General features: G+C 65.6%; 97 protein-coding genes, 3 tRNA genes, 3 rRNA genes and 2 pseudogenes (2 of these 105 only partly in view). 36 read left to right on the top strand and 69 right to left on the bottom strand.

Translation table 11 applies throughout. The features are described from left to right. The 6 genes from PCA10_RS01020 to PCA10_RS00995 all read right to left on the bottom strand — a co-directional run. A protein-coding gene (locus PCA10_RS01020) for an ABC transporter substrate-binding protein (RefSeq protein WP_041770083.1) crosses the window boundary here: on the bottom strand, window positions 1–1,334 show its 5' portion. The gene continues 76 nt to the left of window position 1, outside the view; only the first 1,334 of its 1,410 coding nucleotides appear in the window; it begins with the start codon at window positions 1,332–1,334; its stop codon lies beyond the left edge, outside the window. A gap of 161 nt (window positions 1,335–1,495) precedes the next feature. After that, entirely contained in the window at window positions 1,496–1,741 is a 246-nt protein-coding gene (locus tag PCA10_RS01015) for a 4Fe-4S dicluster domain-containing protein (protein ID WP_016490148.1), read from the bottom strand. Between the two features lie 146 nt (window positions 1,742–1,887). Then, a complete protein-coding gene (locus PCA10_RS01010; RefSeq protein WP_016490147.1) occupies window positions 1,888–3,612 on the bottom strand; it encodes a fumarate reductase/succinate dehydrogenase flavoprotein subunit in 1,725 nt (574 codons plus the stop codon). Continuing rightward, the gene (locus PCA10_RS01005) at window positions 3,609–4,358 is read right to left on the bottom strand and encodes a GntR family transcriptional regulator (protein WP_016490146.1); all 750 of its coding nucleotides are present in this window, start codon (window positions 4,356–4,358) and stop codon (window positions 3,609–3,611) included. The genes PCA10_RS01010 and PCA10_RS01005 overlap by 4 nt, the downstream gene beginning before the upstream one ends. Window positions 4,359–4,577: 219 nt before the next feature. Continuing rightward, window positions 4,578–5,768 (bottom strand): trans-sulfuration enzyme family protein, encoded by a 1,191-nt coding sequence (locus PCA10_RS01000; protein WP_016490145.1) that lies wholly within the window; start codon window positions 5,766–5,768, stop codon window positions 4,578–4,580. A 368-nt stretch (window positions 5,769–6,136) separates the two neighbouring features. Beyond that, a complete protein-coding gene (locus PCA10_RS00995) occupies window positions 6,137–6,919 on the bottom strand; it encodes a MetQ/NlpA family ABC transporter substrate-binding protein (protein WP_016490144.1) in 783 nt (260 codons plus the stop codon). Between the two features lie 273 nt (window positions 6,920–7,192). Here PCA10_RS00995 and PCA10_RS00990 point away from each other — a divergent pair, with 273 nt between their 5' ends. The 6 genes from PCA10_RS00990 (at window position 7,193) to PCA10_RS00965 (ending at window position 12,443) form a co-directional block, all read left to right on the top strand. After that, window positions 7,193–8,194 carry a D-cysteine desulfhydrase gene (locus PCA10_RS00990; RefSeq protein ID WP_016490143.1) on the top strand — a complete coding sequence of 334 codons (1,002 nt, stop codon included), beginning with the start codon at window positions 7,193–7,195 and terminating at the stop codon, window positions 8,192–8,194. A 108-nt stretch (window positions 8,195–8,302) separates the two neighbouring features. After that, window positions 8,303–9,100, top strand: a complete 798-nt coding sequence (gene tcyJ, locus PCA10_RS00985) for a cystine ABC transporter substrate-binding protein (RefSeq protein WP_016490142.1) — start codon at window positions 8,303–8,305, stop codon at window positions 9,098–9,100. Further along, window positions 9,097–9,765 (top strand): cystine ABC transporter permease, encoded by a 669-nt coding sequence (gene tcyL, locus PCA10_RS00980; protein ID WP_016490141.1) that lies wholly within the window; start codon window positions 9,097–9,099, stop codon window positions 9,763–9,765. The genes tcyJ and tcyL overlap by 4 nt, the downstream gene beginning before the upstream one ends. After that, window positions 9,765–10,511 carry an L-cystine ABC transporter ATP-binding protein TcyN gene (tcyN, locus tag PCA10_RS00975; protein ID WP_016490140.1) on the top strand — a complete coding sequence of 249 codons (747 nt, stop codon included), beginning with the start codon at window positions 9,765–9,767 and terminating at the stop codon, window positions 10,509–10,511. The genes tcyL and tcyN overlap by 1 nt, the downstream gene beginning before the upstream one ends. 213 nt (window positions 10,512–10,724) lie before the next feature. Further along, on the top strand, window positions 10,725–11,918 hold the full coding sequence (locus PCA10_RS00970) for an MFS transporter (RefSeq protein ID WP_016490139.1): 1,194 nt from the start codon (window positions 10,725–10,727) through the stop codon (window positions 11,916–11,918). A gap of 150 nt (window positions 11,919–12,068) precedes the next feature. Continuing rightward, window positions 12,069–12,443 (top strand): nuclear transport factor 2 family protein, encoded by a 375-nt coding sequence (locus PCA10_RS00965; protein ID WP_016490138.1) that lies wholly within the window; start codon window positions 12,069–12,071, stop codon window positions 12,441–12,443. Here PCA10_RS00965 and PCA10_RS00960 read toward each other — a convergent pair. Further along, window positions 12,440–13,354 (bottom strand): sigma 54-interacting transcriptional regulator, encoded by a 915-nt coding sequence (locus tag PCA10_RS00960; RefSeq protein WP_016490137.1) that lies wholly within the window; start codon window positions 13,352–13,354, stop codon window positions 12,440–12,442. The two genes, PCA10_RS00965 and PCA10_RS00960, sit on opposite strands and share 4 nt — an antisense overlap. A 70-nt stretch (window positions 13,355–13,424) precedes the next feature. After that, the gene (locus PCA10_RS00955) at window positions 13,425–14,006 is read right to left on the bottom strand and encodes an RBBP9/YdeN family alpha/beta hydrolase (RefSeq protein WP_016490136.1); all 582 of its coding nucleotides are present in this window, start codon (window positions 14,004–14,006) and stop codon (window positions 13,425–13,427) included. A 233-nt stretch (window positions 14,007–14,239) separates the two neighbouring features. Here PCA10_RS00955 and PCA10_RS00950 point away from each other — a divergent pair, with 233 nt between their 5' ends. Further along, window positions 14,240–15,157 carry a LysR family transcriptional regulator gene (locus PCA10_RS00950; RefSeq protein WP_016490135.1) on the top strand — a complete coding sequence of 306 codons (918 nt, stop codon included), beginning with the start codon at window positions 14,240–14,242 and terminating at the stop codon, window positions 15,155–15,157. 7 nt (window positions 15,158–15,164) lie between these two features. Here PCA10_RS00950 and PCA10_RS00945 read toward each other — a convergent pair whose 3' ends face one another. The 40 genes and pseudogenes from PCA10_RS00945 to PCA10_RS00770 all read right to left on the bottom strand — a co-directional run bounded on the left by PCA10_RS00945 (window position 15,165) and on the right by PCA10_RS00770 (window position 59,772). Then, entirely contained in the window at window positions 15,165–16,577 is a 1,413-nt protein-coding gene (locus PCA10_RS00945; RefSeq protein WP_016490134.1) for a sodium:proton antiporter, read from the bottom strand. A gap of 128 nt (window positions 16,578–16,705) precedes the next feature. Further along, window positions 16,706–17,470 carry a malonate transporter subunit MadM gene (gene madM, locus PCA10_RS00940; protein WP_041770081.1) on the bottom strand — a complete coding sequence of 255 codons (765 nt, stop codon included), beginning with the start codon at window positions 17,468–17,470 and terminating at the stop codon, window positions 16,706–16,708. 5 nt (window positions 17,471–17,475) lie between these two features. Beyond that, a complete protein-coding gene (gene madL, locus PCA10_RS00935; RefSeq protein ID WP_016490132.1) occupies window positions 17,476–17,877 on the bottom strand; it encodes a malonate transporter subunit MadL in 402 nt (133 codons plus the stop codon). A gap of 60 nt (window positions 17,878–17,937) precedes the next feature. Next, window positions 17,938–18,858, bottom strand: a complete 921-nt coding sequence (mdcH, locus tag PCA10_RS00930; RefSeq protein WP_016490131.1) for a malonate decarboxylase subunit epsilon — start codon at window positions 18,856–18,858, stop codon at window positions 17,938–17,940. Then, on the bottom strand, window positions 18,855–19,472 hold the full coding sequence (locus PCA10_RS00925; protein ID WP_016490130.1) for a malonate decarboxylase holo-ACP synthase: 618 nt from the start codon (window positions 19,470–19,472) through the stop codon (window positions 18,855–18,857). Before PCA10_RS00925 ends, mdcH begins: the two co-directional genes overlap by 4 nt. Window positions 19,473–19,577: 105 nt before the next feature. After that, a complete protein-coding gene (mdcE, locus tag PCA10_RS00920; protein ID WP_041770079.1) occupies window positions 19,578–20,360 on the bottom strand; it encodes a biotin-independent malonate decarboxylase subunit gamma in 783 nt (260 codons plus the stop codon). After that, complete coding sequence (locus tag PCA10_RS00915) at window positions 20,357–21,211, bottom strand: biotin-independent malonate decarboxylase subunit beta (protein ID WP_016490128.1); 855 nt, start codon at window positions 21,209–21,211, stop codon at window positions 20,357–20,359. Before PCA10_RS00915 ends, mdcE begins: the two co-directional genes overlap by 4 nt. Further along, on the bottom strand, window positions 21,204–21,503 hold the full coding sequence (locus PCA10_RS00910) for a malonate decarboxylase subunit delta (protein ID WP_016490127.1): 300 nt from the start codon (window positions 21,501–21,503) through the stop codon (window positions 21,204–21,206). The genes PCA10_RS00915 and PCA10_RS00910 overlap by 8 nt, the downstream gene beginning before the upstream one ends. A 2-nt stretch (window positions 21,504–21,505) precedes the next feature. Further along, the gene (locus PCA10_RS00905; protein ID WP_016490126.1) at window positions 21,506–22,357 is read right to left on the bottom strand and encodes a triphosphoribosyl-dephospho-CoA synthase; all 852 of its coding nucleotides are present in this window, start codon (window positions 22,355–22,357) and stop codon (window positions 21,506–21,508) included. Beyond that, window positions 22,357–24,033: a malonate decarboxylase subunit alpha gene (mdcA, locus tag PCA10_RS00900; protein WP_016490125.1), complete on the bottom strand. Its 1,677-nt coding sequence runs from the start codon at window positions 24,031–24,033 to the stop codon at window positions 22,357–22,359. The genes PCA10_RS00905 and mdcA overlap by 1 nt, the downstream gene beginning before the upstream one ends. Before the next feature lie 103 nt (window positions 24,034–24,136). Next, on the bottom strand, window positions 24,137–24,856 hold the full coding sequence (locus PCA10_RS00895) for an ABC transporter ATP-binding protein (RefSeq protein WP_016490124.1): 720 nt from the start codon (window positions 24,854–24,856) through the stop codon (window positions 24,137–24,139). 2 nt (window positions 24,857–24,858) lie between these two features. Next, entirely contained in the window at window positions 24,859–25,698 is an 840-nt protein-coding gene (locus PCA10_RS00890; protein ID WP_016490123.1) for an ABC transporter permease, read from the bottom strand. Between the two features lie 72 nt (window positions 25,699–25,770). Next, the gene (locus PCA10_RS00885; protein WP_016490122.1) at window positions 25,771–26,748 is read right to left on the bottom strand and encodes an aliphatic sulfonate ABC transporter substrate-binding protein; all 978 of its coding nucleotides are present in this window, start codon (window positions 26,746–26,748) and stop codon (window positions 25,771–25,773) included. A 246-nt stretch (window positions 26,749–26,994) separates the two neighbouring features. Continuing rightward, window positions 26,995–28,134: an OmpA family protein gene (locus tag PCA10_RS00880; protein ID WP_016490121.1), complete on the bottom strand. Its 1,140-nt coding sequence runs from the start codon at window positions 28,132–28,134 to the stop codon at window positions 26,995–26,997. Between the two features lie 29 nt (window positions 28,135–28,163). Continuing rightward, the gene (gene tssE, locus PCA10_RS00875) at window positions 28,164–28,601 is read right to left on the bottom strand and encodes a type VI secretion system baseplate subunit TssE (RefSeq protein WP_016490120.1); all 438 of its coding nucleotides are present in this window, start codon (window positions 28,599–28,601) and stop codon (window positions 28,164–28,166) included. 3 nt (window positions 28,602–28,604) lie between these two features. Next, window positions 28,605–29,141, bottom strand: a complete 537-nt coding sequence (gene tssJ, locus PCA10_RS00870) for a type VI secretion system lipoprotein TssJ (RefSeq protein WP_016490119.1) — start codon at window positions 29,139–29,141, stop codon at window positions 28,605–28,607. Beyond that, window positions 29,122–30,216: a type VI secretion system baseplate subunit TssG gene (gene tssG / locus PCA10_RS00865; RefSeq protein WP_041770077.1), complete on the bottom strand. Its 1,095-nt coding sequence runs from the start codon at window positions 30,214–30,216 to the stop codon at window positions 29,122–29,124. Before tssG ends, tssJ begins: the two co-directional genes overlap by 20 nt. Next, on the bottom strand, window positions 30,180–31,949 hold the full coding sequence (gene tssF / locus PCA10_RS00860; protein ID WP_016490117.1) for a type VI secretion system baseplate subunit TssF: 1,770 nt from the start codon (window positions 31,947–31,949) through the stop codon (window positions 30,180–30,182). The genes tssG and tssF overlap by 37 nt, the downstream gene beginning before the upstream one ends. A 27-nt stretch (window positions 31,950–31,976) precedes the next feature. Further along, window positions 31,977–33,560 carry a type VI secretion system protein TssA gene (tssA, locus tag PCA10_RS00855; protein WP_016490116.1) on the bottom strand — a complete coding sequence of 528 codons (1,584 nt, stop codon included), beginning with the start codon at window positions 33,558–33,560 and terminating at the stop codon, window positions 31,977–31,979. Further along, window positions 33,557–36,910 carry an ImcF-related family protein gene (locus PCA10_RS00850; protein ID WP_051148055.1) on the bottom strand — a complete coding sequence of 1,118 codons (3,354 nt, stop codon included), beginning with the start codon at window positions 36,908–36,910 and terminating at the stop codon, window positions 33,557–33,559. Before PCA10_RS00850 ends, tssA begins: the two co-directional genes overlap by 4 nt. After that, window positions 36,903–38,042 (bottom strand): hypothetical protein, encoded by a 1,140-nt coding sequence (locus tag PCA10_RS00845; protein WP_016490114.1) that lies wholly within the window; start codon window positions 38,040–38,042, stop codon window positions 36,903–36,905. Before PCA10_RS00845 ends, PCA10_RS00850 begins: the two co-directional genes overlap by 8 nt. Beyond that, on the bottom strand, window positions 38,039–38,302 hold the full coding sequence (locus PCA10_RS00840) for a PAAR domain-containing protein (RefSeq protein WP_016490113.1): 264 nt from the start codon (window positions 38,300–38,302) through the stop codon (window positions 38,039–38,041). Before PCA10_RS00840 ends, PCA10_RS00845 begins: the two co-directional genes overlap by 4 nt. After that, entirely contained in the window at window positions 38,299–40,668 is a 2,370-nt protein-coding gene (locus PCA10_RS00835; RefSeq protein ID WP_016490112.1) for a T6SS phospholipase effector Tle1-like catalytic domain-containing protein, read from the bottom strand. Before PCA10_RS00835 ends, PCA10_RS00840 begins: the two co-directional genes overlap by 4 nt. Then, complete coding sequence (locus PCA10_RS29420; RefSeq protein WP_016490111.1) at window positions 40,656–41,177, bottom strand: DUF3304 domain-containing protein; 522 nt, start codon at window positions 41,175–41,177, stop codon at window positions 40,656–40,658. Before PCA10_RS29420 ends, PCA10_RS00835 begins: the two co-directional genes overlap by 13 nt. Before the next feature lie 32 nt (window positions 41,178–41,209). Further along, on the bottom strand, window positions 41,210–41,506 hold the full coding sequence (locus PCA10_RS00830) for a hypothetical protein (protein ID WP_016490110.1): 297 nt from the start codon (window positions 41,504–41,506) through the stop codon (window positions 41,210–41,212). Then, window positions 41,494–42,013 (bottom strand): annotated as a pseudogene (locus tag PCA10_RS29415) (DUF3304 domain-containing protein). The gene PCA10_RS00830 and the pseudogene PCA10_RS29415 overlap by 13 nt, the downstream one beginning before the upstream one ends. A 337-nt stretch (window positions 42,014–42,350) precedes the next feature. Then, window positions 42,351–42,848 (bottom strand): DUF3304 domain-containing protein, encoded by a 498-nt coding sequence (locus PCA10_RS29410; protein ID WP_016490107.1) that lies wholly within the window; start codon window positions 42,846–42,848, stop codon window positions 42,351–42,353. 186 nt (window positions 42,849–43,034) lie between these two features. Further along, window positions 43,035–43,724 carry a hypothetical protein gene (locus tag PCA10_RS30085; protein WP_016490106.1) on the bottom strand — a complete coding sequence of 230 codons (690 nt, stop codon included), beginning with the start codon at window positions 43,722–43,724 and terminating at the stop codon, window positions 43,035–43,037. A 34-nt stretch (window positions 43,725–43,758) separates the two neighbouring features. Continuing rightward, entirely contained in the window at window positions 43,759–44,571 is an 813-nt protein-coding gene (locus PCA10_RS00825; protein WP_016490105.1) for a DUF4123 domain-containing protein, read from the bottom strand. Next, complete coding sequence (locus PCA10_RS00820) at window positions 44,561–46,954, bottom strand: type VI secretion system Vgr family protein (protein ID WP_016490104.1); 2,394 nt, start codon at window positions 46,952–46,954, stop codon at window positions 44,561–44,563. Before PCA10_RS00820 ends, PCA10_RS00825 begins: the two co-directional genes overlap by 11 nt. A gap of 2 nt (window positions 46,955–46,956) precedes the next feature. Next, complete coding sequence (gene tssH / locus PCA10_RS00815) at window positions 46,957–49,605, bottom strand: type VI secretion system ATPase TssH (RefSeq protein WP_016490103.1); 2,649 nt, start codon at window positions 49,603–49,605, stop codon at window positions 46,957–46,959. A 95-nt stretch (window positions 49,606–49,700) separates the two neighbouring features. Continuing rightward, window positions 49,701–50,192 carry an Hcp family type VI secretion system effector gene (locus PCA10_RS00810; RefSeq protein ID WP_016490102.1) on the bottom strand — a complete coding sequence of 164 codons (492 nt, stop codon included), beginning with the start codon at window positions 50,190–50,192 and terminating at the stop codon, window positions 49,701–49,703. A gap of 13 nt (window positions 50,193–50,205) precedes the next feature. Further along, window positions 50,206–51,927, bottom strand: coding sequence for an OmpA family protein (locus PCA10_RS00805; RefSeq protein ID WP_016490101.1), 1,722 nt, complete (start codon window positions 51,925–51,927; stop codon window positions 50,206–50,208). A gap of 10 nt (window positions 51,928–51,937) precedes the next feature. Next, window positions 51,938–52,618, bottom strand: a complete 681-nt coding sequence (gene tssL / locus PCA10_RS00800) for a type VI secretion system protein TssL, short form (protein ID WP_016490100.1) — start codon at window positions 52,616–52,618, stop codon at window positions 51,938–51,940. Then, complete coding sequence (gene tssK, locus PCA10_RS00795; protein WP_016490099.1) at window positions 52,615–53,970, bottom strand: type VI secretion system baseplate subunit TssK; 1,356 nt, start codon at window positions 53,968–53,970, stop codon at window positions 52,615–52,617. Before tssK ends, tssL begins: the two co-directional genes overlap by 4 nt. Before the next feature lie 24 nt (window positions 53,971–53,994). Beyond that, the gene (tssC, locus tag PCA10_RS00790) at window positions 53,995–55,533 is read right to left on the bottom strand and encodes a type VI secretion system contractile sheath large subunit (protein ID WP_016490098.1); all 1,539 of its coding nucleotides are present in this window, start codon (window positions 55,531–55,533) and stop codon (window positions 53,995–53,997) included. Between the two features lie 30 nt (window positions 55,534–55,563). Beyond that, window positions 55,564–56,067 (bottom strand): type VI secretion system contractile sheath small subunit, encoded by a 504-nt coding sequence (tssB, locus tag PCA10_RS00785; protein WP_016490097.1) that lies wholly within the window; start codon window positions 56,065–56,067, stop codon window positions 55,564–55,566. Window positions 56,068–56,618: 551 nt separating this feature from the next. After that, window positions 56,619–57,590 (bottom strand): GGDEF domain-containing protein, encoded by a 972-nt coding sequence (locus PCA10_RS00780; protein WP_016490096.1) that lies wholly within the window; start codon window positions 57,588–57,590, stop codon window positions 56,619–56,621. Window positions 57,591–57,666: 76 nt separating this feature from the next. After that, window positions 57,667–58,695: a DUF2955 domain-containing protein gene (locus tag PCA10_RS00775; RefSeq protein ID WP_016490095.1), complete on the bottom strand. Its 1,029-nt coding sequence runs from the start codon at window positions 58,693–58,695 to the stop codon at window positions 57,667–57,669. A 15-nt stretch (window positions 58,696–58,710) separates the two neighbouring features. After that, a complete protein-coding gene (locus tag PCA10_RS00770) occupies window positions 58,711–59,772 on the bottom strand; it encodes an HlyD family secretion protein (protein ID WP_016490094.1) in 1,062 nt (353 codons plus the stop codon). Window positions 59,773–59,924: 152 nt separating this feature from the next. Here PCA10_RS00770 and PCA10_RS00765 point away from each other — a divergent pair, with 152 nt between their 5' ends. Both PCA10_RS00765 and PCA10_RS00760 read left to right on the top strand, forming a co-directional pair. Further along, window positions 59,925–60,890, top strand: coding sequence for a LysR family transcriptional regulator (locus tag PCA10_RS00765; RefSeq protein WP_016490093.1), 966 nt, complete (start codon window positions 59,925–59,927; stop codon window positions 60,888–60,890). A gap of 89 nt (window positions 60,891–60,979) precedes the next feature. After that, window positions 60,980–61,183, top strand: coding sequence for a hypothetical protein (locus PCA10_RS00760; RefSeq protein WP_016490092.1), 204 nt, complete (start codon window positions 60,980–60,982; stop codon window positions 61,181–61,183). A gap of 287 nt (window positions 61,184–61,470) precedes the next feature. Here the strand turns inward: PCA10_RS00760 and desA are convergent, their stop codons facing one another. Further along, window positions 61,471–62,655, bottom strand: a complete 1,185-nt coding sequence (desA, locus tag PCA10_RS00755; RefSeq protein ID WP_016490091.1) for a delta-9 fatty acid desaturase DesA — start codon at window positions 62,653–62,655, stop codon at window positions 61,471–61,473. A gap of 172 nt (window positions 62,656–62,827) precedes the next feature. On the opposite strand from desA, the gene dibA reads away from it, so the two are divergent. From dibA to PCA10_RS00725, 6 genes and pseudogenes are all read left to right on the top strand, one after another. After that, on the top strand, window positions 62,828–64,732 hold the full coding sequence (gene dibA / locus PCA10_RS00750; RefSeq protein WP_016490090.1) for a phosphodiesterase DibA: 1,905 nt from the start codon (window positions 62,828–62,830) through the stop codon (window positions 64,730–64,732). Window positions 64,733–64,879: 147 nt separating this feature from the next. Continuing rightward, window positions 64,880–65,062, top strand: coding sequence for a sulfur starvation response protein OscA (gene oscA, locus PCA10_RS00745; RefSeq protein ID WP_016490089.1), 183 nt, complete (start codon window positions 64,880–64,882; stop codon window positions 65,060–65,062). Between the two features lie 119 nt (window positions 65,063–65,181). Continuing rightward, window positions 65,182–66,179 (top strand): annotated as a pseudogene (locus PCA10_RS00740) (sulfate ABC transporter substrate-binding protein). 228 nt (window positions 66,180–66,407) lie between these two features. Further along, window positions 66,408–67,226: a sulfate ABC transporter permease subunit CysT gene (gene cysT, locus PCA10_RS00735; RefSeq protein WP_016490086.1), complete on the top strand. Its 819-nt coding sequence runs from the start codon at window positions 66,408–66,410 to the stop codon at window positions 67,224–67,226. 10 nt (window positions 67,227–67,236) lie between these two features. Beyond that, entirely contained in the window at window positions 67,237–68,109 is an 873-nt protein-coding gene (cysW, locus tag PCA10_RS00730; RefSeq protein ID WP_016490085.1) for a sulfate ABC transporter permease subunit CysW, read from the top strand. Window positions 68,110–68,114: 5 nt separating this feature from the next. After that, window positions 68,115–69,104 carry a sulfate/molybdate ABC transporter ATP-binding protein gene (locus PCA10_RS00725; protein ID WP_016490084.1) on the top strand — a complete coding sequence of 330 codons (990 nt, stop codon included), beginning with the start codon at window positions 68,115–68,117 and terminating at the stop codon, window positions 69,102–69,104. 47 nt (window positions 69,105–69,151) lie between these two features. On the opposite strand, the gene PCA10_RS00720 is transcribed toward PCA10_RS00725, so the two are convergent. After that, a complete protein-coding gene (locus tag PCA10_RS00720; RefSeq protein ID WP_016490083.1) occupies window positions 69,152–69,553 on the bottom strand; it encodes a hypothetical protein in 402 nt (133 codons plus the stop codon). Between the two features lie 131 nt (window positions 69,554–69,684). On the opposite strand from PCA10_RS00720, the gene PCA10_RS00715 reads away from it, so the two are divergent. Continuing rightward, the gene (locus tag PCA10_RS00715; RefSeq protein WP_041770076.1) at window positions 69,685–70,464 is read left to right on the top strand and encodes an MmyB family transcriptional regulator; all 780 of its coding nucleotides are present in this window, start codon (window positions 69,685–69,687) and stop codon (window positions 70,462–70,464) included. 126 nt (window positions 70,465–70,590) lie between these two features. After that, window positions 70,591–71,349, top strand: a complete 759-nt coding sequence (locus PCA10_RS00710; protein WP_016490081.1) for a hypothetical protein — start codon at window positions 70,591–70,593, stop codon at window positions 71,347–71,349. 84 nt (window positions 71,350–71,433) lie between these two features. On the opposite strand, the gene PCA10_RS00705 is transcribed toward PCA10_RS00710, so the two are convergent. Next, complete coding sequence (locus tag PCA10_RS00705; RefSeq protein ID WP_016490080.1) at window positions 71,434–71,958, bottom strand: Mpo1 family 2-hydroxy fatty acid dioxygenase; 525 nt, start codon at window positions 71,956–71,958, stop codon at window positions 71,434–71,436. An 84-nt stretch (window positions 71,959–72,042) separates the two neighbouring features. On the opposite strand from PCA10_RS00705, the gene PCA10_RS00700 reads away from it, so the two are divergent. After that, on the top strand, window positions 72,043–72,738 hold the full coding sequence (locus tag PCA10_RS00700) for a Crp/Fnr family transcriptional regulator (protein WP_016490079.1): 696 nt from the start codon (window positions 72,043–72,045) through the stop codon (window positions 72,736–72,738). Window positions 72,739–72,868: 130 nt separating this feature from the next. Here PCA10_RS00700 and PCA10_RS00695 read toward each other — a convergent pair whose 3' ends face one another. Next, complete coding sequence (locus PCA10_RS00695) at window positions 72,869–73,882, bottom strand: AraC family transcriptional regulator (protein WP_016490078.1); 1,014 nt, start codon at window positions 73,880–73,882, stop codon at window positions 72,869–72,871. Between the two features lie 100 nt (window positions 73,883–73,982). On the opposite strand from PCA10_RS00695, the gene PCA10_RS00690 reads away from it, so the two are divergent. Both PCA10_RS00690 and PCA10_RS00685 read left to right on the top strand, forming a co-directional pair. Beyond that, window positions 73,983–75,056 (top strand): fatty acid desaturase, encoded by a 1,074-nt coding sequence (locus tag PCA10_RS00690; protein WP_016490077.1) that lies wholly within the window; start codon window positions 73,983–73,985, stop codon window positions 75,054–75,056. Further along, window positions 75,053–75,217, top strand: a complete 165-nt coding sequence (locus PCA10_RS00685; RefSeq protein ID WP_016490076.1) for a rubredoxin — start codon at window positions 75,053–75,055, stop codon at window positions 75,215–75,217. The genes PCA10_RS00690 and PCA10_RS00685 overlap by 4 nt, the downstream gene beginning before the upstream one ends. A gap of 177 nt (window positions 75,218–75,394) precedes the next feature. Here the strand turns inward: PCA10_RS00685 and PCA10_RS00680 are convergent, their stop codons facing one another. Then, window positions 75,395–76,312: an autotransporter outer membrane beta-barrel domain-containing protein gene (locus PCA10_RS00680; protein ID WP_016490075.1), complete on the bottom strand. Its 918-nt coding sequence runs from the start codon at window positions 76,310–76,312 to the stop codon at window positions 75,395–75,397. Between the two features lie 48 nt (window positions 76,313–76,360). Beyond that, window positions 76,361–76,933, bottom strand: coding sequence for a TetR/AcrR family transcriptional regulator (locus PCA10_RS00675; RefSeq protein WP_016490074.1), 573 nt, complete (start codon window positions 76,931–76,933; stop codon window positions 76,361–76,363). An 86-nt stretch (window positions 76,934–77,019) separates the two neighbouring features. On the opposite strand from PCA10_RS00675, the gene PCA10_RS00670 reads away from it, so the two are divergent. Both PCA10_RS00670 and PCA10_RS00665 read left to right on the top strand, forming a co-directional pair. Further along, the gene (locus tag PCA10_RS00670; RefSeq protein ID WP_016490073.1) at window positions 77,020–77,760 is read left to right on the top strand and encodes an SDR family oxidoreductase; all 741 of its coding nucleotides are present in this window, start codon (window positions 77,020–77,022) and stop codon (window positions 77,758–77,760) included. A 157-nt stretch (window positions 77,761–77,917) separates the two neighbouring features. Then, complete coding sequence (locus PCA10_RS00665) at window positions 77,918–78,508, top strand: 2-hydroxychromene-2-carboxylate isomerase (protein WP_016490072.1); 591 nt, start codon at window positions 77,918–77,920, stop codon at window positions 78,506–78,508. Here the strand turns inward: PCA10_RS00665 and PCA10_RS00660 are convergent. The 4 genes from PCA10_RS00660 to gabD form a co-directional block, all read right to left on the bottom strand. Next, on the bottom strand, window positions 78,505–79,725 hold the full coding sequence (locus PCA10_RS00660; protein ID WP_041770075.1) for an HDOD domain-containing protein: 1,221 nt from the start codon (window positions 79,723–79,725) through the stop codon (window positions 78,505–78,507). The genes PCA10_RS00665 and PCA10_RS00660 overlap by 4 nt on opposite strands. Before the next feature lie 116 nt (window positions 79,726–79,841). Beyond that, complete coding sequence (locus tag PCA10_RS00655) at window positions 79,842–81,050, bottom strand: HDOD domain-containing protein (RefSeq protein ID WP_016490070.1); 1,209 nt, start codon at window positions 81,048–81,050, stop codon at window positions 79,842–79,844. A 218-nt stretch (window positions 81,051–81,268) separates the two neighbouring features. Beyond that, window positions 81,269–82,546, bottom strand: coding sequence for a 4-aminobutyrate--2-oxoglutarate transaminase (gene gabT, locus PCA10_RS00650; RefSeq protein ID WP_016490069.1), 1,278 nt, complete (start codon window positions 82,544–82,546; stop codon window positions 81,269–81,271). Between the two features lie 169 nt (window positions 82,547–82,715). Continuing rightward, window positions 82,716–84,167: an NADP-dependent succinate-semialdehyde dehydrogenase gene (gabD, locus tag PCA10_RS00645; RefSeq protein WP_016490068.1), complete on the bottom strand. Its 1,452-nt coding sequence runs from the start codon at window positions 84,165–84,167 to the stop codon at window positions 82,716–82,718. A gap of 321 nt (window positions 84,168–84,488) precedes the next feature. On the opposite strand from gabD, the gene PCA10_RS00640 reads away from it, so the two are divergent. The 3 genes from PCA10_RS00640 to PCA10_RS00630 all read left to right on the top strand — a co-directional run bounded on the left by PCA10_RS00640 (window position 84,489) and on the right by PCA10_RS00630 (window position 86,920). Next, window positions 84,489–84,565 (top strand) — tRNA-Arg (locus PCA10_RS00640). A 155-nt stretch (window positions 84,566–84,720) separates the two neighbouring features. After that, window positions 84,721–85,722: an alpha/beta fold hydrolase gene (locus PCA10_RS00635; protein WP_016490067.1), complete on the top strand. Its 1,002-nt coding sequence runs from the start codon at window positions 84,721–84,723 to the stop codon at window positions 85,720–85,722. A 133-nt stretch (window positions 85,723–85,855) separates the two neighbouring features. Further along, window positions 85,856–86,920: an AraC family transcriptional regulator gene (locus PCA10_RS00630; RefSeq protein ID WP_016490066.1), complete on the top strand. Its 1,065-nt coding sequence runs from the start codon at window positions 85,856–85,858 to the stop codon at window positions 86,918–86,920. Between the two features lie 37 nt (window positions 86,921–86,957). Here the strand turns inward: PCA10_RS00630 and PCA10_RS00625 are convergent, their stop codons facing one another. Further along, on the bottom strand, window positions 86,958–88,628 hold the full coding sequence (locus tag PCA10_RS00625) for an arylsulfatase (RefSeq protein WP_016490065.1): 1,671 nt from the start codon (window positions 88,626–88,628) through the stop codon (window positions 86,958–86,960). Between the two features lie 41 nt (window positions 88,629–88,669). Further along, on the bottom strand, window positions 88,670–90,082 hold the full coding sequence (locus PCA10_RS00620; RefSeq protein ID WP_016490064.1) for an alginate export family protein: 1,413 nt from the start codon (window positions 90,080–90,082) through the stop codon (window positions 88,670–88,672). Window positions 90,083–90,259: 177 nt separating this feature from the next. On the opposite strand from PCA10_RS00620, the gene PCA10_RS00615 reads away from it, so the two are divergent. Further along, window positions 90,260–92,548, top strand: a complete 2,289-nt coding sequence (locus PCA10_RS00615; protein WP_231866609.1) for a multiheme c-type cytochrome — start codon at window positions 90,260–90,262, stop codon at window positions 92,546–92,548. Between the two features lie 16 nt (window positions 92,549–92,564). On the opposite strand, the gene PCA10_RS00610 is transcribed toward PCA10_RS00615, so the two are convergent. From PCA10_RS00610 to PCA10_RS00575, 8 genes are all read right to left on the bottom strand, one after another. Further along, a complete protein-coding gene (locus PCA10_RS00610) occupies window positions 92,565–93,557 on the bottom strand; it encodes an asparaginase (RefSeq protein ID WP_041770074.1) in 993 nt (330 codons plus the stop codon). Between the two features lie 154 nt (window positions 93,558–93,711). Beyond that, window positions 93,712–93,827 (bottom strand): 5S ribosomal RNA (gene rrf, locus PCA10_RS00605). A 141-nt stretch (window positions 93,828–93,968) separates the two neighbouring features. Continuing rightward, window positions 93,969–96,859, bottom strand: a 23S ribosomal RNA gene (locus PCA10_RS00600). A 227-nt stretch (window positions 96,860–97,086) separates the two neighbouring features. Continuing rightward, window positions 97,087–97,162 (bottom strand) — tRNA-Ala (locus tag PCA10_RS00595). 32 nt (window positions 97,163–97,194) lie between these two features. Continuing rightward, a tRNA-Ile gene (locus tag PCA10_RS00590) sits at window positions 97,195–97,271 on the bottom strand. 65 nt (window positions 97,272–97,336) lie between these two features. Continuing rightward, window positions 97,337–98,873: ribosomal RNA gene (locus PCA10_RS00585) — 16S ribosomal RNA — on the bottom strand. The 16S, 23S and 5S rRNA genes sit together here with 2 tRNA genes alongside, the layout of an rRNA operon. A gap of 561 nt (window positions 98,874–99,434) precedes the next feature. Further along, window positions 99,435–100,658, bottom strand: a complete 1,224-nt coding sequence (locus PCA10_RS00580; RefSeq protein WP_016490061.1) for a CaiB/BaiF CoA transferase family protein — start codon at window positions 100,656–100,658, stop codon at window positions 99,435–99,437. 69 nt (window positions 100,659–100,727) lie between these two features. Continuing rightward, complete coding sequence (locus tag PCA10_RS00575) at window positions 100,728–101,909, bottom strand: acyl-CoA dehydrogenase (RefSeq protein ID WP_016490060.1); 1,182 nt, start codon at window positions 101,907–101,909, stop codon at window positions 100,728–100,730. Between the two features lie 192 nt (window positions 101,910–102,101). Between PCA10_RS00575 and PCA10_RS00570 the strand changes: the two genes are divergently transcribed. The 10 genes from PCA10_RS00570 to PCA10_RS00525 all read left to right on the top strand — a co-directional run bounded on the left by PCA10_RS00570 (window position 102,102) and on the right by PCA10_RS00525 (window position 112,108). After that, entirely contained in the window at window positions 102,102–103,010 is a 909-nt protein-coding gene (locus PCA10_RS00570) for a LysR family transcriptional regulator (protein WP_016490059.1), read from the top strand. Between the two features lie 632 nt (window positions 103,011–103,642). Continuing rightward, window positions 103,643–104,764, top strand: a complete 1,122-nt coding sequence (locus tag PCA10_RS00565; RefSeq protein WP_016490058.1) for a Re/Si-specific NAD(P)(+) transhydrogenase subunit alpha — start codon at window positions 103,643–103,645, stop codon at window positions 104,762–104,764. A 12-nt stretch (window positions 104,765–104,776) separates the two neighbouring features. Further along, entirely contained in the window at window positions 104,777–105,091 is a 315-nt protein-coding gene (locus PCA10_RS00560; protein WP_016490057.1) for an NAD(P) transhydrogenase subunit alpha part 2, read from the top strand. A gap of 2 nt (window positions 105,092–105,093) precedes the next feature. Continuing rightward, window positions 105,094–106,530 carry an NAD(P)(+) transhydrogenase (Re/Si-specific) subunit beta gene (locus tag PCA10_RS00555; RefSeq protein WP_016490056.1) on the top strand — a complete coding sequence of 479 codons (1,437 nt, stop codon included), beginning with the start codon at window positions 105,094–105,096 and terminating at the stop codon, window positions 106,528–106,530. A gap of 175 nt (window positions 106,531–106,705) precedes the next feature. Then, on the top strand, window positions 106,706–108,199 hold the full coding sequence (locus PCA10_RS00550) for an acetyl-CoA hydrolase/transferase family protein (protein ID WP_016490055.1): 1,494 nt from the start codon (window positions 106,706–106,708) through the stop codon (window positions 108,197–108,199). A 330-nt stretch (window positions 108,200–108,529) separates the two neighbouring features. After that, a complete protein-coding gene (locus PCA10_RS00545; RefSeq protein ID WP_016490054.1) occupies window positions 108,530–108,745 on the top strand; it encodes a DUF1127 domain-containing protein in 216 nt (71 codons plus the stop codon). A 271-nt stretch (window positions 108,746–109,016) separates the two neighbouring features. Next, entirely contained in the window at window positions 109,017–109,229 is a 213-nt protein-coding gene (locus PCA10_RS00540) for a DUF1127 domain-containing protein (protein WP_016490053.1), read from the top strand. 97 nt (window positions 109,230–109,326) lie between these two features. Further along, on the top strand, window positions 109,327–109,644 hold the full coding sequence (locus tag PCA10_RS00535) for a DUF2388 domain-containing protein (protein WP_016490052.1): 318 nt from the start codon (window positions 109,327–109,329) through the stop codon (window positions 109,642–109,644). A 167-nt stretch (window positions 109,645–109,811) separates the two neighbouring features. Further along, entirely contained in the window at window positions 109,812–110,132 is a 321-nt protein-coding gene (locus PCA10_RS00530; RefSeq protein WP_016490050.1) for a DUF2388 domain-containing protein, read from the top strand. A gap of 17 nt (window positions 110,133–110,149) precedes the next feature. Continuing rightward, complete coding sequence (locus PCA10_RS00525; protein WP_051148017.1) at window positions 110,150–112,108, top strand: Lnb N-terminal periplasmic domain-containing protein; 1,959 nt, start codon at window positions 110,150–110,152, stop codon at window positions 112,106–112,108. A 117-nt stretch (window positions 112,109–112,225) separates the two neighbouring features. On the opposite strand, the gene PCA10_RS00520 is transcribed toward PCA10_RS00525, so the two are convergent. Then, window positions 112,226–112,471, bottom strand: the 3' portion of a protein-coding gene (locus PCA10_RS00520) for a GFA family protein (RefSeq protein WP_016490048.1). Its footprint extends 156 nt past the window's final position; the window shows 246 of its 402 coding nt (coding positions 157–402); its start codon lies beyond the right edge, outside the window — the gene reads right to left on this strand; it ends in the stop codon at window positions 112,226–112,228.

Genomic DNA, 112,471 nt, shown 5'->3' with positions numbered 1-112,471 from the left:
TCCTCGGCCTGCTGCTTGAGCAGGAAGGCATTCAGCTCGCCCTTGTCGTTACGCACGAACCAGGCCTGGCTGGCCAGCAGCTTGATGCCGCTGTCGGTGGCCTGGGCGTAGATGGCGCGGATGTCCTTGCCCTCCTGTTCCAGCTGGGCCAGGGCCGCCAGGGCCGCTTCGGGCGATGCGTAGTGGCGCACCTTGTCCTCGCCGCGCACCCAGATCTGCGCCAGGCGCTTGAAGTCGGTGATGGGCTTGCCGGTGGCGGCGTCGTTGGCCTTGAGCGGCAGTTGGGCGTAGTTCTTCAGCGCCTGGTCGTAGTCCTGCCCGGCGGCCTTGAAGGCCGCGCGGATGTACTGGTCGTCGATGAACTTGGCGGTGTCCAGCCCGCGATCGGTCTTCTTCAGGAGCTTCAGGGTATCGATGGAAGTGGCCACCGCCTGGCGGTACTCGGGCTTCCAGGTCAGGTCGCGGGTCTGCAGGCCGAGTGGGCCGTGGAACAGGTAGTTCACCTCGGCCTCGATACCGGTGACTTTCTCGATCAGCTCGCTGTACTTCTCGGGTTCGGCGGCGAACAGGCGGTCGGCCTCCAGGCTGGCGCGCAGGTAGGCGGTGACGATCTCCGGGTACTTCTTGGCGTAGTCGGCGTCCACCAGGGCGCCGTGGAAGGTCGGCGCCTCGGCCTGGGAGCCGTCGTAGATCTTGCGGGCGAAGCCACGGTTGGGGAACAGCTCTGCGAAGGGCACGAAGTCGGCGTGGGCTTCGATGCGGTTGCTGCGCAGGGCGGAGCCGGCGATCTCCGGCGGCTGGGCGATGATCCGCACGTCCTTCTCCGGGTCCCAGCCCTGGGCGGCGACGGCGCGCAGCAGCATGCCGTGTGCGGTGGAGGCGAAGGGCACGGAAATGGTCTTGCCCTTGAGCTCGGCGAGGGACTGCACGCTGGACGCCGCCGGCACCACGATGCCGTTGCCGCTGCCCTGGGTGCTGCCGGACAGCACGCTGATGAACAGGCTGCGCTTGCCGGCATCGAGGTGGGCGACACCGTTGAAGGAGCCGGGGAAGTCGGCCATGGCGCCGAAGTCCAGCTTGCCGGCGACCATCTCGTTGGTCAGCGGCGCGCCGCTGGTGAAGTTCTTCCACTCCACCTGGTAGTCGGCGTCCTGGTACTTGCCATCGTGGGGCAGGTACTTCTCCAGCAGGCCCAGCTCGCGGATGAGCAGGCCGCCGGTGGCGCAGTTGATGGTGGTGTCCTGGGTGCCGATGGCGATGCGGATGGTCTCGGCGGAAGCCGAAGCGGTGGAGATGGCCAGCGCGAGGCCGGCGATGGTTGCACGAAGACGCATGGGTGTTTCCCCTCGAATCATGAGTGTTGGAATCGTCTCCGCCACGCGGTCGGGTGGTGGGAAACGAGGGGCTTTCAGGTGAGGCGTCCGGGGGTGGGCCGGATGGCGTTTGTTGCTTTTCTGGTGCCTTGGACTGGCGCAGCGATACCCACGCGGAAGGCTCAGCGCAGCAGGTAGGGGATCTCCACCTTCACCGCGCCGGTGGGGCAGTCCTTCTCGCAGGGCATGCAGTACCAGCACTCGTCGAAGGCCATGTAGGCCTTCTGGGTGGCCGGGTTGATGGCCAGGAGGTCCATGGGGCAGACCTCGACGCAGACGGTGCAGCCCTTGTGGGCGATGCATTTGTCTTCGTCGATGGTCACCGGCGCGCTGCTGCGAAAGAAGATTTCCTGGGGCTGATAGGCCATGTCACGGGTCCTTGGAGCCTGGGGCTCTCGTTATGGGTCTGGCGAGGAGCGCGTTGCGCTCCATGTTGGGCTTCGCTTCACTCTTCACCAACCTACGACGCGAATGCCGGGTAGGTTGGCGCTGAGCCTGCGAAGCCCAACAAGGGTCAGGCGGCTTCGGTCTTCACCCGCAGGTGCTCGTAGGCCTGCTGCTCTTCGGCATCCAGCGCGATCAGGTAGGGCTCCACCGGTTTCTTGAAGCTGGTCATGGCGCCGTCCTCACCCTTCTTCAGGTGGCAGTGGCAGAACCACGCGGCGTCGTTGCGCTCGGGATGGTCGACACGGTGGTGGTACAGGCCCCAGCGGCTTTCCTCACGGAACAGCGAGGCGCGCGCGGCCATCTCGGCGCAGTCGCGGATCACCGAGACCTCCATGGCGCGCATCAGCTCGTGGGGGTTGTTGGCCTTCATCTGCACCAGGTCCCGCTCGATCTCGGCGAAGCGCGCGAGGCCGATCTCCATCTTCTTCGTCACCTTGGGCGGCTGCAGGTAGTCGTTGACCATGCGCCGCAGCTTGTATTCCACCTGGGCCGGCGGCAGGCCGTGCTCGCGGTTCAGCGGCGCGAACACCCGCGCCCGCTCGCGTTCCACCTGCTCGGTGTCGATCTCGGCGAAGTCGCGCCCGACCACATAGGCCGCCGCGTTGCGGCCTGCGAACCAGCCGTAGGTGAAGGCGCCGAGCATGTAGTTGTGGGGGACGGCCGCCATGTCGCCGGCGGCGTAGAGGCCCTTCACGCTGGTCTCGGCCTTCTCGTTGACCCACACCCCGGAGGCCGAATGGCCCGAGCAGAAACCGATCTCGGAGATGTGCATCTCGACCATCTGCTGGCGGTAGTCGGTGCCGCGATTGGCGTGGAACTGGCCACGGCTCGGGCGCTCGTTGCTGTGGAGGATTTCCTCGATGGTCTGGATGGTCTCCTCGGCCAGGTGGTCGAGCTTGAGGAACACCGGGCCATTACCGCCTTCGAGCTCCTGGTGGAACTCCCACATCATCTGCCCGCTCCAGTAGTCGCACTCGATGAAGCGCTCACCCTTGGAGTTGGCGGTGTAGCCGCCCAGGGGGCCGGTGACGTAGGCGCAGGCCGGACCGTTGTAGTCCTTGATCAGCGGGTTGATCTGGAAGCATTCCAGGTTCGCCAGTTCCGCCCCGGCGTGGTAGGCCATGGCGTAGCCGTCGCCGGCATTGGTGGGGTTCTCGTAGGTGCCCATCAGGTAGCCGGAGGACGGCAGGCCGAGGCGGCCGGCGGCGCCGCAGGCAAGGATCACCGCCTTGGCGCGGATCACCCGGAACTCGCCGCTGCGGCAGTCGAAGCCCATGACCCCGCACGCCGCGCCTTCCCCATCCAGCAGCAGGCGGGTGCAGACCACGCGGTTGCTGATTTCCACCCGCGCGCGTTTCAGCTGGCGGTAGAGCACCTTCTTGATGTCGTGGCCCTCGGGCATGGGCAGCACGTAGGCGCCCATGTGGTGGACCTTCTTCACCGCGTAGTCGCCGGTCTCGTCCTTCTCGAACTTCACCCCCCAGCGGTCCAGCTGCTGGATGGTCTCGAAGCTGTGGGTGGCGTAGGCGTAGACGGCGGCCTGGTTGACGATGCCGTCGTTGGCGATGGTGATTTCCTTGGTGTACTGCTCGGGCGTCGCGTGGCCGGGGATGATGGCGTTGTTCAGGCCATCCATGCCCATGCTGATGGCGCCGCTGCGCTTGACGTTGGCCTTGTCCAGCAGCAGCACACGCAGCTCGCGGTTCTGCTCCTTGGCCTTGATCGCCGCCATGGGGCCTGCGGTGCCGCCGCCGATGACGATGATGTCGTAGTCCTGGTGATGGGTGCTCATGCCTGGGGTCCCTTCTGGCGATCGATGCGCAGGCGGTACTGGAAGGCATCGCCGCGGTAGTAGAGGTGTTCGAAGTCCAATGGCGTGCCGTCGGCGGCGTGGGTCAGGCGCTCGATACGCATGATCGGCGAGCCCTCCTCCACACCCAGCGCCTGGGTCAGGTCGCCGTCGGCGAGCACCGCATCGATGGCGAGGTCGGCGTGGCCCAGGGGGATGCCGCAATCGTTCTCCAGGATCAGGAAAATGTCGCGGGTGGCGAGGTCGGCCTTCTCCAGCTTCTCGCCCACCGCGTGGGGCAGCCAGGTGAGTTCCAGGGACACCGGTTCGCGATTGATCAGGCGCACCCGACGGATCTCGGTGACCAGGCTGCCTTCTTCCACCTGGAGGCGCTCGGCCACCAGCGCGCTGGCGGGCACATGCTTGAAGCTGCGCAGGCGGTTGAGCACTTCGTAGCCCATCTGGGTCATGGATTCGGCCAGGCCCTGCAGGGTGGACACGTTCTGGAAGGCCTTGGGCTTGGCGACGAAGGTGCCCTTGCCGTGAATCTTGAAGATCAGCCCTTCCTTCTGCAGGTCGCCCAGCGCCTGGCGCACGGTGATGCGGCTGACATCGAAGGCCTTGCCCAGCTCGCTTTCCGAGGGCATGCGGCTGTGGGGCGGGTAGGTGCCGTCGAGGATGCGCCCGCGCAGCAGCTCCTTGAGCTGGCTGTAGAGCGGAATCGGGGAGAGGGGGAGCAGTTCGGCCATGGTCGTCGTCGCTTTGGGTCCTGACTTGTTATAACAAGTTATGGCGCGAGGATAGCTGGCATAAGAACAAGGATGGAAATACCGTTATCGAATATGGATATGGCGGATTTCCTGTAGGGGCGAATACATTCGCCAAGGACCGCGTAGCGGTCCCATCCGGCGTTGAATGGCAGGTCTGCGACCTGCATGGCGAATGAATTCGCCCCTACAAGGAGGCTTTCAGAGGCTATCCAGCGCCTGCACGAAGTCGTCGATGATGTCCTCGGCATCCTCGATGCCCACCGACACGCGGATGGTGCCGTCGTGGATGTCCAGCTCGGCCAGGGCCTCCGGCGACAGGGCGCGGTGGCTGGTCTTGCCGGGGTGGGTGATGCTGCTGGCCACCCCCGCCAGGGAAGGCGCGAAGGCGGTGTTCTTCAGGGCGCGGATCAGTCGGTCCACCTCGGCCAGGCCGCCGTGCAAGGTGAAACTCAGCATGCCCGAGGCGCCCTTGGGGAACAGCCGCGCGGCCAGGGCGTGGTCCGGGTGCGAGGGCAGGCCGGGATAGAACACCTGGGCGACCTTGGGGTGGGCTTCCAGGGCCGTGGCCAATGCCTGCGCGTTGGCCGAGTGGGCCTTCATGCGCAGGGTCAGGGTCTTGGCGCCGCGGAAGGTCAGCCAGGCCTCGAAGGGGCTGGCGCTGCCGCCGGCGTTGATCTGGAAGCGCCGCGCCTGGGCGATCCACTCGGCATCGCCGACGAGAATGCCGCCGGTGGCATCGCTGTGGCCGTTGAGGTACTTGGTGGTGCTGTGCAGCACCAGGTCGGCGCCATCGGCCAGGGGGTGGTAGAGCGCCGGCGAGAGGAAGGTGTTGTCCACCAGCAGCTTGAGGCCATGGGCCTTGGCCAGCCGCGCCAGGGCCGGCACGTCGCTGACCCGCACCAGCGGGTTGGAGGCGGTCTCGGTGTAGATGATCCTGGTCGCCGGAGTGATGGCCGCCTCCACTGCCGCCAGGTCGTTGATCTCCACCAGGGTAGCGCTGATGCCGAAGCGCGCCAGCTCCTTCTCGATCAGGCTCTGGGTGGTGCCGTACAGCTCGCGGCTGGCGATCAGGTGGTCGCCGGCATTCAGCCGCCCCAGCAGCGCCGCGCTCACCGAGGCCATGCCGGAGGCGGAGAACAGCGCCGCCGCGCCGCCTTCCAGCTCGCGCACCAACTCCTCCACCGCCGCCTGGTTGGGGTTGGCGATGCGGGTGTACATGTAGTTGTCGGGGTTGCCGGCGAGGAAGTCGTCCACCTGCTCCAGGGAGTCGTAGACGAACACCGAGGACTCGTAGATCGGCAGGCTCTTGGGCCGGGTGACCATGCGGCGGTCGACCTCGTTGCCGCTGTGCACGGAACGGGTGGACAGGCCGGGTTTGGATTCGGGCATGGTGAACCTCCGGATTGCTGCTGTAGGGGCGAATTCATTCGCCAAGGACCGCGCAGCGGTCCCCGGCCTCGCAGGGCAGTCCTGCGGACTGCTTGGCGAATGAATTCGCCCCTACAAGGTTGGTCGCCCCATGGGACCAGAAAAAAGAACGCCGACGATAGTCGAGACTCGTCGGCGTGAGGAAGGGGCGGGTCATGCTCCCGCCACCGTGGCTAGCAGGTGCGGGCCGTTGAAAAGCTACTGCGCTCGGCCAGGCGGTGTTGAAATCAGCCTCAAGGTGCTCATTTACAACTCGTAAACTCCGCCCTTTCGGCTGATTTCGCCTTGCCTGGCCGTCGCTCGCTACGCTTTTTCAACCGCCCACCAAGTCAGAACGCCGGCACCACCGCGCCGGAATACTTCTGCTCGATGAAGGCTTTGACTTCCGGGCTGGTCAGCGCGGCGGAGAGTTTCTTGATGGCGTCGCTGTCCTTGTTGTCCGGACGGGCCACCAGGTAGTTCACGTAGGGCGAGGTGCGGTCTTCCAGCACCAGGGCGTCCTTGGACGGGTTGAGCTTGGCTTCCAGCGCGTAGTTGGTGTTGATCAGGGCCAGGTCGACCTGGTCCAGCACGCGCGGCAGCAGGGCCGCTTCCAGTTCCTTGAACTTGAAGTTGTGCGGGTTCTCGGCGATGTCCTTGGGGGTGGCCAGGGCGTTGCTCGGGTCCTTCAGTTTCAGCAGTCCGGCCTTCTGCAGCAGGATCAGGGCACGGCCGCTGTTGCTGCCTTCGTTGGGGATGGCGATGGTGGCGCCTTCCGGCAGGTCCTTCAGGGACTTGTACTTGCTGGAGTAGCCGCCGAAGGGCTCGACATGCACGCCCTTGACGATCACCAGGTGGGTGCCCTTGCCGCTGTTGAAGTTGTCCAGGTAAGGCTTGGTCTGGAAGTAGTTGGCGTCCAGGTGCTTCTGGTCCACCTGCAGGTTGGGCTGCACGTAGTCGGTGAAGACCTTCACTTCCAGGTCGACGCCTTCCTTGGCCAGCTGGGGTTTGATCAGCTCGAGGATTTCGGCGTGGGGCACCGGCGTGGCGGCTACGATGAGCTTTTCGCCGGCGTGGGCCAGGGAGGCGGACAGGGCAGCGGCCAGGGCGGTCAGCAGCAGGGACTTCTTCATGGTGATCCTTTCGTATTCAGAGCCCCGGCTGGATCTTCAGCCGCGAGCGGGTGTTGGGATGCCCGGTCTGGGTGTGCCGGGTTGAGGGCGACACTACGGGGATTTTTTATAACCACCAAATACCGTTTTCTTATTCTCATATTCCATTTCTTATATTAACAACCGCCACCTCCTACGCGCTGATCCGCAGGTTAATGTCGCCTCTGCGAATTGCCTGGATCCCCCCGGCTCACTAAAGTTGCAGGTTTCCCCGCAGTCCACCGGAACGCCGCCATGCTCGATGCCGCCCTCGCCCGCTTCTCCCGCCTGGACCTGGTACCCGCCCCCACCCCGCTGGAAAAGCTCGAGCACCTGTCGAGCAAGGTGGGCCGCGACCTGTACGTGAAACGCGACGATGTCACGCCCTTCGCCCTCGGCGGCAACAAGGTGCGCAAGCTCGAATTCCTCGCCGCCGAGGCCCTGGCCCAGGGTGCCGATACCCTGGTCACGGCCGGCGCCATCCAGTCCAACCACGTGCGCCAGACCGCAGCCCTCGCCGCGCGCCTGGGCCTTGGCTGCGTGGCCCTGCTGGAAAACCCCATCGGCACCGCCGACCGCAATTACCTGGAGAACGGCAACCGCCTGCTGCTGGACCTGTTCGGCACGGACGTGGAGCTGGCCCCCAACCTGGACACCGCCGACGAACTCCTCGCGGCCACCGGCGAGCGCCTGCGCGCCGCCGGCAAGCGTCCGTACCTGGTGCCCATCGGCGGCTCCAATGCCCTGGGCGCACTGGGCTACGTGCGTGCCGGCCTGGAGCTGGCCGAGCAGATCAAGGCCAGCGGCCAGGACTTCGCCGCCGTGGTGCTGGCCTCCGGCAGCGCCGGCACCCACGCGGGCCTCGCCCTGGCGCTGGAATACGCCCTGCCGGGCACCCGCGTGGTCGGCGTCACCGTCTCGCGCCCGGACGCCACCCAGCGGCCCAAGGTGGAAGGGCTGCTGCAGCGCACCGCCGAGCTTCTCGGCGTGCCGGTTCCCGCCGGCCTCAAGGTGGAGCTGTGGGACCAGTACTTCTTCCCCCGCTACGGCGAACCCAACGCCGGCACCCTCGAGGCCGTGAAGCTCGCCGCCAGCCACGAAGGCCTGCTGCTGGACCCGGTGTACACCGGCAAGGCCTTCGCCGGCCTGCTCGATGGAGTGGCCAACAGCGCCTTCGCAGGCAACGGCCCTGTGCTGTTCCTGCACACCGGTGGCTCCCCGGCGCTCTTCGCCTATCATCCAGCGGGTAATGCGTGAATTCTCTTATTCCCATTTTAATGCAATAAATAATTTTTAATTATTTTATTGCATATAACCAAATCCCTAGAGTTGCCGCACCCAAACACCCTGCCCCGTGAGGCCCCTATGACATTTGCCACCCTGCGTCGCCAGTTCATCCTCGGCAGCCTGAGCCTGGTGCTCGGCGCCGGATTCGTCGGCACCAGCTCCGCCGCCGACCTGCTCCAGGACATCCAGCAGAAAGGCGCCATCAAGGTGGGCCTGGAAGGCACCTACCCGCCCTTCAACTACCAGGACGAGAGCGGCAAGCTGACCGGCTTCGAAGTGGAGCTGGCCGAGGCCCTGGCCAAGGAGCTGGGCGTGAAGGCCGAGTTCCAGCCGACCAAGTGGGATGGCATCCTCGCTGCCCTGGAGTCCAAGCGCCTGGACGTGGTGATCAACCAGGTGACCATCTCCGACGAGCGCAAGAAGAAGTACGACTTCTCCACCCCCTACACCGTGTCCGGCATCCAGGCCCTGGTACGCAAGGGCACCGAGGACAGCATCAAGACCGCCTCCGACCTCGCCGGCAAGAAGGTCGGCGTGGGCCTGGGCACCAACTACGAGCAGTGGCTGAAGGAAAACGTCCCGCAGGCCGACATTCGCACCTACGACGACGACCCCACCAAGTTCCAGGACCTCAACGTCGGCCGCATCGACGCCATACTGGTGGACCGCCTGGCCGCCTTCGAGATGGTCGAGAAAACCGGTGGCAAGCTGGCCGTGGCCGGCGAGCCGTTCTCCCGCCAGGAAGCCGGCATCGCCCTGCGCAAGGGCAACCCGGAGCTGCTGGCCTCCATCGACAAGGCCCTGGCCAAGCTCAAGGCCGACGGCACCCTCAAGGCGCTCTCCGAGAAATGGTTCAAGGCTGACGTGACCCAATGATCGAAGCCAGCCTGCAACTGGCGCTGGATTCCGCGCCCTTCCTGTTGAAGGGCGCGGTGTTTACGGTGGTACTGAGCCTCGGCGGCATGTTCTTCGGACTGCTGCTGGGCTTCGTCCTGGCCCTGATGCGCCTCTATGGTTTCACCGCCCTGCGGTGGCTCTCGCGGATCTACGTTTCGTTCTTCCGTGGCACGCCTCTGCTGGTGCAGCTGTTCATGATCTATTACGGCTTGCCGCAGCTGGGCATCCAGCTGGAGCCGCTGCCAGCGGCGCTGATCGGCTTCTCGCTGAACATGGCCGCCTACACCTCGGAAATCCTCCGCGCCGCCATCGCCTCCATCGACAAGGGGCAATGGGAGGCCGCCGCCAGCATCGGCATGAGCCGCACCCAGACCCTGGTCCGCGCCATCCTGCCGCAGGCCGCGCGCACCGCGCTGCCGCCGCTGGGCAACAGCTTCATTTCGCTGGTCAAGGACACCGCCCTGGCCGCCACCATCCAGGTGCCGGAACTGTTCCGCCAGGCGCAGCTGATCACCGCACGCACCTTCGAGATCTTCACCATGTACCTGGCCGCCGCGCTGATCTACTGGGTACTGGCCACCGTCCTGTCGCACTTCCAGGCTCGCCTGGAGGCACGGGTCAACCAGCATGAGCGCGACGCCTGATGATTACCGTCCGTAACCTGACCAAATCCTTCAAGGGCCAGGAGGTGCTCAAGGGCATCGACCTGACCGTCGAACCCGGCGAAGTGGTGGCCATCATCGGCCCCAGCGGTTCGGGCAAGACCACCTTGCTGCGCTGCCTCAACCTGCTGGAGGAACCCAGCGGCGGCCTGATCAAGGTGGGCGAGATCGAGATCGACGCGAGCCGGCCGCTGAAACAGCAGCAGGGGCTGATCCGCAAGCTGCGCCAACACGTCGGTTTCGTCTTCCAGAACTTCAACCTGTTCCCCCATCGCACCGCGCTGGAAAACGTCATCGAAGGCCCGATCGTGGTGAAGAAGGAACCCCGCGAACGCGCCGTCGAACGCGCCCGGCGGTTGCTGGCCAAGGTCGGCCTGGCGGGCAAGGAAGACGCCTATCCGAAGCGCCTCTCCGGCGGCCAGCAACAGCGTGTGGCCATCGCCCGCGCCCTGGCCATGGAGCCCGACGTGATCCTCTTCGACGAGCCCACCTCGGCGCTGGACCCGGAGCTGGTGGGCGAGGTGCTGGCCACCATCCGCGGCCTGGCCGAGGAGAACCGCACCATGGTGATCGTCACCCACGAGATGAGCTTCGCCCGCGATGTGGCCAACCGCGCGATCTTCATCGACAAGGGGGTGATCGTCGAACAGGGCGACGCCAAGAGCCTGTTCAGCGCACCCAGGGAAGAACGCACGCGGCAGTTCCTCAGCAAGTTCCTCAACGGCTGATACCGGCTGCACGCTCTTGTAGGGGCGAATTCATTCGCCAAGCAGGCCGCAGGCCTGCCTGGGTGCTCCAGGGGGGCAGCTGCGCTGCCCTTGGCGAATGAATTCGCCCCTACAGCCGTCATCTCGTCCGAGGCAGGATCGGGCAAGCCCCCCGCAAGGAAATCGGCGTAGAATCCGCGCCCCTCGCAAAACCGCCCCGCCACTGGAACCCGCATGAACCCGAGCACCCTCCTCTCCCTGCCCTTGCTGGCGCTGGCCCTGGGCGGCTTCGTCGTCGGCAGCAGCGAATTCATCATCATGGGCCTGCTGCCCGAGGTGGCCAACGACCTCGGGGTCAGCCTCTCCAGCGCCGGCCTGCTGGTCAGCGCCTATGCCATGGGAGTGGTGATCGGCGCGCCGCTGCTGGGCCCGCTGCTCGGTCGCCTGCCGCGCCGCCAGGCCCTGCTCTGGCTGATGGGCGCCTACGCCCTGGGCAACCTCGGCTGCGCCCTGGCGCCGAACTACGAGTGGCTGCTGGCCATGCGCATGTTCACCGCCTTCAGCCATGCCGGCTTCTTCGGCTGCGCCACCCTGCTGGCCGCGGAGCTGGCGCCGCCCCACCGCCGCGCCTCGGCCATGGCCCTGGTGCTCAGCGGCCTGACCATCGCCAACGTGCTCGGCGTGCCGGCCGGCGCCTGGCTCGGCCAGGCCACCAGTTGGCGGGTGACCTTCATGGTGGTGGCCGCCATCGGCCTGCTCACCCTGCTGGCCCAGGCCTTCTGGCTACCCGCCACGCCCAAGCCCAAGCCCAGCGCGGCCGGCGCCTGGGACGGCATCCTGCGCCGTCCGGTGCTGCATGCGCTGTTCGTCTGCAGCCTGTCCTCGGTGGCGCTGTTCGGTGTGTTCACCTACATCAGCCCGCTGCTGCGCGACGTGTCCGGCTTCAAACCGGAGAACGCCAACTTCGCCCTGCTGCTGTTCGGCATCGGCCTGACCCTGGGCAACCTGCTGGGCGGTCGCCTGGCCGACAAGGGTTTCCGCTACTCGCTGCCCCTGGCCTTCGGCGTCAGCGCACTGTGCCTGCTGGGGCTGTTCGTCTTCGCCCAGGTGCCTGCGCTCGCCCTGGGCTGCCTCTTCCTCTGGGGCGTGGCCAGCTTCGCGATTTCCTCGCCGCTGCAGCTGCTGCTGGTGGAGCAGGCCGGCGAGTCTGCGAGTCTGGCCGCCACCCTGAGCCATGCCGCCTTCAACCTGGGCAACGCCAGCGGCGCCTTCATCGGCGGCCTGTGGCTGACCGCGGGCATGGGGCTGAACAACCTGCCGCTGATGGGCATGGCGGTGTTGCTGCTGACCATCCTGGTGTGCCTGCCGCTGCCGCGCCTGCGCTCGGTGAAGGATCACCTCAAGGCCACCGGGCAGCTCAATCCCTGATAGCCGGTGCGCGGATGCGACCCGGACACCCGGCGGATAGCGAATCGGACGATAGCGCCGCGCGCTTATGCAGAAGGGATCGCTCACCCCGCACCGAGCGGGACTAGGATTCGGCTTGGCTGATTTGCCGCATCCAGAGGAGCGAGCGAAATGACTGCCCAAGCCACCGATCGGGACGCCATCCTGCGGGTCGCGCAGGACTATGTCGAAGGGATGCTCTTCGCCGACGAGAGCCGACTGCGCAGCGCCTTCCACCCACAGTGCCGCATCATCGGCCACTTCCGGGGCGAGCTCGAATGGCTCTCGCTGGATGACTTCGTCGGTGCCCTTCTCGATGCCGGTCCGGCCCTGGCGGAAGGCGGGACGCCCGTGTGGGATGTCCAGGCGCTGGACATCACCGGCGACGCCGCCTCGCTCAAGGTGGTCGACGACTACGCCGAGATGCGCTTCACCGATTACCTGTCACTGCTGAAGATCGGCGGGCGCTGGAGCATCATCAACAAGCTCTACTACCTGCACGATTAACCGGCCAGCACCTCGGCGAACAGCTGGCGCAGCTGCGCCTCGTCGTTGGCCGCCAGCCGGCGCAATTGCCCGGCGAGCTGGGCGTAGCCCGGCAAGGGCGGCAGGTTCAGGTGCTGCGGGAGGATTTCGTCGCCCTCGCTGACCAGCAGGGCGAAGTGCACGCTGTTCTCCAGTTCGCGGGTATTGCCGGGCCAGGGGTAGGCCTCCAGCACCGCCTGGGCCGCCGCGCTGATCAGCGGCAAGGGCAGGTCCAGGCGCTGGGCGTAGATGCCGAGGAAGTATTCGGCCAGGGGCAGGATGTCGTCCGGGCGCTCGCGCAAGGGCGGTAGTTCCACCCGCCCCTCGTTCAGGTACTGATAGAGCCGCGCGTTGAACTTGCCGACCCGCACCGCTTCGGCCAGGTCGATGCTGGTGGCGGCCACCAGGCGCACATCCACCGGGGTCGGCTGCTGGGCGCCGACGCGGGTCACCTCGCGACTCTCCAGCGCCGCCAGCAGCTTGGCCTGCAGCGGCAACGGCAGGTCGCCGATCTCGTCCAGGTAGAGCGTGCCGCCGTTGGCCGAACCGAACCAGCCGGCACGGCTGCTCGCCGCGCCGTTGTAGGCGCCGGGGGTATGGCCGAACAGCTCGGCCTCCGCGTAGCTCTTGCTGATGGCGCTGCAGCTCACCGCCACGAACAGCCCGGGACGGTCGCTGGAGCGGTGGATCTGTCGCGCCAGCAGCTCCTTGCCGGTACCGGTCTCACCCTGGATCAGCACCGGCAAGTCGCCGGGCGCGAGCTGGTCGACCTCCTCGCGCAAGCGACGCGAGCGCTCATCGACGAACACCAGTGCGCGGGCGCGGATGCTCAGGGGGCTGCGATCGGCGTCGGCGAAGGTCAGCAGCGGCTGACCGGAATTTTCCTTGCTCATGGCGAAATCTCCCGCCGGGCCCAGGCTGCGAAGCAGCGGGCCGCGACGTATTGCTGAATACGGGGATGGATCAGGCGCGCTGACGTGAGAGTTGTTCGACGCGGCTCTGCAGACGGTAGAGGTGAGCGAAACCCTGCTCCCAGGTGTGGTGGCCGGACTTCACGTTGATATGCCCGGCACCGGTGAGGATCGCCGCTTCGGCGCCCCAGTCGCGGGCCATTTCCAGCGCCCGTTGGGGGCTGGCGGCATGGTCGTTGTCCGAGCCCACCAGCAGGCTGGGGAAAGGCAGCGGCGCATGCGGGATGGGTGCAAAGCCCTTGAGCGCGTCCGGGCAGCCGGGGCGCTGCACGTCCGCCGGCGCCACCAGCAACGCGCCACGCACGCGACGCAACACATCGGGATCGGATTGCGCCGCCCAGTGGGCGATCGTCACGCAGCCGAGGCTATGGCCGATGAGGATCACCGGGGTGCGCTCGGCATCGATGGCGCGCTCCAGCGCCGCTACCCAGGATTCGCGATCCGGGTTGTTCCAGTCGGCCTGCTCCACCCGGCTGGCATTGGGCAACGTGCGTTCCCAATGGCTCTGCCAATGCTCCTCGGGCGAGCCCTGCCATCCCGGCAGGATCAGGTAACGAATGGCCTGGCTACGCATGACGAGCCCTCCTTGCTGAATTTCGATGCTGGGCAGTCTAGGCGCTCGCCATATATCTGTTAAGGAATAAGAATTCATTTGCTTATGCATTATTAGCTTATTCACTAAAGGTCGGCTCGGCTGCGCAGCGGCGCCCTTGTAGGATGGGTTGAGCAACGCGATACCCATCGACGGTCTGATGGGTTTCGCTCCGCTCTACCCATCCTACAAAAGCGAGTGGCCAAGGGATCGCCATGCAGATCGACGAAGAACTGACCCTGAAGAAGCTGGAGACCTTCCTCGCCTTCATGCGCAGCGGCAACCTGTCGCGCGCGGCGGCGGAGCTGAACACCAGCAATGTCAGCGTGCACCGCGCCATCCACTCCCTGGAAAGCGCCCTGCGCTGCCCGCTGTTCAAGCACGAGGGGCGCAACCTCACGCCGCTGGAAAGCGCCTATGTGCTGGAGGAGAAGGCCCAGAAGCTGATCCAGGACGCCCTCGAAATGGTACGGGCCACCCGCGAGGCGGCGGGCTTCTCCGCCGAGCGCTTCAAGCTCGGCGCGCTCTATTCGCTGACGGTGAAGACGGTGCCGCAGTTGGTGATGGGCCTGAAGCTGCGCCGCAGCGAACTGAACATCGACCTCACCCTCGGCTCCAACGTCGACCTGTTCTACCGCCTGAAGAACCTCGAGCTGGATGCCATCCTGGTCTCCCTCGACAACAGCGTCAGCGACCCGGACTGCGAGCAACTGCCGCTGTTCTCCGACGACATCTTCCTCGCCGTGCCCACCGACTCGCCCTTCGCCGAGCAGGCCGAGGTAGACCTGGCCGACCTCGCCGGCTCCACCTTCATCACCCTGACCCAGGGTTTCGCGACCCACCGCGACGGCGCCCAGGTGTTCCACCAGGCCGGCTTCGAACCCAAGGTGGCGATGCAGGTGAACGACATCTTCACCCTGCTCAGCATGGTCAGCTCCGGGGTCGGCTACGCCCTGCTGCCGGGGCGCATCGCCGCGGTCTACGAGAACCGCATCAAGCTCATCCCGCTGCAGGCGCGCTACCGCTTGCAGCAGCACATCGGCGTAGTCTTCCTCAAGGCCAGGGAACGCGACCCGAACCTGCTGGCGCTGGTCGCCGAGTGCCGCATGTACAGCCTCGGCCGCAACCCCTGAGGCGCGCTTAGAGCAGCACCAGCTGCAGCACCACCAGCAGCGGCAGCAGCACCGCGCAGGACCAGAGCATGTAGCCGAAAAAGCTCGGCATCCTGACCCCGCGTTGTTCGGCGATGGCCTTGACCATGAAGTTCGGCGCGTTGCCGATGTAGGTCATGGCGCCCATGAACACCGAGCCCATGGAGATCGCCAGCAGCGTCTGCGGCATGTGTTCCATCAGCACCCCAGCGTCGCCCGACGCGAGGTTGAAGAACACCAGGTAGGTCGGCGCGTTGTCGAGGAAGCTCGACAGGATTCCGCTCATCCAGAAGTACATGGCGTTGATGGGCTGGCCATCCGCGCTGGTGACCGCCGTCGCCACCGCCGCCAGCTGGCCGTCGGCGCCGGCGCCGGCGCGGAGGATGGCGATCACCGGGGCGATGGTGAGGAAGATGCCGGCGAACAGCTTGGCCACCTCGAGGATCGGCCCCCAGTTGAACTCATTGCCCTCGCGCAGCGCGCGCGGGGTCAGCCACAGGGACAGGCCCGCCAGGCCTAGCAGCAGGACGTCGCGCAGCAGGCTCTGCAGCTCCACGCGGGTGCCCAGCAGGTCGAAGCCGATGCCCGGCTTCCACAGGCCTGACATCAGCACCGCGCCCACCACGCCGGCCAGCAGCAGCAGGTTGAAGGCGCCACGCACGCGCAGCGGGGTATCCGGCGTCGGGTCTATGGGTTTCAGCTCGTTCTCGCGGGCGAAGAAGTGCCGGTCGATCAGGTAGAAGATCGCCAGCAGCGGCACGGACAGCGCCAGCACCGGCAGCGCCATGTGCTCGAGGGTCCAGAAGAAGTCCACGCCCTTGAGGAAGCCGAGGAACAGCGGCGGATCGCCCAGGGGGGTCAGGCCGCCACCGACGTTGGCCACCAGGAAGATGAAGAACACCACCACATGGGCGTTGTGCCGGCGGTTGTCGTTGGCCCGCAGCAGCGGGCGGATCAGCAGCATCGCCGCGCCGGTGGTGCCCATTGCCGAGGCCAGCAGGGTGCCGAGGGCCAGCAGCCCGGTGTTGAGCCTGGCCGAGCCGTGCAGGTTGCCCTCCACCAGGATGCCGCCGGAGATGGTGAACAGCGCCAGCAGCAGGATGATGAAGGGCAGGTACTCGCCGAACAGCACGTGTACCCCCAGCGCCAGCCCGGCATACCCGCCGAACAGCAGGACGAAGGGCACCAGGAACAGCAGGGTCCAGCCGGCGGTGATCTTGCCGAAATGGTGGTGCCAGAGGTTCCCGGCGAGGATCGGCATGAGCGCGATGCTGAGCAGGATGCCGGCGAAGGGCAGCGCCCAGAGCAGGCCCAGGCTGGCGCCGTCGACGTCGGCGGCGTTGGCGATGCCGGGCAGCAACAGGATCGGCAGCAGGCAGAGGCAGGCGGAAAGAAGACGCATGGATGGCAACCGGACTGGATGGGGGTATCGAAACGAGCGCCACGGGGGGCGCTCGTTTCGGCGAAAAAGAGGGGCGATGCTAAACCAAAGTGCCCCCCGACCCGAGTGCCGCGTGTGCGGCGACGGACTCAGCCCACCAGGCCGCGCATCATGAAGAACAGCAGCGACGGGCCGAGCAGGCAGCCCAGGGCGGTATAGAACGCGGCCGTCAGGCAGCCGTAGGGCACAAGCTTCGGATCGGTCGCCGCCAGGCCGCCGGCGACGCCACTGGAGGTGCCCATCAGGCCGCCGAAGATCACCGCCGTGCGCGGGTTGTTCAGGCCGATCATGGGCGCCACGAAGGGCGTCGCCACCATCACCAGGATCGCCTTCACCAGGCCGGCGGCGATGGACAGCGCCATCACCTCGGAGCTGGCGCCGATGGCAGCCCCCGTCACCGGGCCGACGATGTAGGTCACCGCGCCGGCACCGATGGTGGTCAGGCTCACCGCGTCGGTGTAGCCGAAGGCCATGGCCACGCCCACGCCGGCGACGAAGGAGGTGCCGATGCCGAAGAACAGCGAGACCACCCCCGACACGCCGGCACGCTTGAGCTCCTCGATGTTCACCCCGAAGGCCGTGGCGACGATGGCGAAGTCCCGCAGCATGGCGCCCCCCAGCAAGCCGATGCCGGACAGCAGCGGAATATCCACCAGGCCCTTCTGTCCGCCGGTCATCACACCGCCCACGTACGACAGCACCAGGCCGAGGAAGATAGCGATGGCCGAGCCGTGCAGGCGGCCCCGGGTGAGCTTGTCGGAGAGCCAGTAGGACAACCACATGGTCACGCCGATTACCGCGAAGCCGCTGATCAGGCCGTAGCCGCTGATCACTTTCATCATCGATTCGTACATGGCGGTCACCGTTGCGCAGGATTCAGGGATTTATCGGCGGCCGCCGCCGGCTTCTTTTGCCCGAGGCGATCGAGCACCGGAACCATGGCGAAACCGAGTACTACCGCGGCTACGCCGGCGAGTATCGCCATGGGCCCGCCGGACAGCGCGCCGAGCACGTTCTGCTGGGCGGCCATGGCGACCACGATGGGGATGTAGATGGCGCTCCAGAATTCGACGCCCTGCTCGCTCTTGTCGCCCATCAGGCCGCGCTTGTGCAGGTAACCGCCGACGAAGATGAGCAGCAGCATGGCGATGCCGACGCCGCCGACGTTGGCGGGAACCCCCAGGAGCTTGCCCAGGAGTTCGCCGATGAACAGGCCGGCAAGGGTGCAGAGGGCCAGGAAGGCCACACCGTAGATGATCATTGTTGTTGTCCTCGCGTTGGGTCGAAGTTGCTTGTTGTTGTCCTTCGAAGTGCACGGCGGTTATCGGTCCTGGCCCACCTCCTGACGCAACAGGGCGTCCAGCGTGTCCAGACGGGCGCCCTGGAAAGCGATCACCGTACCTTGTTCGAACATCCTCCGCGCCAGGCCGCTGAGCACGGCACCGGGGGGCAGTTCGATGTGCAGGCGCACGCCGCGCTCATAGGCGGTGCGCAGGGTGCCGTGCCAGTCGATGACACGGCACATGTTGAAGGCGAGGTCGTCGCGCAGGCGCTCGGGATCGAAGATCGGCCGCGCGCTGCTGCCGCTGAGGTAGCGGATGACCGGGCGGCGCAGCTCGACCTCGGCGAAGGCGGCGGCCAATTCGCGGGCGGGCGCCTCCAGCAGTGCGCAGTGGGACGGCACGCTCATCGCCAGGCGCTTCGCCGCGCCAGCGCCGAGGGCGCGGGCACGTTCGGCCACAAGGGTCATGGCGGCGTCGCTGCCAGCGATCACCAGCTGGTTGTCGGCATTGATATTGGCCAGGTACACCGGCCCTTCGGCCTCGGCCAGCAAACGTTCTACGGTCCCCTGGTCGAGGCCGAGGATGGCGGTCATGCCGAAGCCCTGTGGATAAGCCCGCTGCATCAGCTCACCACGCAGGGCCACCAGGCGCAGCGCATCGGCGAAGTCCAGGGAGCCCGCGACCACCGCCGCCGCGTAGGCGCCGATGGACAGCCCGGCGACGTAGTCCGGCGCCGGACCGCGCGCCATCAGCAGGCGGGCGCAACCGACCCCGGCGATCAGCAGGCACAGCTGCACGGCGCGGGTGGATTGCAGCGCGGCGGCACTGTCCAGCGCCAGCACATCCTCGCCCAGCACCTCGCTGGCCTCCGCAAGCAACGGGGCGCAGTCGGCCGGCAACCGGTGGAGCATGCCCACCTGCTGCGCGCCCTGCCCGGGGAAGGCGAACAGGCTGCTCACGCCACGCGCTCCAGGGGCCGCCAGGGGTTATCCACAAGCCGGGCACCCTCGCTGCACTTCAGCAGCACGTGGCGGGCGCCGCCGGCCCACTCGCGCAGGGCCACGGCGCCATTGGGGGTTTCCAGTTGCAGGTCGATGCGCCACGGCGCGTCTTCCAGGGCCGCCAGCAACGCGCGGGCCTGGTGGCGCTCGACGGGGTCCGGGGTACGCAGCAGCAGATCGAGGTCGCTGGCCGGGTGCAGCACGGGAATACCGGTGGCCAACTGGAAGCCGACACCGCCGGTGGGGCCCCAGGGCAGGCCGGTGGCGTCCAGCAGGGGCTTGATCAGGGCCAGGGCGCGCAGGGCCGGCAGGTCGCCCGGCACGTGCTGGATGAGCTGCTCGGGACCGAGCAGGCGTTGGATCGAAGCGCTTGGCATCAGGGCGGCGAGGCGTTGCTCGCGGGCCGCGCCACGGACGCCCACGGGCACCAGGCCGGGCGCGCACATGGCACGGCGCACCACCACCGGCTGGCCGGCGGCCAGGGCCTGACGCGCCCAGTCGGGGGCCTCGCCGGGCAGTTGGTCCGGGGTCATGCCCCAGAGCAGGTCGTGGGGTCGTGGAGTCTTGTTCATGGCGCGCTCCTTGGTGTGCTTGTACCGCTGGGGGTGTTGGGCTTCGCTGCGCTCTGCCCAACCTACCCGTAGGTTGCGGCTGAGCTACGCGAAGCCCAACGGGGGCTACCACTGTGCGCGAAGCATTTCCCGGACGCGGGACGACGCCGCGCGGTTCTCCGCGCCGAGGCGACCGGAAAGGTCGGTGCTGTCACCGATGTCCTCCACCGCCCGCACCAGGCACTCGCGCACCCGGCTGATATCGGCTTTGCCCGGCACCTCGGCATCCCCCACCGCCACCCGCTCCCGGAGCAGGCCGAGGGAGGCGTAGTTCTCCAGGTCGTAGGCCATGGGCGGGACCTTGGCGGCGAGCACTTCCAGCTCTTCCACGCTGCGCAGGGTGATGCGCGCGGCGGCGGCCTTGCCCATGGCGTGGACCATCACCCCGGAGTCATCCAGGGCGATCAGGCGCTGGGCCTGGTAGCCGTGGGCGAGGAAGGCGCCGGACATCGCCTTGCCCACCAGCAGGCCGATTACCGGGTGTCCGGCGAGGCGGGCGCGGGCATAGGCGTCCACCGCGCCGGCCAGGGCCTGGTGAATGCCCAGGGCTTCCTCGCGGCGGCCATAGGCCTGGCTGGGCACGTCCACCAGGGCCACCAGCACGCGCTTGGCGCCGTCGCGGTCGGCCTCGATGGCTTCATCCACCGCCTTGGCCAGGCCCCAGCCTTCGAGCAGGCCGACTTCGCCATTGCGGGCACGGGGGAAGGGGTTGCCCGCATCCGCCATCACGGCGATGAAGCGCGCGGCGCGGTTGCCCAACTCGCCATCCACCACCTTCACCGAGGCGGGAAAGCCCGCCAGTGGTTCGCCGCCGGCCAGGGCCTGCAGCCAGTTCAGTCCACGGCTCATTGCTGTTCTCCCTGGTAGAGGGCGCGCACGGCGGTGGCGTCCAGTTGCGGGCAATCGTCGCCCAGGCGTGCCAGGCGTTCGAGGAACCAGGCGTGCCGGCGGCTGCGCGGCAGGCCTTGCTCCGGTTGGTTGAGCAGGCCTTGCAGGGTTTCGCGGATGGCCTGGATATCGTCGGCCACGTAGGCGTCCACCAGGCCGCTGGCCATGCGCTGCTCGCCACCGGTGAGGCTCCAGATGAAGGGACGGTCGCGGGAGTCGTACTCCTCGATCCCGGCTTCCTGCTCGATCACCTGCGGGCCGTTGAGGCCCAGGCGTGCTTCGCGGGTAACGATGAGGTGGCTGCACAGGCCGGCGGCGATGGACATGCCACCGAAGCAGCCCACGGGCCCTGCCACCAGGCCGATCACCGGCTGGTACTGGCGCAGTTCGACAATGGCCGCCTGGATCTCGGCGATGGCGGCCAGGCCCAGGTTGGCTTCCTGCAGGCGCACGCCGCCGGTTTCCAACAGCAGCACGGCGCAGGTGGGGATGCCCTGGCGATTGTCCTCGGCCGCCAGCTCCAGGGCTCCGGCGATCTTGGCGCCGCCGACTTCGCCCATGCTGCCGCCCTGGAAGGCGCCTTCGATGGCGGCCACCACGGCCGGCTGGCCGTTGATGCTGCCCTTGGCCACCACCACGCCGTCGTCGGCCTGGGGCACGATGCCCTGCTGCACCAGCCAGGGCGAGATGACCCGGTCGAAGGGGCCGATGAGTTCGCGGAAGCTGCCCGCATCGAGCAGCTCGCGGGCGCGCTGGCGGGCGCCCAGCTCGACGAAGCTGCGGGCTTCGAGCAGGCGTGCGGTATCAGTCATGGGCAAGCTCCTCAAGGCCTTGTTCCAGGCGCAGCCGCACTACGCCGGGGGTGGCGCCGAAGTCGTGGATGTCGATGTTCAGGGCCGGCGGCAGCTGGCCGTCGAACAGGCGCTGGAACAGCTGCTGCCAGCGCGGGCCGCTGCCGTTCACCGAGGTCACCACCTGGATCGACAGGGTGCCGGCGCTGCCCGGCTCCAGCAGCACTTCGAGGTCGCCGGAGCCGACGCAGCCCACCAGGGCGCGGCCACGGGCCGGGGCGCCGGCGGGGAATTGGAAGGACAGGGTTTCCATGGTCACAGGCTCCCGGTTTTATCGAGGAACAGGCAGGCGGCCAGCAGGTCGGCGGCGCCCCCTGGCGAGGCGTTGAGTTGCAGCAGGCGGGCGTCCAGCGCACGCAGCTGGCGGCGGCCGGCGAGGCTGGCGCTGCCACCGGCATCGAGCACCGCGCGGGCGCCCTGCTGCATGGCGGTCAGGCCTTCCAGGCCGGCGCGCCAGAGCACGCAGGTGTCGGCCAGGGTGGTCATGATCGCCAGCAGCGCATCGAGACGGGCGTTCTGTTCGCCGGCTCCCGCCGCACGGCTGCGCGAGAGTTGCGGCAGGCCATGGCCGAGCACGGCGGGGAAGCCGAGCTGGGCTTCTTCCCGCGCGCCACGGGCGCCGTAGCGACGACTCACCTGGGCACCGTGGCTGTCGCCGATTGCTGCTGCGCGGTCGTCGATCAGGGCGATGCGCGCGGCGCGCAGGGCGATGGTCTGGCTATCGAGGTTGTCCGGCTCCAGCGCCACGGCGGCCACCAGCAGGCCCAGGGCCCAGATAGCGCCACGGTGGGTATTCACCCCCCCTGTGGTGACCAGCATGGCCGCTTCGCCCTCGCGGCCGATCCGGCCCAGGGCTTCGCGCAGGGGCTGGCCGATTTCGCCATGCTCCAACGCAGCCTCGGCCATCTGCTTGAAGCAGGGCCAGAGGGAAAGTGCCGAGGCGTGCATCAGGCCCAGGTGCAGGTCGCTGTGGGCACCACTGCCACGACGGTCCACCAGGGCCGGCTTGGGCGAGAGATCGGCTTCGTCGATCAGGGCGTCCACCGCCAGGTCCGCCAGCCAGTCGGCCAGGGGCAGGTCGGCATTGCGTGCAATCAGTGCGCTCATCACCAGCTCCTGAACTTGGCCGGGGGGTTGTAAAGGCCGCCGGACCACTCCACCAGTTCGGCGATGCTTTTCGCCGCCAGCAGTTCCCGCGTGGCTTGGGTACGACGGATGCCGAGATCTTCCGGCAATGCGATCAGCCCTTCGCGACGCATGCGCAGGGTGTCTTTCGGGTCGTGGCGCAGGCCGATGGCGGTAACCCCGGCCACCGCGGCGATCATCGCGCGGCGCTCTTCGAGGCTGCGGGCCTTGTAGAGGTAGGCGATGCCTTCCTCGGTGAGCAGGTGGGTGACGTCGTCGCCGTAGATCATCACCGGCGCCAGGGGCATGCCGGCCTTCTTCGCCACATCGACGGCATCCAGCGTCTCGACGAAGGTGGGTTTGCCGCCTTCCTGGAAGGTCTCGACCATCTGCACCACCAGCTTCTTGCCGCGTTCGAGCAGGGTCACCGGCTCGGTCCCCCCTCCCTGAGACATAGCAAGCCAGGCGGGGGTGGCATGGCGACGGCCGCGCGGGTCGTGGCCCATGTTCGGCGCACCACCGAAACCGGCCAGGCGGCCCCGGGTGACGGTGGATGAGTGGCCGTCGCCGTCCACCTGCAGGGTGGCGCCGATGAACAGGTCCACCGCGTACTGCCCGGCCAGTTGGCACATCATGCGGTTGGAGCGCATGGAACCGTCGCGGCCGGTGAAGAACACATCCGGGCGCTGGGCGATGTAGTCCTCCATGCCCAGCTCGGTGCCGAAGCAGTGCACGCTTTCCACCCAGCCGGTCTCGATGGCGGGGATCAGGGTGGGGTGCGGGTTGAGGGTCCAGTTGCGGCAGATCTTGCCTTTCAGACCCAGGGACTCGCCGTAGGTGGGCAGGATCAACTCGATGGCGGCGGTGTTGAAGCCGATGCCGTGGTTGAGGGACTGGACCTTGTGTTTCTCGTAGATGCCACGGATCGCCATCATCGCCATCAACACGTGCACCGGCTTGATGTGGCGCGGGTCGCGGGTGAACAGCGGCTCGATGTAGAAGGGCTTGTCGGCCACCACCACGAAGTCGACCCAGGACGCCGGGATGTCCACCCGGGGCAGGTCGCGCACGTCGTCCACCAGCTCGTTGACCTGGACGATGACGATGCCGTCGCTGAAGGCGGTGGGTTCCACCAGGGCCGGGGTGTCCTCGGTGCTGGGCCCGGTGTAGATGTTGCCTTCGCGGTCGGCCATGAAGCCGGCCACCAGGGCGACGTTGGGGATCAGGTCCACCAGCAGCCGCGAGTACAGCTCGATGTAGGTGTGGATGGCGCCCACTTCCAGCAGGCCGTCTTCCAGCAACTGGCCGATGCGCAGGCTCTGCGGCCCGGCGAAGGAGAAGTCGAGCTTGCGGGCGATGCCCCGCTCGAACAGGTCCAGGTGCTCGGCGCGGCTGACGCTGGGCATGATCATGTGCAGGTCGTGCAGGCGGCCCGGATCGGCCTTGGCCAGGGAGCGGGAGAGGAAGTCGGCCTGCTTCTGGTTGTTGCCTTCGAGCACCACGCGATCGCCAGGGGCGATCAGCGCTTCCAGGGCCTGGACTATCCGCTCGCTGGGCAGCACCACGCCGTCGGCGAGGCTTCGCACCTGGTCGAGTCGGCGCTGCTTTTCGGCGCGCCGACGCGACCACTGCGGCGGGGGAGAGGGTCTTGTTGTCATGGTGGCTCCACGAGGTCCGCTGTCGTGGAGCCACCTTAGGAGCCCGACCACCCGGTCATCAATCAAGCCCCGGGAGCGATCATTACGCTCAGGTTAACGATTCTCAGATGGCATGGGCCAGGTGCAGTTCGGTGAGCGCCTCGGCCTTCAGGCGGGCGAGGCCGGGATCGCGGCGATCGCGCGGGCGCGCCAGCTCCACCCGCAGCTCCTGGCGGATACCGCTCGGGCGCGCGCCCATGACCAGCACGCGGTCGCTCAAGTAGAGCGCCTCGTCCACATCGTGGGTCACCAGCAGCAGGGCGATGGCGTGGCGCTCGGCCAGTTGCAGCAGCAGGTCCTGCAGTCTCATCCGGGTGAAGGCGTCCACCGCGCTGAACGGCTCGTCCAGCAGCAGCACCCGTGGCCGCGAATAGAGCCCACGGGCCAGGGCGACGCGCTGCGCCATGCCGCCGGAGAGTTCCTTGGGCAGGGCCCTGGCGAAGCCCTCCAGCCCCACCTCGGCGATCAGCCGGGCCACCCGCTCGCGGTCGAAAGCGCGGTCGTCGGCGAAGCCGATGTTTTCTTCCACGGTGAGCCAGGGCATCAGGCGCGGCTCCTGGAACACGAAGGCCACGTCGCCCTCCTCTGCGCCCCGCTCCACACGGCCGCTGAACTCCCGTTCGAGTCCGGCGACGATCCGCAGCAAGGTGCTCTTGCCGCAGCCGCTGGGGCCCAGCAGGCTCACCACCTCCCGCTCGCCCAGGCGCAGGCCGATGTTCTGCAGCACGGTAGCGCCGGCGAAGCTCTTGCGCTCGACGCGAATGTCCAGCAAGGGTGTGCCCATGTTCAAGTCTCCTTGCCGTTACCGGTGAAGGCGTCGCGCCAGCCCAGCAAATGCGCTTCCAGGCGCGCCAGCAGGCCATCGCTGAGTTTGCCCAGCAGCGCCAGGACGATGATCGAGGCGAGCACGATGTCCGGCCGCGAGGTTTCCCGGCCATCGGTGAGCAGGTAGCCCAGGCCCTTGGTGGCGGCGATCAGCTCGGCGGCGACGAGGAACATCCAGGCCAGGCTCAGGCCGCTGCGCAGGCCGGTCATCAGCCCCGGCAGCGCCGCCGGCAGGAGGATGCGCCGGGCCAATCGGCTCGGGCCGAAGCCGTACATGTGGCCCACTTCCACCAGCTTGCGGTCGATGTTGCGGATAGCCGCCACGCCGTTGAGGTACACCGGGAAGAAGGCGCCGATGGCGATCAGCACCAACTTGGAGGTTTCGTCGATGCCCAGCCAGAGCAGCAGCAAGGGCACCCAGGCCAGGCTCGGGATCGCCCGCAGGCCGGCGAAGGTGGGCTCCAGGTAAGCCTCGGCCTCGCGGCTCAGGCCCACCCAGGCGGCCACCGCCAGGGCCAGGCCGGCGCCGATGGCGAAGCCGCCGAGCACCCGCGCCAGGCTGGCGCCGATATGGGTCCACAGGGGGCCGTCGGCCAGCTCCCGCAGGGTCAGCAGCACCTCGCTGGGCGCGGGCATCTGGTAGGAGGGAATCCAGCCGATGCGCACGACGATTTCCAGCAGCACGATCAGCAGCAGCGGAATCACCAGCCCCTTGCCGCGCCGACGCCAGGCGGCGGCGTCGAAGCCGGGTTTCCAGGGGGAGCCGGCCAGGGCCGGCAGCGGCTTGCTCTTGGTGGTCATGGATGACTCCTGTGGCGAAAACGACCTGTCCGGGCCAGGGCCCGGACAGGGGACAGCGGGTGTGGAGGCGACTTACTTGCTGGCGATGGCCTGCTTGCCGAACGCCGGATCGATGAGTTGCTCCACCACCGCGCCGACGTCGGTGCCGCGACGCACAAGCTGCTCGTCGACGAGGATCGGCGCGGCGGCCTTGAGGGCGGCGATGTGCTCGGCGCCGGGCTGGGCGTTGCTGAAGTCGGTGCGTTGCAGCTGCAGCTTGGCCACCTCCAGTGGCAGGCCGGATTCCTCGGAAAGGATCTTCGCCAGCTCCTCCGGGTTCTCGCGGGCCCACTTGCGCGCCTTCTCGTAGGCGGCCAGGACCTTGTCGATGGCCTGCGGATACTCCTTGGCGAACTTCTCGGTGACGTTCAGCACGCCGTAGCTGTTGAAGTCGAGGTTGCGGTAGAGGATGCGCGAGCCGGCTTGCAGCTGGCTGGCCGCCAGCAGCGGGTCGAGGCCGGCCCAGGCGTCCACGTCACCCTTCTCCAGGGCCACGCGGCCATCGGCGTGCTGCAGGTGCACCAGCTCCACGTCGTTCTTGTCCAGGCCCACGGTGGCCAGGCTGCGCAGGGTGAACAGGAAGGGGTCGGTGCCCTTGGTGGCGGCGATCTTCTTGCCCTTGAGGTCGTCCAGGGTCTTGATCGGCGAATCCTTGGCCACCACCAGCGCGGTCCACTCCGGGCGACTGGCGATGTAGACGGTCTTGATCGGGCTGCCGTTGGCGCGGCTCAGCACGGCGGCGAGACCGGCGGTGGAGCCGAAGTCGACGCCGCCGCTGTTGAGGTATTCCAGCGCGCGGTTGCTGCCCTGGCTGAGGGTCCAGGTGACCTTGCTGTCGGCGCCGACACTCTCCTCCAGCCAGCCGAAGCGCTTGAGCACCAGGCTGGTGGGCGAGTAATAGGCGTAGTCGAGGCGCAGCTCCTTGGGCAGCTCGGCCGCCTGGGCCGGGCTGATCAGGGCGAAAGCCGTGGCGGCGAGGGCCAGCAGCCGGGTGAAGGGGAACGTGGACATGAGGGCTCCTTGCAAGACATGGACAGGGCTATTTGCTTATTCCAGAAAGCTCTTTTCTTCCGGAATTACGCGATCGCAAGGAATATGCAGCACTCATGCCAGCGCCCCAGGCCCCGGATTACCTGGGCCCGGGCCGGGAACGGCTGTCGAAAAGCCGGGCAGTTTGCTGATCAGGTGTTGCCGGAGCAACAGTGGTCGGGGTGTTGCGGGGCGGGCAGTTCCAACGGCGCCACGGCGGCCGGCTCGTCAGGCCGGCCCCACCTGGCAGGTGCCCAACGCCTGCACCAGGCTGATGTCGACACGTCGGTTGGCCGCACGGCCCGCCTCGGTGGCGTTGTCCGCAATGGGCTGACTCGATCCGTGGCCCTGGACGGCGAAGCAGTCATCGGGCACATCGCCCATGCTTTTCATCCAGTCGCGAACCGCCTCGGCCCGCTGCCTCGACAGACTCAGGTTGCGCTGTTCGTCGCCCGTGGCGTCGGTGTGCCCGGCAATGACGATCAGCCAGCCGGGCTGCGCCTTGACGTTCGCCAGGGCATTGATCAGCACCTTGGTCGAGTCCGGCTTCATCACCGTACTGGCGGGGTCGAACAATTGCACGCTGGCCAGCCGCACCGGCTCGGCCGCCGCCGCGCGGACCTCTTCCCGCGAGAGCAACCAGTAGTTCCAGGCCAGCACGCCCAGTAGCAGTGCGGCGAGAACTCCCGCCAACGACCAGAGCGCGGCGTGGCTCCGGCGACGGACCGGCATCGGAGCGGGAACGGCCTCCACATACAGCACCGGTGCAACCGGGGCGTGTCCTGGAAGCGAGACCACCAGCTGCAACGGGTTCTCGGGTGGCACGCTCCCGTGCGAACGGGCGCCCACAAGCATCGGAATCCCCTGCCCGCCCAAGCGACCGACAAGCCTTGTGACCTGCTGGTTCAAGGCCTGTATCGCCGCCAAAGCCGGTAGCCGGTGCTGGTTCAGGACTTCCTGTACGCAAGCCAGCTCCGCCTCCAGGCTCCGCAATAATGGTGCGTCCCGTTCGCCGATCTCCAGGCCGCGCAGCAGAAACTGGAGTTGCGCGGCCAGCCAGGCGAGGAGGTCCGAGCGTTCGTGCGTCTTGCGGGGCCATACGCCATCAAGGGGCCCGGTCAGCAATCGCCGCAGCACGGTCATGCCTTCGACCAGGCCCGGCAACCCGTAACGGTGGGTCAGCGCCAACGCCAGAAAGACGGCTACCTGCAGGTCGCCGCCATTGCTGCGCAGCAATTCCCGGCACCACTGCTCGACCATGGGCCAGTCCACATCCGGGCGGGCCGGATGGTTCAGCTTGGCCATTTCGGCGTACAGCGCGGCCTGCTCGCCGCGATCCGGCGATTCGTTCCCGGCTCGTCCATTCATGACACTCATTTCCTTATGTCCATCCAGGTTCACGGCGACAGGTATTGCTGCCGCTTGAGGTGACGAACCAGCACTTTGCCCGCCGGCGCCAGGGTGGTGCCGAAGGTCGCTTGCTCGCCGCTCTTCAGGCGCAGATCGAGGCTGTATTCCAGTTGCCCCGGCTGCGACTGGGGCAGCAGCAGGACCTTCAGTTCCGCCAGTCGCGGCTCATACTTGAGCAGCGTGTGGGTCATGACGGCGATCAGGCCATGGGCGGCCGCCGGCAGGCCCTGAAGCACCTGGCCCATGTCCGGCAAGCCGTAGTCGGGCAGGTGACTGAGGGAGCCGGCGCGGCTATTGAGAATGCGCTGGAGGTTGTCGAGTACCGAGAGAACGGGCTGATCCTCCTCCCGCACCCGGTGCAGCTCCAGCTCCCCGCTGAAGTTCTGCAGCAGCGTTTCGTAGAGCGATGGGACGTGGTCGTTCATCCGTCACTCCTTGGCCGGCGGGCGCAGGACGAGGTTGTTGTCGGCCAGTTCGATCACCCGGGCGCGGTCGGGGTCCAGATCGGCGCGGGTCAGTGTCAGGCGCCAGCTATTGCCCGTGGTGTCCGGCTGGCGGAACAGCGCCACCACCGCGACGACCTGCGCGGCCTCGTCCAGCGGCACGCTGAGCACCGCGCCCTCATCGGGCCGGATCACCACGGTCCGTTCGTCCAGCAGGGCCTCCCCCAGGGCGGCACGGCTATCGTCCAGCAGGCTGTCATAGGACGCCCCCTCGAAGGCCTTGCCGTCGCGCAGCGCATAGATCCGCACCAGGGTCGGCACGGACAACCCGGACATGTCGTGGCGGTCGGTGTTCATCGCGGCGCGCCCGCTGAAGTCCAGGTGCAGGGTCCTGACCTCCTTGTAGAAGATCGAGCGGGCGACGGACGCCGAACTTTCCGTGGCGCTCTGGTACAGGCCACAGCCACCGACCAGTGCAACCAGCATGGCCAGTGACAGGAACTTAAAAACGGTACGCGACATGCTGTGTCTCTCTTTCCTCAGGATTGTTCTCCAGGCCCCGGTAACGACCCAGGCTGATGGTGACGGTGCCCGAATCGGCCGGGGGCCGGCCGCCACCCAACCCCAGCAGCCCGGTCATGCCGAGCAGCACCGGCGCACGGCCAAGCACGGGGTGTGGCAGGCAGTGTTCGGGCAGGCACAACGCCAGACGCGCGGTACAGCGCCAACCGAGGTAGACCCGCAACAGCACCAGCAGGTCGCTGTGCAGGCGGGCACCCGGAAGCCAGCCCTGCGCCTCCTGGCGGTCCTCGGTGAACAGGGTCAGCTGGATCTGGCTGTTGGCGTCGAGGCCGACGCTGCCCAGCGGCGTCCCCTGGGACAGGCTCACCGGGCGGGCCGCCGACAGGCCAGCCGGCTGCGCCAGCACCACCCGTCGCGGCCAGTGCGGCGTGACGCTCACCCGGGTGTTGGGCGCCAGCAGCTTCACCAGCGCCGTCACACCCTCGGCGTTGCGGGTGGGCAGGCGCATGACACTGAGCAGTGCCAGGAAGCGCGAGATCGGTGTCGCGACATGATCGGCGGTGCCGGGGATACCCAGGCCGATCAGCCCCAGCAGGCACTGCGACGTCGCATCCGTGCCGCCGGCTTCGAAGGTCGCCGGGTAGGAGTACTTGCGCCAGATACGGTACAGCTGGGTGAAGAGCCGGTGGTTGAAGATATCGAGGAAGGCCTGCAGGGCCTCGTGCCCCTCGCGGCGTTGCGCGATGTCGTCCAGGTAGCTGGTGGGCAGCGGCGAATCCACGCCGTAGAGCCCCAGCAGGCGGGTGCGCACCGTGGCCGGCGCGAAGGGCCGGCTGTCATCGGTTTCGATGGCCTTCAGCTCGCCGGCGGGAAACCCCATGCCGGGGTCCGGGCGAAAGCGCACCGGGTCATCGGACGGGCGGGCGCTGCTGCCCAGGGGAGGCTGCCCGGGCAGGGCCTGCTCCAGTAATTGGCAGAAGCGAAACAGGTTCGCCTCTGCCGAACGCCCGTCCAGGGCTTGCAGCAATCCGCTGGCGTTCAGCCGGGAATACGCTGACTGTGGTTCTCGTTCCATCGCAGGCACTTACCAGAGGGTTGCAGGATCAGCGTGAGCTGGTTGAACAGGTGGATATCGGCATAGAGGGCGAAGAAGCGGTTGAGCATTTCGCCGAACAGGCTGATGTCGCCCTCGCCGGAGAAGCCGTTGGCGTCCAGCGTGACCTCGATATCGACGCCGCGCAGCAGGAAGCCCTTCTCGAAACGCTGGATCAGGTGGTGGCGGACATCGACCAGGGCCTCCAGGCGGCGGCGGTTCAGTTCGCTGCCGGTCCAGTCGTAGAGCGCCAGGGTTCCGCGCAAGACCTCGGCGTTGTCCAGCATGGGCAGGAAGTTCGAGCCCAGGTGGCTGAGTACCCGCCAGTGGAAGCGATCACGGCTCGGCGGATAGCAGGGCATGGTCGGCGCGCACAGGTTGAGCACCCGCAGCCCGGTCTGCGTGGACTGCACCGGGGTGTCGAGCAGCGTGCTCTGCAAGGCCTTGCGCGGCAGCTGGCCGTTGGTGCCGGTCAGGCGCAGGGACAGGCTCTCGCCGGCCACCAGGCGGTCGACATCGAAGCCCTCGCCGCCGAGGATCAGCCAGGTGTCGTGCAAGCCGTTCGCGCCGCGCTTGAGGCGGGTGTGGAAGTAGCGTTCCGGGGCGTCGTCCCGCAGCATCCCGCCCTTGTGGCGGAAACTGCTGAACGGCACATAGTCCACGCGCTCGGCATTCTTCGAGGCGCTCACCTGGTCCACCGAATAGATTTCCGTGTGCCCGTCCTGCAGGCGCATGGGACGCAGCAGGTAGTCGCCTTGGAGGGGGTCCAGGCGCAGCGGGTCGGCCTCCAGCTCGAACAGGTTGATCACCGGTACCGCGTGCAGGCGGACATGCTCGGCGCGGGGTTCGAAGTCATGTGGCCAACCCTCGCCCAGCACCACTTCGATCTCGAACCAGGGCGCGCCCTCCGGCACCACCAGTCGCTCGAGCCCGTGCAGGGTGACGAACATGAATTTCTCGCGGAAGCTGAAGTACTCCAGCAGCAGCTGGTAGCCGCTGAAGGCACTGTCGCCCTTGGGCCACAGACGATCATCCTCGGCGAAGCCCTTGGTCGCGAAGTAGCCATCCAGCGGCCTACGTTCCGGGTCGCCGGGCAGGCGTACGTAGAGCGCCTGCGTCTGACGGGTCAGCGCCAGGTGCAGCGCGCTGGCCACCGGCGCGTCGGCATTGAGGTATAGGGGCAGCCGGCTGAGGTCCACCTGCGCCCATTCGGTCAACGGGCCGCAGGCCAGGCGCAGGCGCAGCAGCGAACGCCCGTCGGGCTCATGGGCCAGGCGCAGCGACTCCACCGCCAGGGGCTGCAGGGTCAGGTTCTGGGTGGTGGTATAGCGGCAGCGAGTGCGCTTCGGCCCCACCGGCCGCGACAGCACCTCCATCCCTTTCTCGATCCGCTCGCTGCGCTTCATCTGCTGCAGGTCGGGCGCCAGCTCGACGATCGACAGCGACGGGATGGTGCGCAGGTAGTGTGGCCAGAGCAGGCTGACCAGCCCCTCGGTCAGCTCCGGCAAGTCGTCGTCGAGTTTTTCCCGCAGGCGCCCCATGAGAAACGCGAAGCCTTCGAACAGGCGCTCGACATAAGGGTCGCGCGCCCCCGGGCGATCCAGGTTGAGTTGCGCCGCGCGGTCGGGAAAGGCCTCGGCGAATTCCTGGCCGGCTTCGCGCAGGTAGCGCATTTCCGCATCGAAATAGCGCAGCGTCAGGTTGTCCATGTCCATCGATAAATGTCCTCTCTTGAATCTGGCCTAGCCGCAGAGCACGGCGGCGCGCACCGGGTCGATGCCGACCAGCGAGGCCAGCAGGGCTTCCTGGCGGCGCCCGAGGGCCGCCTTGTCCGCATCGTTGCGCTGGGCCTTCAGGCGCAGCAGCTTGAGCAGGCGCGCCTGCACCTCGAAGGTCAGATCCGACTCCCACTCCACCAGGGCCAGGCGCTGCGCCGTGGACTCCAGTTCCGTCAGCAGGTGGATGGCCAGATCGGTCTTGCCGCACTGCTCGGCGACGCGCGCCATCAAGAGGCGCAGCAGCCAGCGCTGGCGGCCGCTGTGCAGGCCTGGCCGGTCGCCCAGCCAGGCGATAGCCGCTTCCACGCCATCGCTGTCGGCCTGGGCCAGCGCTTCCCCCTCGAGGGCGAGGATGTCGTCATCCCCCCGCACCGGCATGGCCGGCGCCGGCAGCCATTGCGGCGAGCGATTGCCGCTCACCTGCTGGGCGATCCAGTCGCGGGTGGTCTCGTCGGCGAATGGCGAGCCATCGCTCCAGCGCAGGGATTCCAGGCCCGGCAAACGGTCGAGCAGCATGCCCAGGTCGCGCTTGGCGATATCGGCCCAGCCATCCTGCGGCGCCGGCTGTTTGGCCAGCGCCTGGCACAGGTACCACTGCAGGTCGAGCCAGAAGTGGTTGACCCCTTCGGCATAGATGCGCTCGACCTGATCGAGCAGTTCGCTCCAGCTCTGCTGCAGGAACAGGCGCTTGAGCTGGGCCCGGTAGTCGCTACGCGGTGGCGTGAGCCGGGTAATGCCGTCGGCCTCGGCGGGCGGTGTCTGGTGCACGCTGTCCCAGCGCAGGCTCTTCATCAACCGGTGCGCGGCCAGCCAGCCCAGCGGTTGTTCACGCAGGTAGCCGGCCAGGGCCCGGCCGCTGTCCAGCAGGTCACGGCCAGACCTGATGGCGGCGGCCACGGGAGCGGCGCCCTGCCGACTCGTCTCGTGGCTGGCGCTGTTCTGCGGCACCAGCGCGTCGACCCCGCCGGACTGCGCAAGACGGCTCGACAGGGCACCGTAGAGCGCTCCCAATGCCGGCCGCTGGTCCTCCGGCCAGGATCCCAGGCCCTGTTCCAGCCAGGCGAGGGCCGCCACGGTGCGCTCAGCCTCGGCCTTCACCACCTCCGGGTAGAGCGACAGGCCGTCCAGCACCTTGGCGCTGGCCAGCCACTCCAGGGCCATGCGGCGGCTGTTGGGCCGCTTCGGCAGGATGTCGGCGGAGAACCGCTCCACCAGCGCGGCCAGCAGGCTCAAGCCATCGGCCAGGCCGGCCTCGCCGTCCTTCTGCATGCGCGCCCAGAGGTAGTAGGTCGCTACCCGCAGGTCCTTGCAGCGGTGCTTGAGCAGCTTCTCCGCCAGCCGCGCCACCAACTCGGCATCGGCGCCCGAGAGCTTGTTGACCTCCTCGCGCATGTGCTGGAAGTCGTCGTCGTAGCCGGGGTCTTCGCCGACCGCCGACCGGGCGTCGACCGGCTGCAGCCAGGCTTCCCAGTCGGGCGCCTGGCGCCGGGCCAGCGCCTGGGCATCGCGCTGCCCCAGGCAGCTGGCGATGAGCGAGGACAGGCTCATGGCAGTTCTCCGTGTGTCATCAGCGACAGCGGTGTACCGCCGTCTTCGAGGAATATCCGCGCCGGCAGCTTGAAGCCGCGCAGTTGCAGCAGCGCCAGCGGACCGGCCCCCAGTTCGGTGCGCAGGTGCCAGGTCAGGCCCAGGCCGTCGGGGGCCTGGAGCACCAGGCGGTAACGGCTGTGGCCATCGTCCAGCGGGGTGGCCCGGGCCTGTTCCAGCAGGCGGATCAGCCCCCAGGTGCCGGGGTAGTCGCCGAACAGCCGCTCGCCAGCCTTGACGCTGGTCCAGCGCAGGTTCGCGCCAGGATGGTCGCCCGTTCCGGGCCAGGTGAAACGCTGCCAGCGCTCCCGCTGGTTGAAGTAGGTCAGGCGGTTGCCGTCGAGGATGAAGGTGGTCTGCTCGACATCGCGCACCGGCTTGGCCTGCAGCTCGAAGCCGATACCCATGCCGCCGTCGGTGTAGAGCACGTCGGCGAGATCGTTGAGCCGGTTGACCGCCGCGAGGAACTCGGGGTTGAAGCGCAACCCCTGGCTCTGGGCGGCCTCAGGCACCCAGCGGTGGCCTTCCTTGCGCAGGACACCACCCAGCTGCCGGGCGAGGAACTGGTCGATCCGGCCGCTGTCGCCCCGGATCATCAGCCCGAGCATGGGCAGGGAGGCGTCGCTGGCGGTGGCGGCAAAGGGGTAGCGGCCGGCGAAGGCGGCGTCCCAGGGGGCGACGATCGCGCGTTGCCATTGCGCGTTGAGGCCAGCGGCGGAGGGCTGCAGGATGCGCCGCCAGGCCTGGTCCAGCGGCTGGACGAAGAGCGCCTGGCCGAAACCGTTCCACTCGCTGCCGAGGCTGGCGGCCACCAGGCTGCCGTAGGCCTGGGTGTCGGCGAGGTCGACGCTGCGGCCCTGGAACACGGTCTGCGCCAGGTCCTGGATCATCGCCTGGGGGTCGGGAGAGGTGCTTACCTGCTGGAGCTTCAGGCGCACGCGGGTGACCCGGGTGAGGAAGGCCTGCAGGCTCAGGCGGTCCTCGCCGGCCAGCGCATCGCCCTTGCCGAGCAGGGCGAGCAGTGGGCCGAAGCTGTCGTCCAGCGGGCCTTCCGGAGCCAGGGCCTGCACGTCGATGACCGGGGCCTGGTCCTGGCCGATGAGCTTCTGCGCGGACTGCACCAGCGAATCGCCCAGGGCCTGCCGGCGGGTGCCGGCCTGGCCCTGGTAGGCCAGCGTGTTCATCAGGGCGATGAGCGGAGACTGGCGCACGTCGGCCATCAGGGTGAGCTGGTCGATGACCTCGGCGAGGCTGTTGGCCGGCTGCCAGCGCAGGCTATTGAGCACGCCCAGCCAGGCGTTGCCGTAGTCCTGGAAATAGCGCGCGGTGAGCCGTTCGCGCAGGGCCTCTGGGCTCAACTCCGCGGCGACCTGGCTCTGGTCGTCGCTCAGCACCCAGTCGATTTCTTCCCGCCGCGCGGAAGCCGCCTCGTCGATGGCCTTGCGTACCCGGCCCTCCCAGGCCTGGCGGGTGAACACCCCGGGCACCTCGGCGTCGGTCGAGAACAGCCACTGCGCGTCGGTATCGCCGACCAGTTGCTGCAGGCCCAGGGGCGGATACTGGCTGGCCGTGGCCTCGAGCACCGCCTCGTAGAGGCTGGCTTCGCCATTGCGCTGGCCGAGCTGGCCGAGCAGGACCTGGCGGGCCTGGGCGATCAGCGCGGCGTCGGCCTCGATGCGCCATTCGGGGTGCGCCGCCAGTTGCTCGGCGTAGAAGCGCCAGAGGTTGGGCGCAATGCCCTGCCAGACGCCGTCGCCGATGCCGGCGCGCTCAGGCTCCAGGGCGGCGAGGGTCTTGCCGAGGAACGCCGCGTCGGCCCGTTCCGGGCGGGCCATCATCAGGTAGGCCTTGAGCGAGGCATGGGCGCCCTGGACATGGAGGGCGCGCTCGGGGCTGCCGGGCGGCAGGGCGAGCAACTCGCGCAACCCGCTTTCCAGCCTGGCCGCCGCCGGGTCGCGCAGCAGACGGTTGTTGGCCGCCTGGTAGCGCGGCCAGAGGGCGGCAAGCAGGGCGTCGTTCTGGCTCAGGCCGAAGCCCTGGTACCAGGGCACGCCATGCTGGGCGCGATGGTCGAGGCGGTCGAGCTCGTGGACCAGTTCGTTGAGCGCGAGCACGTGTTCGTCGCCTTCGCGCGGCTGGTCGAGGGCGGCCAGCACGGTCTCGAGCTCGGCGACCTGCGCCCGGTTGCCCACGAAGGAAAGCAGCAGGCCCAGGCCCCAGAGTACGGCCAGGCCGAGGGCCAGGGCGGTGCCAATGCGCGGCCAGGTCCAGCCCTGCACCCGGCCGCCGAGGGCCTTGTTATCCAGTACGCCGCGCCAGGCGGGATGGGCCTGCCACGCATGCTTAGCGCCGCCCGGGGCGGCAGGCAGCGCGAGGCTGAACCACAGGCCGCGCGGCAGCAGCCCGGGGCCACGCCGCAATTGCGCCCAGGCCCGCTGCCAGCGGGCGATGCCGTGGTGTTGCAGGTCGTGGGCCAGGCGCAGGAGGAAATCCTCGCGGTTGTCGCCGCGCATCCGCGCCAGGCCTTGCTCGCGCAGTGGCTGCAGCAGACGGTCGAGCTGATCCTCCAACTGCGCCTGGCCGGCATGGGCGGCCAGCAGGCAGCCCACCTCGGCATCGGCGGCCGGCTGCATCCAGTCACTGCGGCGCACCTCCCAGAAGTGCAGCGGCGCTCGCCAGCGCAGCCGCCGCGTCAGCGCCTGCAAGTGGCCAAGGTAGCGCCCCAGGTAGTCGGAATCCGCGCTCTGCTCCGGGTTCAGCGCCCAGACAATGGCGTCCAGGGGGCGGCGTGGGCGCAACCGGCGCCACTGCTCCAGCAGCGCTTCGTTCGAACCGTCCCCGCCCCACAGCAGCACCGCGCCGTCGCCTTCCAGCCATTGCTGCTCAGCCAGGGCCGGCGCGATGGCGCGCACCTCGTCCGGCTCGCCGAGCACCAGCAGCAGACGCACCTTGTGGCGCCAGAACAGGCCGATGTTTTCTTGCAGGTGGGTGCGCAGTGCGGGCAGCGCATTCCCCGAGCCAGACTTGAGCTTTGTCGGCGCTTCGTCCGCCGCCGGCATGTCACCGGTTACCCGTCGTGCCAGTCCAATCGTCAGACGTTCCCAGGCCCACAGGTACAGTGGGCAGAAGGCGCCAAGGATTAGCCAACCCAGCGCCGCCCAGAGCAACAGGCGCGACAGAGGCAAGCTGGGCAAATCCAGTGATTCCCCCAGCAGCAGGTACAGCACGCAACCGGCCAGTACCAGCAGCGTAATCACCGCCAGATAGCCCAGCACCCGATACAACCACCCTGAGGGTCCCTTCTCAGTCATCGCCATAAGGCACCGCCATTCCCATCGTCAGACGATCTTCTCCATCACCACTCAGCCAGCCACAGGGCTCGCCAGTTCCCGCGCTATGCAACAACGCCATCGACATGCCGATGAAGGGCGCCAGGTCACCCAGCGCCCCCCAATACGGAGCCAGCAGATGCTCATTGGCCGACCAGCCTTCGGCGACAAATGCCTCCATGCTCTGCGTATCCATCGCCAAACAGGCGGCCGGTGCCTTGGCCAAACCGCCATAGCGTTGCATCTGCGCGCAGAGCTCGGCAGGCGACTCGCCCTTGTCCAACACCAGGTATTCGCCCCGCTGCAAGCGGCTGGCGCCCTGGTGGCCTACCCGCCAGGCGAACGCAGCTTCGCCAGCCATCTGCTGCGCCGGTGCCTGCTCGGTGCTGGACGCTCCGGCGCACAGCAGCCAATCGCCCTCTTGCGGGCAACGTCCGGCGAAGTCATCGATCAGTCGATCCAGGGACGCCAGGTCGGCCAGCGGCAAGGGCTCTTCCGGCAGGCTCATGCCGCCGTCGGCCAACGCCTTGGCGAAGGCCCGATAACCGTCCTGGCTGCCGTACCAGGCCACGCCGCGCAGCTGGGGCCAAGCGTCCATCCAGCCTTCCGAGGCCAGCAGCAAGCGCCCTAGATGCCGGGCCAGCAGCGGCTCGCGCAAACCGCCAGGGTTCGCCGAGACCGGGCAACGGAGCACGGGCGGCTGGCCCTCGCCACGCTCGAGCGGAGGAGGATTCATCGCCTTCCCGGTCATTTGCTGCAGGTACTGCGGTTGCGACTCCCCTGGCGGGCCGAACAGCATCACCTTCTGCAGCGGCAAGGCCATGCCACGTCGGCGCCACCAGCGTTGCAGCGCCGCATCTAGGGTCCAACGGTAAGCGGCGCGATTGCCCAAGCCGACCTGCCATGCCAGAAAACGCAGCGCCAAGGCCAACGCCCAGGCCAACGGCAGCAGGCTCCCCCATAGCCACAACTCCAGCCGGGGCCGGCCTTCAGGCCAGAGCGCCAGCAGCAGCGCTGCCTGCAGGCCCAACAGCAGCAATAACGCCATCCCCCAGCGGCGCCAGCGCGGTGTAGCGGGCATCACATAGTCCGGGTAGCGCGGTGGCGGGTTCACGGTTCCACCATCATGTCCGTGGCGGCCAGGGTGCTGACCACGCTGCAGCCGCAATCGCAGCGGTAGCCATCCAGGGCCACAGGCTGGCCGTCCATGGTGATATCGGCCACGCCCTGGGAGATGCGGGTCAGTCCGTGCTTGTTGCACCGCGCCGCGTCGCCCATGCAGGCCACGGGTTTGCCGAATGCCTCGAAATGCCCCTCCAGCACCTCGCCGCCAAAGGGGCGCAACGGGTCCCCCTTACGCACCAGCGGCATCATGCCAATACCCCTCGCGCCTGCTCCACCAGGCTGCCGCTGCGGCGCAGGAACTCGGCGCTACGCTGCATGCGCTGCGCGTAGTCCTCCAGGGCGATCCGGCGTTTCTGCTCGGCCACCACCGTGCCGATATCGTCGGTGGGCTTGAGCAACTCCGCCGCGCCCGGCAGGAAGGGCAGCGCCAATCCCGTGGCCAGGTCGATCACCTCGTAGGCCACACCGGCCGCGGCCAGGCCCGCGATTACGCCAGCGCCCCCGCCCACGACGCCCAGCCCCGCGCCCAGTACCCCACGGTTATTGCCGCGCAGCAGGCGCACGCCGTAGACCGTGGTACCCGCCACGATGGCCACCCCCAGCAACTTGCCGGCCACCATCATCGCCGTTAGGCGGCGACTGCTCTTGTTGCCGAAGTAGACCATCCGGTAGAAGAAGTACCCGGCCCACAGCTCCCGCGACTCCAGGGCGTCGTGCATGAACCAGGCCCGCGAGTCGTGGATCTGGTCATCGAACAGGGCCACTACCAGGGCCATCTTCGGGTCGGCGCTGGGCGTACCGAGCTCGTCCTGAAACAGCTGCTTGTGGCGGGTTTCACCGGCCTCCTTGAGCGTGGCGTGATCCCCGCGCTCATCGTTGTCGTTCAACAGGTAGGCGCCGCCGCGCAGCACGACGTCGACCACGGTGCCTTTCCCACTGGTCTGCTTGCGCTTTTCTCCGCTGTAGTCGTAGCGGAACTCCTCGGCGGCCTGGCTGAGCTGCGTCTTGTCGATCCAGGGTTCGTAGATTGGCGGGCCGGGGTGGTTGACCGCAGTCTCGGGCGTTTCGAGGCGCTTATCCTTGGCCTTCGTCTGCAACTCGGCGTTATCCGCCCGGTCCACCTTGACCTTGTAGTTATCGTCCTCGTTCGCCTTGATGAAGAACGGCTGCGTCTTGTAGCTGCCATTGGCATAGCGGCCGATGCGCCAGCCGGTGATCCAGCCCAGTTGCTCGGCCAATGCCTCTTCCACCGGCTTGTTCAAGCCCACCGGCCTGTACACCCAGGGCGCATCGCCGGACGACTCCGCCGGTAGGCCGCCCAGGGTGTGGCGCCAGGCGTTGAAGCGTTCGATGACCTGGGGGCTGATATCGAACTCCCTCCTCGTGCCCGGCGCCATCCGCCTCCAGGTCGTTTCGTCCTTCAGCTCCTCGGGCAATACCTCCTCCGGCACTTGCAAAGGCGCACCAGCAGCAAAGGCTTCCGCGTACAGATCGTGCAGGGCAATCTGCGAGATCAGCTCCTGAGTGCCGCCACGCGCCTTGCCCTGGTCGTTCTTCTGGTAGCCGCCGCCCACATCCGAATGCACGCCGGGGTAGACAACTTCCAGGGTATTGGCCGGGTACTGGCCATCCTCGTTGCGGATCGAATCCAACGGGAAGCAGGAGCGCTGCTCGAAGGCCGCCACGAAGTGCCGGCAGCACTTGACCAGGTTGGGGTACTTCGCCGCACTGGGCAGCAGCTGGCTGTCATCGGCCCAGTCCATATGCCCGGCGAAAAACGGCGCGGCATGGGCGATGCCTACCGAGGCCACGGTATCCAGCAGGCCGAGGAACTCAACGCTGACATCCAGGCCCGCCAGCTTCTGCTCGGGCCTGTCCGCGCCCTCGGGTGTTTCGAACAGCTCGCTCAGCCAGTTGACGAAGGTCCGCGCCTCCGCCGCCCCGCGGGAAAAACCATAGATATACAGCTTGACCTTGAGGGGCTTGGGAGTGGGCGGCACTTGCTCCATCTTCTGTTGCAGGGGTTGCAGCAGGTTCTGCATCACCCGGCGACGCTTGCCCGCCCCCAGGGCGATCATCAATGGGGCAGGCCAGGTGGCCATGTCTTTGACCTTCTGTGAGCGTACCTCCCGCACCAGATGCTGCTTAGTAACCGCATACGACAAGGCATCCGCCACTGAGAGTAACGCCCAGTTGATGCGGTCCTCCCCGCCCAAGGCGAATTGCAGCCCTTTGCCGCTGTAATCCATCTCGCCGATTTCGGGGAAGGGCGTTCCCACACCGGGCATGTAATAGGAGAAGTAGCCCATCTTTTCCGCTTCGTCGCTTCTGTATGAGGCGTGGAAGAGGCGGGCAATGTTGGTGGGGTGCCCCGTCTCGGTATCATTTTTTTCGTTGTTATTGGTGCCGTCGAAGAACAGACTGATATGCACCGCCTGGCAGCACTTGCCATGCTGGCGCCGACCATTCTCATCCCGCGCCTGCTTGTAGAGATTCGCTTCACGGGTTTGCCTTGCGTAGTTCTCACCCACCGCCCGCGACGTGCCCGGCAAGCGGCCCTCCTGGGGAAACACTGGAGGTGCAAGAACCTTGGCCTTGTTCGTTACTTCGGACATACGGCGGGCTCCTTCATATGGCGGGGTTCCTTGATCGGATACTGCGGATCACCCACGCCCCAACATGAGGTCGTGACCTTGACCTGTTGGCAAGGAAGAAAATGTATAGCCAGATCACATGACTCATTTCCCGGCCACTCCGGAATTTCGACCGTTGTGCTGTAGCGCTTATAGTTAAGTTCGTGCTTATCCATAAACTCACGGAACTCGTCAGTTCCCAAGGGGGGGGGGATGACGTCTGCATCGGGATCAACTTCCCACTCAATATTCGCCATAAGTCCAGGCCGCCACTTGATCGGTAGAACAATGCAACAGGCTCTTCCGCCGCCTCCGACAGTTCGATAGCCATTAACCTCAAGCCAGTTGACTGCCGTTCCATCGACATGGTTAACCGATGTCAGGTTGCCCCCCGCCATTTCATTCTCAGCGGTGGAGCACCCCACCAGCGCAAACCCCAATAGACCACAGATCCATTGGGTAATACGGTAATTCCTTATCCAGACGCTCATCTGCTGTCCCTCTTGCTTTTTCATCAAGACGTTTATGAAAAACGGTCAGTTTTCACAAACGTCCTGGTGATATTGATGTGCTGCCCCTTCTGGGTATCGCTCTTCTCGTTGTTATTGGTGCCATAGAAGAACAGGCTGATATGCACCGCCTGGCAGCACTTGCCATGCTGGCGCCGACCACTCTCATCCCGCGCCTGCTTATAGAGATTCGCTTCACGGATTTGCCTGGCGTAGTTCTCGCCCACCGCCCGCGACGTGCCCGGCAAGCGGCCCTCCTGGGGAAAAGCAGGAGGTGCCTGAACCTTGGCCTTGTTGGTTACTTCGGGCATACGGCGGGCTCCTTCACATGGCGAGGATCTTGAATTGGGTAATTCGGGGAGTACGACGCCCAGCAGGAAGTTGTAACTTTCACCTGTTGGCAGGGCAGGAAATGCACGGTCAAACCACAGCGCTCTGTTCCCGGCCACTCCGGAATTTCGACCGTGGTGCTGTAGCGCTTATAGTTAAGTTCGTGTTTATCCATAAACTCACGAAACTCGTCAGTTCCTAAGGGGGGGAATGACGTCTGCATTGGGATCAACCTCCCACTCAATATTCGCCATCAAGCCAGGCCGCCACTTGGCCGGCATGACAATGCAACAGGCTCTTCCCCCGCCTCCCACTGTTCGATAGCCATTAACCTCAAGCCAGTTGACTGCCGTTCCATCGACGTGGTTAACCGATGTCAGGTTGCCCCCCACCATTTCATTGTCCGCGGTAGAACACCCCACCAGTGCAATTCCCAGTACGCCACAGAGCCATTGGGCAATACGGTATTTCCTTATCCAGACGTTCATCTGCTGTCCCTCTTGTTTTTCATCAAGACGTTTATGAAAACGGTCAGCTTTCATAAAACCCCTGTTCATAAATTGAATGTGTGCGGGCCGATATTGGTGTGTCGCCCCTTCTGGGTATCGTTCTTCTCATTGTTATTGGTGCCGTCGAAGAACAGGCTGATATGCGCCGCCTGGCAGCACTTGCCATGTTGGCGACGACCATTCTCATCCCGCGCCTGCTTAAAGAGATTCGCTTCACGGGTCTACCTTGCGTAGTTCTCACCCACCGCCCGCGACGTGCCCAGCAAGCGGCCCTCTTGGGGAAGCGCTGGCGGCGCCTGAACCTTGGCCTTGTTCATTACTTCGGACATACGGCGGGCTCCTTCACATGGCGAGGATCTTGAATTGGGTAATTAGGGGAATACGAGGCCCAACAGGAGGTCGTGACCTTGACTTGCTGGCAAGGCAGGAAATGCACAGTCAAACCACAGCGCTTTTCCTGGTACTCCGGGATTTCGACCGTGGTGCTGTAGCGCCGGTAGTTGGCGGCATGCTTAGCATATGCAGCCTGGAACTCTTGGGAAGTAACTGAGGGAAGCTTCGCCCATCGATCAGGATCAACTTCCCACTCAATATTCGCCATCAAACCAGGCCGCCACTTGGCCGGCAGAACAATGCAACAGGCTCTGCCCCCGCCTCCCACTGTTCGATAGCCATTAACTTCGAGCCAGTTAATTGCCGTTCCATCGACATGGTTAACCGATGTCAGGTTGCCCCCTACCATTTCATTGTCCGCCGTGGAACACCCCACCAGCGCGATACTTAACCCCCCGGCCAACCACAACAGCATGTGCATCTTTTGTATTCCTATGGCCATCCACACATGATCCTTTGCGCGGAAGAAAAATTATTTAACGGCCCCACTCAGCCAGGGGAATATATCGATAACGCCTATGAAGCTTGGGCCTGGCGAACTGCCTACTTAAGGCATACGCCTTCGCAAGCCGATATTGTTACTGGATGCCCCGCAGCGCTGCCCCGCTCAAGTACCATAAGGAAATTCCAGTCGGTACTTTCCATCGGATATCGCACGGTGGTTCGGCCCCATGAATGAGGGCGACAGCCATAGCTTCCCGTCAAAACTTCTCAACCTGGTACTCTTATATCCACCACCATATCTGCGACTGGTCCTATAGGTCACCAAATCCAGTATCGCCGTTGAGTTGTCTTCGTAATAAATCACTACGCGATAGGGGCTTTCAGGCTTGGTATGTAGAATCAGGCTCACACGAGAATCGCTATGCTCGGTCATGTGGGGTGTGGCAAATGACAAGCCTGTGACCTTTGCCGAATAAGAGTAGACAAAACCTCTTGCAGGCTTATCCGTAATCTTATAATCGTCAAAGCGCTTGTCAGTGCGCAGTCCGATCCGAGCCAAAGACATACCGTGACCATACCCTTGGGTTGATAGCGGGCCATCTGGCTTTATAGTAGTCAGCGATAATTCTGGCGTTTCATCATTGAACTCTCCCGCCAGGGCAGATTTGATAGTACCTTCATCAAGTTCCTCGCCATTGCTCCCTCTAACCTCCTGAACCTCTTCCAAGGCCGTCTTGAACAGCATCTGAGAGGGTTTTGGGTTAGATCGTACATTTTGGCAGCCAACTAGGGAAAACAGCGCGCCAAACACAACCAACAACGAAGCAAGAACTTTCATGTCTTTAACTCTCATGTATTTCTTTCAAAAGATTCCTTGAGTGCTTTCTTCACACCCGGCCGCTGTGACTACCCCCTGATACAGAGGTCAATTGTTGTGCGACGTAGTGCTCCAGCTCACCGAAGTAGCCTTCCTCACCCGCCTTGCGGGCCCAGGCGTAGAGTTGGCTGAACTGCTGCTCCCGGCTAATCCAGAGGCCGTTAATGACCTGTGCGGTCATCAGCCTTTGCGCGTCGCTGATGCAACCGAACATCTCGTACTGTGCGTCGGTCAGTTCGAGGGGTTCTGGTGTATCGAGCGCCTGCGGATCAGCGGAGCAGGTGCCCTGTCGCCACTGCGGCCGAGCGTCGCGGTCGAGCCAGCTCCAGTAGCTGGCCACTTGCAGAAAGGCATCACGCTGTTGCGGATTCAGGATGTCGGCGATAAGCCAAGGGAAGACGCGCGGGTCGTAGTAACGCAACAAGCCGGGCTGTCCACCGACGCTCATGCGCGACAGGGCCTGCAGCGTAAGGCTCAAGTCTTCGAAGGGCTGCGGGGAGACCAGCAACAGCAGCCGCGAGTCGTTACCTGCGTGCTCGATGAGGTCCTCCAGCCAGGCTTTGTGCTGCCACTGCTGCAGGTCCAGCCGCATCAGCAATGGCCCTTGCTCCAGTAGCGGTTCTTCGGGCGTTCCGCTGAACAGGGAGAACCAGGGCACCGAGGGGTAGATGCGTTGCAGGGTGGGTATGACGGAGGCGCTCCACCCCGTCTGGTCCAACAGCAGGTCCACATGGTGCGAGCCGACCTCGGCGCCGGTGTGGGTGATCTGTTCGAGCCAGAGGGCAGGCAGGTTGCCGGCGCTGTTCTGAATTTCAACGTCCACTGAGCACGGCTCCTTCGGCAGCCTTGCGCGCCGCTTTCAGGCACTCCTCGCACACCGACTGCGGCAGTTCGGGCAGCGGGAAGCTTTGGCTGGCGGGCTTTTCCCACACATGCCGGCCCTTGAGGTTGAGCGTACCGGGGCTGTGGATATCGATGGCGCCGCTGGGTGTGATGCGGATGTAACCGCCGCCACAGGCCAGGGTGATGCCGTTCTTCGCGGTGAGCTGGAGGTGGCCCTGCACGGACTGCACGGTGATGTCCTGCTGGGCGATGAGGTTGAGCAGGTCGCCGTGGGATTCGATTTCCAGCGGGCCCTTGCCGGACACCAGGCGCATGCCTTCCTGCTGGGCCAGCAGGGAGATGGCCTGGTTGGCCTGGACGGAAAGGCGCTGGGCGGCGGCCAGATTGATTTCCTCCTGGCTTTGCACATAGAGCGAGTCGCCGCTCCTGAGCAACAGGCTGGCGGGGGTGACTGCACCGATGCCCTGGGGGGCGCTGAGCAGGATGGCCGAGCCGGCCAAGCCCTTGGCGTCGGCGCGCAGTTGCGTGAGGCCGTCCACGGCCGGCGGGCGGCTGTGGTGGCTGTCGGCGATGTCGCGCCAGTTGGCCATTTGCTGCTGGGCGCTTTCCACCAGGGCGTCGGCGGGCTCCATGTCCAGTACCTGGCCGCCCGCCTTGGTTTGTTCATCGGCACTGATGAACAAACCCTTACCTGCCCGCAGGGCGCCCCAGTTATCGGTGCGCAATTCGAAGCCTTCGCCGCGCTTCTGCCGCTGCGCGTCCACCAGGTGGCCGAGGTTGAGCTGGCTCTTGCCGCTGTGTTCGGTGCTGAGCTTGATGTGCTCCTGGCCGCGGGTGTCGTCCAGGCGCAGTTTGTTGTTGGCCGGGGTGCGCAGGACGTTGCGCTTGTAGTTGTTCAGGGTGACGTGGTCGGGGTGCCGGCTGTCGTGCAGGGCGAAGGCGATGAAACCCTTGTCGGGGTCGCCGTGCTCGAAGGCGATGGCCACCTCGGTGCCCTGGATCAGCGGCAGGTGCAGCCCATGGGTGTCCCCGGCGTAGGGGCGGGCCAGGCGCAGCCACATGCTTTCCTGGCCGGCGGGCCAGGTGTCGCGGTCGAAGAGGAAGTTGACCTTGTAGCGGCCTTCCAGGTCGATGTGGCTGTAGAGGTCGTCGGGCTGCGGGCTGGTGACCCGCGCCGGGATGGTGCCGACGATCAGCGGCCTTTGCTTCAACAGCGGGCGGAAGCAGATGTGCTCGACATAGGGAATGGCCTCGAAGCGGGCTTCGAAGCTGCGGTCGCGGGCGGCGCTGGCGGTCAGGCGAGTGATGACGGCGCCGGGGGCGAAGGCCTCGGGGGCGCCGCCGTCGATTCCCAGCACCTGCCCGGGGGCCAGGGTCGCGCTGCTGGCGATGCCGGCGAGGCGGGTACGGGCATTGAGGTAGCGCTCGTGCCGCAGGCGAGCGAAGAAGTAGCCGCTCTCGCTTTGCAGGTCTTCGTCCTGGGCGTAGGCGTCGCCCAGTTCGGTGTAGTGCTCGGCGTAGTGGTAGGCCTCGCCGTAGGTGGTGGGGTCGCCCCGGCTCTGGTCGACATCGCCGTCGAGCCGGGCGGCGGCATCGCGTGGGTCGTAGGCGCGGACGTGGATGTCCTTTTCCACCACGCCATGCTGCGATTGCAGGGCCCAGACCGCGTCCTGCCCGCTGGCGCTGGTGCCGGACGGCGGGCGGTACGGCAGGCGAACATCGAACTGGTAGTTGCGCTGGTCGTCGTGGAACTGGACGACGTCGATGTTCAACCGCTCGTCGGCGGTGAAGCGGTACCAGATGCCGACTTCGGCCAGCAGGCGGGTGATGAAGGCCAGGTCGCTCTCGCCGTACTGCATCACCTGTTCGCGCTTGGGGTACTCGCGCGTGAGGTCGAAGAAGAAGTCCTGCCCCGCCCACTGGTGGCGCTCGCTGCGCAGGATCTGATTGACGATCTCGGGCACCGAGAGGTGCTGGTAGATGCGGTATTGGCGGCCGCGTCCGAGCAAGGCCAGGCGCGGTTGCAGGGTGACTTCGTAGCGGGCTTCGTCGTTGGAGCCGGAGAGGCGGCGAAAGCCCGTGACCACCCCATGCAGGGTGCGCAAGGGCTGGGCCGGCGGCAGGCTCAGGCCGGCGAAGGGCAACGGGCTGGGCGGCGGATGCAGGCTGAAGCTGGCGCGCTGACCCAGCAGCTGCTCGGCGGGGAGGTCACGCTCGCTGGAGGTGAATTCCACCTGGTAGCTGAAGGGCTCGCTGAGGGCTTCCGTGCCCGTGAAGGCGAGCACGTCGAGGGCGGCGTCGAGGCCACGGACCTGGAGCTTGTGGCGGCTGTGGTCGAAGAAGGGACGGCGTTCGGCGAGCATGTTCAGGCTTCCTCGGGCTGTTCCAGCCGGTCGGTGAAGTGCAGGGTGACGCCGTCCTCAAGGCTGTAGCCCAGGCAAACACCCCGGGTAGCCTGCTGGACGGCCTGGCGTTGCAGGAGCTGCTGGCTGAGCACCGGGAGGATCTGCTGGTTGAGCAGGCTGTCGATGTTGCGGGCGCCGCTGTCCGGTAGCAGGCAGGCGGCAACCAGGGCATCGCCGAGGGCGTCGTCGATGTGGCAGCCCAGGCCGTAGTGACGCTGCAGGCGGCTGGCGACCCGGGCGAGCTTGATGTCGACGATGCGCTTGAGTGAGTCGGCCTGCAGTGGGCGGTAGACCAGGGTCTGGAAGCGCGCCAGCAGCGCCGGCTGGAAGTGCTCGCGCAGGACCGGGCGCAGCAGCTCCTGCAAGGTGCCGTCGGTGGCGTCGGGTTGTTCGTGCAGGCAGGCCTCGAGCAGGTCGCTGCCCAGGTTGGAGGTCATCAGGATGACGGTGTTGCGGAAATCGATTTCGCGGCCTTCGCCATCGCGCATGAAGCCACGGTCGAAGACCTGGTAGAACAGGTTGAGCACATCGCGATGGGCCTTCTCCACCTCGTCGAGCAGCACCACGCTGTAGGGCCGCTGGCGTACCGCTTCGGTGAGCACCCCGCCCTGGCCGTAGCCGACATAGCCCGGCGGTGAGCCCTTGAGCTGGCTGACGGTGTGGGCTTCCTGGTACTCGGAGAGGTTCAGGGTGATCAGCGATTTTTCGCCGCCGAACAGGCTGTCGGCCAGCGCCAGGGCGGTTTCGGTCTTGCCGACGCCGCTGGTGCCCACCAGCAGGAACACCCCCTGGGGCGCCTTCTCATCGGTCAGGCCGGTGCGTGCGGCGCGCAGGCGCTGGGCCAGGGCGCCGAGGGCGTGATCCTGGCCGATGACCCGTTGGCCGAGCTGCCGCTCCAGCTCCAGCAGGCTGGCCTGTTCGTCCTTGAGCAGGCTGCCCAGGGGCACCCCGGTCCAGTCGGCGACCACTTCGGCGACGTTGCGCGCGGTGACATCGAGGGACAGCAGCGCCTGATCGCGCTGCGCCGCCTCCAGCCGCCGCTGCAGCTCGGCGCAGCGCTCCGGCTGGCGGGGCTCTTCCTGGCGCGCATCGAGCAGTTGCAGGCTCAGGTCGAGTTCGAGGCGATAGCGACGCTCCAGTTCCACGCGCTGCCGCGCGAGTTCGGCGTGCTCGGCGGCGATTTCGTCCAACCGATCGGCAGGGGCCCTGCCGCCCAGGCGGGCGTCGGCCTCCAGGGCCTGCTGTTCCAGTTCCAGCGCGGCCTGGCTCGCCTTGATGCGAACCAGCGCCTGGGGCTCGCAATCGAGGCTCATGCGTACCCGGGCACTGGCGGTATCCAGCAGGTCGACTGCCTTGTCGGGCAGTTGCCGGCCGGTCAGGTAGCGCCGCGACAGGCTGACCGCCGCCTGCACCGCCCCGTCCTCGATGTGCACGCCGTGGTGGCTGGCGTAGCGGGCCTTGAGGCCGCGCAGCATGAGGCAGGCGTTGGCGTCGTCGGGCTCGTCGACCTTGACCACCTGAAAGCGCCGTTCCAGCGCCGCGTCGCGCTCGAAGTACTGCTTGTACTCGCTCCAGGTGGTGGCGGCGATGGTGCGCAGCTCGCCTCGGGCGAGCGCGGGTTTCAGCAGGTTGGCGGCATCGGCGCCCCCCGCCTGGTTGCCGGCGCCGATCAGGGTGTGGGCCTCGTCGATGAACAGCAGGATGGGGTGTTGCGCTTGCTGCACCGCATCGATGATGTGCTTCAGGCGTTGTTCGAACTCGCCCTTGACGCCTGCGCCGGCTTGCAGCAGGCCGAGGTCGAGGGTGCGCACGCTCATGGGCTTCAGGCTGTCGGGGACGTTGCCTTCGGCGATGCGCAGGGCCAGGCCCTCCACCAGCGCGGTCTTGCCGACGCCGGGATCGCCGACCAGGATGGGGTTGTTCTTGCGCCGCCGGCCCAGGATATCGATGACCTGGCGGATTTCGTCGTCGCGTCCGAACACCGGATCGATACGCCCCTCCCGCGCCTTGGCGGTCACGTCCTGGGTGTACTTGTCGAGCAGCGCTTGCAGGGCACCGTCGGTTCCGGTGGAGGGAGCGGCCAGTGGCGCGACACGGGGCTCGTCCCCTGAGAGGCCAGCCTCGCGTTGGACCTCGGGGCGCTCCTCGGAGTGCTGGTCCAGCAGCGGCACCAAGCGCTGCAACTGGGCGTCGGTGAGGCTGAGCAACGGCCAGGCAGCCTCGCACTCGAGCAGGCTGGGCGACTCCAGCAAGGCACCGAGCAGGTGCAGCGAGCGCAGCCTGTCGTTGTCATCGTCGAGCGAGGCACGCAGCCAGGCGTTCTTGATCAGTTGCTGGAGCTTGCCGCCAAGCTGGGGCTTGTCATGCACGCTGCGGGGCAGGCCGTCCAGGTGGTCGAGCAGCGCACGCCAGAGCGCATCGAGATCCCACTCGTAGCGACGCGCGATGAGCGTGAGGTCTCCCTCCCCTTGCTCCAGCAGCTTGAGCAGCCAGTGTTCGAGGGTGATCTGCCTATGGCCGCGGCTCTGGCACAACGAGGCCGCGGCACCGAGCGCCCGGGCGCAGTAGGGGTTGAGGCGGCGAAGCAGGCTGGCGGAGTTCTGGGCCATGGGAGTGCGTCCTTGTACGAAGTTCGTGGCGCCTGCGCGTCCGGCAGGGCTCATTGGGCCGACGGAGCGCTAGGCTCCGCCGGCGCGCTCGGGCGTCAGGCGCTCTGGCGCTCGTTCCAGGAATCGGAGTGGATGATGTTGCCGTCCTTGTAGGTCCAGGTGATCTTCTCGTAGCGCAACTCGACCTGTTCCAGGTGGTTGTGCTTCTCCTTGGACGGGTCCTTGACGTCGTGCATCTTGGGCGCGACTTTCACCACCTTGACGTTCTCCAGCTTGGTGATGAAGTACTCGACTTCCTGGCCGGCGTCGTCGATGCGATACCACTTGAACTCGGCGCTCTTGAGGGTTTGGCCGGTGGTCACCGCCTTGTACAGGTAGGGGCTGGAGGCATCGATTTCCTTGGTGAAGAGGAAGGGGGTGTGGACCCGGGTGCCGGTCAGCTTGCCGGTGTTGTTGTCGGTGGGGATGTACAGGCTGTGATCCTGCGCGACTACCTCGATGCTTCCCTCGCGTTTCTGCACGTCCACCGAACCCTTGATGTCCGCGCCGCCGTCGTCCTGCAGCCAGAGGTATACGGGAATAGCCATTTGAAGCTCCTTCTCAGAGGTTGACAGCCGCGGAGTGCGACTGGTTTTGGCCGTCCGGTGCCAGGGTGGGCAGCAGGCAGGCCCCCACCTCCGGCACCAGACGGATATCGACGCGCCGGTTCGCGGCGCGCCCGATTTCGGTGTCATTGCTCGCGAGCGGCTGGCTGGAGCCGAAGCCCTGCACGGCGAAGCAGCTGTCGGGTATGTCGCCCATGCGCTGCATCCAGTCGCGCACGGCGCCGGCACGCTCGCGTGACAGTTGGAGGTTCTGCTCGACGTTGCCGGTGGCATCGGTATGACCGGCGATGACGATCAGCCAGCCGGGCTGGGCCTTGATGTCGACCAGCGCGCTGATCAGCAGCTTGGTCGACTCGGGCTTGAGGCTGGCGCTGCCCACCGCGAACAGCGACAGGCTGTCCAGCCGAACGACTTCGGGCATGCGCTTCGCCACCGCTTGCGGTACGCGGTAGCTCGCAATGGCGTCCAGCAGTTCGCGCCGCAGGCGTTCGCCCTGGTACAGACCGAGGCCGAGCCAGGCCGGCTCGCCAAGGCGGTAGTAGCCATCCAGACGCGCAGCGTCGTCACGCAGTACCGACAGGGCCGCTTCAGCCGCCTGGCCGCCATGTTGCGTCTGGGGAATGGCCAGGTAGCGGCGCAGGTCATCGCCGACCAGACGTGCCAGTTGCCTGTTCTGCCAAGCGGAACTGGCCAGTGCCGCGAGTAGCGTGGCCGCGAACAGCCAGAGCGCGATGACTCCGGCCCGACGCAGTGGCGTGTCCCGTGCCGTTACCGGCAACAGCGGCAGCAGCGGGTCCGGGAAGGGCAGCCGCGTCGAAGCCCCGGCAGCGGGCAAAGCCCCTTCTCCCAGCGCAGTCCTGTCATGCAGCCATTGCTGCCAGAGGTTTCCCGCCACGCCACCAGGCGCTTCCGGCACCAGCGCGATGGCGCAGGCCACCGCCATGGCGGCGGGATCGCGGACTTCACGGGCAACGAGATGCGCCTGCACCTGCTCGCGCACCCAAGCAGTGGCGCTTTCCAGCAGAACGCCAGTGCGCAGGCGAAGCGCCGATGCCTGAAGGTTGTCCGCCTGCTCCTGCCATTCGCAGAGGCTGGCGCGGGCACCTGCGTCGAGGACATCCGGCTGGCGCGCACCCGCTGTCCAGCAGAACCAGGGCCCCTCTGCCAGCCCGCTCGGCACGTAGGTGGCCTGAAGCAGAGGCAGGGCAGCGCCGTGCCGGCGAGCCAGCGCCAGTTGATGGCGGAAGGTGCGCAGCTGTCCGTGCAGTTGGGCGGCATCCCGATGTTCACCCGGATTGACGATGAGGAGGACGCAAAGCTGCCCTTCCCAGTGGGGCCGGTGCGCCAGGACACTCTGGACCAGGTGCGGCAGGCGCTCGATTTCCCCTACTCGCAGATAGCAGCCCTGTGCGGTCGTCCGCAGCACGGGGTTGTCGGCCTCCAGGGCGCCGAACAGTTCTTGCTGACTGTCGCCACAGACCAGCACTACCGGCTGCTGGAATCCCGTCGCCGGCAATGAAACCTCGCCACCGAACGAGAGAGCTCGGCGCAGCCTGGCGGCACGCCGCCCTGCGCGGCGCCAGGCCAGGACGGCGACCAGCGCGATGACCAGCGCGGCACTCCCACGCTGCCATCCGCTCAACGGAAAGGCGAACGTCAGCGCCAGGAGGAGGGAGGCGGCCCACAGCCAGAGTCCGCGCGTCAGCTTCACGCTCATTGGGCCCCCTTCACAGCGCACCCGGCATCAGTGCGGCGACCGAGTTGACGAGCAGGTGATTCAGCCCCCACCAGGCGCCTGCCAGCAGCGCTGCAGCCGCGCACAGCTGGATGATCGGGCTGCGCAGCGCGCGCGACATAGGGGCGCCCCACCCTCGAGCGGAGCCGCAGACCAACTCGTGGTGCGTCGCCAATGGCGCCACCCGGGCATCGAGGGTCTGCAGCAATTGCTCCCGTTCCGGGTGCTGCAGGTCGCGGTAACGCCCCTTGAATCCCAGCATCAGCACGCGTTGGTAGGCCGTCAGCACCTGGGGATCCGGCGCGGGTTCACGAAGGACTTCGTGCATGTCCTCATAGAGGAACTCTCCGGCCTGGTGGCGGTTGAAGAACTTCGCCTGCAGGGGTTCGCCGGCCCACTCGGCGTGGGCTTGGTCCGTGGCGAAGCCGAGCACGGTTTCATCCAGCAAGGCGCACTGGGCGTAGCTGATGTGGTCGATGCTCCGCTGGCTCATGCCGGCTGCTTGCAGTTCCTGGCGGACCGCTTCGATCTGCTCGGAACAGTGGGCCCACAGATCGCGGCCGCTGCGTGTCATCGCGCCCTCGCGCAGGGACACCACCAGGAGGTAGCTGTCCTGCAGCAACGCATCGATGTCGATCGCCGGGAGCCGGCGGCTGTTGCTGTTCGGACTCATGAGCGCAGCACCGCAAACAGTTCGAGCCTCGCATCCAGCAGCGTGGCGGGGACATAGAAGGCACAGACGCCCGCAGCCAACATGGCCCGGCCCTTGGGATGCCCGAGGTCGAGCGCGAAGTACTGGTTTTCCAGGCGCAGCGGGATGGCGGCCGGGACATGGTTGAGCGGTTGCAGCGGTACGCCATCGAGCGCCGCGTTGACCAGATGATCGACGTCATCCGGGCTGCCGACCTTGCATAGGCGCGGTAGCTGGCTCTGCACCTGCGCCGCCGGCAGGCGCGAGCGCACGGACAGGTAGAAGTCGGCGCCGCCCGGCTCGCGCAGGCGCGGATCGTTGAGGGACACCCGCCAGCGATTGGCGCCGCTCTCTTCCAGCTCCAACGCGATGACCCGCGATGGCAGGCTGGCTTCGAGCAGGGTGGAGATCATGCCCATCAGTGGCGGGAAGACCGCTTCCAGTTGCTCGTGCCGGTACGCCGGAATGCTCTCGATGTCATGTTCCAGCGAGAAGGTCAGCAGGCTGCCGGCAAGCTTCGCCAGTTCCAGGTAGACCTGCTCCGGGTGACGCGAGGGATGCGCCCGCAGGTCGGCGAGGACCGGCTGGTAGGTATTGAGCGCATTGAGCAGCCAGAACAGCGAGACGTCGGCCACGGCGAAGTCGGCCATACGTTGGTTGCTCTCGCGGCGCATGCCCATCAGCCGTTGGCGCTTGGCGGACAGCTGAGTGAGCAGGTTTTCCAGTTGCGTCTGGAGCCCGGCGTGGGCGGCGAAGCTCAGCAGCGGCGGTACGTACGCGGGATCGAGCGCCCAGTTGCCCTGGGCGTCACGGGTCAGGCGAGCGACCGGGCACGTCAGGTATTCACCGTTGTCATCGCTGCCCAGGCGCAGACGGAGCTGGTGCTCCATCACGCTGACGGACTGCTCTTCGTCGCCGTAGAGGTCCTGCACCGTGCGCCAGCCCTGGCGGTAGCGCGTGGGCCGGTCCTCCTGGCCGCCGTCGAGGATGCAGTTGTTGCCGTTGCCCTGTTCCAGTGGCAACGCCAGCAACAATGTGGCGCTCCGGGTGTCGTCGGCCAGCACGCGGGACAGTTCCAGTGCAGGCGGCAGGCGATCGGCGCGGTCCGTGTCGATCAGGGTGCCATCCGGCATCCGCAGGTGAAGCCGGGAAGCCTTGAGCTTTCCAAGTTTCAGCGCGTCCATGTCGAATGTGGCCGCGAGCACACCCCAGGGGTGCGCCAGTGCGAGCTGGGCGATGCATTCGTTGGTCCAGGCCTCCCAGCGCGCTTGCTGCTGGAACTGCTGCGGGGACAGGAGCGTCCCCGCAGCCCATAGGGGGCGGTCGATGTTCATGACGTCGTTTCCCTATGGGATGGTTCAGGCCTTGGCCTTGGGCATCTGCGAAACCAGCGACAGGTTGACGTCCATGCCCTCCACCTGGAAGTGCGGCACGGCGTACAACTTGACGCGGAAGAAGCCGGGGTTGTCGTCGATGTCTTCGACCAGCACCTTCGCTTCGCGCAGCGGGTGGGAGGCCTGCAGGTCGTCACTGGGGTCGGTCATCTCGGTGACCAGGCCACCGATCCATTTGTTCAGCTCCAGCTCCAGCACGCGGCGGTCCTTGGTGGTACCGATATTTTCCCGCTGGATCAGCTTCAGGTAGTGGGCGATGCGCGACAGCAGGAAGATGTACGGCAGGCGGGCGTTGATGCGACTGTTGGCGGTGGCATCGGCCGTGTCGTACAGCGCCGGTTTCTGCGCCGAGTTGGCGGAGAAGAAGCAGGCGTAGTCGCGGTTCTTGTAATAGGAGAGCGGGATGAAGCCCAGGTTGGCGAATTCGAACTCGCGGGTTTCCGGAATCATCACTTCCGATGGGATCTTGACCTGGTTGCCGGTACCCAGGTCATAGAGGTGGATCGGCAGGTCGGTCACCGCGCCGCCCGATTGCGGGCCGCGGATCTGCACGCACCAACCGTTGCTGATGAAGCTCTTCACCATGTTGGCGGCGAAGGCGAACGACGCGTTGGTCCACAGGTAGCGGTTGTGGTCCGGGCCCTTCACGCTCTCGACGTAGTTGAAGCTGCGCACGGGAATGGTGTCCGGGCCGTAGGGCAGGCGGCCAAGAACACGTGGCAGGGTCAGTCCGATGTAGCGGGCATCGTCGCTGTCGCGGAAGGACTTCCACTTGATGTACTCGGCGCGATCGAAGTAGTTGCCGATGTCCTTGATGGCGGCGACTTCCTCCATCGATTCCTTGCCGAAGAAGGCCGGGCCGACGGCGCCGATGAAGGGCATGTGCGCCGCCGCGGCGACCTTGGAGATATTGCGCAGCAGGGCGATGTCCTGCGGGCCGCGACCGAACTCGTAGTTGGAGATGGCCGCCGCGATCGGTTCGCCACCGGGCGTGTCGTATTCCTGGGTGTAGGTCTGCACGTAGAGGCCGCTCTGGGCGATCTCCGGGGCATCCTCGAAGTCCTGGATCAAGTGGTCCTTGCTGATGTCAAGCAGCTCGATGCGTACGTTCTGGCGGAAGTCGGTCTGGTCGATCAACGACTTGACGCCACGCCAGGTGGACTCGACACGCTGGAAATCGGCGTGGTGCATGACGGCGTCGAGCTGACGGCTGATCTGTTCGTCGAGGGAGGCGATGTGTTCATCGAGCAGGGTCTTGTCGAGGCGCTCGACCTTCTGCGATGACTTCTTGAGCAGATCGAGGAAAACGCTGACCGCCGCGGTCACCCGCTCGTCGGTCGAGGTTTCGGACAACGCTTCGGTGTCCTGGAATGCGTCCAGCTCCCCCAGCTCGTCGATGGGGCTGAGGTTGATCTTGCTGAACAGCGAAGCGTAGATGCCGAGGTTTTCCCCGCTGGCCATTGTGGTGCCGTGCGAGGCCGTGGACGTGTGTTCTACGGACATGTTTGACCTTCCTTTGGATATCCGGATGCGTTAGCGAGCGTCTTGCGGAGCGAGCGCGGCGAGTTCGGCGCGCAGTTCGTCGCTGAGGGCGTCGTCCTTGAGGATGCGTTCCAGTTCGTGGCGGAACGTGGCGTTGTCCAGCAGGTTGGATTTCAGGTCGCGCAGCAGATTGCGCATGGCGAGCAGGGCGCGGAGCTGGGGAATCTGCCGGGCCACCTGCTCGGGCTCGAAGTCCTTCATGCTGCGGAAGGCCAGTTCGACGGAGGTTTCCGAAGCGTCATCGGCCAGGGTGTTTTCCACCGCCAGCTTCAGGCTTGGGGAGAAGTCGGCGAGGACACTGTCGAAGTTGTTCTTGTCGATGTTGACCTTGCCGCGTTCGGACAGCGGACGCGCCTCTCGTCCATTGCTGTAGTCGCCCATCAGCATGAGCTTGAGGGGAAGTTCGACTTTCTTCTGGGCGCCGCCGGTATGCAGGTCGAGCTTGATGTTGACCCTTGCCTTGGGCACTTCGTTTTGGAAACTGTTAGATGCCATGACTACTCCAGATGTCTCCCGTGCGGGAGGTCAGATGAGAGTTGTCGAGCAGGAATTCATGACCAGGGCCGAGCCAATGCCCGGGCCAGTGGTGCGATCAAAGCGTTTGAATTCCATTTCGTACTCTTTGCTTGCAATGCGTGGGGCCAGCGGCAGAAGCCACCTGCTTCAAGGGGCTCGCTACGTGGACAGCGACTGCCTGACCATCACCCCACCACGACGCTGTCGCGGGCCAAGGAAACGGGCGGAATCGCTTGGCATGTGGGGCGGCGGGTATCTACGCCCAAAGCCTCAGCTCGGCGATATAGGAGTTGTCTTAAAAAAAGACGCGAATGGTCTGATGCATTCGATTTCGAGGGATTTCAGCCGGCATCGACGCTGAAAAGCGGAGTAGCGCAAGCGGCACGTCCGGTAAGGCAGTTGCGGAAACACACCATGCAAAGGCCACCTCCTCCGCATGAAGGAGGGCAACCAACGCTCGTACAGCGAGCGGTGACCGCCTCGGACTTCGACAGGTTGATCGGGAGGGCACTGGCCCGCGCCCTCCCGGCTCAGTCCGCGAGGACGATCTGGTTCTTGCCGCCGCGCTTGGCCTGGTACATGGCCGCGTCGGCGCGGGCGTAGAGGCTGTCGAGGCTGCCGTCGTCGCGCAGGCTGGCCAGGCCCTGGCTGACGGTGACGCCGAAGCTGCGGCCTTCGAGGTTGAAGCCCAGTCGCTGCACTTCCCGCTGCAGGCGTTCGGCGATCTGCCGGGCCAGGTCCGGTGGGCAGCCGGGCAGCAAAGCGGCGAATTCCTCGCCGCCGATACGGCCGAACAGGTCGCCGCGGCGCAGGGCATTGGCGCCGCACTGGGCGATGCGCTGCAACACCTGGTCGCCCGCCTGGTGGCCATGGTTGTCGTTGATCTTCTTGAAGTCATCGACGTCCAGCAGGATGAAGGCCAGCGGGCTGCCGAACTGCACCGAATGGTCGAACTCGCGCTGGGCGCATTCGAAGAAGTGCCGGCGGTTGCTGCTCATGGTCAGCACGTCGGTGGTGGCCAGGCGGTGCAGCTCGCCTTCCAGCTGTTTCTTCTCGGTGATGTCTTCGGCGATGCCGACCACTATGGTCGGCAACCCTTCGCCACCGCGCTGGCTGATGAAGCACTTGTCGCTGATCCAGCGCAGTTGGCCGTCGGCGCGCAGGATGCGGTACTCACGAGCCTCGATGGCGCCCTTCTCCAGCACCTCGGCGAAGCTCTGCGCGGCGTATTCCAGGTCGTCCGGGTAGATGCAGTTGCGCCACTCGTTGTAGTCGGCCATCAGCAGGGCGGCGGAGCGGCCGAACATGCTCTCGTAGGCGGGGCTGACGTAGATGATCCGCTGGGCATCCCAGTCGAAGGCCCAGAGCACGGCGTTCACGCTGCCCAGCAGGCTGCTGTAGATGGCCTCGCGTTCGCGCAGCCGCTCCACCTCGCCACGGCTATGGAGCAAGGCGAGGGTGAGTTTTTCAAGTTCGCTTGGAGATTCGAGGGACGTTTCCATTCGGCCGCTACCTACGATTGACCCGCCTTCGACAGATTAGGCAGGCAAAAGTGCGACGGGGCAATCCAACCGACGGTCAGGCGTGGCTGGCATGACGGAAGGCAGCGAAGCGGTTGAGCAGGTGGTGCAGGACGAACACCGCCACCAGGGTGACGAACACCGCCACGCACACCGAGCTCAGGCGATAGGCGATGGAATAGACCACATCGTGCTGCGGCGTCAGGTACTGGCCGAAGACGATCGCCAGGGTGGTCAGGGCGCCGAAACCGACGCCCTGTGCGCCTTCCAGCACATGCAGGCGGGCGCAGCAGAAGGCCGCGGTCCAGTACATCAGGGTCACCAGCGGAAGCACGTCGTAGTGGCTGTAGAGCACCAGTTGCAGCAGCAGGCCGATGGCGCAGCCGAGCAGGGTGCCGAGGGCGCGGATGCGGCCGGCGAAGCGAATGCCGTTCCAGTGCATGGGGAACAGCACCAGGATCGAGGCGACCTGGGCCGACAGCGAGTCGCGCAGGTCGAAGCTCTGGAACAGGATGAACGACAGGGTCGCGATGCTGGCGCCGAGCACCGCCTCGTGGCGCTGGCTCGGCAAGTCCTTGGCCGGTATCGGCCGGGACGGGCGCGGCTCGGCGTCGGGGAACAGCCAGAACATCAACCAGGCGATCAGCACCGTCACCACGGCGGCGACCAGGTTGCTGGCCACCAGGTCGTAGAGGTGGGTGTCCGGATAGCTGGCGAAATGCAGCTGCATGGAGAGGAACACGCTGCCCAGGGCGCCGAACATCAGCATCGGCCCCTGGGCCATCAGGCGGAACCGCCATAGGAAGGCGAGGAAGACCAGCGGCACGATCAGTTGCGGGCGGTCGCCGAACAGGCCGTAGATCACCAGCACCTCGACGCTGACCACCACCGCCTGGGACAGGAACTGGCGCACCACATGGGCGTTGATGCTGGGCGTGAGGCCGAGCAGGAGCATGGGGTAGACGCAGAAGAAGGCGCCATAGTCCCAGCCCATCAGCTTGCAGAGGAACAGTCCGAGGGTGCCGCCACCCGCCAGGCGCAGGCACTGGCGCAGGTCGTTCTCGGTCAACGCGGTCCGGCGCTTCATCGGTACACCCGACCTTCAATAGACGTAGTGCAGGATGCTGATCACGGCGATCTGCAGGCGGCCGAACAGGTCCGCCAGGCGCGAGTCGCGCGGATACAGCTGGACGGTGGCCTTGGCGCCGCTGGGCAGCACCAGGGGCAGGGCCTCCGTGAGACTGACGTGGAGGCGCTGGCGCTGGGCGTCGCGCACCCAGCGGTCGGACACCGCTGGCGCGGCCAGGTCGCCGTTGGCGTCCAGCTGGCCCTCCTTGACCCCGGCGTCGATGGCCGTCACCCGCGCGTCGAAGATGTGCCCGGGCAAGGCATCGAACACCACCGAGGCGCCGTCCTCCAGGCGCACGTAGCGCAGCGCCTTCTCGCGGAAGTCGGCGCTGATGTCCGCCTCGTCCGCCACCAGGGCGGCAACCGGGTTGCCGGCGTGCAGGAAGGCGCCGCTGGAGAGTTGCAGGTTGCTCAGGGTGCCGCCCCGTTCGGCGCGCACTTCGCTGTAGCCCAGTTGCAGGCGCGCCTGCTCCAGGGCGTTGCGGGCCTGGCGCAGGCGCAGGTTGTCGGCGCCATCGGCGCCGCGCTGGGCGGACAACTCGCGAATCCGTGCGCCCGCCGCGGCCAGCTTGGCCTGGGCAGCCTGGCGCCGGGATTCGGTCTGCTCATAGAGCTGGCGTGACACGTGCTGGCTCTGCACCAAGCGGCCAAGGCGCGCGGCCTCGCGCTGCAGCTCGGTGGCCGAAGCCTGGGCGGCGGCCTGCTCGGCGCGGGCGGCGGCGATGGCGGCGTCGAGCTGGCTGTTGTCCTGCCCGGCCTGCTCCAGCGCCAGCTCGGCCGAATGCACGGCCAGGCGGAAGGGTTCCGGGTCGAGACGGAACAGCAACTGGCCAGCCTCGACGTGCTGGTTGTTGGCCACGGCGACGTCCAGCACCTGGCCATCCACACGCGGGGCGATGCGCAGCACCGGGCGGGTCAGCTGGGCCTGGGGCGTGATGGGCATCCACAGGTCGGCCGCGAGGAAGTAGGCGAACAGCAGGACGAACAGGACGATGGCCGCCTGGACCCGACGGGCGAATCTTTGATCCGGAGTCATGCGTACCTCGAAGGGGCCCGCCCGGGGGCGGGTAGGGGAAAGACGTGAACGGCGGGGATTCGGCCGACGCCGCTCATGGGAGGCAGTATATTTATTGGGGAATCGTGGATAATCCGGCGAATCCGAGAAGCAGCCTTACACCGGGAGTAACAATGGACACGCTCCATAGCATGCGGGTTTTCGTGCGGGTGATAGACACCGGCAGCTTCACCGCCGCGGCCCAGGCCATGGACCTGTCCACCGCCCAGGTGTCGCGCCTGGTATCGGAACTGGAGCAACAGCTGCAGGCGCGCCTGCTGCACCGCACCACCCGCCGCCTGGCGCTGACCGAAGTGGGCGAACGCTACCTGCAGCGCTGCCGGCAGATCCTCAGCGAGGTGGACGAGGCCGCCGCCGAGGCCCGCGGCGCTCACCTCACGCCCCATGGTCGCCTGCGCGTGCACACCATGACCGGCCTCGGCCTGCAGCACCTCACGACGCTGGTGGCGCGCTACACCGAGATCTACCCGGAGGTAGTGGTAGAGCTGACGCTGTCGCAGCGCACGCCCGACCTCCTGGAGGACGGCCACGACGTCATCATCACCTTCGCCCGCGAACTCCCGGACTCGCAGATGGTGGCCCAGGTCCTGGGGCCGATGTTCAGCGTGCTCTGCGCCGCACCCGGCTACCTGAAGAAGCAGGGCGTGCCCCTGGAGCCGGCCGACCTGCAACAGCACCGCTACCTGCGCCTGCTGGACCCGCTCTATGAAGACAGCTGGGTGTTCAATGGCGAACAGGGCGAGTTCGACGTGCTGCCCGCCGAGAATTTCCAGGTCAACGTAGCCGAATCCCTGGCCAAGGCCGCCCAGGCCGGCATGGGGGTCTGCCTGCTGCCCTCCTTCGTCGCCTGCCCGCCCGTGCGCGAGGGCAAGCTGCTGCGGCTGCTGCCGGAATACCGCCTGCGCGAGCGCAACATCTACGCCATCTACCCATCACGGCGTTTCCTCGACGCCAAGATCAAGACCTGGGTGGAGTTCCTCAAGGCCGAGCTGCCGAGCCTGCTGGCCCAGGACGAAGCCCTGCTGGAGGACCCGAAGCATTGGGCGATCAATTCCAAACTGTTGCGTAACGAGAAATAGTCATTCACTGAAATCGCTATTTTTCCCCTGACTGACCCTCCCTAAGATGGCGCCATGTTTCGCAAGAAACCATCTGAGAGGTTCAAGTTATGCAACGCAATACGCTTTTTACTGCCGTTTTCGCCGTATTTTCCCTGTTTTTCGCGCAACTGACTTTTGCTGAAGAATCCAACGCCTTTGTTGCACGCAACGTATCTCTGGCCGAGCAGCGCGCCGACGCCGCCCAGCAGCAGGCTATCGCCAAGCAAGGCACCGAGCAGCAGAAGCAGGCCGACGTCAGCCAAGACAGCTGATCCCCGCTCCACCCTGTTCTCCACCTCCTGACGTTGATGCGTGACAGCTCCTATATCAACGTCCTGTTCAGGCCGCTCATGATGAGCGGCCTTTTTTTGCTCTTGCGATTCCCATCAGCCCAGTCCGCATGGGTTTCGCTCCGCTCGCGGAACGCCGCCCGACCCATCCTACGACCTGCCCCACCACCGCAGCAGACCGGCAAGTTACGAGTGGGCATCAAGCGCGAGTGGACCGCGCACAAAAAAGGCCGGCATCACTGCCGGCCTTCTTCACACACCCTGCCTGGTCAGGCGCCAGCCGGACGCAGGGAGTAGGTCTTCAGTTGCTCGGCGAAATCACGCAGGGACTGGATACCGCTGGCCTCGGCCTCGTGGATCCACTCCTTGATGGCGGCGAGCATGTCATGACCGTTGGAGCTGGTCTTGACCCAGATCTGCTGCAGCGCCAGGCGCTTCTCGTAGATCACCTTGAGGGCCTGGCTCTGTTCGAGCATGGCGGCGATGCGTGCCTGGTGGCCTTCGTCGAGCAGGCTGGTCTCACGGGACAGCAGGCGCTTGGCGCGGCGGAACAGGTGGCGTACCGACTCGTCGGCCTTGGCCAGTTCCTGCTTCACCAGCGGCGCGATCACCAGCTTGCGGTACTGGGCCATGATCTGGAAACGGTTGTTGAGGATGGCCATGGCGGTGTCCATGTCCAGGTTGCCCTTGCCCTCGACGCGGTGGGCGATGGGCGCCACGCGCTGCACCTTGGCCAGGCCGAAGAGGCTGAACAGCTTGATCCAGGCCCAGCCCATGTCGAACTCCCACTTCTTCACCGAGAGCTTGGCGGAGTTGGGATAGGTGTGGTGGTTGTTGTGCAGCTCTTCACCGCCGATGAGGATGCCCCAGGGCACCAGGTTGGTCGCGGCGTCGCGGCACTCGAAGTTGCGGTAGCCGATGGCGTGGCCAAGGCCGTTGATCACGCCCGCGGCCCAGACCGGGATCCACATCATCTGCACCGCCCAGATGGTGATACCGGCGGCGCCGAACAGGGCCAGGTCGATGATCGCCATCAGGGTCACGCCACCGATGGGGAAGCGGCTGTAGACATTGCGCTCCATCCAGTCATCCGGGCAGTTCTTGCCGTAGATGCGCAGGGTCTCTTCGTTCTTCGACTCTTCGTGATAGAGCTCGGCACCGGTGCGCAGGACGGTCCACAGGCCCTTGATGACCGGGCTGTGCGGATCGTCGACGGTTTCGCACTTGGCGTGGTGCTTGCGGTGGATGGCGGTCCACTCGCGGGTGTTCATGGCGGTGGTCAGCCACAGCCAGAAACGGAAGAAATGCTTGAGCGCAGGGTGCAGCTCCAGCGAACGGTGCGCGGAGTAGCGGTGCAGATAGACCGTGACGCTGACGATGGTGATGTGGGTCATCACCAGGGTGACGGCCACAAGTTGCCACAGCGACAGGTCGAGAAAACCGTTGTACCACATGGATGGAGTTGCCTCGGGTGAAGTGATCGGGGCTTGTCGTACAGACCAGGCACGCATTATCACAAAGCACCCGGATAAAACCATCCTGTCTTTTAGATAGAAGCGCCCCGGCCGTCGCTTGGCTCTATAATGCGTGCCCTCAGCAGCGATCAAAGCCAGGAAGGCCGCGCCCATGCGATCCAAGTTCAGCGCCCTCAGACTGGTGCTGCCCTATTTCATCTTCGCCAGTCTCTGGGTGTTGTTCAGCGACCACGCCCTGGTGGCGATGGTGGGCGACCCCAAGCTGCTCGCCGAGTTGCAGACCGTGAAGGGCCTGCTCTTCGTGCTGGTGACCAGCCTGCTGCTGTTCCTCCTGCTGTGCCTGCACCTGCGCCGCCTGCGGGCCTACCTGGAGGCCCGCCGCGCCAACGAGAGCAGCCTGCGCCAGGCCGCCGCGGTGTTCGACAGTACCCAGGAGGGCGTACTGGTCACCGACACCGCCAGCCGCATCGTCCACGTCAACCGCGCCTTCGCCCGCATCACCGGCTACGAGCAAGCCGAGGTACTCGGCAAGAACCCGCGCATCTTCAGTTCCGGCCGCCACCCCGAGGCCTTCTACCAGGCCATGTGGAACGCCCTGGGCAACCGCCGGGAATGGAGCGGCGAGGTGTGGAACCGGCGCAAGAACGGCGAGCTCTACCCGCTCTGGCAGAACATCCGCGCCATCCACGACGACGAAGGCCAGCTGACCCACTACGTGGCGGTGTTCTCCGACATCAGCGCGATCAAGCGTTCCCAGCACGAGCTGGACTTCCTCGCCCACCATGACCCGCTGACCAACCTGCCCAATCGCCTGCTGTTCACCGAGCGCGTCGCCCAGGTGCTGGAACGCGCCCGCCGCGAAAAGCAGCACGGCGCCCTGCTGCTGCTGGACCTCGACCACTTCAAGCACATCAACGAAAGCCTCGGCCACTCCCGGGGCGACCAGTTGCTGAAGCTGGTCGGCCTGCGCCTGCAGGAGCGGCTGGAGGGCGGCATGACCCTGGCCCGGCTCGGCGGCGACGAGTTCGGCCTGCTCTGGGACAACTGCCCCCACGCGGACCAGGCCGCCGACCTGGCGCAACGGATCCTGCGCACGCTGAACGAGCCCTTCGACCTCGACGGTCGCGAGCTGTTCATCAGCACCAGCCTGGGCATCAGCCTGTTCCCGGACGGCGAGGACAATGTCGAGCAGGTGATGCGCAACGCCGACTCGGCACTGTTCAAGGCCAAGAGCAGCGGGCGTGATTCCTATGCCTTCTACAGCCAGGAGATGACCGAGCAGGCGCACCAGCGCGTCGAACTGGTCAGCGCCTTGCGCCGCGCCCTGGAACAGCAGCAGTTGCGGGTGCACTACCAACCCATCACGCGCCTTGCCGACGGCAGGATGATCGGCTGCGAGGCCCTGGTGCGCTGGGAACATCCCGAGCGCGGCCTGGTACCCCCCGGCGAGTTCCTGCCGATCGCCGAGGAAAGCGGACTGATCGGCAACCTCGACGTCTGGGTGCTGGAGCAGGCCTGCCGGCAGATGCGCCACTGGCTGACCCAGGGCCACGACCTCGCCTTCATGGCGGTCAACCTGTCCTGCCGGCTGTTCCGCCGCAGCGAACTGGTGCGCGAGGTGGCGCAGGTGCTGGCCAGCACCGGCCTGAAACCCGAATACCTGGAACTGGAAATCACCGAGAGCGCGGTGATGGAAGACCCGGACACCGCCGAGGCGCTGCTCACCCAGCTGCGCGAGCTGGGTGTGCGCCTGGCCATCGACGACTTCGGCACCGGCTATTCCTCGCTGCAGCGCCTCAAGCGCCTGCCGGTGCACAAGCTGAAGATCGACCGCAGCTTCGTTCGTGGCCTGCCCGCCGACCCGAGCGACATCGCCATCGCCCGCGCCGTCACCGCCCTGGGCCACAGCCTGGGCCTGAGCGTGCTGGCCGAAGGAATCGAAATCGACGCCCAGGTCGAATTCGTCCGCCAACTGGGGTGCGATTACGGCCAGGGCTACCTCTTCGGCAAGCCGTTGCCGGCCGAGGACATCGAGCGGTTGTGGCCGGTGACCTGAGCGGAATGCGGCTTTTAACTTCTGGTTATATAAAAATTCTTAAATAGTATTTTTAAGAATATTACGCGCCTGCTTAAGATTCGCTCCACGCCACGCGGAACCCCTTCCCCGTCCCTTGCCGCGGGCCCCATTTCAAGGAGCACGATCATGAGCGCAACTCTCCGTAGCCTCGAAGGCCAGGACGAAGCCAGCATCCTGCGCGAAATCCAGAGCGCCCTGCATGGCCTTCGTTTCGGCTCGGTGGAGATCACCGTGCACAACGGCCAGATCGTGCAGATCGAGCGCAAGGAAAAATTCCGCCTGCAGCAGCCGAACAACCGCGGCAGCTGAAGCACCCCGGACCCACCGAACTCAACAGGCCCGACCGGACACCCGGAGGGCGTATCGACAAACACACAACAAACAGCCCTAGCCAACAGCTGATAAATCCAGATTCCAGGAGCTTGAAAATGTCGATTCGCCGCTTCGCCCTCGCCGCCCTCGCCAGTGCCCTGATCGCCGGCCCGGCTGCCGCCGCCACCGAACTGCTCAACGTGTCCTACGACCCGACCCGCGAGCTCTACCAGGAATACAACGCCGCCTTCGTCAAGCACTGGAAAGCCCAGGGCGGCGACGACCTGAAGGTCCAGCAATCCCACGGCGGTTCGGGCAAGCAGGCCCGCGCCGTGATCGATGGCCTGAAGGCCGACGTGGTGACCCTGGCCCTGGCTGGCGACATCGACGAGCTGCAGAAGCTCGGCAAGCTGATCCCGGAAAACTGGCAGGCACGCCTGCCCGACAACAGCACCCCTACACCTCGACCATCGTGTTCCTGGTGCGCAAGGGCAACCCCAAGGGCATCAAGGACTGGGGCGACCTGACCAAGGCAGGTGTCGAAGTCATCACCCCGAACCCGAAGACCTCCGGCGGCGCCCGCTGGAACTTCCTGGCCGCCTGGGCCTGGGCCAAGAAAGAATACGGCAGCGACGCCAAGGCCCAGGAATACGTGAAAGCGCTCTACCAGCACGTACCGGTGCTGGATACCGGCGCCCGTGGCTCGACCATCACCTTCGTCAACAACCAGATCGGCGACGTGCTGCTGGCCTGGGAGAACGAGGCCTTCCTGGCCCTGAAGGAACAAGGCGGCGAGAACTTCGAGATCATCGCCCCGAGCCTGTCGATCCTGGCCGAGCCGCCGGTATCGGTGGTGGACAAGAACGTCGACAAGAAGGGCACCCGCAAGGTCGCCGAAGCCTACCTGCAGTACCTGTACAGCGAGGAAGGCCAGCGCATCGCGGCGAAGAACTTCTACCGCCCGCGTAACGAGAAGGTGGCCGCCGAGTTCGCCAAGCAGTTCCCGAAACTCGACCTGGTGACCGTGGACAAGGACTTCAACGGCTGGAAGGAAGCCCAGCCCAAGTTCTTCAACGACGGTGGCATCTTCGACCAGATCTACCAGGCGCAATAAAGCCTTTGCCGGACTTCTGTTGATGGGTTTCGCTTCGCTCTACCCATCCTACGGAAGCCGGCACACCTCGTAGGATGGGTAGAGCGACGTGTCGCGATACCCATCGAGGGAGCTCCAGGGAGGGAGCAAATCCAGGCCTGATCCACGGATCGGGCCTGTTTGCTGGAAGCGGCTCGACGGGGCCGCCTCCGGAAAACCAAGCGTTCCAACGCAGAGTAAGGACAGAACATGTCACGACGCATCTCCCCGGTCATACCCGGCTTCGGGCTGACCCTGGGATACACCCTGGTGTATCTCAGCCTGCTGGTCCTGATTCCCCTGGGTGCCCTGTTCCTCAAGACCACCGAGCTGACCTGGGTCCAGTTCTGGACCATCATCAGCGCCCCCCGCGTGATCGCCGCCCTCAAGCTCAGCTTCGGCACCGCCCTGGCCGCCGCCGTGCTCAACGGCATCATCGGCACCCTGCTGGCCTGGGTCCTGGTGCGCTACGACTTCTTCGGCCGCAAGGTGATCGACGCCATGGTCGACCTGCCCTTCGCGCTGCCCACGGCGGTCGCCGGCATCGCCCTCACCGCGCTCTACGCCCCCGCCGGCCTGGTGGGCCAGTTCGCCACCGACCTCGGCTTCAAGATCGCCTACACCCCGCTGGGCATCACCCTGGCGCTGACCTTCGTGACCCTGCCCTTCGTGGTGCGCACGGTGCAGCCGGTGCTGGCGGATATCCCCCGCGAGGTGGAGGAGGCCGCCGCCTGCCTGGGCGCCAAGCCCCTGCAGATATTCCGCCACGTGCTGCTGCCGGCCCTGTTGCCGGCCTGGCTGACCGGCTTCGCCCTGGCCTTCGCCCGGGGCGTGGGCGAGTACGGCTCGGTGATCTTCATCGCCGGCAACATGCCGATGAAGACCGAGATCCTGCCGCTGCTGATCATGGTCAAGCTGGACCAGTACGACTACACCGGCGCCACCGCCATCGGCGTGCTGATGCTGGTGGTGGCCTTCGTCCTGCTGCTGCTGATCAACCTGCTGCAGCGCCGCATCGAAACCCCATAAGGAGAGCGCCATGAGTTCCGCAAGCCTGACCGCCGCCTCCTCCGCCAACGCCGCCCGCCGGGGCAGCGCCTGGGGTCGCCGCATCCTGATCGTCGCCGCCTGGCTGACCTTCGCCCTGTTCCTCCTGCTGCCGCTGCTGGTGGTGCTGAGCGAGGCCCTGAAGCAGGGCCTGGGCACCTTCTTCAGCGCCATCTTCGAGCCGGACGCCCTCTCCGCACTGAAGCTGACCATGATCGCCGTGGCCATCTCGGTGCCGCTCAACCTGGTGTTCGGCGTGGCCGCCGCCTGGTGCGTGAGCAAGTACGAGTTCCGCGGCAAGAGCCTGCTGGTCACCCTGATCGACCTGCCGTTCTCGGTGTCCCCGGTAATCGCCGGCCTGATCTACGTGCTGCTGTTCGGCGCCCAGGGCTACTTCGGCGAGTGGCTGAGCGACCGCGACATCCAGATCATCTTCGCCGTGCCCGGCATCGTCCTGGCCACCATCTTCGTCACCCTGCCCTTCGTCGCCCGCGAGCTGATCCCGCTGATGCAGGAGCAGGGCACCCAGGAGGAAGAAGCCGCGCGCCTGCTCGGCGCCAACGGCTGGCAGATGTTCTGGCACGTGACCCTGCCGAACATCAAATGGGGCCTGATCTACGGCGTGGTGCTGTGCACCGCGCGGGCCATGGGCGAGTTCGGCGCGGTGTCGGTGGTGTCCGGCCACATTCGCGGCGTCACCAACACCCTGCCGCTGCATGTCGAGATCCTCTACAACGAGTACAACCACGTCGCCGCCTTCAGCGTCGCCAGCCTGTTGCTGCTGCTGGCCCTGTGCATCCTTCTGCTCAAGCAGTGGAGCGAGTCGCGTCTGTCCCGTCTCAAGTCGAATGCTGATGAGGAGTAACCACCGTGAGCATTGAAATCCGCAACGTCAGCAAGAACTTCAACGCCTTCAAGGCCCTCAACGGGATCAACCTGGATATCCACAGCGGCGAACTGGTGGCCCTGCTGGGGCCGTCCGGTTGCGGCAAGACCACCCTGCTGCGGATCATCGCCGGCCTGGAAACCCCGGATGCGGGCAGCATCGTGTTCCACGGCGAGGACGTCTCCCAGCACGATGTGCGTGATCGCAACGTCGGCTTCGTGTTCCAGCACTACGCCCTGTTCCGCCACATGACCGTGTTCGACAACGTCGCCTTCGGCCTGCGCATGAAGCCCAAGCGCGAACGCCCCAGCGAGAAGCAGATCGCCGAGAAGGTCCACGAGCTGCTGAACATGGTGCAGCTGGACTGGCTCTCCGACCGTTACCCGGAACAGCTCTCCGGCGGCCAGCGCCAGCGTATCGCCCTGGCCCGCGCCCTGGCGGTGGAACCGAAGATCCTGCTGCTGGACGAACCCTTCGGCGCCCTCGACGCCAAGGTGCGCAAGGAGCTGCGCCGCTGGCTGGCGCGCCTGCATGAAGAGATCAACCTGACCTCGGTATTCGTGACCCACGACCAGGAAGAGGCCATGGAAGTGGCCGACCGCATCGTGGTGATGAACAAGGGCGTGATCGAGCAGATCGGCGCGCCGGGCGAGGTCTACGAGCAACCGGCGAGCGACTTCGTCTACCACTTCCTCGGCGACTCCAACCGCCTGCACCTGGGCGAGGACCAGCACCTGCTGTTCCGTCCCCATGAAGTCTCGCTGTCGCGCCAGGAAGTGGCCGAGCACCGCGCTGCCGAAGTCCGCGACATCCGCCCGCTGGGCGCCATCACCCGGGTGACCCTCAAGGTGGACGGCCAGGACGAGCTGATCGAGGCCGAAGTGGTGAAGGACCACGACAGCCTGGTGGGCCTGGTCCGCGGCGAAACCCTGTACTTCAAGCCCAAGGCCTGGCAAGCGGCGGCGGGGTTCTGACCCCATCCGGGGCACCGCTGCCTTGCTCGCAGCGGGGCCCCCAGGCGTCAGGCCAGCGCAGCCTGGCTGCGGCGCAGGCCGAAGAACTGCATCTCGGCGAACACCACCACCGCCAGCGCCTGGGCGATCACGTAGGCGACGCCGAGGGGCGTCGGCTGAACCCAGCCACTCACCAGCAACAGCAGGCTGTCCAGCACCCAGGCGACGTTCACCGCGATCACCGCCCATACCGCCGGGCGTGCCAGTGCTTCGCGCCGCGCCAGCCAGAGCAGCGCCGCGCACCAGGGCAGCATGGCCAGGCCCGCGCCCAGCAGCAGCGCCTGGGGCAGGCCCAGCAGGGTCGACAGGGGTTGGTTGGCCAGCAGCATCAGCAGGCCGGCGGCGCCACTGACCAGGGCATCGGCTTGCAGCGCGCGGCGCAGCAGGGGGGAGGCGTGGATCAGGCTCATGGTGGATCTCCTGTTCGGCTGTGGCGTCGGCGGCTGCCGGGCCTGGTCGCCAGCATTCGCCGATTGCCGAAAGGCGTCGATTACCTGCCAGGTAATGGCCGACTTTCCCTCCCTGGACTATCGTCGCTGCCATGAATACAGCCCACCCCGTAGGCGCCCTGTTGCGCCAATGGCGCCAGCGGCGCCGCCTGAGCCAGCTCGACCTCGCCTGCGACGCGGACATCTCCACGCGCCACCTGAGCTTCGTCGAGACCGGCCGCGCCCACCCGAGCCGCGAGATGCTGCTGCACCTGGCCGAGCAGCTGGATATCCCCCTGCGCGAACGCAACCGGTTGCTGACGGCGGCCGGCTACGCGCCGCTGTTTCCCCTGCGCGACCTGGCCGACCCGGCGCTGGACGCCGCGCGGGTCGCCATCGAACAGTTGCTCAAGGCCCACGAGCCCAACCCCGCCCTGGCGGTGGACCGGCAGTGGAACCTGCTGGCGGCCAACGCCGCGGTGGCGCCCTTCCTCCTCGGTGTCGCCCCGGAGCTGCTCGCCCCACCGCTCAACGTGTTGCGCCTTAGCCTGCACCCGCGCGGCCTGGCGCCGCGCATCCTCAACCTCGGCCAATGGCGCGCCCACCTGCTGGCACGGCTGCGCCGCGATGTCGATCTTTCGGCGGACGAGGGATTGGCCGCACTGCTGGAAGAGCTGCGGGGCTATCCGGCGCCGGAGGATCACGGCGAGCTACCCGGAGACGCGGTGCTGGTGCCGCTGCAGCTGCGCACCGATTTCGGCACGCTCAGCCTGATCAGCACGATCACGGTGTTCGGCACGCCGGTGGATGTGACCCTCGCCGAGCTCGCCCTGGAAACCTTCTTCCCCGCCGACGCCGACAGCGCGGAGGTACTCCGCAAATTGCTCGGGTGATGGGGCAAAAGCGCGACTCGCCCACAACAAATCACTCTTTCGGGTAATAGCCTGGAGGCCACGGCGCAGTAGGCTGTGCCGTCCCTCCCACGACTCCTCAGAAAAACAACAACAGGAGCACCCGAGATGATCCGCAAGGTACTGCTGTACCCGCTGTTCGGCCTGTTCATCGGCCTCGCCACCCCCACCCCCGCCGCCGAGCTGGCGCCCCTGGAACTGCTGCAAGTGCACGCCTGCCGCGCCACCGGCAGCCTGCTGCTGTTCCGTGGCGAAGGTTTCCAGGAAGCTCACGCGAACCGCATGCAGGCCGACCTCCAGGCCATGGACCGTGCCTTCCACGACATCGCCGAGCCGAGCGCGGCCTTGCGCAGCAGCCGCGACATCCTTGTTACCCAGCTCCAGCGCGGTGTGTCGTTCGGCCACAAGGAAGAGGACGTGCCCTGGCGCTATCCCCAGGAACTGGCCAAGGCCCTGCGCGACGTGCTGATCGCCGCCCGCGCACAGTCCGGCCCGGTGGGTACCGAGGAGCTGCCGGCGAAGGTGGAATACCTCAACGTGCAGTACCTGAGTCGCGCCTACATCGGCACCTTCGAAATCGCCCGCGAGGACGGCGACAGCTATGTCGGCCAGGACGAACGCCGGCTATTGCCGGACATCGACCAGGAACTTGTGCCCCTGGACGACAAGGCCGATCCGGCACTGGCCAAGCTGAAGACCCGCTGGGGCTTCCTCAGGGCGGCGCTCAGCGACCTGAACAGCCAGAGTAACGCCCTGGTCAGCGCCTCGGGCCGCCCCTACGCGCCCGTGGTGGTGGACCGCCATGCACGGTCCATGAGCGGACAGTTGCTGGCCCAGGGGAAATCGGCCAGCCCCGTTAGCCCGTAGGTTGGGCTGAGTTTGACGAAGCCCAACGCCAGTGTTGGGCTTCGCTCCGCTCTGCACCAACCTACGCAGTTGCCCTGCTGGGACTCAGGCGGTGGCCTTCTTCTCGCGGATGCAGGTGGGGCCGGCGCGTTCTTCCACGGCACGCTCGACTTCCGCGCGCAGCCCCAGCAGGAAGCCCAGCTCGGCCACCACGAACAACGGCCCGACGATGAGCCCCATGAGGTCGTCGACGAAGGCCGGCTTGCGGCCCTCGTAGTAGTGGCCGACGAACTGGATCACCCAGCCCACCACGAACATCCCCAGGCCCGCGCCGAGCCAGAGGGCGGTGCCCTGCACGGCCAGGACGGCGCCCAGCCAGAGGCTGAGGCCGAGCAACGCGGCCATCACCAGGCCGTAGCGCAGGTCGAGGCGGAAGTAGAAGTACACCGACGCCAGGGCCGCCAGCGTCGCCGGCGACAGCCAGAGGCCGAATGCCTCGAGTCCCGGGCGCGACAGCAGTACGGCCACCGCCAGCACGATCAGCGGGATACCGACGAAATGGGTGGCGATGTTGCGGCGGTCGCGGTGGTACTCGGCGTACTGGCCAAGGTGGTCGATGAGGGTTTTCATTGTTGTGTCCTCAGGTTTTCAGGCAATTGCGCCGATAATGGCGGCATACCCCGGAAATCCTCTGTCAGCTAGCCGACAAAGCCCATGACCGTATTGAAGCACCACCGCGATCTCCTGCTCACCGGCCAATGGTTCAGCCAGCTGCCGCCAGCCCTGCGCGAGGAACTCCTGGCCATGGCCCAGCTGCGCCGGCTGGAGCCCGGCCAGCGCCTGTTCCGTCGGGGCGACCCGCCCTGCGGCCTGTATGCGGTGCTGGAAGGCGCGATCCGCGTCGGCAGCATCAGCGAAAGCGGCAAGGAGATGCTGCTGGTGCTGGTGGAGGCGCCCCACTGGTTCGGCGAGATATCGCTGTTCGACGGCCAACCACGCACCCACGACGCCTTCGCCGAAGGCGCGGTAACCCTGCTCAACCTGCCCCAGGCACCCCTGCTGGCCCTGCTCGCGCGGCAGCCCGCGCACTGGCGCGACGTCGCCCTGCTGATGAGCCAGAAGCTGCGCCTGGCCTTCATCGCCCTGGAAGAGATCAGCCTGCTGCCGGCGCCCCAGCGCCTGGCGCGGCGTCTGCTGATGATCGCCGAGGGCTACGGCGGCCTGGCCGAGCGCAGGCGCGTAATCCAGCTGGCCCAGGAACAACTGGCGATGATGCTGGCGGTCTCGCGGCAGACCACCAACCAGATCCTCAAGGACCTCGAAGCCCAGGGCGCCCTGCGCCTGAACTACGGCGAAATCGAGATCCTCGACCTCGCGCTGCTGCAGCGCGCCGCACAAGGCAAAACCTAGGCCTTCAATCTGTGGGGGCGAATTCATTCGCCAAGGGTGGCGCAGCCGCCCCCACACGATCACTCATGGCGAACCTACGGTCCGCTTGGCGATTGAAATCGCCCCCACAAGAAGCCTGCTTTGGCACACCTTATCCTTGGCGCGGCAACCCTTCCCGGTACTGGCTCGGGCTCTGCCCGGTCCAGCGCTTGAAGGCACGGCTGAAGCTGCTGGTGTCGGCGAAGCCGAGCAGGTAGGCGATCTCGCTGATGGAGCAGCGCGGGTCGCGCATATGGGCCAGCGCCAGCACCTGGCGGGTATCGCCGAGAAGCTGCTCGTAGCTGCAACCCTCCTCCGCCAGATGCCGCTGCAGGCTGCGCAGGCTGATGTGCAGGGAGTGGGCGATGCGCTCGGCGGAAGGCTCGCCGTTGGGCAGCTGGGCCTCCAGGTAGGCGCGCACCTTGCGCGACCAGGTGGGCTGCTGCAATTGCTCCAGCGTGCGCTTGAGCACTGTCTCGTTGTGTTCGGCCAGCTCCGGATTGGCATCGTCCAGCGGCCGTTCGAAATCCTCCGCCGCGAACTCCAGGAGGTTCTCCTCGGCGCCGAATACCAGGGGCGCGCGGAACACCGCGTGCCAGGGCGCAGGGTCTGCCGGCGGCGGGCGCCGCAGGTACACGGCCAACGGCGCGTAGTCACGGCCGATGCGATTGCGGCAGGTGCGCACATAGATGGCGACGAAGGCATCCACGGCCTCCGGGGCAGGTTCGACGCCGGTGCTGGGCACCCGCAGGCGGAACTGATAGCGCTCGCCCTGGCGGCTGAGCTCCAGCTCCAGGACGTCGCTGACCACCTGGTGGTAACGCACGATGCGCTCGAAGACTTCCCGCAGGCTGGCGCTGGCCACCAGGGCATAGCCCAGGGCATGGAAGGTGGTGGGGCTGACGTAGGTGGAAATCTTCAGGCCCAGGGCCGGATCGCCGCTGGCCGCCACCGCCAGCTGCCACAAGCGGGTAGTGGCCGACAGCGGGTAGCGCGCATTCGGGTCGTCCATCAGCGCCGGGTCCAGGTGCGCCTGGCGGCACAGCGCGGCGCTGTCCAGGCCGAGCGCATCCAGCTGCTTGCGCAGGGCGCGGGTCCAGCTGGCGAGGGTGGTGGGTTCGCTCATGCGCTTTGGCGTATCCGGTCAACAGGTTGGCGTGCAGGGTCGGGCGCGGCGATGGCCGGCGACGGCAAAGTAGGACCATCGACCACAAGAGGATGGAAGCATGTCCACCAAGCCTGCAAGCCCCCGCACGCTGAATGACTCGCAGCGATCGGCGCATATTCGTGAAGTGGTAATGGCCCACGGCAACGCGCTGCGCCAGCGTTACCCGATTCTCAAGCACCAGGACGCCATCGGCGCCGGCATCCTCGCCCTCGCCCTGGCCGGCATGGTCGGTTCCGCCCTGCTCTACCTCGGCGGGCAGATCGCCTGGTGGGCCTGCCTGCTGCTCAATGCCTTCTTCGCCTCGCTGACCCACGAGCTGGAGCACGACCTGATCCACAGCATGTACTTCCGCAAGCGCAAGGTGCCGCACAACCTGATGATGGCGCTGGTCTGGATGGCGCGGCCGAGCACCATCAACCCCTGGGTCCGCCGTCACCTGCACCTCAACCACCACAAGGTCTCGGGCACCGAGACCGACCTGGAAGAGCGCGCCATCACCAACGGCGAACCCTGGGGCCTGGCGCGCCTGCTGATGGTGGGCGACAACGTGATGTCGTCGCTGATTCGCATGCTGCGCGCCAGCAGTTGGGCGCAGAAGCGCAGCATCCTGGCCCGAACCCTGAAGGTCTACGCGCCGCTGGCGCTGCTGAACTGGGGCACCTGGTACGTCTTCCTCGGTTTCCACGCCATCGACGCGCTGGCCTCGGCCTTCGGCGCGCCCATCGCCTGGTCGGCGGGCACCCTGGAGGCGATGCACATCGTCAACATCGCCGTGGTCGTGCTGGTGGGCCCGAACGTGCTGCGCACCTTCTGCCTGCACTTCGTCAGCTCCAACATGCACTACTACGGCGACGTCGAGCCGGGCAACGTGATCCAGCAGACCCAGGTGCTCAACCCCTGGTGGCTGTGGCCGCTGCAGGCCTTCTGCTTCAACTTCGGCAGCACCCATGCGATCCACCACTTCGTGGTCAAGGAGCCCTTCTACATCCGCCAGATGACCGCGCCGGTGGCCCACAAGGTGATGCGCGAGATGGGCGTGCGCTTCAACGATATCGGCACCTTCGCCCGCGCCAACCGCTGGCACCCGAAGGAACGGCCGGCCGAGCAGGGCGAGCGTGAGGTGGCGGCATGAAGACCTGGATCTGCGTGGTCTGCGGCCTGATCTACGACGAAGCCAGGGGCTGGCCCGAGGAGGGCATAGCCGCCGGCACGCCCTGGGCCGACGTGCCGGACGACTGGATCTGCCCGGATTGCGGCGTCGGCAAGGGCGACTTCGATATGCGGGAGATCTGAACAGGGCTTTTCCGTAGGGGTGAATTCATTCGCCAAGGGCAGCCCCGCGGCCCCATTTCGCAGCCTGGTGGCGAACCTACGGTCCGCTTGGCGATTGAAATCGCCCCTACAAACCCCCGGCGCGCTGGAACCTCAGTCCGTAGCCCGGATGAAATCCGGGAACCGGCCTGCACCGCCTCAGAACCGCAGGCTGAGGCGCGCCGTCATCCCGTTGTCCCGGGCATCCTCGGCATAGGTGCCGTTGTAGTAGAGCCCCGCGTAGGCCTGTTCGGTGAGCTGGTAATCCAGCCCCATGTCCAGCCTGAAGGCGTCGTCGGTCAGGGCCACCGAGGCGCCACTCTCGTCCTCCAGCCGGCTGTCGCTCAAGGCATGGCGCCAACCCGAACTGATGCGCGCGGTCAAGCGCCGGCCGGAGGCCAGGTCGATGCGCGTGGTGCCGCGCAGGCCGAAGGTGCTGTAGCCGATCTCGTCGCGCTGGCTGCCCAGGGCGCCGAGGGAATCGCTCTCCAGCCGCACATAGGCCAGCTCGCTGAAGCCCTCGGCGCTGAAGTCGCGGAAATCCAGGGAATAACTGAGCTCGCCGAACACCTGGCCGCTGCCCCCGTCGGCGGCGCGCCTGTCACCGTCATGGCCACTCCAGGCGGCGCCCAGCTTCACGCCGATCTGGTTGTAGATCTTGGTGCCGGCATAGGCGCCCAGGTGCAGGCTGTGGATATCCGCGTCCGCGCCGCGCACCTCCACCGAGGTCGCCGAATAACCGCCCATCCCGCCCACCAGCCAACTGCCCAGCTTGCCCTCGCTGCCCAGCAGCAGTCCGCCGATATCCCGTTCCCGGCGCGGCGCACGTTGGTCGCTGTCGGCCGATCCACGGCTGCCGAAGGCCCGGACCCACGCCGGGGTCTGTCCCTCTTCCAGGGGCGGCTCGCGGAAGGAGAAACGAACCTGCTGGATGCGCTCGGAAGCGGCGTCGCGCAGGAAGTGGCTGTCTTCCAGCAGCACCGCCCGGCTGGACGCGGCCAGGGAATCGGCCAGGGCTGGGGCGCTCAGCAGAACGCAAAAGCCGCCGAAGATGGCGGACGATCGTGGCAGGCCCATGGCGGGCTCCTTCGGACGGCACATGTGGATAACTCTAGCCCCGCCGTCTCAGCGCTCCAGGCGCTCGTCCACCACCCGGCCGAGAAAGGCCCGGCTGGCCTCCAGCACCTCGGCCTGGGTCTCTTCCCGGGCGAGCATCCGCGCCACCACCAGGGCGCCTACACACTGGGAAATCAGCGCCCAGGCCAGCTCGCCGTCTTCGAGGATTTCCGCCCAGGCCCGTTGCAGCTGCAGCATCCAGTGCTCGGCTTCCTCGCGCACCGCAAGATCGGCGCGGGCGATCTCCGCGCCCAGCGCCGGGATCGCGCAGCCGGTGTCGGCATTCTGCAGATGGGCCATGCTCAGGTAGCGCGACAGGCAGCGTTCCAGCTTGTCGCGGCAGAAGCCGTCGCCACGGGCCATCAGGCCGATGGGGCTGGTGGAGAGTTCACGCTGGACGATGGCGGTGAAGAGGTCGTTCTTCGACGGGAAGTGGCTGTAGAAGGCGCCTCCGGTCAGGCCGATGGCCTTCATCAGGCCATCGACGCCGGTACTGGAGAAACCGCCGCGCTTGGCGAGGGCGCCGCTGCTTTCCAGCAGCTTCTGGCGGGTTTCTTCCTTGTGGGTGGTTGAGTAGCGCACGACGACCTCCGGGGACTGGCTTGACGCGCTGGCGAGCATAGCATAACGTCCGTTCAGCTAACGACCGTTCAGCAAAGGTGAACTCCATGGCTAGCGAGACCGAGAACAAGAAAGTCGTACTGGTGATTGGCGCCGGTGACGCCACGGGCGGCGCCATCGCCCGGCGTTTCTCCCGCGAAGGTTATGTGGCCTGCGTGACCCGCCGCAGCGCCGACAAGCTGCACCCCCTGGTGGACGCCATCCGCGCCGAAGGCGGCGAAGCCCACGGCTTCGCCTCCGACGCGCGCAAGGAAGAGGATGTGGCGCAGCTGGTGGAAACCATCGAGCGCGATATCGGCCCGATCGAAGCCTTCGTCTTCAATATCGGCGCCAACGTGCCCTGCAGCATCCTCGACGAGACGCCGCGCAAGTACTTCAAGATCTGGGAAATGGCCTGCTTCTCGGGCTTCCTCACCAGCCAGGCGGTAGCCAGGCGCATGGTCACCCGCCAGCGCGGCACCATCCTCTTCACCGGCGCCACCGCCGGCCTGCGCGGCGCCGCCGGATTCGCCGCCTTCGCCGGGGCCAAGCACGGCATCCGCGCCCTGGCCCAGAGCATGGCGCGGGAGCTCGGCCCCAGGAACATCCACGTCGCCCATGTGGTGGTGGATGGCGCCATCGATACCGACTTCATCCGCGACAGCTTCCCCGAGCGCTATGCGCTGAAGGACCAGGACGGCATCCTCGACCCCGAGCATATCGCCGAGAACTACTGGTACCTGCACAGCCAGCCGCGCGATGCCTGGACCTTCGAGCTGGACCTCCGCCCCTGGATCGAGAAATGGTGAAGTGCCCCAGCCGGCTGCGCGCCGCCCAGGCGGCGTTGGAGGCCTCGCGTGAAATGCTCATTGGCAGAAGCCAACTCCGCTTTCCCACGAGCCCTCCGCCTTGCCTGAACATCGCTCGCTCGGCCGCAATACCTCAGAAAAAAGGAAGAGCACAAGAATGACCAAGACCGTGGAATTCTTCTTCGACCTCGGCAGCCCGGCCAGCTACCTGGCCTGGACCCAGCTGCCGGGTATCTGCGCCCGCCGTGGCGCCGAGCTGCGCTACCGGCCCATGCTGCTCGGCGGCGTGTTCCAGGCTACCGGCAATGCCTCACCGGCGGCGGTGCCGGCCAAGGCGCGGCACACCATGATCGACATGCAGCGCTTCGCCCACCGCTACGGCGTGCCGATGCACTTCAACCCCTTCTTCCCCATCAACACCCTGACCCTGATGCGCGGCGCCATCGGCGTGCAGCTGCGCCAGCCGGAACGCTTCGAGGCCTATCTGGACGCGATGTTCCGCGCCCTCTGGCGGGACAAGCGCAACCTCGGCGACCCCGCCGTGCTGGGGGCCGTCCTGATTGATGCCGGCTTCGACCCGCAGGCGATGCTGGCCCTGGTGGGTGACCAGGAGGTGAAGGACGCCCTCAAGGCGGCCACCGAGGAAGCGGTCAAGCGCGGCGTGTTCGGCGCGCCTACCTGCTTCGTCGGCACGGAGATGTACTTCGGCCAGGATCGCCTGGACTTCGTCGAGGAGGCGCTGGCCTAAGCGCTGGGCGCCAGCTTCGGCAGCGACGCCAGCACCGCGGCGTCGAGGTCGAGCATCCGCGCGGCCTTGTGCTTGGCCAGTTGAGTGGCGTCTTCGCCTTCGGGCAGTTCGGCGACCAGCTTGGCGACGTGCAGGATGAGGGCGTCCCTGGAATAGACGCCGCCGCCCAGCTGGTAGGCGGCGGCGATCAACTGGCGCAGCTCCAGGGGCAGGCGCCAGCGTGTGCGCAGGGCCGAGCCGAATGGCGCCGCGTGTTCGCGCAGCGCATCGTCTACCTGTTCGGCGGTCAGCCCTTCGCCCCCCAGGTCGCGCCAGCTCTGGATACTGCGCAGTACCGCCAGGTCCCCCAGCAGGTGCAACAGGCCGGCCGTGTAGCAACGCTCGCTGTCACCCTCCAGGCACTGCGCCAGCCAGCGGGCGAGATCGGCGGTGCGCTGGGCCTGCCGCCAGATGCGCTCGCCGTGGGGTACCAGCAGCGGGTCGATCAGGCTGACGCTCCGTTGCAGGGTCAGGCCCAGGGCGAGGTTGAGGCTGTGCTGCGGACCCAGCCTGGCCAGCGCCTGGCCCAGGGTCTGGCAGTTGCTGCCCAGATGCTGGGCGGCGCTATTGGCGGCGGCGATCAGTTGGCCGGTCAGTTGCGGGTCCTGGTGGAGCAACGGTTCCAGCTCGGCCAGGTCACGCTTGTGGGCTTCCAGGGCCTGTTCCAGTGCCTCGCGCACGACCTTCAACAGCGGCGCTCCGGCCGATGATTCGCGGGCTTCGGCCAGGTAGGCATCGAGGCTACCCAGGCTTGCCGTGGCCGGTACCTGGCTGGGGACTTCCTCGCCGGGCTCCAGCAGCAGGTTGCGCAAGCGCTGCAGCAGGTCATCGGCGTTGAACGGCTTTGCCAGGTACGCCGTGGGCGCCAGCGGCAGGGCGGCGCGCACGCTGGCGGCATCCACCCGCGCGGTAATGAGGAAAAACGGCACGGGCGGATGACGGCGCTGGCGACGGACTTCGCGCAGCAGTTCCAGGCCACCGATGCCGGGCAGCCCGTAATCGACTATCAGCAGGTCGGGCCAGCCGTTGCGGCAATGTTCGAGGACACTGGCGCTGTCTTGCAGTACCTCGAGCTGGACGTCGCCACGCGCCTTGCGCACCAGCTCGGTGAGCAGCTCGGCGCTCCAGCGATCAGGGTCGGCGATCAGCACTCTGGGTGCCCGTTGAAGTTCAGCCATGGGCGGCGATCCTGTTCCGCTGTAGCTCCCGGAAATGTCCATTTCACCCGTACGACTCAGGTGAGCGTTCCAGCAGACTAGACAATGCCGGGGGCCCTACGCCAGCCCTCTCGGCCTCAGGACAGCAGGCGCGCCGGCAGACGCTCCAGCAACGCCGGGTCCAGGCGCAGCAAGCGTGCGGCGCGTTCTTCCATCAGCGGTTGCAGGGATTCGCCCCGTGGCAGGCGCAGCAGGGCGGCGCAGAGATTCAGCACCAGGGCCTCGCGGGAGAACACGCCGGTACCCAGGCCATGGAAGGCAGCCACCAGCTCGCGCAGGCCGAAGGGCAGTCGCCAGCGGATACGCAGGGCCGAGCCGAAGCCCGCCGAGCGGCGTTGCATGACGTCCTGCAACTCGTCGTTGCCGAGGCTGCCGCCGGCGTCCTGCCAGTCCTGCAGGCTGCGCAGCAGGGCCAGTTCGCCCATGTTGTGGAGCAAGCCGGCGGTGTAGCAGAGCTCGGCATCCAGCTCCAGTTCGCTGGCCAGCCAATAGCCGAGTTCGGCGCTGCGCTGGGCGGACTGCCAGACCAGTTCGGCGAGCTCAGCCAGGCGGGGATCGTGGAGCCGGGCATTGCGCTCCAGGGCCATGCCGAGCACCAGGTTGAGCACCCGGGTCACGCCCAGGCGCTGCATGGCCTGGGCCAGCGTCTGGCAAGGCATGCCCAGGTGTTGGGCGGCGCTATTGGCGGCGGCGATCAGCCGCGCGGTGATCTGCGGGTCACGGGAGAAGATCTCGTCGAGGTCGCGCAGGTCCACCTGCTCCGCCTGCAGGGACTGGTTGACCGCATCGCGCACGTCGTCCAGCAAGGGGGCGCCCTGGCCTTCCTCGCGCACGCTGTCCAGGTATTCCTTCAGGCTGCTCACCAGCAACGCCGGGGTCAGTTGGCCCACGGCGGTGTCGCCGGCCGGCAGCAGGGCGCCGAGGCGCTTGCGCAGCTTGGCCGCATTGAAGGGTTTGCCGAGGTAGGCGGATGGCGCCAAGGGCCGCACGGCACGCACGCTGGCCGCATCCACCCGGCCGCTGATGAGCACGAAGGGCAACGCCGGGGTCCGTGGGTGGCGGCGCAGTTGACGCAGCAGTTCGACGCCGTCGATACCGCCGAGTTCGCCATCGGCGATCACCAGGTCGGGAAGGCGCCGCTTGCAGCGCGCCAGCGCCTCGCGGCCGTCGGCCACCTGCACCACGCGGGCGTCGCCGCGCACGTCCAGCACCAGCTGGGCGAGCAGCTCCGACGTCCAGGGATCAGCCTCGGCGATCAGGATTTCCGGTACCTGGGCGGCCGGCATGGATACCTCGAGTGGTGAATAAGTCGTCCCTGACGAAGCCAATCGAGGCCAGGAAATAGCCGAAGAGTTGGTAGGATTCGTCGCGATACTAGCAAGCGGCCAGTCTAAACCGCGGCTCGGGGCGGTGGGTAGTGGGGGTAGACCAAAGTCGCCGCGATGGCCGTGCCGCAGGCAAAAAAAGACCCGCCGAAGCGGGTCTCCTTTCACTACCTGGGGAATCAGGCCAGTTCGTCGAAGCACTCGGCGACAATGGCGATGCCCTTGTCCAGTTGCGCGTCGGGAATGGTGACCGGCATCAGGAAGCGGATGACGTTGTAGTAGGTACCGCAAGACAGCAGGATCAGGCCCTTCTCGCGTGCCTTGGCAACGATCTTGCCAACCAGTTCGGCGGCCGGCTTGCTTTCGTCGCCGCCTTCGAACAGCTCGATGGCGATCATCGAACCCAGGCCACGGACGTCACCGATGACCTTGTGCTTGGCCTGGATTTCACGCAGGCCGGCCTTCAGGCGTTCGCCCACGGCTTGGCTGCGCTCCAGCAGTTTCTCTTCGTCGAACACTTTCAGCACGGCCAGGGCCGCGGCGCAGGCGATCGGGCTGCCGGCATAGGTGCCGCCCAGGCCGCCGGGAGCGATGCTGTCCATGATTTCGGCCTTGCCGACGACGCCCGAAATCGGGAAGCCGCCGCCAACGGACTTGGCGAAGGTGGTCAGGTCAGGCACTACGCCCAGCTGCTCGGTGGCGAAGAAGGTGCCGGTACGGCCAGCGCCGGTCTGTACTTCGTCGGCGATCAGCAGGATGCCGTGCTGGTCGCACAGGGCGCGCAGGCGCTGCATGAAGGCCTTGGAGTTGACGTAGAAGCCACCCTCGCCCTGAACCGGCTCGATGATGATGGCCGCGATGTCCTGGGGCTGGGCATCGTTCTTGAAGATGCGCTCGATGCTGGCGATGGACTCGTCTTCGCTCACGCCGTGCAGTTCACACGGAGCCACGGCGCGGTACACGCCTGCGGGCATCAGGCCCATGCCGGCGGAGTACGGAACGACCTTGCCGGTCAGGGACAGGGTCATCATGGTGCGGCCGTGGTAGGCGCCGGTGAAGGCGATCACGCCGGCGCGGCCGGTGGCGGCACGGGCGATCTTCACGGCGTTCTCAACGGCTTCGGAGCCGGAGGTCACCAGCAGGGTCTTCTTGGCGAAGTCACCCGGTACGCGCTTGGCGATCTCTTCGCAGAGCTCGATGTAGGGCTCGTACGCCAGCACCTGGAAGCAGGTGTGGGTCAGCTTGGTCAGCTGCTCTTGTACGGCAGCGACCACTTTCGGGTGCAGGTGGCCGGTGTTCAGTACGGCGATGCCGCCGGCGAAGTCGATGTACTCGCGACCGTCGACGTCCCAGACGGTGGCGTTTTCGGCGCGCTCGGCGACGATCGGGTGGATCTGGCTGACACCGCGGGCGACAGCGGCGGCACGGCGTTTCAGCAGGGTTTCGTTCTTGCTCATAAGTTCCTCACGGCCGCTCATCGGGCGGCGCAGCTTCAAGGATGAATGCCCCCGGTATAGGCCAGCGCAGCATTCGATGATCGACTGCGCGGGCTTGCCGGAGGCCCATTTGCTTTTTGGGTGGAGCTGGGGCGCCGCGCGCTCTTTCGCGCCTTGCCCCGTCTTTGAATCAGATACCGCCGAGGCAGAGATACTTGATCTCCAGGTAGTCCTCGATGCCGTATTTGGAACCTTCGCGACCCAGGCCCGAGGCCTTGATGCCGCCGAAGGGCGCCACTTCGTTGGAGATCAGGCCGGTGTTGATGCCCACCATGCCGTACTCCAGCGCCTCGGCCACGCGGAACACGCGGCCCAGGTCACGGGCGTAGAAGTAGGAAGCCAGGCCGAACTCGGTGTCGTTGGACATGGCGATGACTTCGGCCTCGTCCTTGAAGCGGAACAGCGGGGCCAGGGGACCGAAGGTCTCTTCCTTGGCCACGGCCGCGTCCTTCGGTACGTCGACCAGGATGGTCGGCTCGAAGAAGGTGCCGCCCAGGGCGTGGGGCTTGCCGCCGGAGAGGACCTTGGCGCCTTTGGAAACGGCGTCCTGGATGTGCTCCTGGACCTTGGCCACGGCCTTCTCGTCGATCAGCGGGCCGGTGGTGGTGCCGTCTTCCAGACCGTTGCCGATCTTCAGCTTGGCCACGGCGGCGCTCAGTTTCTCGGCGAAGGCGTCGTAAATGCCGTCCTGTACGTACAGGCGGTTGGCGCAGACGCAGGTCTGGCCGTTGTTGCGGTACTTGGAGATCAGCGCGCCTTCGACGGCGGCGTCCAGGTCAGCGTCATCGAAGACGATGAAGGGCGCGTTGCCACCCAGCTCCAGGGACACTTTCTTGATGTCCTTGGCGCATTCGGCCATCAGTTGGCGGCCGATTTCGGTGGAACCGGTGAAGGACAGCTTGCGCACGATGGGGTTGCTGGTCAGCTCGCCACCCACCTCGCCGGCGCTGCCGGTGACCACGCTCAGCACGCCTTTCGGGATGCCGGCACGCTCGGCCAGTGCGACCAGGGCCAGGGCGGAGTACGGAGTCTGGGACGCGGGCTTGATCACCATGGTGCAGCCGGCGGCCAGGGCCGGGCCGGCCTTGCGGGTGATCATCGCGGCGGGGAAGTTCCAGGGGGTGATGGCGGCGGTCACACCGATGGGCTGCTTGATCACGATCAGGCGCTTGTCGGGCTGGTGGCCGGGGATCACGTCGCCATAGATGCGCTTGGCTTCTTCGGCGAACCACTCGATGAAGGAAGCGGCGTAGGCGATCTCGCCCTTGGCTTCGGCCAGCGGCTTGCCTTGCTCGATGGTCATCAGGCGACCCAGGTCGTCCTGGTTTTCCATCAGCAGTTCGAACCAGCGACGCAGTTTGTTGGCGCGTTCCTTGGCGGTCAGCGCACGCCAGGCCGGCAGAGCACGCTCGGCGGCCTCGATGGCGCGGCGGGTCTCGGCGCTGCCCATCTTCGGCACGGTGCCGATGATTTCGCCAGTGGCCGGGTTGTTGACCTTGATGGTCTGGCCGCTGTCGGCGTCCAGCCAGGTGCCGTCGATATAGGCTTGCTGGCGGAACAGCGTGGCGTCTTTCAATTGCATCTCTGTCTCCTTCACACCGACGCTGCACGGGCACCGGGGCAAGTGGTTGTTCTTCGGCCAATGGCGAATCGGCCAGGACGGAGTCGATTGGAACGGCCCGGCTTATCGAGCGCCGTGGGGGCGTTTGAAATCTCAAACGGAATCCTAGGGCGCTGAAAACCTAAGGGCAATAGCCCGTTCGATAAAATCAACAAAAAGTCGGTGCTGTCTGTCGAAATCCTGATCAAAGATGACCAAATGCAGGACCATCGTTCAACATTGCGAACAAGGCAACTCGCGTGGACGCACGGGCCCGAGATGGGTATCATGGCGCCCCCATACGCATCCGTAGCTCAGCTGGATAGAGTACTGCCCTCCGAAGGCAGGGGTCGTGGGTTCGAATCCCGCCGGATGCGCCAGATAAGACAAGGCCCCAGGAGAAATCCTGGGGCCTTTGTCTTTTGCGGCGGTGAATGCCGCCAGCACACGACACATCCGCAAAAACATTCCCCCGACGACGACGGCGCGCCGTTGCCACACTGGGCGCTTTCATCACCGTACCGGGGGAACGCTCATGATCCGCTTTGCCACCGCCGCCTTGCTCGGGGGCCTGGCCCTCACCGCCCAGGCCGCCACGCCCAGCTACGGCCCGCAGCTGGAGGGCTTCGCCTATCCCTATCCGCAGCAGCGCTTCGCCTTCGAGTCCCAGGGCCAGTCGCTGTCCATGGGCTACATGGATGTCGCGCCCAAGGGCCAGGCCAATGGCCGCACGGCGGTGCTGCTGCACGGCAAGAATTTCTGCGGTGCTACCTGGGAGCGGACCATCCAGGTGCTGAGCGAGGCCGGCTACCGGGTGATCGCGCCGGACCAGATCGGCTTCTGCTCATCCAGCAAACCCAAGGGCTACCAGTTCAGTTTCAACCAGCTGGCGCAGAACACCCACGCACTGTTGCAGGAGAACAAGGCGGGCAAGGTAGTGCTGGTCGGCCACTCCATGGGCGGCATGCTCGCCACTCGCTACGCCCTTGCTTATCCACAGGACGTGGAGCGCCTGGTGCTGGTCAACCCCATCGGCCTTGAGGACTGGCAGGCCAAGGGCGTGCCCTACGCCAGCATCGACCAGCTCTACCAGGGCGAGCTGAAGACCAGCGCCGAGGGGATCAAGAACTACCAGCTGCGCTTCTACTACAACGGCCAGTGGAAGCCGGAGTACGACCGCTGGGTGAACATGCTCGCCGGGCAGTACAACGGCCCGGGCAAGGAGGCGGTCGCCTGGAACCAGGCGCAGACCTCGGACATGGTCTTCACCCAGCCGGTGGTCCATGAGTTCGAGCGTCTCAAGGTGCCGACCCTGCTGCTGATCGGCGGCCTGGATCGCACCGCCCCCGGTGCCAACCGCGCACCGGCGGAACTGGCGAAAACCCTCGGCGACTACCCGACCCTCGGCCGCGACGCCGCCAAGTGCATTCCCCAGGCGCGCCTGGTGGAATTCGCCGACCTCGGCCACTCGCCCCAGGTGGAAGCGCCGGAGCGCTTCCACGAGACTCTGCTGAAGGAGCTGGGCAAGGCCCTGTGACCACCCGCGCGCCCACAGCCCGGGCGCGCCATCCATCCGCTGCTTCGAACAAAGGTGTCCGCTGCCTTACACTCTGCGGACATCCGACGCCCCGATTTGCGGGGCCTACAACTACAAGCAACGGATCCCTGTCATGAGTCAGCCCCCTGCCGCGCCTTCGCCTGGCCTCCCGGCCAGCGCTCGCACCTCCTATGAAGGCGGCAGCCGCTCCCTGAACCTGCCTTTCGCCGATCGCCTGCCCTTCAGTGGCGGCCAGTCGTTCGTTTCCGACGATGTCGACATGGCCCAGGGTCTCTTGTGCAACCAGCTGGAGGAACGCCGGGTAGACCCGGCCGGCGCAGCGGGACGTTTCGATATCCGCTTCCACTGGCAATCGCTGTCGCAACTGAAACTCTACGGCGCCCAATGGGGCGTACAGGGTGTGCGGGTGCGCTCCAGCCCCCTGCGCAGCTGGCATGGAATCCTGCCCCTGCGCGGCGCCCTCAGCCAGGCGGGGCAGCACCGGGTGGCCGGCAGCGGTGAGCTGATGCTGTTCAGCCCCGGCCAGGAAGTGGATGTGGTCTGGCATGCCGGCAGCCGCGCGGTGGTGTTCGCCCTGCAGGCATCGCTGGTGGACGACCACCTGCGGCGCTACCACGACCTGGAGGCGCCCTCGTCCGCGCCACGGGTGCGCGTGGTCGAGCGCCAGCATCCGGGGTTGGCCAGCCTGGTCAACCTGCTGCGCCTGGTGGATGGCGAGTCGGCCAATGGATCGTCGGCGCTGCTATCGCCGTTCGGCCAGGAACATCTGCAGCACCTGTTCTGCGAGGGCCTGCTGGACCTGCTCCCGCTACCCGGGATACAGGAGCGGGCGCTGATGCCGGGCAGCGTGAAACGCGCGGTGGACTACATCCACGCCCACCTGCGGGGGCGCATCGACATGGCGGCACTGGTGACGGTCAGCGGCGCCAGCCGGCGCAGCCTCGAGCAGGCCTTCCGCAACAGCCTGGGCACCAGCCCGGCCCGCTACATCATGAGCCGGCGCCTGCTGGCGATACGCGAACGGCTGCTGCGCGGCGACACGGATGCACAGTCGCTGGCCGAACTGGCCTTCCACTGGGGCTTCAGCCAGCCCAGCCACTTCACCGCCGCCTACCGCCAGGCCTTCGGCGAAAGCCCCTCGCAGACCCTGGCGCGCCGTGTGACGGTAAGCACCTGACGCGGCCGGCCGCCCTAGAAGGCGGCCGGCGCGCGGATCATTTGAAGCAGAACTCGTAGAGGCAGGTCTCGAAGCCGTACTTGATGTGGAATTCACCATCGAGCACGTTGTTGCGCTGGGCGTAGGCCTGCCAGTCACGGCCGAGCTCGGCCAGCTTGGCGGGCTCTGCGGCGGCCAGGTCGCGGCTTTCCGCCGGGTCCTCGGCCAGGTTGTAGAGCTGCCAGGCCGCTGTGCCGTACGGCGGCCCCATCCACACCATCTTCCAGTCGCCCTTGCGCAGCGCCTTGCGGCCGAACAGCTCCCAGCCGACCGCGCGCTCGGGCAGGTCGCCGCCGCGCAGCGCCGGCACCATGGACACGCCCTGCATGGGCTGCACTTCACGGCCACGGAAACGCGCACCCGGTGCGCTGACGCCGGTGACGTCGAGGATGGTCGGCATGAGGTCCATGACATGGGTGAAGGCGTGGCTGACGTGGCCGCCCTCCTTGATCAGGGCAGGGTATTTGACGATCAGCGGCGCGGTGATGCCGCCCTGGCGGGTGAAGCCCTTGAAGTAGGGGAACGGCGTGGCGCTGACCTGCGCCCATTGCGCGCCGTAGTCGGTGTAGGAGCCCTTGCGGCCGATGTTCTCGTAGCTGTTGTCGAAGTCCTTGGCGAACCACTCGCGGTTGCCGGGCAGGTCCACCGGGCTGTTGCCGTCCGCGCCGTTGTCGGAGAGGAAGACGATCATGGTGTTGTCCAGCTCGCCGTTGCGGCGCAGGTAGTCGAGCAGGCGGCCGATGTGGAAGTCCATGTTGTCCACCATGCCGGCGTAAACCTCCATGCCGCGCGCCTCGCGCTTGCGTTGCTCGTCGCTCAGCTGCGACCAGTTCGGCAGGCGGCCGGCCATGGGCGTGGTGGCGGTGGTGCCCTTGGGCACTATGCCCTGCTCGGCCATCTTTTCCAGGCGCGCCTGGCGCACCGGCTCGTAGCCCTGGTCGTAGCGGCCACGGTACTTGTCCAGCCACGGCTGCGGCGCGTGCAGCGGCCAGTGGGGCGCGGTGTAGGACAGCAGGGCGAGGAAGGGCTTGCCGCTCTTGCGGTCGGTCTCGATGTAGTCGATCAGCTTGTCGGTGTAGAAGGCGCTGGAGTAGAAGCCCTTGGGCACCTCGACCTGCTTGCCGTCCTCGCGGTAGATCGCCTTGGGATCGACGCTGATGATCGCCTTCTGGTCATCGAAGTGGCTGGCGCCACCCTGCACCAGGATGAAGGAGCGGTCGAAGCCACGCGCCTTGGGGCTCAGCTCCTCGGTGCGGCCCAGGTGCCACTTGCCGGTGGTGTAGGTGTTGTAGCCGGCGTCGTGCATGACCTCCGCCAGGCTGGCCACGCGCTGGTTGAGGTATCCCTCGTAGCCCGGCTTGCCCTTCTGGAAGTCCTGCATCAGCTCACCCATGTTGCCCAGGCCCGCCTGGTGGTTGTCGGTGCCCGACAGCAGCATTGAACGGGTCGGCGAGCAGGTGGGCGCCGTGTGGAAGTTGGTCAGGCGCAGGCCTCTGGCGGCCAGTTGGTCGATGTTCGGGGTCTCGATTTCGCCACCGAAGCTGCCGATGTCGCTGTAGCCCAGGTCGTCGGCCAGGATGATGAGCACATTGGGCTTGTCCGCCGCCTGGCTACCCAGGCTGAAGGCGCCGCTGGCCAGCAAGGCCAGGCTGAATCTTCTCAGGTTCATGGGGTGATCCCTCGTGATGATGGTGATGGGCAGGCGTCGCTTCAGAAGCGGAACGATGTGCGCACGGAGATGAAGTGGGTGTCCTTGCCACCCAGGTTCTGGAACACCTCACCGGTGTCGTAGAACTGGTAGTCGAGGTCGATGGCGAGGTTCGCGGTGGGGGTCCAGCGGGCGTTGACCCGGTAGGAGGTGCCGAGGTCGTGGCCCGACACCGCGGCGCTACCCGGAACGGCGCGGGTGCCGGGCAGGTACACGGCGTCTTCGTCGCTTTGCCGCCAGAGCCGGAAGATGGCCGGTTCGATGCGAACCTCCCGGTGCGGCGAGAAGCCCAGCACCGGGCCGACCGCGATCAGGTTGGCGGGGGCGATCAGGCCCGCTTCGCCGTAGACGCCGGTCTTGGTGTAGAGCGGGTCGAAGGTGTTGAGCTCGCCGTCGTTGCGATCGCGGTCGCCGCTGGAGGCATCCAGGCGCATGCCCAGGCGCACCTTCCAGGGATTCTGCAGGGTGTAGCCGCCCTCGCCCCAGAGACTCCAGGCGTTGATGTCCTTGCCTTCGAAATCGCCGAACTGGTGCATGAAGTCCCAGCTCCAGTCGAAGCCCGAGCGTTGTCCGTAGAGGCGTGTGCCGAGGGTGTAGCGTTCTTCGGCGCCGGCGCGGCCGTTCCAGGTGATGTGGTCGCGCTCGATGCCCATGGCGTAGAGATCGATACCCACGCCCTGGCTCCAGGGCAGGGTGCCGTAGAGCCCGTAGAAGCTCGTGGCATCGTCGCTGCTGTCGTCGAAGTCGTCGTTGTCATAGGCGACCGGGCGCACGGCGAAGACATCCAGGCGCCGCCCGTCCCGTGCGCTCAGGCTGGTGCGCAGGCCATCGAAGTTCTGCCGGATGTTGGGGGTTTCCGCATAGGTCACCAGGGCATGGGCGCCGTAGGCCATTTCCTGGCGCCCGAGCCGCACGCCCAGGCGCGCATCGTCGAGCACCCAGTTGCTCTCGAGGAACGCCTGGTGGATGTCCGTACGCCCCTGGTCACGTGGCCCCACCACCTCCTGTCCGTGGCTGCGGGTGTCTTCCAGCTGGACGAAGGCGCGCAGGCTGTCGTCCAGCAGGTGCAGGTCGCCATGCAGGTGGACGCGTTGCTGCCAGTAGCTGTCGTCCTCCACGGGCGTAAGGCCGAACAGCGGGTTGGAGACATGGTCGGCACGCAGGCGCACTTCGCCACCCAGCTGCAGCCAGGACGATTCACTGAGCCGATGGAAGCGCAGGGCATCGAAGGGGTCGGTGCGTTTGGCCGGATCGTCGAGGAAACGGTAGTCCTCCAGCCAGCGCGGCTGCCCCGGACGCAGGGGGCGGCTCTGCTCCAGCGGGTCGGTTTGCGCCTGGGGAGTGGCGCCGGCAAAGCAGGGAGCACCGGCGAAGAGGCCAAGGGAAGGAAGCAAGGCAACGGCAAGGTGACGCATGGAAGTCTCCGGAATCTTGTTGTTGTGACCGGGGCTTCCAGTATTTGGAGTGGCAGGCAAGGAGCGTTATCGACTGCGCGCAACGGCTTGCGTCTGCGCGCAGCTATTTGCCGGCCCGCCTGGTCGACGATCTTTCGCGCGGCGAGGATGAGCGCTTCCTTGCAAGCGACCCTGCCCATGCTCAGAACTGTCCTGTTGCTCTTGCTGCTGATAGCCCATCGGGCGGCGGCCGCGCCCAGCGCGGGCGACTACCTCGGCAGCCAGGCCTGCGCCACCTGCCACCAGGCGCAGTACCAGGCCTGGCAGGGCTCCCAGCACGCCCATGCCATGCAACACGCGAGCGCCGAGACCGTACTTGGCGACTTCGCCGATGCGCGCTTCGAGCAGGCCGGGGTCGAGTCGCGCTTCTATCGGCGGGACGAGCGTTTCTACGTCTGGACCGAAGGTGCGGACGGCCGCATGGCCGAGTTCGAAGTGCGCTACACCTTCGGCCTCGACCCCTTGCAGCAATACCTGGTGGAGTTCCCCGATGGTCGGCTGCAGGCCCTGACCATCGCGTGGGACAGCCGTTCTCGGGCCACGGGTGGGCAACGCTGGTTTTCCTTGTATCCGGACGCAAGGATTCGGCCCGGCGACCCGCTGCACTGGACGGCCCCGTCGCAGAACTGGAACTTCATGTGCGCCGACTGCCATTCCACCGCGGTACGCAAGGGTTATGACGCGGAGCGGGATCGCTTCAATACCCGGAGCGCGGAACAGGTGGTGGGCTGCGAGGCCTGCCACGGGCCCGGCGCCGCGCATCTGCGTTGGGCCCGCACGGGTGCGCAGGGCACTGACAAGGGGCTGACCCTGCTGCTGGACGAGCGTCGCGGCAGCAGCTGGCGCGCCAGCCTGGAGCGACTCACGGCCCGGCGCAGCGCGCCGCTGGCCCAGCGCAAGGAACATGAGGTCTGCGCCCAGTGTCATTCACGCCGGGCGCAGATCGCCGAGGGTTATCAACCGGGCCGGCCGTTGCTCGACCACTATCGGCCGGTGACGCTGGAACCAGGGCTTTACCACGCCGACGGCCAGCAAAGGGAGGAGGTGTTCATTTCCGCGTCGTTCGCCCAGAGCCGCATGTTCGCCGCCGGCGTGACGTGCAGCGACTGCCACGAGCCCCATGGCCAGAAGCTTCGCCTACAGGGCAATGCGCTGTGCACGCAATGCCACCAAGCAGCTACGTTCGATACGCCGGCGCATCACTTTCATCCGCCAGGCTCCTCCGGTGGGCAATGCGTCAGCTGCCACATGCCGGAGACGACCTATATGGTCGTGGACCCAAGGCGCGACCACAGCCTGCGCATTCCTCGCCCCGACCTCAGCGAGCGCCTGGGCACGCCTGATGCCTGCACGCAGTGTCATAGCGATCGCAGTGCGGCGTGGGCGGCCAAGGCGATTGGCGAACACTATCCCCAGCGCAAGACGGGGCTGCAGACCTTCGCCGAGGCCTTCTCCGATGCCGAGCAGGGCTTGCCCAGTGCGATCGAGGAGCTGGCACACCTGCTGGGCGAGCAGGGCCAGCCGGCGGTCGTCCGCGCGAGTGCCGCCGCACGCCTGGGTCAGACCAACGCCGATGTGCATTGGGATGCACTGGCCAAGGGCCTCGGTGATCCGGATCCGGAGGTTCGTCTGGCCAGCATTGCCGGCCTGGAACGGGCACCCGCGCAACAACGCGCGCAGATCCTCGGCCCCTTGCTCGGCGACTCGCTGCGTGCGGTGCGCAGTGAGGCGGCGAGGGTGTTGACGGACGTGCAGCTGCCCGAGTCGCTGGCCGGCCAGTACGCCAAGGCCCTGGCCGAGTACGAGGACAGCCTGGCGCTCCACGCCGACCGTGCCGACAGCCGCGTCGCCCTTGCTCTGCTGCGCCAACGCCAAGGGAGCAACGAAGCGGCGCGCGCTGAACTGACGCAAGCCCTGCGCCTGGACCCCGCCCATCTGCAGGCGCGGCTCAACCTGGCTGATCTGCTGCGTGCCCTGGGACAAGACGACCAGGCCTCCGCGCTGTTGGCGGAAGGTATCGCCCGGCAACCCGATACGGCGGTCCTGCACTACGCGCTTGGTCTGACCCAGGTACGCCTGCGCCAGGCCGACAAGGCCCGGGCCAGCCTCGCCGAGGCATTCCGGCTGGCGCCGGACGACAGGCAGATAGCCTATGCCCGGGTACTCAATCTCTGGTCCGGGGATCCAGGCGCGGCGCTGCAGATCCTGGAGAAACTAACCCGGCAGCACCCCTATGACGCGCCGCTGCGGGAGGCCGCGACGCGCTTCAACTGGAAGGCCGGACAGCACGCGGCAGCGCTGCGGCACGCCGGATGCCTGCAACGCCTGCAACCGCAGGCGGAGACGGTGCAACGCCTGCTGGGCGAGCAGGCGCCGGCCGCGGGGGACGTTCAACACGCCTGCGGCCCGGAGCCATCCGGCTCCTGAATCCGCAGTCCGACAGCTAGCCTGTCAGTTCTCCACAGAGATCCTGGCCAAGTCGGCGTTCCACTTCGCCCTGGGGCAGGCCGACGCCAAGCAGACTGAACAGTTTCCCCAGTGCGGCTTCGCGGGTCATGCCGGCGCAGGAGACGAGCCCGGTGCTGGCCAGCAGGCTGCCGGCGGCATAGATGTCGAACTCCACCGCACCTTCGGGACACTGGCTGATGGCAGCGAGCACCACGCCCTTGGCGTGTGCTTCCTTCAGGACGGCGAGCAATTCGAGGTTGTCGGAGGGACCAGTGCCACTGCCGTAGCACTCGAGCAGCACGCACTGGATGCCGCTTTCCAATACCGCGTGCAACTGGGCGGCGCCAAGGCCGGGGAACAGCGGCTGGACGGCCATCGTCACCGGACGGCGGGGTTGGCGATAGTCCAGGTCCGAGGGAATCTGCTCGGTGCGTTTGCCACGGAGCGGACGACGGGATTCGGCAAAGGCGTCGAACGCTTCGCTCTTCTGCTTGCTGACCCTTGCGCCTGGCAGCAACTGGCCATTGAAGAACAGGTGGACGCCGGGCTCCACGCCAGCCTGGAGCTGCGCCAGGGCGCCGAAGAGATTCGGCCATGCGTCACCGCCTTTGACACCTGCGGGCTGCATCGAGCCGGTCAACACCACGGGGGCTGGCAGGCCGAGTAGCAGGAAGGACAGCGCAGCGGCGCTATAGGCAAGCGTATCGGTGCCATGCAGCAGCAGCACGGCATCACAACCGTCCCTGTCGACGCCCTCGACTATGGCGTCGCGCATCTGCAACCAATTGGCCTGGGTCATGTTGGCGCTATCGAGGAGCGGCGACATCTCGCGGAATATCCAGTGGGGTACGGGACGTTGCGGGTGTGCGAGCTGTTCGGCCTTGAGCCGGGCTTCAAAACCGGAGGCCGGGGCAAGGCCGGCGGCGGTCATCTGCATGCCGATGGTGCCCCCGGTGTAGAGCACCAGGAGCTTGCTGGAGGGGGACATGGGTTCTCCGTTCTTGTTGTAGTGCAGTCCCGCCATCCTAATCCCGGGTCGAGCCCTGGCCTACCGGTGTCATAGGGTTATTTCGCGCGCCCAGTTTTTCGCGCACAAAGACAAACCCCCGATACGCGAGGCGTATCGGGGGTTTGGGATAGAAGCTTGACGATGACCTACTCTCACATGGAGAAGCTCCACACTACCATCGGCGATGCGTCGTTTCACTACTGAGTTCGGGATGGGATCAGGTGGTTCCAACGCTCTATGGTCGTCAAGCAATTCGGTTGGGATCTCGCGGTGAGGCGCGATCCCGAATCAGGTATGTGACAGTCTGGGTATTTGCGGTTCTTGCGAACTTTCGGTTTCTATCGACTTCAACCAGTCGCACCCACAATCACCAGATTGTTTGGGTGTTATATGGTCAAGCCTCACGGGCAATTAGTATTGGTTAGCTCAACGCCTCACAGCGCTTACACACCCAACCTATCAACGTCGTAGTCTTCGACGGCCCTTTAGGGGATTCAAGATCCCAGTGAGATCTCATCTTGAGGCGAGTTTCCCGCTTAGATGCTTTCAGCGGTTATCTCTTCCGAACATAGCTACCCGGCGATGCCACTGGCGTGACAACCGGAACACCAGAGGTTCGTCCACTCCGGTCCTCTCGTACTAGGAGCAGCCCCTCTCAAATCTCAAACGTCCACGGCAGATAGGGACCGAACTGTCTCACGACGTTCTAAACCCAGCTCGCGTACCACTTTAAATGGCGAACAGCCATACCCTTGGGACCGGCTTCAGCCCCAGGATGTGATGAGCCGACATCGAGGTGCCAAACACCGCCGTCGATATGAACTCTTGGGCGGTATCAGCCTGTTATCCCCGGAGTACCTTTTATCCGTTGAGCGATGGCCCTTCCATACAGAACCACCGGATCACTAAGACCTACTTTCGTACCTGCTCGACGTGTCTGTCTCGCAGTCAAGCGCGCTTTTGCCTTTATACTCTACGACCGATTTCCGACCGGTCTGAGCGCACCTTCGTACTCCTCCGTTACTCTTTAGGAGGAGACCGCCCCAGTCAAACTGCCCACCATACACTGTCCTCGATCCGGATGACGGACCAGAGTTAGAACCTCAAGCATGCCAGGGTGGTATTTCAAGGATGGCTCCACGAGAACTGGCGTCCTCGCTTCAAAGCCTCCCACCTATCCTACACAAGCAGGCTCAAAGTCCAGTGCAAAGCTACAGTAAAGGTTCACGGGGTCTTTCCGTCTAGCCGCGGATACACTGCATCTTCACAGCGATTTCAATTTCACTGAGTCTCGGGTGGAGACAGCGCCGCCATCGTTACGCCATTCGTGCAGGTCGGAACTTACCCGACAAGGAATTTCGCTACCTTAGGACCGTTATAGTTACGGCCGCCGTTTACCGGGGCTTCGATCAAGAGCTTCGCTTGCGCTAACCCCATCAATTAACCTTCCGGCACCGGGCAGGCGTCACACCCTATACGTCCACTTTCGTGTTTGCAGAGTGCTGTGTTTTTAATAAACAGTCGCAGCGGCCTGGTATCTTCGACCGGCATGAGCTTACGGAGCAAGTCCTTCACCCTCACCGGCGCACCTTCTCCCGAAGTTACGGTGCCATTTTGCCTAGTTCCTTCACCCGAGTTCTCTCAAGCGCCTTGGTATTCTCTACCCAACCACCTGTGTCGGTTTGGGGTACGGTTCCTAATTACCTGAAGCTTAGAGGCTTTTCCTGGAAGCATGGCATCAACCACTTCATGTTCTAAAAGAACACTCGTCATCAGCTCTCGGCCTTGAACACCCGGATTTGCCTAAGTGTTCGGCCTACCACCTTAAACTTGGACAACCAACGCCAAGCTGGCCTAGCCTTCTCCGTCCCCCCATCGCAGTAATTAGAAGTACGGGAATATTAACCCGTTTCCCATCGACTACGCATTTCTGCCTCGCCTTAGGAGCCGACTCACCCTGCGTCGATTAACGTTGCGCAGGAACCCTTGGTCTTTCGGCGTGCGAGTTTTTCACTCGCATTGTCGTTACTCATGTCAGCATTCGCACTTCTGATACCTCCAGCAAGCTTCTCAACTCACCTTCACAGGCTTACAGAACGCTCCTCTACCGCTCGTCTTACGACGAACCCGTAGCTTCGGTGTATGGTTTGAGCCCCGTTACATCTTCCGCGCAGGCCGACTCGACTAGTGAGCTATTACGCTTTCTTTAAAGGGTGGCTGCTTCTAAGCCAACCTCCTAGCTGTCTAAGCCTTCCCACATCGTTTCCCACTTAACCATAACTTTGGGACCTTAGCTGACGGTCTGGGTTGTTTCCCTTTTCACGACGGACGTTAGCACCCGCCGTGTGTCTCCCACGCTGACACTTCCAGGTATTCGGAGTTTGCATCGGTTTGGTAAGTCGGGATGACCCCCTAGCCGAAACAGTGCTCTACCCCCTGGAGTGATACGTGAGGCGCTACCTAAATAGCTTTCGAGGAGAACCAGCTATCTCCGAGCTTGATTAGCCTTTCACTCCGATCCACAGGTCATCCGCTAACTTTTCAACGGTAGTCGGTTCGGTCCTCCAGTCAGTGTTACCTAACCTTCAACCTGCCCATGGATAGATCGCCCGGTTTCGGGTCTATACCCAGCGACTAAACGCCCTATTAAGACTCGCTTTCGCTACGCCTCCCCTATTCGGTTAAGCTCGCCACTGAATATAAGTCGCTGACCCATTATACAAAAGGTACGCAGTCACCTAACAAAGTAGGCTCCCACTGCTTGTACGCATACGGTTTCAGGTTCTATTTCACTCCCCTCTCCGGGGTTCTTTTCGCCTTTCCCTCACGGTACTGGTTCACTATCGGTCAGTCAGTAGTATTTAGCCTTGGAGGATGGTCCCCCCATATTCAGACAAAGTTTCTCGTGCTCCGTCCTACTCGATTTCACTTCCTGGACCCTTTCGCGTACGGGGCTATCACCCACTATGGCCGCACTTTCCAGAGCGTTCCGCTAAAATCCAAGAAGCTTAAGGGCTAATCCCCGTTCGCTCGCCACTACTAAGGGAATCTCGGTTGATTTCTATTCCTCAGGGTACTTAGATGTTTCAGTTCCCCTGGTTCGCCTCTTGCACCTATGGATTCAGTACAAGATACCTAGGTTATCCTAGGTGGGTTCCCCCATTCAGAGATCTCCGGATCAAAGTCTGTTTGCCGACTCCCCGAAGCTTATCGCAGGCTACCACGTCTTTCATCGCCTCTGACTGCCAAGGCATCCACCGTATGCGCTTCTTCACTTGACCATATAACCCCAAGCAATCTGCTCGTGATCATAGGGGTGAAGACGACATTCGCCGAAAATTCGCGCTTGAACTCGCAAATTTTACCTTGATTCATTGAGTGCAGTGAAACACTCAACAAGTCACTTCTATCACATACCCGAATTTTTAAAGAACGATTCTGAAGCAAAGTTCAGAATTCAATATCCCACTCGAGATATTCAATTCTGGACTCTTGATCAGCCTGGAGATGGTGGAGCCAAGGAGGATCGAACTCCTGACCTCCTGCGTGCAAAGCAGGCGCTCTCCCAGCTGAGCTATGGCCCCAATGTCAACCGGTCATACGACCCCGCGACAATTGGTGGGTCTGGGCAGATTCGAACTGCCGACCTCACCCTTATCAGGGGTGCGCTCTAACCAACTGAGCTACAGACCCAATCGCCTTCGCAATTGAATCAAGCAATTCGTGTGGGAACTTATGAAGAAGCTGAAGCCTTCGATTAAGGAGGTGATCCAGCCGCAGGTTCCCCTACGGCTACCTTGTTACGACTTCACCCCAGTCATGAATCACTCCGTGGTAACCGTCCCCCTTGCGGTTAGACTAGCTACTTCTGGAGCAACCCACTCCCATGGTGTGACGGGCGGTGTGTACAAGGCCCGGGAACGTATTCACCGTGACATTCTGATTCACGATTACTAGCGATTCCGACTTCACGCAGTCGAGTTGCAGACTGCGATCCGGACTACGATCGGTTTTATGGGATTAGCTCCACCTCGCGGCTTGGCAACCCTTTGTACCGACCATTGTAGCACGTGTGTAGCCCTGGCCGTAAGGGCCATGATGACTTGACGTCATCCCCACCTTCCTCCGGTTTGTCACCGGCAGTCTCCTTAGAGTGCCCACCATAACGTGCTGGTAACTAAGGACAAGGGTTGCGCTCGTTACGGGACTTAACCCAACATCTCACGACACGAGCTGACGACAGCCATGCAGCACCTGTGTCTGAGTTCCCGAAGGCACCAATCCATCTCTGGAAAGTTCTCAGCATGTCAAGGCCAGGTAAGGTTCTTCGCGTTGCTTCGAATTAAACCACATGCTCCACCGCTTGTGCGGGCCCCCGTCAATTCATTTGAGTTTTAACCTTGCGGCCGTACTCCCCAGGCGGTCGACTTATCGCGTTAGCTGCGCCACTAAGATCTCAAGGATCCCAACGGCTAGTCGACATCGTTTACGGCGTGGACTACCAGGGTATCTAATCCTGTTTGCTCCCCACGCTTTCGCACCTCAGTGTCAGTATCAGTCCAGGTAGTCGCCTTCGCCACTGGTGTTCCTTCCTATATCTACGCATTTCACCGCTACACAGGAAATTCCACTACCCTCTACCGTACTCTAGCTCAGTAGTTTTGGAGGCAGTTCCCAGGTTGAGCCCGGGGATTTCACCTCCAACTTGCTGAACCACCTACGCGCGCTTTACGCCCAGTAATTCCGATTAACGCTTGCACCCTTCGTATTACCGCGGCTGCTGGCACGAAGTTAGCCGGTGCTTATTCTGTTGGTAACGTCAAAACAGCAAGGTATTAACTTACTGCCCTTCCTCCCAACTTAAAGTGCTTTACAATCCGAAGACCTTCTTCACACACGCGGCATGGCTGGATCAGGCTTTCGCCCATTGTCCAATATTCCCCACTGCTGCCTCCCGTAGGAGTCTGGACCGTGTCTCAGTTCCAGTGTGACTGATCATCCTCTCAGACCAGTTACGGATCGTCGCCTTGGTGAGCCTTTACCCCACCAACTAGCTAATCCGACCTAGGCTCATCTGATAGCGTGAGGTCCGAAGATCCCCCACTTTCTCCCGTAGGACGTATGCGGTATTAGCGTCCGTTTCCGAACGTTATCCCCCACTACCAGGCAGATTCCTAGGCATTACTCACCCGTCCGCCGCTCGCCGGCATCCCGAAGGACCCGCTGCCGCTCGACTTGCATGTGTTAGGCCTGCCGCCAGCGTTCAATCTGAGCCATGATCAAACTCTTCAGTTCAATACTGCTTGGGTTTTGAGAAAACCCTAAACTTGGCTCAGCAATCGCAAATAAACTCTTTGAATTCACGAAGAGTTACTTGTGTTGCTGATAATCAGTCGACTATCAGTCTTACTTCACAAGCACCCACACGAATTGCTTGATTCAGTTGTTAAAGAGCGTTTCGATCAAGTCTTTCGTCTCAACCGAGGCCGCGCATTCTACAGCAGCCTTTCTTGCTGTCAAGCTGTTTTTCGAAGAATTTCTCTTTCTACTCAACCGCTTGCGCTTTCGACCCGATCACTCTTCTCGTCAGCGGGAGGCGCATTCTACAGCGTTCAAACTCGCTGTCAACGCCTCTGTGATCTTCTTCGTTCGCCCTTTCGGAAGTCCGAAGTGGCCAGCTCTACCACCGCTCGCCGATCACCTCTTCCCGCTTTTCCGCCTTGCTAAGTGCTTGATTTTCAAGCTCTTTCGCTGCTTCGTCGCCGGAAGAGGTGCGCATTATAGGCGCGCAGAATCTGCCGTCAACACTTATTTGAAACTATCTTCAGGCCTTCAATCGCACCTATATAAGAAGGGCTAGATGACCTCAGCCTTGCGCAACACTTCGACTTCGGCCGCAGCCAGGCCCAGCAGGCGCTGCAGCACTTCTTCGGTGTGCTCGCCAAGCAGCGGCGGCGGCATGCGGTACTCCACCGGCGTCTCGGAGAGACGCAGGGGACTGGCCACCTGCGGCACCAGGCCAGCCAGGGGGTGGTCCAGCTCGACACGCAAACCCCGCGCCACCACCTGGGGATCGGCGAACACCGCCGCCAGGTCGTTGATCGGCCCGCAGGGCACACCGACCTCTTCCAGCGCCGCCACCCATTCGGCCGTGGTCTTGAAGACCGTGGCCTGACGGATCAGCGGGATCAGCTCGGCGCGATGAGCCACCCGCGCCTTGTTGGTTGAAAAACGCGAGTCGTCCGCCCACTCCCGATGACCGGCGACCTCGCAAAACTTGCGGAACTGGCTGTCGTTACCCACGGTGAGGATGAAGTCCCCATCCGCTGTCGGAAAATCCTGATAAGGCACTATGTTCGGATGAGCATTGCCCAGCCGGCGGGGCGGATTGCCCGTGGTCAGGTAGTTCATCGCCTGGTTCGCCAGGCAGGCCACCTGCACATCCAGCAGCGCCATGTCGATGTGCTGGCCCTTGCCGGTAATCTCCCGAGAGGCCAGAGCAGCCAGCATGGCCACGGAGGAATAGAGCCCGGTGAGAATGTCGGTCAGCGCGACACCCACCTTAACCGGCCCTGCGCCGTCTTCCTGGTCCGAACGCCCGGTGATGCTCATCAGCCCACCCAGCCCCTGGATCATGAAGTCGTAGCCGGCACGCTTGGCATAAGGGCCGAACTGGCCGAAGCCGGTGATGGAGCAATAGATGAGGCGCGGATTGATGGCCTTCAGCGACTCGTAGTCCAGACCATAGGACGCCAGCCCACCCACCTTGAAGTTCTCGATGAGGATGTCGGACTTCATCGCCAGCTCGCGAACCAGCTTCTGGCCCTCGGGACGGGTGAAGTCCACCGTGACCGACTGCTTGTTGCGGTTGGCGGAAAGGAAGTACGCCGCCTCGCTGGTATCCCGGCCATCGGCGCCCTTGAGGTAAGGCGGCCCCCAGGCACGGGTATCGTCCCCGGAGCCGGGACGTTCGACCTTGATTACCTCGGCCCCCAGGTCAGCGAGGATCTGGCCGGACCAGGGGCCAGCCAGCACGCGGGAGAGGTCGAGCACGCGGATATGGGAGAGAGCGCCAGCCATGGGATCACCTGAATTCGCGAGAGGACTCCAGCCCTTCCCTCTATATAGAGAGAAGGGCCGGTCCGGGGATCAGAAGAACGCCTGGATGCCGGTCTGCGCGCGACCGAGGATCAGCGCGTGGACGTCGTGGGTGCCCTCGTAGGTGTTCACCACTTCCAGGTTGACCAGGTGGCGGGCCACGCCGAACTCGTCGGAGATGCCGTTGCCGCCCAGCATGTCGCGGGCCATGCGCGCGATGTCCAGGGCCTTGCCGCAGGAGTTGCGCTTCATGATCGAGGTGATTTCCACCGCCGCGGTGCCTTCGTCCTTCATCCGCCCCAGGCGCAGGCAGCCTTGCAGGGCCAGGGTGATCTCGGTCTGCATGTCGGCCAGCTTCTTCTGGATCAGTTGGTTGGCGGCCAGCGGGCGGCCGAACTGATTGCGGTCCAGCACGTATTGGCGCGCGGTGTGCCAGCAGGCTTCGGCGGCACCCAGGGCACCCCAGGAGATGCCGTAGCGCGCCGAGTTCAGGCAGGTGAACGGACCACGCAGGCCGCGCACGTCGGGGAAGGCGTTTTCTTCCGGAACGAACACGTTGTCCATCACGATCTCGCCGGTGATGGAGGCACGCAGGCCGACCTTGCCATGAATCGCCGGGGCGGACAGGCCCTGCCAGCCCTTCTCCAGGACGAAGCCACGGATCTCACCGGCATCGTCCTTGGCCCAGACCACGAACACGTCGGCGATCGGGCTGTTGGTGATCCACATCTTGCTGCCGGTCAGGCGGTAGCCGCCGTCGACTTTCTTCGCGCGGGTGATCATCGAGCCCGGGTCGGAGCCGTGGTTCGGCTCGGTCAGGCCGAAGCAGCCGATGTATTCGCCGCTGGCGAGCTTGGGCAGGTACTTCTGCTTGGTGGCTTCGTTGCCGAACTCGTTGATCGGCACCATCACCAGGGACGACTGCACACTCATCATCGAGCGATAGCCGGAGTCGATGCGCTCGACTTCACGGGCGATCAGGCCGTAGCACACATAGTTCAGGCCGCTGCCGCCGTAGGCTTCCGGGATGGTCGCGCCAAGCAGGCCGGTCTCGCCCATTTCGCGGAAGATCGCCGGGTCGGTCTGCTCATGACGGAAGGCCTCCAGCACGCGCGGAGCCAGCTTGTCCTGGGCGAACTGGTAGGCGCTGTCACGCACCATGCGCTCTTCCTCGGTGAGCTGCTGGTCCAGCAGCAGCGGGTCGATCCAGTTGAAGCTTGCTTTGGCGGCCATGGGAGTGTCCTCGGTAAGCGGAATTCAGGGGCCGGGCCATCACGGGGCCCTGCCTTATTAGTGTCTACGCATCCTAGACAGCCTAGGCCGGATCGGACAAACGAGGAATTCGCATGCTGCTGTGCTAATTTCTCACTCCGAAAAGCCTAACAGCCCATTTTTCAGCCATTACCTGTGACACTGAGGTACAGCATGCGGCGCAAGATCCCCAGCACCGGCGCCCTGGTCGCCTTCGAGTCCGCGGCCCGCCACCAGAGTTTCACCAAGGCCGCCGAGGAGCTTGCGCTGACCCAGAGCGCCATCTGCCGCCAGATAGCCGGACTGGAGGAATTCCTCGGCCTGGAACTGTTCCGCCGTTCCCGGCGCGGAGTGAAATTGACCGAGGCTGGCCTGGCCTACTCCCGGCGCATCGCCGCCCAGCTCGATGCGGTGGAGCGCGACACGCTCGCCGTGATGGGCCAGCAGGGCGCGATGACCGTGGAACTGGCCATTGTCCCCACCTTCGGCACCCAATGGCTGCTGCCCCGGCTCAAGGACTTCCAGCGCCTGCACCCGGAAGTCACGGTCAACCTGACCAACCGTACCCGCCCCTTCCTGTTTGCCGACACAGACTTCGACGCCGCGATCTACTTCGGCGACGCCGAATGGTCCGGCACCCGTGCCGACTTCCTGATGCACGAACACTCGGTGCCGGTATGCAGCCCCGCTCTGCTGGAGGGCCGCACCGGCCTGGACGCCGACACCATCGCCCGACTGCCGCTGCTGCAGCAGACCACCCGCCCCTATGCCTGGCGCCAGTGGTTCAACTCCCTCGGCATGAACGTCGCCCGCGACCTCAGCGGCCCCCGTTACGAACTGTTCTCCATGCTCGCCCAGGCCGCGATGCACGAGATGGGTGTCGCGCTGATCCCGCCCTTCCTGATCCAGCGCGAGCTGGCCGATGGCCGTCTGGTGGTGGCCCAGCCCCACAGCTTCCGCAGCGACAAGGCCTATTACCTGATGATCCCCGAGCGAAAGCTCGAATCCGCAGCGCTCGGCGCCTTCCGCGACTGGCTGGTAGAAGCCGCCCGCCAATACCGCAGTGAAGCGGGCCTGAACTGACAGGCCCGCTGCCACCCGAGAATCCCAGCTGTCGATCCGCCCGGCATGGCCCAAGCGTGTCCCCGACCCAGCCGAGATCCAACCGCCAAACCATCACATCCCCGCGGCAACATGACGCAACCCGCGAGGCTACTGGCCTGCGCGCGAACTACGGCACACCTCGATCACAGCCCCGAAAAGCCTTCTTGACCCTGTAGTCAGCTATTTTCTAAAGCTACAGAAGGCCCATTTTCCGGCGCCTTATGGCAACTATTAAAAACTCTGATTAACAGTGCGAAAGCCATTAGCGGCAGGATGTCCCGCACTGTAAGCCCGCACCGCCGCTGCCTTGATGGAAAGTCATTCAGCTACGAGATGCGACCTGAAACCGCCACAGGCGGAAAAAGGCGGTCCCCACCAGCACTGGCGGGGCCTGGAAGCTGAACCAGCGACACACAGTCTGGATATGACTTGTAGTTATCGCATCGTTTCACTCCAGAACTGCTTGAAGAGGTCGCGGTTCCGATTGCAGAATGCCGCGCCTCGAAGGTTTTAGACGTTGCGGTACCAAGCTGTTGAAAGGCGGACTCGCCTCGCCAGCGCACCATCCGTAGTGCACTGGTTCACCAGATCGATCACGCAGGAGATTTGAAGTGCACATCGGTGTTCCTCTCGAAACCCACGCCGGGGAGACGCGGGTTGCCGCAACACCCGAGACCATCAAGAAGCTGGTGAGCCAAGGCCATCAGGTGACGGTGCAAAGCGGTGCCGGCGTCAGCGCCTGCATCCCGGATGCTGCCTATGAAGCGGCCGGCGCCACCATCGGCAACGACTCCGCTGCCTTCGGTGCCGACCTGGTGCTGAAAGTGGTCGCCCCCACCGAGGGCGAGCTGGCGCACATGCGTGCCGGCGCCGTGCTGGTGGGCATGCTCAACCCCTTCAGCAACGAGACCATCGCGCGCATGAACGCCCGCGGCGTCACCGCCTTCGCCCTCGAAGCGGCGCCGCGCACCTCCCGTGCCCAGAGCCTCGACGTGCTGTCCTCCCAGGCCAACATCGCCGGCTACAAGGCCGTGCTGCTGGCGGCCCACCACTACCCGCGCTTCATGCCGATGCTGATGACCGCCGCCGGTACCGTTAAGGCCGCGCGCATCCTCATCCTCGGCGCCGGTGTTGCCGGCCTGCAGGCCATCGCCACGGCCAAGCGCCTGGGCGCGGTGATCGAGGCGTCCGACGTGCGTCCGGCGGTGAAGGAGCAGATCGAATCCCTCGGCGCCAAGTTCGTCGACGTGCCCTTCGAGACCGATGAAGAACGCGAATGCGCCCAGGGCGTAGGCGGTTACGCCCGTCCGATGCCGGCTTCCTGGATGGAGCGCCAGGCCAAGGCGGTGCACGAACGCGCCAAGCAGGCCGACATCGTCATCACCACCGCGCTGATTCCGGGCCGCAAGGCGCCGACCCTGCTGCAGGAAGCCACCGTGGCTGAAATGAAGCCGGGCTCGGTGGTCATCGACCTCGCCGCTGCGCAAGGCGGCAACTGCCCGCTGACCGAAGCCGAGCAGGTGGTGATCAAGCACGGCGTGACCATCGTCGGCCACAGCAACCTGGCGGCCATGGTGCCGGCGGACGCGTCCGCCCTCTATGCCCGCAACCTGCTGGACTTCCTCAAGCTGGTCATCGACAAGGACGGCCAGTTCCATCTCAACCTCGAAGACGACATCGTCGCTGCGTGCCTGATGTGCCGCGACGGTCAAGTCGTTCGCAACAACGGCTAAGGGGAAGCGGACATGGATCTGATTTCTGACGGCATCTACAACCTGATCATCTTCGTGCTGGCCATCTACGTCGGCTACCACGTGGTGTGGAACGTCACCCCGGCCCTGCACACCCCGCTGATGGCCGTGACCAACGCCATCTCGGCGATCGTGATCGTCGGCGCCATGCTGGCCGCCGCCCTCACCGTGACCCCGCTGGGCAAGGCCATGGGCACCCTGGCAGTGGCACTGGCCGCGGTGAACGTATTCGGTGGCTTCCTGGTCACCCGTCGCATGCTGGAAATGTTCAAGAAGAAAGCGCCGAAAGCGCAGGCGGAGAAGCACTGACCATGAGCATGAACCTGATCACTGTTCTCTACCTCGTCGCCTCGGTGTGCTTCATCCAGGCGCTCAAGGGTCTGTCGCACCCGACCTCGTCCCGTCGCGGCAACCTGTTCGGCATGATCGGCATGGCCATCGCCGTGCTCACCACCGTCGGCCTGATCTACAAGCTCGGCGCTGAGCTCGCCACCCAGGGCATCGGCTACGTCATCGTCGGCCTGCTGGTCGGCGGTACCGCCGGTTCGATCATGGCCAAGCGCGTTGAAATGACCAAGATGCCGGAGCTGGTGGCCTTCATGCACAGCATGATCGGTCTGGCCGCGGTGTTCATCGCCATCGCCGCCGTGGTCGAGCCGCAGTCCCTGGGAATCGTCGCCAACCTGGGCGATGCCATCCCGGCCGGCAACCGCCTGGAGCTGTTCCTCGGCGCGGCCATCGGTGCCATCACCTTCTCCGGCTCGGTCATCGCCTTCGGCAAGCTGTCCGGCAAGTACAAGTTCCGCCTGTTCCAGGGTGCCCCGGTACAGTTCGCCGGCCAGCACAAGCTGAACCTGGTGGTCGGCCTGGCGATCCTCGGTCTCGGCCTGTACTTCACCCTCACCGGCAATATCGGCGCCTTCGCCCTGCTGGTGGCCCTGGCCTTCGTGATCGGCGTGCTGATCATCATCCCCATCGGCGGCGCCGACATGCCGGTGGTGGTGTCGATGCTCAACAGCTACTCGGGCTGGGCGGCGGCCGGTATCGGCTTCTCGCTGAACAACTCGATGCTGATCATCGCCGGCTCCCTGGTGGGTTCCTCGGGTGCGATCCTCTCCTACATCATGTGCAAGGCGATGAACCGCTCCTTCTTCAACGTCATCCTCGGTGGCTTCGGCGCCGAAGCCGACGCGGGCGCCGCAGCGGGCAGCAAGGAACAGCGTCCGGTGAAGTCCGGCTCGAGCGACGACGCCGCCTTCCTGCTGACCAACGCCGACAGCGTGATCATCGTCCCCGGCTACGGCCTGGCGGTGGCCCGTGCCCAGCACGCGCTGATGGAACTGTGCGAGAAGCTGAGCCATCGCGGCGTGAACGTGAAGTACGCGATCCACCCGGTTGCCGGCCGTATGCCGGGCCACATGAACGTCCTGCTGGCCGAGGCCGAAGTGCCTTACGAGCAGGTGTTCGAGATGGAAGACATCAACTCCGAGTTCGGCCAGGCCGACGTGGTGCTGGTTCTCGGCGCCAACGACGTGGTCAACCCGGCGGCGAAGAACGATCCCAAGTCGCCCATCGCCGGCATGCCGATCCTGGAAGCCTTCAAGGCCAAGACCATCATCGTCAACAAGCGCTCCATGGCCAGCGGCTATGCCGGCCTGGACAACGAACTGTTCTACATGGACAAGACCATGATGGTGTTCGGCGACGCGAAGAAAGTGATCGAAGACATGGTCAAGGCGGTGGATTGATCCCTGCCCTGCTCCAGATGAAACCCCGGCCTTGCGCCGGGGTTTTTGTTTTGTACCGCCACGAACCGACAAAAGGCCCTGAATAGAGCCATTTCTTCGACCTTGGTATAGAAGTCGGGCGCCCTTCGAGCCCCTAGACTGCGCGGCTCCTACCCCGTTGTCCGAGGTTTTCCCCATGTACTCTGATCGCGTGCGCCTGCCCTCCCTGCTGAGCAAGGTGATGAATGCGGCCGAGGCCGCTGCCCTGATCGAAGACGGCATGACCGTCGGCATGAGCGGCTTCACCCGCGCCGGCGAAGCCAAGGCCGTACCCCAGGCACTGGCCACGCGCGCCAAGGAGCAGCCCCTGCAGATCAGCCTGATGACCGGCGCGAGCCTGGGCAACGACCTCGACAAGCAGCTCACCGAAGCCGGCGTACTGGCCCGGCGCATGCCCTTCCAGGTGGACAGCACCCTGCGCAAGGCGATCAATGCCGGCGAAGTGATGTTCATCGACCAGCACCTGTCGGAAACCGTCGAGCAGCTGCGCAACCACCAGCTCAAGCTTCCCGACATCGCGGTGATCGAGGCCGTCGCCATCACCGAGCAGGGCCACATCGTACCGACCACCTCCGTGGGCAACTCCGCCAGCTTCGCGATCTTCGCCAAGCGCGTGATCGTCGAGATCAACCTGGCGCACAACCCCAATCTGGAAGGCCTGCACGACATCTACATCCCCACCTACCGGCCGACCCGCACGCCGATCCCGCTGACCCGCGTGGACGACCGCATCGGCGGTACCGCGATCCCGATCGACCCGGCCAAGATCGCCGCCATCGTCATCACCGAGCAGCCGGATTCCCTCTCCACCGTGCTGCCGCCGGATGGCGAGACACAGGCCATCGCCGACCACCTGATCGACTTCTTCAAGCGTGAAGTGGCCGCCGAGCGCCTCGGCAACAACCTGGCGCCGCTGCAGGCGGGTATCGGCAGCATCGCCAACGCGGTGATGTGCGGCCTGATCGATTCGCCCTTCCAGGACCTCAGCATGTACTCCGAGGTGCTGCAGGACTCCACCTTCGACCTGATCGATGCCGGCAAGCTGAGCTTCGCCTCGGGCAGCTCCATCACCCTGTCCGCTCGCCGCAACACCGACGTGTTCGGCAACCTCGAGCGCTACAAGGACAAACTGGTACTGCGCCCGCAGGAAATCTCCAACCACCCCGAAGTGGTGCGTCGCCTGGGGATCATCGGCATCAACACCGCCCTGGAATTCGACCTCTACGGCAACGTCAACTCCACCCATGTGGGCGGCACGAAGATGATGAACGGCATCGGCGGCTCCGGCGACTTCGCCCGCAACGCCCACCTGGCGATCTTCGTCACCAAGTCCATCGCCAAGGGCGGCGCCATCTCCAGCGTGGTGCCCATGGTCAGCCACGTGGACCACACCGAGCACGATGTCGACATCCTGGTGACCGAACAGGGCCTGGCCGACCTGCGTGGCCTGGCGCCCCGCGAACGCGCCCGGGCGATCATCGACAACTGTGTGCACCCGGATTACCGCCAGGCGCTGCAGGACTACTTCAGCGCGGCCTGCGCCAAGGGCGGCCATACCCCGCACCTGCTTCGCGAAGCCATGTCCTGGCATATCAATCTGGAAGAAACCGGGCGGATGCTGGCCAGCTGATCCCTTCGGAGCAAAACAGTTATGGGCTTGTAACCTTTGATTCTGACAAAGAGGTCAAAAAACAGTTTCCAAAGAACCGGAACTGTACTGTTCAAAAGCCCTGCCATTTGCTTTCCACACAGAAAAAACTGCGGTTTCCTGTTGGATCACGAGTGATTCAACGGGACACCGGTACAGCTGAGTAATTTTTCAGCTGAACAGTTGATAAGCATGCTAATAAAGACCATCACAATTTAGAGCAACTGTGGCTACAGTTGCGGCTGTTCCGGGTAGATCATAGGCACCAGTTCAAAACCTAACACCCGCCACAAGCGGGAAGGACCTGCCGCCATGGAACGTACCCTCAGTTCCGACCTGATCTTCGAACGTGCCGAACAATTCCCGAAAGCCTCGTGGCCTCTGCGCGTGGTTTCCACCCTGCTGCTGTGGCAGCGCCGCGTCGCCAGCCGTCACCAACTGGCCATGCTGGACCACCGCCTGCTGGCCGACGCCGGCATCAGCGAAGTCCAACGCGAAGCCGAACTGAGCAAGCCCTTCTGGCGCTAAGCAGTTCGCCGGGCTCTAGGGGCCCGAGAGCAACACCCCAGACAGAACCCGTCGCCGCCCGCGACGGGTTTCGTCGTTTCTGGGCCCGGAAAACCGAGGAATCGCCCGCCGCTGCCGAAACAGCTGTCATAACCGAGAACAGTACAGTTTCACGGAAAGCACAGCTGATACAGCACAATTGAATGGAGCTGTAACTGCACAGTCTTGCGCGCCGGCGCGATCATGGACTTCCAAAACCAATCCCCGCCGTGCAGCGGGAAGGAAAAGCGCCATGGACCGCATCCTCACTGACTCTGCCTTGCCCCAGTCGTCCCGCCAGCCGCAGACCCACTGGTACCTGCGCCTGTTCGCCACCCTGGCGCAATGGCAGCGCAACGCCCGTACCCGGCGGCAGCTGGCGCAACTGGACGATCGCGCCCTGGCCGACGTGGGGATCAGTCCGAGCGAGCGTGCCCAGGAGTTGGACACGCCCTTCTGGCGCTAAGCCAGCACTGGCCCGGAGGCGCCCCTTTGACTAGGCTTTCAACCAGCCGGCGGCGCTTCCCCGCGCCGCCACCCCGGTCAGACCAAGGAGCCTCCCCATGACCTCAATCCGCCTGCTCAGCGCAGCCACCCTGCTGGCCTTCGCCGCCAGCGCCTCGGCCACCAGCTTCGTGGTCACCACGGACACTATCGTTGGTGCAGTCGCGGCCACGTCCGACGCCACCTCCGACGTCACCTCGTCCTTCAAGGACGACAAGATCGTGCTCGCCGCCCGTGACGATGCCGCCAGCTTCGTTGCCAGCACCGGCGATATCCGTGGCGCCCAGCTGGAAGCCGCGTTCAAGCACATCCGCAGCGTCCAGCCGCAACTGGCGGCCACCGACCTGCAACTGGCCCAGGCCATCCTCACCCTCTGATCTCCGATCCGGGCCGCGTGCAACACGCGGCCCGTCTCGCCAGCCCCCCGTTGCCGCCTGGCCCTCGCCGGCCCATTCCGCTAACCTTCGCGCCCTGTGCCTCCGGCTTAGAACTGCTGAAGGCTATTGCCGTCAAATCCCTTAGATACTTCCTACGGAGAGCTTTCATGCGTCGCTCGTTGTCTGTTGCCGCCATCGCCCTGTCCCTTGTCGCCGGCGCCGCCCAGGCCCAGACCCTGGTGGCCACCAGCAACATCATCGTCCGCGCGCTGGACCGCACTCTGGACTTCACTTCCGACACCACCACCTCGATCCGCGACATGAAAGTGGTGGTCGCCGCCCGCGACGACGCCGCCAGCTTCGTCGCCAGCGCCGGCGAAATCCGCGGCGCCCAGCTGGAAGCCGCCTTCGGCGCGCTGCGCGAGCGCTTCCCGCAAGCCCGCGAGGCCAGCGACCAGGCCCTGGCGGAAACCATCCTCGCCCTCTGAACCCACGAGTAGCCGCCCTGAACACCTGGCTGCGCCTGATCTGCCTGAGCACCCTGCTGCTAGCGGCGGGTACGCGTGCCGACTTGCGCCTGGTCCTGGATGACGAGGGCCTGACCGCGGCCGAGCGCCAGGCCAGCCAGCAGTTGATCGACGAAGCCCGCGCCGCGCTGCCGCCGGCCTTCATCCAGCGCCTGGACCGGGAGGTTCAGGTCGGCTGGAGTTCCGAGCTGCCGGAAAACGGCTACGGCCGCGCCACCCGTTTCGACGCCCTGGTCCTCAACCGCAACCTGCTGGCGGGACTCGCCGACGGCAGCGCGGCAACCCAGCAGACCGGCCGCGTGCACGGCACGGTGCGCCGCGAGATGCTCGCCACCCTGCTCCACGAACTGACCCACATCTACGACCGCGCCCGCCTCTGGTCCGCCGCCGACAAGACGCAACAGTTCCGCTGCCGCAACCAGGCCGACAGCAATGGCCTGGTTGGCCTGCCCGGCGACTGCCGTGGGCAGACCGCGCGACGCTTCACCTTCAGCGACGACCCGCGCCTGCTCGACCTCGCCGGCTGGCCGCAATACGTCGGCAAACGCGGCCAGCGCGAGCAGGAGAACCACCAGGTGGCGCGCAGCCCGGACATCTACGAGCTGAGCAACCCCCGGGAATTCGTCGCGGTGAACATGGAGTACTTCCTCCTCGACCCGGCCTACGCCTGCCGCCGCCCGACGCTGTACCGCTACTACCGCGAACAATTCGACTGGGCCCCGGCGCAGCGCAGTGCCTGCAATGACGGCTACGCCTACCTCAACGCCGGCCGCGACTTCGGCAAGCAGCCGCTGGGCAAGCTCGACCCCGAGCGAGTCTACGAAGTGGACTACCTGTTCGCCGAGGCCAACCAGAACTGGGTCAGCCGCTGGGGCCACAGCATGTTGCGCCTGGTCATCTGCGCACCGGGCCGCCCGCGCGGGCCGGACTGCCGTCTCGACCTCGACCAGCACCTGGTGCTGTCCTACCGCGCCTTCGTCGGCGACGTGCAGTTGTCCAGCTGGGACGGCCTCACCGGCGCCTACCCATCGCGCCTGTTCGTGCTGCCCTTGCACCAGGTGATCGAGGAATACACCAAGGTGGAGCTGCGCAGCCTCGCCTCGGTGCCGCTCAAGCTCAGCCGCGACGAACTGGAAGCGCTGGTGGAACACGCCGCCGAGATGCACTGGAGCTACGACGGCGACTACTGGTTCCTGTCCAACAACTGCGCGGTGGAAACCCTCAAGCTGCTGCGCAGCGGCACCGACCATCCGGCCCTGCGCGACCTCGACAGCATCATGCCCAATGGCCTGCTCAAGCTGCTGGAAGGCCGGGGCGTGGCCGACCGCACGCCGCTCGAAGACCCCAAGGAGGCCCTGCGCCTGGGCTACCGCTTCGACTCCTTCCGTGACCGCTACCAGGCCATGTTCAAGATTCTCCGCGAGCACCTGCAGGTGCCCCAGCAGGAAGTCGAAGACTGGCTGGAGCTCAGCGCGGAACAGCGCCGCCCCTGGCTCGCCCAGGCCGACCTGCGCACCAGCGCCGCCCTGCTCCTGCTGGAACAGGCCGCCCAGCGCCGCCAGCTGCTGCTGGCCCAGGACGAGCTCAAGCGCAATTACCTGAACTCACGGGAGCAGGCCGGGCAGACCCGCTTCGCCAAGGCCGGCGGCACCCTGGAACAGATGCTCGCCAACAGCGGCTTCCTCAGCCGCCCGGCGGAGCTGCTGCAGGGCGGCTATGGCCTGCCACAAAGCGCCGAGTGGCAGCCCCTGGAAGCCGAAAGCAGCAACCGCCAGCAGACCATGCGCACCCTCAGCGAAGACCTCGACCGCGAAGTGCGCAGCCTGCTGGAACCCCAGCGCCTGGCCGAACTCAACGCCACCGAGGCCAACCTCAAGCAGATCGGCGCGCGTCTGCGCGAACTGCACAAGCAGTCCGGCGGGCTGGAGCTGCCCTGATCCACGAAGCTGAATCCCCCGTAGGTTGGCGCAGAGCGAAGCGAAGCCCAACAGTCCTGCGCCCAAGCCGTTGGGCTTCGCGGAGCTCTGCCCAACCTACAAGAGCTCCACGCCCCCTCAGAGGGCTTCCTCGTCCTCCTCCGGCAACTGCGGGTCCAGGCTCAGCCAGGGCAGCCGGCTCCTGACCCAGATATGCCGGTCCGCCGGGGTGTCCTGCGGGCGGTCGAGGGTGGCGACGGTGATATCCAGGCTGTCGGGGCTGAGTTGGGTGAACAGCGCCAGCTGGCTGCCGCAGCCGGGGCAGAAGTAACGCACGCAGGTGCTGGACGAGGCGTATTCGGCCGGCGTGCCGGCGGTCCAGCT

This window comes from Pseudomonas resinovorans NBRC 106553 (genome assembly GCF_000412695.1).
In the GTDB taxonomy this organism is placed as follows: domain Bacteria; phylum Pseudomonadota; class Gammaproteobacteria; order Pseudomonadales; family Pseudomonadaceae; genus Metapseudomonas; species Metapseudomonas resinovorans_A.
This window is presented reverse-complemented; position numbering and strand designations above follow the sequence as displayed.

What these genes read in the sequence shown, in the direction of transcription:
- PCA10_RS01015 (WP_016490148.1), bottom strand. Translation starts at nt 1,741, where the DNA reads ATGGCCTATCAGCCCCAGGAAATCTTCTTTCGCAGCAGCGCGCCGGTG.
- PCA10_RS01010 (WP_016490147.1), bottom strand. Translation starts at nt 3,612, where the DNA reads ATGAGCACCCATCACCAGGACTACGACATCATCGTCATCGGCGGCGGC.
- PCA10_RS01005 (WP_016490146.1), bottom strand. Translation starts at nt 4,358, where the DNA reads ATGGCCGAACTGCTCCCCCTCTCCCCGATTCCGCTCTACAGCCAGCTC.
- PCA10_RS01000 (WP_016490145.1), bottom strand. Translation starts at nt 5,768, where the DNA reads ATGCCCGAATCCAAACCCGGCCTGTCCACCCGTTCCGTGCACAGCGGC.
- PCA10_RS00995 (WP_016490144.1), bottom strand. Translation starts at nt 6,919, where the DNA reads ATGAAGAAGTCCCTGCTGCTGACCGCCCTGGCCGCTGCCCTGTCCGCC.
- PCA10_RS00990 (WP_016490143.1), top strand. Translation starts at nt 7,193, where the DNA reads ATGCTCGATGCCGCCCTCGCCCGCTTCTCCCGCCTGGACCTGGTACCC.
- tcyJ (WP_016490142.1), top strand. Translation starts at nt 8,303, where the DNA reads ATGACATTTGCCACCCTGCGTCGCCAGTTCATCCTCGGCAGCCTGAGC.
- tcyL (WP_016490141.1), top strand. Translation starts at nt 9,097, where the DNA reads ATGATCGAAGCCAGCCTGCAACTGGCGCTGGATTCCGCGCCCTTCCTG.
- tcyN (WP_016490140.1), top strand. Translation starts at nt 9,765, where the DNA reads ATGATTACCGTCCGTAACCTGACCAAATCCTTCAAGGGCCAGGAGGTG.
- PCA10_RS00970 (WP_016490139.1), top strand. Translation starts at nt 10,725, where the DNA reads ATGAACCCGAGCACCCTCCTCTCCCTGCCCTTGCTGGCGCTGGCCCTG.
- PCA10_RS00965 (WP_016490138.1), top strand. Translation starts at nt 12,069, where the DNA reads ATGACTGCCCAAGCCACCGATCGGGACGCCATCCTGCGGGTCGCGCAG.
- PCA10_RS00960 (WP_016490137.1), bottom strand. Translation starts at nt 13,354, where the DNA reads ATGAGCAAGGAAAATTCCGGTCAGCCGCTGCTGACCTTCGCCGACGCC.
- PCA10_RS00955 (WP_016490136.1), bottom strand. Translation starts at nt 14,006, where the DNA reads ATGCGTAGCCAGGCCATTCGTTACCTGATCCTGCCGGGATGGCAGGGC.
- PCA10_RS00950 (WP_016490135.1), top strand. Translation starts at nt 14,240, where the DNA reads ATGCAGATCGACGAAGAACTGACCCTGAAGAAGCTGGAGACCTTCCTC.
- PCA10_RS00945 (WP_016490134.1), bottom strand. Translation starts at nt 16,577, where the DNA reads ATGCGTCTTCTTTCCGCCTGCCTCTGCCTGCTGCCGATCCTGTTGCTG.
- madM (WP_041770081.1), bottom strand. Translation starts at nt 17,470, where the DNA reads ATGTACGAATCGATGATGAAAGTGATCAGCGGCTACGGCCTGATCAGC.
- madL (WP_016490132.1), bottom strand. Translation starts at nt 17,877, where the DNA reads ATGATCATCTACGGTGTGGCCTTCCTGGCCCTCTGCACCCTTGCCGGC.
- PCA10_RS00925 (WP_016490130.1), bottom strand. Translation starts at nt 19,472, where the DNA reads ATGAACAAGACTCCACGACCCCACGACCTGCTCTGGGGCATGACCCCG.
- mdcE (WP_041770079.1), bottom strand. Translation starts at nt 20,360, where the DNA reads ATGAGCCGTGGACTGAACTGGCTGCAGGCCCTGGCCGGCGGCGAACCA.
- PCA10_RS00915 (WP_016490128.1), bottom strand. Translation starts at nt 21,211, where the DNA reads ATGACTGATACCGCACGCCTGCTCGAAGCCCGCAGCTTCGTCGAGCTG.
- PCA10_RS00910 (WP_016490127.1), bottom strand. Translation starts at nt 21,503, where the DNA reads ATGGAAACCCTGTCCTTCCAATTCCCCGCCGGCGCCCCGGCCCGTGGC.
- PCA10_RS00905 (WP_016490126.1), bottom strand. Translation starts at nt 22,357, where the DNA reads ATGAGCGCACTGATTGCACGCAATGCCGACCTGCCCCTGGCCGACTGG.
- mdcA (WP_016490125.1), bottom strand. Translation starts at nt 24,033, where the DNA reads ATGACAACAAGACCCTCTCCCCCGCCGCAGTGGTCGCGTCGGCGCGCC.
- PCA10_RS00895 (WP_016490124.1), bottom strand. Translation starts at nt 24,856, where the DNA reads ATGGGCACACCCTTGCTGGACATTCGCGTCGAGCGCAAGAGCTTCGCC.
- PCA10_RS00890 (WP_016490123.1), bottom strand. Translation starts at nt 25,698, where the DNA reads ATGACCACCAAGAGCAAGCCGCTGCCGGCCCTGGCCGGCTCCCCCTGG.
- PCA10_RS00885 (WP_016490122.1), bottom strand. Translation starts at nt 26,748, where the DNA reads ATGTCCACGTTCCCCTTCACCCGGCTGCTGGCCCTCGCCGCCACGGCT.
- PCA10_RS00880 (WP_016490121.1), bottom strand. Translation starts at nt 28,134, where the DNA reads ATGAATGGACGAGCCGGGAACGAATCGCCGGATCGCGGCGAGCAGGCC.
- tssE (WP_016490120.1), bottom strand. Translation starts at nt 28,601, where the DNA reads ATGAACGACCACGTCCCATCGCTCTACGAAACGCTGCTGCAGAACTTC.
- tssJ (WP_016490119.1), bottom strand. Translation starts at nt 29,141, where the DNA reads ATGTCGCGTACCGTTTTTAAGTTCCTGTCACTGGCCATGCTGGTTGCA.
- tssG (WP_041770077.1), bottom strand. Translation starts at nt 30,216, where the DNA reads ATGGAACGAGAACCACAGTCAGCGTATTCCCGGCTGAACGCCAGCGGA.
- tssF (WP_016490117.1), bottom strand. Translation starts at nt 31,949, where the DNA reads ATGGACATGGACAACCTGACGCTGCGCTATTTCGATGCGGAAATGCGC.
- tssA (WP_016490116.1), bottom strand. Translation starts at nt 33,560, where the DNA reads ATGAGCCTGTCCTCGCTCATCGCCAGCTGCCTGGGGCAGCGCGATGCC.
- PCA10_RS00850 (WP_051148055.1), bottom strand. Translation starts at nt 36,910, where the DNA reads ATGACTGAGAAGGGACCCTCAGGGTGGTTGTATCGGGTGCTGGGCTAT.
- PCA10_RS00840 (WP_016490113.1), bottom strand. Translation starts at nt 38,302, where the DNA reads ATGATGCCGCTGGTGCGTAAGGGGGACCCGTTGCGCCCCTTTGGCGGC.
- PCA10_RS00835 (WP_016490112.1), bottom strand. Translation starts at nt 40,668, where the DNA reads ATGTCCGAAGTAACGAACAAGGCCAAGGTTCTTGCACCTCCAGTGTTT.
- PCA10_RS29420 (WP_016490111.1), bottom strand. Translation starts at nt 41,177, where the DNA reads ATGAGCGTCTGGATAAGGAATTACCGTATTACCCAATGGATCTGTGGT.
- PCA10_RS00830 (WP_016490110.1), bottom strand. Translation starts at nt 41,506, where the DNA reads ATGCCCGAAGTAACCAACAAGGCCAAGGTTCAGGCACCTCCTGCTTTT.
- PCA10_RS29410 (WP_016490107.1), bottom strand. Translation starts at nt 42,848, where the DNA reads ATGCACATGCTGTTGTGGTTGGCCGGGGGGTTAAGTATCGCGCTGGTG.
- PCA10_RS30085 (WP_016490106.1), bottom strand. Translation starts at nt 43,724, where the DNA reads ATGAGAGTTAAAGACATGAAAGTTCTTGCTTCGTTGTTGGTTGTGTTT.
- PCA10_RS00820 (WP_016490104.1), bottom strand. Translation starts at nt 46,954, where the DNA reads ATGCTCGCCGAACGCCGTCCCTTCTTCGACCACAGCCGCCACAAGCTC.
- tssH (WP_016490103.1), bottom strand. Translation starts at nt 49,605, where the DNA reads ATGGCCCAGAACTCCGCCAGCCTGCTTCGCCGCCTCAACCCCTACTGC.
- PCA10_RS00810 (WP_016490102.1), bottom strand. Translation starts at nt 50,192, where the DNA reads ATGGCTATTCCCGTATACCTCTGGCTGCAGGACGACGGCGGCGCGGAC.
- PCA10_RS00805 (WP_016490101.1), bottom strand. Translation starts at nt 51,927, where the DNA reads ATGAGCGTGAAGCTGACGCGCGGACTCTGGCTGTGGGCCGCCTCCCTC.
- tssL (WP_016490100.1), bottom strand. Translation starts at nt 52,618, where the DNA reads ATGAGTCCGAACAGCAACAGCCGCCGGCTCCCGGCGATCGACATCGAT.
- tssK (WP_016490099.1), bottom strand. Translation starts at nt 53,970, where the DNA reads ATGAACATCGACCGCCCCCTATGGGCTGCGGGGACGCTCCTGTCCCCG.
- tssC (WP_016490098.1), bottom strand. Translation starts at nt 55,533, where the DNA reads ATGTCCGTAGAACACACGTCCACGGCCTCGCACGGCACCACAATGGCC.
- tssB (WP_016490097.1), bottom strand. Translation starts at nt 56,067, where the DNA reads ATGGCATCTAACAGTTTCCAAAACGAAGTGCCCAAGGCAAGGGTCAAC.
- PCA10_RS00780 (WP_016490096.1), bottom strand. Translation starts at nt 57,590, where the DNA reads ATGGAAACGTCCCTCGAATCTCCAAGCGAACTTGAAAAACTCACCCTC.
- PCA10_RS00775 (WP_016490095.1), bottom strand. Translation starts at nt 58,695, where the DNA reads ATGAAGCGCCGGACCGCGTTGACCGAGAACGACCTGCGCCAGTGCCTG.
- PCA10_RS00770 (WP_016490094.1), bottom strand. Translation starts at nt 59,772, where the DNA reads ATGACTCCGGATCAAAGATTCGCCCGTCGGGTCCAGGCGGCCATCGTC.
- PCA10_RS00765 (WP_016490093.1), top strand. Translation starts at nt 59,925, where the DNA reads ATGGACACGCTCCATAGCATGCGGGTTTTCGTGCGGGTGATAGACACC.
- PCA10_RS00760 (WP_016490092.1), top strand. Translation starts at nt 60,980, where the DNA reads ATGCAACGCAATACGCTTTTTACTGCCGTTTTCGCCGTATTTTCCCTG.
- desA (WP_016490091.1), bottom strand. Translation starts at nt 62,655, where the DNA reads ATGTGGTACAACGGTTTTCTCGACCTGTCGCTGTGGCAACTTGTGGCC.
- dibA (WP_016490090.1), top strand. Translation starts at nt 62,828, where the DNA reads ATGCGATCCAAGTTCAGCGCCCTCAGACTGGTGCTGCCCTATTTCATC.
- oscA (WP_016490089.1), top strand. Translation starts at nt 64,880, where the DNA reads ATGAGCGCAACTCTCCGTAGCCTCGAAGGCCAGGACGAAGCCAGCATC.
- cysT (WP_016490086.1), top strand. Translation starts at nt 66,408, where the DNA reads ATGTCACGACGCATCTCCCCGGTCATACCCGGCTTCGGGCTGACCCTG.
- cysW (WP_016490085.1), top strand. Translation starts at nt 67,237, where the DNA reads ATGAGTTCCGCAAGCCTGACCGCCGCCTCCTCCGCCAACGCCGCCCGC.
- PCA10_RS00720 (WP_016490083.1), bottom strand. Translation starts at nt 69,553, where the DNA reads ATGAGCCTGATCCACGCCTCCCCCCTGCTGCGCCGCGCGCTGCAAGCC.
- PCA10_RS00715 (WP_041770076.1), top strand. Translation starts at nt 69,685, where the DNA reads ATGAATACAGCCCACCCCGTAGGCGCCCTGTTGCGCCAATGGCGCCAG.
- PCA10_RS00710 (WP_016490081.1), top strand. Translation starts at nt 70,591, where the DNA reads ATGATCCGCAAGGTACTGCTGTACCCGCTGTTCGGCCTGTTCATCGGC.
- PCA10_RS00705 (WP_016490080.1), bottom strand. Translation starts at nt 71,958, where the DNA reads ATGAAAACCCTCATCGACCACCTTGGCCAGTACGCCGAGTACCACCGC.
- PCA10_RS00700 (WP_016490079.1), top strand. Translation starts at nt 72,043, where the DNA reads ATGACCGTATTGAAGCACCACCGCGATCTCCTGCTCACCGGCCAATGG.
- PCA10_RS00695 (WP_016490078.1), bottom strand. Translation starts at nt 73,882, where the DNA reads ATGAGCGAACCCACCACCCTCGCCAGCTGGACCCGCGCCCTGCGCAAG.
- PCA10_RS00690 (WP_016490077.1), top strand. Translation starts at nt 73,983, where the DNA reads ATGTCCACCAAGCCTGCAAGCCCCCGCACGCTGAATGACTCGCAGCGA.
- PCA10_RS00685 (WP_016490076.1), top strand. Translation starts at nt 75,053, where the DNA reads ATGAAGACCTGGATCTGCGTGGTCTGCGGCCTGATCTACGACGAAGCC.
- PCA10_RS00680 (WP_016490075.1), bottom strand. Translation starts at nt 76,312, where the DNA reads ATGGGCCTGCCACGATCGTCCGCCATCTTCGGCGGCTTTTGCGTTCTG.
- PCA10_RS00670 (WP_016490073.1), top strand. Translation starts at nt 77,020, where the DNA reads ATGGCTAGCGAGACCGAGAACAAGAAAGTCGTACTGGTGATTGGCGCC.
- PCA10_RS00665 (WP_016490072.1), top strand. Translation starts at nt 77,918, where the DNA reads ATGACCAAGACCGTGGAATTCTTCTTCGACCTCGGCAGCCCGGCCAGC.
- PCA10_RS00660 (WP_041770075.1), bottom strand. Translation starts at nt 79,725, where the DNA reads ATGGCTGAACTTCAACGGGCACCCAGAGTGCTGATCGCCGACCCTGAT.
- PCA10_RS00655 (WP_016490070.1), bottom strand. Translation starts at nt 81,050, where the DNA reads ATGCCGGCCGCCCAGGTACCGGAAATCCTGATCGCCGAGGCTGATCCC.
- gabT (WP_016490069.1), bottom strand. Translation starts at nt 82,546, where the DNA reads ATGAGCAAGAACGAAACCCTGCTGAAACGCCGTGCCGCCGCTGTCGCC.
- gabD (WP_016490068.1), bottom strand. Translation starts at nt 84,167, where the DNA reads ATGCAATTGAAAGACGCCACGCTGTTCCGCCAGCAAGCCTATATCGAC.
- PCA10_RS00635 (WP_016490067.1), top strand. Translation starts at nt 84,721, where the DNA reads ATGATCCGCTTTGCCACCGCCGCCTTGCTCGGGGGCCTGGCCCTCACC.
- PCA10_RS00630 (WP_016490066.1), top strand. Translation starts at nt 85,856, where the DNA reads ATGAGTCAGCCCCCTGCCGCGCCTTCGCCTGGCCTCCCGGCCAGCGCT.
- PCA10_RS00625 (WP_016490065.1), bottom strand. Translation starts at nt 88,628, where the DNA reads ATGAACCTGAGAAGATTCAGCCTGGCCTTGCTGGCCAGCGGCGCCTTC.
- PCA10_RS00620 (WP_016490064.1), bottom strand. Translation starts at nt 90,082, where the DNA reads ATGCGTCACCTTGCCGTTGCCTTGCTTCCTTCCCTTGGCCTCTTCGCC.
- PCA10_RS00615 (WP_231866609.1), top strand. Translation starts at nt 90,260, where the DNA reads ATGCTCAGAACTGTCCTGTTGCTCTTGCTGCTGATAGCCCATCGGGCG.
- PCA10_RS00610 (WP_041770074.1), bottom strand. Translation starts at nt 93,557, where the DNA reads ATGTCCCCCTCCAGCAAGCTCCTGGTGCTCTACACCGGGGGCACCATC.
- PCA10_RS00580 (WP_016490061.1), bottom strand. Translation starts at nt 100,658, where the DNA reads ATGGCTGGCGCTCTCTCCCATATCCGCGTGCTCGACCTCTCCCGCGTG.
- PCA10_RS00575 (WP_016490060.1), bottom strand. Translation starts at nt 101,909, where the DNA reads ATGGCCGCCAAAGCAAGCTTCAACTGGATCGACCCGCTGCTGCTGGAC.
- PCA10_RS00570 (WP_016490059.1), top strand. Translation starts at nt 102,102, where the DNA reads ATGCGGCGCAAGATCCCCAGCACCGGCGCCCTGGTCGCCTTCGAGTCC.
- PCA10_RS00560 (WP_016490057.1), top strand. Translation starts at nt 104,777, where the DNA reads ATGGATCTGATTTCTGACGGCATCTACAACCTGATCATCTTCGTGCTG.
- PCA10_RS00555 (WP_016490056.1), top strand. Translation starts at nt 105,094, where the DNA reads ATGAGCATGAACCTGATCACTGTTCTCTACCTCGTCGCCTCGGTGTGC.
- PCA10_RS00550 (WP_016490055.1), top strand. Translation starts at nt 106,706, where the DNA reads ATGTACTCTGATCGCGTGCGCCTGCCCTCCCTGCTGAGCAAGGTGATG.
- PCA10_RS00545 (WP_016490054.1), top strand. Translation starts at nt 108,530, where the DNA reads ATGGAACGTACCCTCAGTTCCGACCTGATCTTCGAACGTGCCGAACAA.
- PCA10_RS00540 (WP_016490053.1), top strand. Translation starts at nt 109,017, where the DNA reads ATGGACCGCATCCTCACTGACTCTGCCTTGCCCCAGTCGTCCCGCCAG.
- PCA10_RS00535 (WP_016490052.1), top strand. Translation starts at nt 109,327, where the DNA reads ATGACCTCAATCCGCCTGCTCAGCGCAGCCACCCTGCTGGCCTTCGCC.
- PCA10_RS00530 (WP_016490050.1), top strand. Translation starts at nt 109,812, where the DNA reads ATGCGTCGCTCGTTGTCTGTTGCCGCCATCGCCCTGTCCCTTGTCGCC.